Raw genomic sequence first — 90169 nt, 5'->3', positions numbered from 1 at the left:
TCAGCGTTCTACTTGCATGTATTAGGCACGCCGCCAGCGTTCATCCTGAGCCAGGATCAAACTCTCATTAAAATAATAGTTTGTCTTAAACTCATTCTGTCACTGACAGATTTATTGTTTCTTTATTGTTCAGTACTATAACTTCCGTTATAGTGCCCTGCACATTGGTTCGTCTTGTTCAGTTTTCAAAGGTCTTTGTCGCTCTCTCGCGACAACTATATTAGTATATCATGTCCTACACTAACTGTCAACACTTTTTTAAAAAATATTTTGTTTTATTAAAAAATATTTTTACTTCCTTGGTTTAGATAAAAATCAGGAGCTTAAATACTCCTGATTCTTCTATAATTATTTGATTTTTTTAAATCTCTATTCTTTTACTTCCAATAGACCGATATCTCCATCTTCTCTACGGTAGATAACATTGGTTGTGTTGTCTTCTGCATCACGATAAATGAAGAAGTCGTGAGCTAATAGATCCATTTGAAGGATTGCTTCATCTAAATCCATTGGTTCTAGATCAATTGTTTTTGAGCGAACAACTTTTTCTGTAGTTGCTGCTTCTTCTACAACTGCATCAGTGAATAATTTACTTGCACCAGATTTAACACGATTTTTCTTTTCGATTTTTGTTTTATTTTTACGAATTTGGCGTTCGATTTTATCTACAACCAGATCAATTGAACCGTACATATCTTGAGAGACATCTTCTGCACGCAGTGTTATAGATCCGAGTGGAATGGTTACTTCTACTTTTGCGGTTTTTTCACGGTAAACTTTTAAGTTTACTCGAGCATCCAGCTCTTGAGCTGCCTGAAAATATTTTTCAATCTTTTCGAGTTTAGAAACGACATAGTCGCGAATGGCTTCTGTTACTTCTAGGTTTTCACCACGGATACTATATTTAATCATATTAGTACCTACTTTCTAAACATTATGTTTTTATTTATATGTATATTATAACGCTTTCACATACTTTTTGCAAATCTTTTTTTACCTTGCTATTGAAAATGTCTTTATTTCTTTCACACCTTTTTCAATTAGTAGGCGCTTCATTAATTCGATTGTTTTGCCCGTTGTGTAGATATCATCGATGATTAGATATTTCTGCTTTTCTGAAATTTCTCCTTTTAATTGAAAGTGCTGAGAGGTTTTTAATCTTTCTTCTCTTGTTTTTTTTGATTGGGCTAAAGTGTCTTCTTTTTGGAATAGACTGTTGTACTTTATCTCTGCAAAATCTAGTATAGTCGATACTTGATTGAATCCTCTCTTCTGATTTTTTTCATGGCTGATTGGAGTTGGTATTATCGTATAGCTTTTATACTTTTTCAAGGCTTTTTTGATGTCACATCCAAATACCATTCCTAATAAACGATCTCCTTCAAATTTATATCTCCTGAAATAGTCCTTCATTGCTGCATTATATTTATATAATGCTTCATGTTCGACTATATTCCCCTTTTGTATCCAGTATTCGCAATCTTTACATACTTTCTCCTCTTTATCTTTATAACATCTAGGACAATGGATTTCGCCAATTTGTTCGAAGTCTTCTTTGCATTCTTTACAAATCCATTCTTCTTGTTGATTCATAAAAATAAGGTCTGTGAAATGTTCACCAGTTTTCAACTCTTTAGTACAAAGCAAGCATTCTTTCAAAATCCAGCCTCCTGATTCATTTCCTTTATTTCTTTGATCGCTTTCTTCATTTCTCGTGTTATTCCATCTGATAGAAAAAGTAGTTTACCTGTTGGTCTTTCTTTACTTCGACCGACTCTTCCTGAAATTTGTACGAGAGCACTTTTAGTAAATAATTTGTGATTACTTTCTAAAACAAAGACATCTACAAACGGAAAAGTCACTCCTCTTTCTAAAATTGTTGTAGAGACTAGCATGGTTATGGCTCTGTTTCTAAACTCTTCTACCATTCGTAGACGGTCTGTTGTCTGTGAGGATACAAAACCTACTGTTTCTTTGGGAAAGTATTTTTTTAAGTTCTCAGTTAATTGTTGTCCTAATTCTATTTCAGATACAAAGATTAACAATGGGTAGTGAGTCTGTCTTTGTTTCTTAATCAGTTGCAATAGTTCGTAAGGGATTCTTCCTTTTTCTATTTTTTCTCTAATTTTCGGCACCCATTTTATTTCAGGGACCACTAGCGGGTTCCCATGAAATCTTCTTGGAAGACTATAACGAATGATTTCTTTTTTCTTGACCTTTTTATCTAACTCATCTGTAGAGGTTGCTGTCAAAAAAAGGGTGTTCCCCTCTTTTTTAATTGCATTCTGAGTTGCTTTATATAACATTGGATTGTCCACATAGGGAAAAGCATCTACTTCATCTATAATTAGGAGATCAAAGGCCTGATAAAACTTTAGCAATTGGTGAGTTGTAGCGATCACCAAGGGCGTTCTAAAATAGGGTTCTGATTCTCCATGAAGCAAAGAGATGGGGCAGGAAAAATCTCCCTTCATCCTTCCGTACAATTCTATACACACATCGATTCTTGGGGTAGCAATACAAACTGCTTTACCATTCTTGATTGCGTTTGCTACAACTTGGTACATCATTTCTGTTTTTCCGGCACCTGTCACAGCATGGACCAAAGCATTCCGTTTCTCTTTAACTGCTTGGATCAGTCCGTCAGATACCTCTTGTTGGTATGATGTTAATGTTCCTTTCCAGTTTAACACCTCTTGGCCTTCAAAGTCTTGCTGTGCAATAGCATAAAGTCTTTGATCACTGCGGATCCTTCCCAATTGGATACAGGCTCTACAATACAGTACCTCTTCACTCAACTTCCAAAGTTTTTGATCAATCATACTGCCACATCGAAAACATTGGTACCTTCCATTTTGTTTTTCTATAGTAGGAAGTTCTTGGGCAATTTCTTTTAGATCATTTGTCATTTGACTCTCCGTTATGAGCCGTCCATAAGAATCTTCTATCTTCATACTTATTAATTCGCAAAAGTTGGAGAAAATCATTCTTTTTTTGTAAAATAAGAATATGGAATATGTTACATTTAAAGAGGACGGTACGGTTCAAGAAGAAATCAAAAAATCAACATTCATTTGTCATGTCAAGAGAGTCTCCTCTGAAGAGGAAGCTAGAGATTTTATCAATTCCATCAAAAAGGAACACTATAAGGCTACACATAACTGCTCTGCTTTTATCATTGGAGAACAAAGTGATATCAAAAGGACCAGTGACGATGGCGAACCTAGCGGAACAGCTGGGGTACCGATGTTAGGAGTACTGGAACATCATCACATCACTAATAGTTGCGTCGTAGTTACCCGCTATTTTGGAGGTATTAAATTAGGGGCTGGCGGTCTGATTCGCGCTTATGCTGGCAGTGTTGCACAAGCAGTTCGAGAGATTGGGCTGGTAGAAATCAAAGAGCAAGTGGTTCTTGGGATCACACTTTCTTATTCCCAATACCAAGAATTTGCTAATTTCTTAAAAGACCATCAATTGGCGGAACAAGGTCCACTGTTTACCGATCAGGTGACGACAACGATTTTTGTGGATAAAGAAAACACAAGTTCGATCACAGCAGCTTTAGTCGAATTTTACAATGGCAAAGTCCTTATAGAAGAGCAAGGGATTCGTGAAGTTGAAGTACCCCTACTTTCTGTAGAAGAATAATTAAAAATACTATCGGCTACGATAGTTTTTTTTTATCACACCCATAAAATTTCTATATTTTACATTCTTCCCACAAGAGACTATACTTGTTAGTATCAAGAAAACCTAGAACTGAGGTATATTATGGCTATTTATGAAAATATTACAGAATTGATTGGGAACACTCCGATTGTCAAATTGAACCGTCTTGTTCCTGAAGGAGCTGCAGATGTCTATGTTAAACTCGAAGCCTTCAACCCTGGATCATCGGTTAAAGACCGGATCGCTTTGAGCATGATTGAAAAAGCTGAAGCAGATGGCTTGATCAAACCAGGTGATACAATTGTCGAAGCAACTAGTGGAAACACTGGGATTGGGTTGTCATGGGTTGGTGCAGCGAAAGGCTATAAAGTTGTGATTGTCATGCCTGAAACCATGAGTGTGGAACGTCGTAAAATCATCCAAGCCTATGGAGCTGAACTCGTTTTGACTCCTGGAAGTGAAGGAATGAAAGGTGCCATCGCTAAAGCTGAAGCAATCGCTGCAGAAAGAAATGGCTTCCTTCCTCTTCAATTTGAAAACCCTGCTAACCCAGAGGTACATGAAAGAACAACAGGACAAGAAATCGTTGATGCCTTTGGAAAAGATGGTTTAGATGCTTTTGTCGCAGGTGTTGGTACTGGTGGTACTGTTTCTGGTATTTCTCATACTTTGAAAAAGAATAATCCTGCTGTCAAAGTCTATGCTGTTGAGGCCAATGAATCTGCGGTCCTTTCTGGTGAAAAACCTGGACCACATAAAATCCAAGGGATTTCAGCTGGTTTTATTCCAAACACTTTAGATACTAACGCATATGATGGTGTTCGTCGCGTATCTTCAGAAGAAGCTTTCGAACTTGCACGCGCTATTGGTGGAGCTGAAGGATTCCTAGTCGGTATCTCAAGCGCAGCTGCTATCTATGCTGCTATTGAAGTCGCAAAAGAATTGGGTAGCGGTAAAAAAGTTCTTGCTCTTGCACCAGATAATGGTGAACGTTACCTTTCTACTGCTCTTTACGAATTTGAATAATTCTCTATATCAAAAAACTTCGGTAGGTTTTATTAACCTACCGAAGTTTTTATTTTTTTTCCTGTTTGCTAAAGAATGCTTTTCCTTCTTTGACCCAGGTCGGCATCTGTTGAGCTAAGGGAGCAAAACCACTTTTGTGGCGGTCATTTGAAAAACGATGGTGTCGAATACTTCGTTGCGGTGTGTCTTCTAAGGTTCTCAATGAGAGACTGGCTTTCTTAGAATATTCATCAACATCGATGACTTGGACAAAGACTTTCTCTCCAACCGAAAGAATATCATGAATATTGCTTACATAGCCACTTCGAATCTCTGAGATATGAATCAAGCCTGTGACACCCGACTCTAGTTCAACAAAGGCTCCATAAGGTTGAATGCCTGTAATGGTTCCTTCTAACTTATCTCCAATTTTCATTTTAGTCCTCAATTTCGACGGTTTCAATCACGACATCTTCTACTGGCTTATCCATCATACCTGTCTCAACAGCCGCAATCTCATCCAATACCACAAATGAAGCTTCATCCATCAATTGTCCAAATACGGTATGGCGTTGATCTAGATGAGGAGTTCCTCCCTCTGTCGTATAGATTTCCGCAATTTTTTCAGGCCAGCCACCGCGGACCAATTCCTTTTTCGAATATGGGAGATGTTGATTTTGTACAATAAAGAATTGGCTGCCATTTGTGTTTGGTCCAGCATTTGCCATCGAAAGGGCTCCGCGAATATTGTACAATTCTTTTGAAAATTCGTCTTCGAAGCTCTCACCATAGATGGATTCACCACCCATACCTGTACCAGTAGGATCTCCCCCTTGGATCATGAAATCTTTAATAATCCGATGGAAAATGACACCATCATAATAGCCTGACTTCGCAAGAGCTACAAAGTTTGCAACTGTTTTTGGCGCTTGATCTGGGAACAATTGAATGTTCATCTCACCGTGATTGGTTTTGATTACAGCAACAGGACCATCAACTGTAGCAAGTTCTAACTGTGGTAGCGTCAATTCTTTTTCAACCATATTTAACTCCTCTAAGGCATAGAATATGCCATCTTCTTCTAAATTCTTAGTGATATAATCAGCTTTTTCTTGTAACTCTGGGGCAGATTTTCCCATTGCGATACTAATTCCAGCATAATCAAACAGTTCTACATCATTTAATCCATCACCAAATACTAAAACATTCTCTGGCTTCAAGCACAAATGATTTACAAGATGAGAAACTCCTGAAGCTTTTGAAGCTTCATAGCGAACAACATCTGACGAATGGGGATGCCACGAAACTAGACGCAAGTCCTCTTGTAAAGAAGGGGGCAACTCTAGCTCACTATCCTGTTCATCAAAGGTCCACATTTGGAAAATAGGTTCTTTCAAATGCAGATCTGGATCTACTGGTAAGTTGGGATAAATAATGTCAATAGCATCACTGATCAAAGGTGTCCGATTGGACAGGGCGGCTTGATGACTAGCCACTAACCCATAATCAATCTCGGATTCTTTGGCCCAATCCACAAAAGAAGAAACGATTGCTTCATTGATTGGGGACTGGTAAATGACTGTTCCTTTTGAATCTTCTATATAGGCACCGTTTAAAGTTACTAGAAAATCAGGCTTTAAGTCCATGATTTCAGGAACAACCCCAAAAATCCCTCTGCCGGTTGCAATCCCTGTTAAGATTCCTTTTACTTTCAACTGATGAAAGACATCTTTGACAGATTCTGGGATCAATCCAGTTTCTTTTGCACGTAATGTATCGTCAATGTCAAAAAAGACAATTTTTACTTTTTTTGCTTTATAACGTAATTTTGCGTCCACTTGTCTCCCCCTTTTTTCTTGCTCTATTATAGCATGTTTCACTTTAAAAATCTTCTTGATTCACCAGATGGTGTCGAAAGGCATAGACGACTGCTTGCGTCCGATCGCTGACTTCTAGTTTTGATAAGATGTTAGAGACATGGGTCTTCACTGTTTTTAAAGAAATGAAGAGTTCATCTGCTATTCGTTGATTTTCATATCCTTTGGTCAATAAAGCCAGAATATCTCGCTCTCTAGCTGTCAAATCATCATGCAATTCAGCATGGTTCTTTCGTGACTCAACCTTTTGACTAACTTCTGTCTCAATCGCAAATTCTCCCTTTGCAACCTTTCGGACAGCCTGTAAGATCTCAGTTGCTGACGAAGTCTTTAAGATATACCCTTTTGCACCTGCATCTAAGACCGGGTAAATCTTTTCGTTATCTAAATAAGACGTTAAAATGACAATTTTAGCATCTGCCCACTCTTTAAGGATAGCTAAAGTTGCATCGATCCCATTTAGCTCTGGCATAACAATATCCATGATAATGACATCTGGCCTTTCTTTCAGCGCCAATTCCACCCCTTCTTGTCCATTTTGCGCTTCTAAGACTTGCTTGATATCGGTTTGCATGGACAAAAAGCTTTTCAATCCCAATCGGACCATTTCATGGTCATCAACTAATAATACTTTCATACAGTTTCCTTTTCATTTTTATCTTTTACAAGGAGGGGAACACGAATATCTACAGCCACTCCCTTTTGAGGACTCGTTCTTATTTTAATGGTTCCCGCCATGTCTTCTACACGTTCTTGAATATTTTTCAACCCATAACTCAATCGTTCTAATTTTTCCTGCTCAAAGCCGATTCCATCATCTACCATCCGTAAATGAAGTTGTTTTCTTTCCTGATGCAAAAAGACATCCATTTGTTGAGCTCTAGCGTGTTTTAAGGTATTGCTGACAATTTCTTGGACGATCCGAAAGAGATGTTCTTCCATATCTTTTGGAATGCTCACTTCATTGTGATGGAAGAGAACGGTTAGGTTACTTTTTTCTTTTAGTTCCCTAAAAATCATCTCCATCCCTTCTACCAGGCTTTTCCCTTCCAACTCTGTAGGCCGTAAGTGTAAGAGCAAGACCCGTAAATCATTTTGTGCTGTCCCTAGAATATCCGATACACCATTTAGTTGTTGCTCAATCTGATTTTTCTCTAACTCAAGAACCTGAGCCGCCACTCCAGACAAAATCATATTGGCTGCAAATAGTTCTTGACTGACCGTGTCATGTAAATCACGAGCAATTCTCTTACGCTCGATTTCCACAATTTCTTCCTCATTTCGCATCACACGATTTTCACTTTTTTGTAAATTTTCTTCTAGTCGATGCAATTTGCTGTCCAATAAATCTAACTGTTGATTCAATTCTTTGGGGGCAATTTCTTTTCGCTGTGAAGCGGTTAGGATCGCTTCTACCTTTTGTTGGACTGCATGGACCGTTACAAATTGCGTGATTTTGATAATTAAGATAACCAAAGCTGTCAATGCAAGCGTCAGACTAAATACAAAAAATAGGAATGATTGAAGCAAGGAAATATCTGAGAGAAGTTTGCCCCACTGAAAACCAACAAAATGGAAAATAGTATGACAAATGACCGCAACCACCATTAGGGAATAGAAGTACAAGAGGAGATAGTCTAATTTCTTCATGCGTGAATCACCTCAACATCCCCAACAACACCAACTAAGACAATTTTTATAGAACGGTGCGATCTCCGATAATGTGCCGTTTCAATGTCTATGGTTTCATTCCTAATTTTACGGACAGGAAGATCCAAAAACTTCAGATCTCCATAAAGGGTGTTAATTTGCAAATGCAACTCTAAATCAATCGGTAAGATAATTTTAGTATGTCCAAAACCTTTCCGGATGATCACCACATTGTCCCAATTGCAAATGGCTACCTCCTCTAAATGGAGGGTGTCATTCCCAAAAACTCGGATCACATTCAGATCTCGATACCCTCGACTTTGCTTTGAAAAATGTTGTAAATCACCAATCCATCTAGTTTTTTCCTGACGAATTTTCGTATCCTCTTCAACATCAAACACAACGGCTTCATTTTCCTTATACATATAAGGGTAGGCGATCAATAAACCATAAACCACCGCAAATAAAATGGCTGCAATCACGAAAGGATTCAGCATCACGATAAAAAATAAGAGCACACTCAGTGCGATTAATAGAAAATTCGCTTTTTGTTTGCCAAAATAGTAATACAAAAGGAGCAAAAAGAGGACCATCAAGACAACAAATCTGGAAAAATCGATTGATAAAATAGTGATCGCTGCTAATGTTAACAAAATGGCTTCAACGAAAATAAAAATTTGTATTTTCCACATAGTCTACCTCATCTTTTCCTATTTTATCAAATTTTTCCTCATTTGACTTCCGTCTGTGGTTGGATAATCGCATACAATCAAAAAGACCCAGAAATCCATCTGAGTCTTAGGCTGATTTATTAATCTCCACCAGTTGCACTACTGCTAGAACTTTCTGTATCCGATCGTTCCGTAGAAGAAGAACTAGATGTTTCTGAACTGGATGAGGCTTTCGTACTTGAAGAAGCTGTCACTTTAGGCTCATATACCGTTAAAACAATTCGTGTTCGGTTAATGTCCACCGTACTCGAAACTTCTGGAGTTTGACTGACAATTTGACCTGCAGAAACAACTACCCCATCAGGGAGATGTTCCGTTTTTCTTAATTCGATATTGGCTTCTTTAATACCATAGATTTCAATTAAATTACTTCTAGCAAAATCATAAGTTGATCCAACATAGTTTGGCATTTCAATTGAAGTTGTTTCTTTCGCTACTTTCAAAACAATCTTTGTTTTTGAATTCAGAGAATATTGCTCTCCTGGAGCTGGGGTTTGTTCAAGAACTGTCCCTGCAGCATAATCAAAGGTCTCAACTTCTTCAATCGTGATCATTTTGCTCGATACTTTATAAGTGTTTTTCAGGTCCTCTTCAGCCGCTGCCCGTGTTTCACCCACGTAATTTGGCATTTCAAAGCTATTTGGTCCTTTTGAAACGATCAAATCAATTCGACTTTGTTCTTTCTTTTGGGCCCCTGCATTTGGGTTGGTTCGAATGACATAACCTTCTGCAACCGAATCACTGTACTCTTCCTTCTCTTCACCAACTTGAAGATCTTGTCCCTCAATAACCGCTCTAGCTTCGGCAATGGTTTTGCCGGAAACATCTGGAACGGTTTTATTGGCCGGGCTCATATACAACAAGAAGGTAAAGGCTGCGAGGACTAGGGCAATGGCAACAAACAAGACTTTGTAGCGCGCCCGCAAGCGTCTTCTTGGCTTTTTGCTTGGGGCCATCGTCTGCTGGTTAGATAATGGTCGATTAGGATCTACCGAACTGATTTCATTGCGTACCTCAGAGATTGGAACAGGAGCCGTCTTTGGAGTTGGACTTACTTTTGGAAGAGTCTTTGTATCCGCTTTCGATTGGTCTTCAAAAACCAGTTTTTTCTCATTTCTTCTCTCATAGGACAAGCAACTTGAAAGATCCACATACATCTCTGCCACTGACTTATAGCGATCCGTCAGTTTTTTAGCTGTCGCTTTGATCACTACATTTTCTAGAGCTTGTGGAACATTCTTATTTTCCTCACGAATAGATGGGAGAGGCTTTTGAAAATGTTGCAAAGCAATTGTGACTGCACTGTCCCCATCATAAGGAATGTGCCCCGTCAACATCTCATAGAAAATAATCCCCATAGCGTAGATGTCACTTTGAACGGTTGCTTTGGAGCCCCGTGCTTGCTCAGGTGACAAATAATGAACGGATCCTAACATCGAGTTGGTCTGGGTCAAACTAGTCTCTGCGAAGGCCACTGCAATCCCAAAGTCTGAAACTTTCGCTGTTCCATCTGGTGTCAAGAGGACATTCTGTGGTTTTAAATCCCTGTGAATGATGCCACGCGTATGGGCAAGACGCATAGCGAGAAGGATCTGCCCCATCAAACGAACTGCTTCTTCATTTGATAAAGGTGCATTTTCTTTGATATAGCGTTTCAAGTCTAAACCTGCAACATATTCCATTGCAAGGTATTGTTGCCCCTCTTCTTCGCCAATGTCTGTAATCCGAACGATATTTGGATGGTCCAGCTCTGCCATCGCCTTTGCTTCACGTTGAAAACGAGCAACTGCAATGGGATCCGTCTGGTAATTCGTACGCAGTACCTTGACTGCAACTTCTTCCCCATCTAAAATCAAATCACGCGCAAGATAAACATCTGCCATCCCGCCGCGTCCAATTTGTTGGATGATTTTATATCGCCCGGCAAAAATTTTGCCGATTTGAATCATGCTGCGTCCTCCTCAGTAAAGTGGAGCAGTACAACGGTGATATTATCCAAGCCTCCAGCATTATTGGCAAAACGAATCAAGGTTTGAGCCTTCTCTTCAAGCGAAACATCACTTAAGACAATATCTCTGATTTCATCTGGGCCAATCATATTGGTTAAACCGTCACTATTGATCAAAATATAATCATCTGATTCAACCGTCACCAAACCGTAATCCGGCTCTAACTCGTCTTTTTGACCAATGGACTGAGTGATGATGTTGCGCTGAGGATGATGGGCTGCTTCTTCTTCTGTAATTTGTCCTGCTCGTAAAAGAGCATTTACAAGAGAATGATCACTGGTCAACTGCTGGTATTCACCCTGACGAATGAGGCCAATCCGCGAATCCCCAACATGGGCATAAATCACTTGTCCTTCTACAAAAGCCAAAGCTTCCAGTGTCGTTCCCATTCCTTTGTGCTCATCATCTTGCCCAGCTAAATGAATCCGACGGTTCACAGCTTCTAAATGTTCTGCAAACCATTCCCGTACTTGATTAACCGTCTCGATCTCAGAAGAAACCCAGGCTGCACCTAGGTCTGTGACTGCCATTTCACTAGCAATATTTCCGGCACGGTGTCCTCCCATACCATCAGCAAGAAAAACCATAGATTTTCCTACCTTGTTTTTATATTGATTTGCATAGTCTTGGTTATTTGTCCGTCTTTGACCTACATCGGTTAAGATCGTCATATCCATACTGTCAGTTTCCTCCTGATATTATGAGATTCTCTTAAAACGACTGATAAAGAAGCCGTCGCTTCCGTATAATTCGGGTGTAATAAGGATACAATCATTTTTAAGAATATCTTTTCTTTCGTGATTCAATGGGACTTGTTCGAAATTTGGATGGTTTTTCAAAAATTGGTCCACCACTTCATAATTTTCTTTCCCCATTATTGTACACGTACTGTACACTATTATACCACCTTTACGCACACTTTGACAAACACTATCCAGAATGGCCAATTGAACAGCTTGTAAAGATACAAAATCTGCACCCTCTTTATTGTACTTGATATCAGGCTTTCTCCGTATCAAACCAATCCCCGAACAAGGCGCATCCACCAAAATTTTATCGAAAGCATCTGGTCCAAATGTTTCAAAGACTTTTGTCGCATCTAACTTCTTTGTCAAAATTTTGTCCGAAACATGGAGCCGATTAGCATTTTCTTGAATCAATTTGAGTTTATGGTCATAGAGATCCAGGGCTGTGACTTTCCCAGTCGTGAGATAAGAAGCGATGTGAGTCGTCTTTCCACCTGGCGCTGCACAGGCATCTAAAACCCTCTCATCTCCTTGCAAATCCAAAGCCGGTGCCACCAATTGACTGGATTCATCTTGAATGGTAATTCTGCCCTCTTTAAACAAGGAGTGTGCTGCAAAATGCCCCTGATCTTTCACGAGAGCAGACGGAGCAAGGAGAGAGGACGTTGCTTCGAGTAGCTGAGCCAACTCTTCTTTTTCGTCAAGATCAATCACACGAATACTTGATTTATTACGCTGATAGAGACTCTTAAAAATAGCGCAAGAACGTTCTTCACCATATTCTTCGATCAATGCTTTGACCAACCATACAGGTAGAGAATACTCCACTGAATAACGTTTGTTCTTTCGCTTAATCGTATCAATTGCTGGTAGTCCCTCGCGAAGGAGCTTTCTAAGAATAGCATTGACAAACTTCTCACTGCCTTCTTTTCGACCTTTTGCTATCCGGACAGCTTCATTGACGATGGCATGGTCAGGAATGCGATCCAAGTAGACCAGCTGATACAAACTCATCAGCAAAAGATAATAGAGCCAAGGATCTAATTTCGTCCGGTCCTCAATCACGTGGGCGAGATACCACTCGAGTGTTATCTTCCGCGCTACAGTACCATATACAACTTCCGTAACAAAACTTCTATCTTTATCTGAAAGTTGAGAATGTTCTAGTGCTTGATTTAAAGCAATATTAGAATAGGCTCCATGTTCAAAAACCTCTTCTATAACTCCAAGGATCTGTTCACGCGCATTCATTTGTTTACCTTCCAAAGTGATCTCCTACTTTCAATTGACGGCCCGCACCATTCAAAAAGTCTGTAATGGACATTTTTGGTTTTCCTGCCGGCTGCACAACTTTGAGAGATAGCGCGCCTTCACCCGCAGCTACTACTAACTCTTTTTTGCTCAAACCAATCACTTCTCCTGGATTTCCATTGCCTTCGCATAGCTCTGCTTCATAAACTTTAAAGCGTTGATCATTTAACAAGGTATGAGCGACAGGCCAAGGATTCATCCCTCGGATCTGGTTAAAGACTTGTCTGTTGGTTTTGGTCCACTCCAAAACTTCTTCTTCCGGCAAAATATTTGGTGAAAATGTGACCAAACTAGGATCTTGTGGCCTTGGCTGGATCTCCCCTGCTAGGTAATCTGGCAAAGTATCTAGGAGTAGATCCCGTCCAAGGACAGCCAATTTTTCAAACAAGGTTCCCACATTGTCCTCATCTAAAATTGGTAGAGAACGAGCTGCAATCATGTCTCCAGCATCCATTTCCTTGACCATTTCCATAATTGTAACCCCAGCTTCTTCGTCACCATTGATCAGGGCATAGTGAATGGGAGCCCCACCTCTATATTTAGGCAACAAAGACGCGTGGACATTCACTGCAAATTGGAAGTTCTCCAACAATTTTGTCGGTAAAAATTGTCCAAAAGCAGCCGTCACAATTCCATCTGCATCAAGTGATAAGATAGTTTCCATTTCTGGACTACCCGATAATTTCTCAGGTTGCAGAACTGGTAATTGGTGTTCCAACGCTACTTGCTTCACTGGAGTCATTCGAATTTCTTTTTTACGACCTACTTTGCGGTCTGGTTGGGTCACTACTGCCAGAATTTCATAACGAGAATCTGCTAACAATCCCTTTAAAACGGTCGCTGAAAAATCAGGCGTTCCCATAAAAATTAATTTTGTCATTTCTTTCTTCCTTACATAAAGCTTTGAGGTTCATTATCAATACTGACTCGTAAATCTTGATTGCCTTTTTCTTGCGTAAATTCCAAAATTTGATTCAAGACCTGTGTCATGCCTTCTTCAAAACGATATTTCACAATGATTTGATAATGATACAGATTATGTGTGCGTGCAATTGGTTTAGGTGTTGGTCCTAAGATTTGGACCTGATCAGATAAGCCAGATCGAAGAATTTCCATGACTTGATGAGCCTTTTTTACCACAACTTCTTCATTCTTATGCGATAAAGTCAAACCAACCGTAAAATAATACGGTGTATAGCCCAACTGTCTACGAATCTTCATTTCATAAGCAAAAAAGCCTTCATAATCTTGCTCCTTAGCAAATTGAATTGCATAATGATTGGGATTATAGCTTTGAATAATCACTTCTCCCTCTTTATCTGCCCGACCAGCTCTTCCAGCCACCTGGGTCAACAGTTGAAAGGTTCTCTCTGAAGAGCGATAATCCGGTAAATTCAGAGACGTATCTGCATTAAGAACTCCTACAAGAGTGACATTGGGAAAATCTAGACCTTTCGCAATCATTTGGGTCCCCAATAAAATGTCTGCTTCTCCATTCCCGAAAACATCTAATATCGCTGCGTGGCTCCCTTTTTTTCGGGTGGTATCCACATCCATGCGCAAAATTTTAGCCTCAGGAAAGATCTCTTGTAATTCATCATAGGCTTTTTGCGTTCCTGTTCCATAATAACGAATGGAAGGACTTTGGCAATTTGGACAGTGTCGAGGAATTGCCTTACTATAACCACAGTAATGGCAATTCATCGTTTTTGTGTCCATATGAAGGGTCAAAGATATGTCACAATTTGGACACGTATCCACTGTCCCACACTCGCGACACATGACAAAGCTAGAAAAACCACGTCGGTTCAGCATCAAGACAACCTGCTCTTTTTTCTGCAAGCGATCAGAAATAGCTTCCACTAAAACAGGAGTGAAGTTCCCAGCTTCATTTTGGCCAATATAATCACGGAAATCAACGACTTTAACTTCTGGAATTTTGGCTGCCGGATTGGCCCGCCGGGTTAGACGAATTAATTCATAAACCCCTTTTGTTGCACGAGCCCGTGATTCTAGACTTGGGGTGGCTGAGCCAAGAAGCAAAACTGCTTGATTGTACTGAGCTCTTAAGACTGCGACTTCCCGCGCATGGTAGCGCGGGTTACTATCTTGTTTGTAGGAAGCCTCATGTTCCTCATCAATGATGATAGCACCTATATTCTTCAAAGGTGCAAAGATGGCTGAGCGCGCTCCAACAACTACCTTGGCCTCCCCACGTTCAACTTTCCGCCATTGATCATACTTCTCACCGTTTGAGAGCCCCGAGTGCAGAATGGCTACTTCCTGACCAAAACGAGAGATAAAACGATCCGTCATCTGTGGCGTCAGGGAAATCTCAGGAACCAACATAATAGCCGTTTTCCCCTTATTTAGAACTTCCTGAATAATCTGCAGATAAACTTCCGTCTTCCCGCTTCCAGTCACTCCTTCTAATAAGAAGGGCTTTGATTCTTTCCCAAGTTTAGAAACAACTGTTTTTACAGCCTTTGATTGTTCTGGATTTACGACCAAAGCTCGGGTCTGTTCTTTCCCTTCATAATATGCAGCCGCCCGATTCACTTCTCGTTCTGTAATTTCTAAAATACCCTGATCAATAAAATAAGCCACTACTTCTCGTGAAAAATCCTGATACAATCCTGCTAATGGTTGCTCCCCTTGATCTAGTAACAAGCGCTCTTTCAATGCTAGCCTTTTTTTAGCTCTCGCTGATGGTTGAAGTTCTTTTAATCCTTCCTGGTTTACGCGATACCATTTTTCTGTTTTAATTTGTTTCTTATCCTTGGCCTTGTATTCAAGTTCCAAATCTCCTTTTCTGACCAATCGCATCACTTGGGCTTGATCGGCCGCATCTAGAGAAGAAAAAGAAACTTCATTTTTTTTACCAAAAAGTTTCACTTTGAGAGTGGGCTCTAAAGAAGGTTGAGGATACAAAATCTTATCATAACTGGAATTAAGAAGTGAGGGAAGCATGGCTTTTAAAATCGTTATTTTGTAGGAAAAGACACTTTTTCGCAATTGATCTGCCAACCAGAATTGCTCTTGATTTAAGACAGGAGTGTAGTCTAATACCTCTCCAATCGCCTTCAATTCCTCGCTTGTATCTGCCTCTTCTGCAACGTCTACCACAATCCCTTGAATGAGGCGATTCCCTTTACCAAAAGGGACATGAACTCGCATTCCCGCTTCAACCATATCTTCAAATTCTGATGGAATCTGATAGGAATAGGGTTTATCCGTCTGCATCAATGGAACATCTACGATGACTTTTGCTATCACTTTTTCACCTCCAGCCTCTATCATATGAGCTTTACTTTATCACGGAACCCTTTAAATAGCAAAAAATAAGATTGAGAAGCCCCCAACCTTAAATTTTTTCACCATCTTCTTTTTCTTTGGCAATTTGTTCCTTAATTTTGCGCTCTTCTTCTTCTTTACGAATCCGTTCTGCTTCAATCCGACGACGAAGCGCTTCACGTTTTGCTTCTGGATCCGGGTGAACAACTACGTTTCCAGACTCGATTTCTTCAAGCGCTTGTAATGTTGATTTAACTGATTGGAATTCTTGAGTTGGCACCGCACCACTTTCCAATTCGTGGGCCCGTTTTGCCTCAAGAATGACCAATGAGTATTTTGATGGTACTTTGTCAAGCAATGTATCAATAGAAGGTTTTAACATCATATTTCTATACCTAATTTCTAATTATTTATCTCTTCACAATAGTTTGTGTTTTTGGCAACATATCCAGATAATGGCCAATGACACGGTCCACACGGAAATGTTCTGCTTCGATCACACGTTTGACACGTTCAGCAGCAAGAGGAACCTCATCGTTCACAATCGCGTAGTCATATTCACGCATCATGGCGATTTCTTCTTTTGCTTTTTCAATCCGTTGCGCAATGACTTCTGCACTATCTGTTCCGCGTCCCACTAATCGATCTTGTAATTCATCCAAATCAGGCGGAGTTAAGAAAATAAAAACTGCATCTGGCACTTTTTTCTTTACTTGGAGCGCACCTTGAACTTCAATTTCAAGGAATACATCGATTCCTTTGTCCAAGGTTTCATTCACATAGGTTAAAGGAGTCCCATAGTAATTTCCAACGTACTCAGCGTACTCCAACATTTGCCCTTGACGGATCAAATCTTCAAATTCTTCACGTGTACGGAAAAAATAATCGACACCATCCACTTCACCTGGACGTTGTGCACGTGTCGTCATCGATACAGAATACTGAAACTGATTGTCTGAGTTTTCAAAAATTTCTCGTCTGACCGTTCCTTTTCCAACCCCCGAAGGGCCAGAAAATACGATTAATAAGCCACGATCCGCCATGATTTCTCCTTCAATGTCTTTCTATCTAGTGTAACAAAAATCGGCTTAATTTTCAACTGATTTTTTCATTCAAAAAAGCTTGAGATACTAGATCTCAAGCTTTTTGTTTATTTTGCGTAATCTACTGCACGCAATTCTCGAATAACGGTAACCTTAATGTTTCCAGGATATTCAAGATTAGATTCGATCTTCTCACGAATATCATGAGCCAAGATCGTCACTTTATCATCCTTGATGGCCTCAGGGCTAACCATAATACGGATTTCACGACCCGCTTGAAGGGCGAAACTTGTTTTAACTCCTTCAAAACTATTTGCAATTTCTTCTAGATCTTGCAAGCGTTTGATGTAGCTTTCAAGTGACTCACTTCGTGCTCCAGGTCGAGCTGCACTCAAAGCATCTGCTGCAGCGACAATGACCGCGATAACACTTTCAGGTTCCACATCACCATGGTGACTGGCAATGGTATTGACAACCACTGGATGTTCCTTGTACTTCCGTGCCAATTCTGTCCCAATTTCAACGTGACTTCCTTCCACTTCACGGTCAATTGCTTTACCGATATCATGTAAGAATCCTGCACGTCGTGCCAAGGTAGCATTTTCACCCAACTCGCTGGCAATAATACCAGAAAGTTTGGCAACTTCAATGGAGTGACGTAAAACGTTTTGACCATAAGAAGTACGGAATTGCAACCGTCCCATAATTTTCATCAAATCTGGATGGAGGTTTGGCGCACCGATTTCATAGGCAGCAGCCTCACCGTATTCACGAATACGATTGTCAATTTCCTGACGGTTCTTCTCAACCAGCTCTTCGATGCGGGCTGGATGAATGCGACCATCTTTGAGAAGGCTCTCCATTGTCATACGGGCAATTTCACGACGAATCGGATCAAACCCTGACAAGGTCACCACTTCAGGCGTATCATCAATAATCACATCGACGCCTGTTAAGCTCTCAAAGGTACGAATATTGCGACCTTCACGACCGATAATACGGCCCTTCATGCTATCATCTGGCAAATGAACGGTTGAGTTTGTTTGCTCAGCAACAAAATCACCTGCCATCCGTTGCATAGCTTGGACAAGAATGTCTTTTGCCATCTTATCAGAACGTTCCTTCACTTCCAACTCAGCATCACGAATTCGTGATGCAATTTCTTTTGAAAGTTGATCTTCCGTCTGATTCAAAATAATGTCACGCGCTTCTCCTTGACTTAGAGCAGCGACACGTTCCAGTTCTTCTACTTTCTTGTGTTCAAGCTCTTCCAGCTGTTGTTCACGCGTATCAATGTGTTTAGTTCTATCTGTAAGACTTTGCTCTTTGTGTTCAAGAGACTGTTCTTTGCTTGTTAAAATGTCGTCTTTGCGATCAAGATTGCTAGCACGTTCTGCCAAACGGCTTTCTAATTGCTTCAATTCTTGTCGTTCTGACTTAAACTCAGCATCGACCTCTTCACGATATTTTCTGGCTTCTTCCTTTGCCTCCAAAAGTGCTTCTTTTTTAAGTGAACTTGACTCATGCTTTGCCTCTTTTAAAATCAAGTCAGCTTCGCGTTCTGCCTGTCCACGTAAATTCGTTGCTTCTTGTTCAGCATTTAAAAGGGTGAGTTCCGCAGCTTCTTTTGAAGCTTTCATTTTAAGAGCAGTTCCCACATATCCAATGACTAAACCAATGACCGCGGCAAAAACACCTGTAATTAAAAAATTCATGCTTTTACCCCAAATCTATTTAATTAGTTGAATTAAAAATTCTTTTACATTTTACCATAAATTACTAAAATTAACAATCTAAAAAAACAGGAAAAACCTTTTATATTTTCACTTAGCAATTGTTCTTTTACCCACTTTTCTTTCATGTCCCACCTATGAGAAATTCATCTATTTCCACTTTGTTGAATCTGTTTTTTTATGCTATAATCAAGAAAAACAAAGAAGGATTTGAGTATGACAAAAGAAGTAATTGTTGAAAGTTTTGAATTGGACCATACAGCTGTGAAGGCCCCTTATGTTCGCTTGATTGGTGAGGAAACTGGACCCAAAGGAGATATCATCTCTAACTTTGATATTCGCCTGGTGCAGCCGAATGAAAATGCGATTCCAACGGCAGGGCTCCACACCATCGAGCATCTTCTTGCGATGCTCATTCGCAAACGCATAGATGGTATGATTGACTGTTCCCCATTTGGATGTCGCACCGGTTTTCATATGATCATGTGGGGACAGCATTCAAGTACAGAAATTGCTAAAGTGATTAAAGAATCTTTAGAAGAAATTGCATCTGTCAGCACTTGGGAGGATGTCCCAGGCACAACCATTGAGTCTTGTGGAAATTACAAGGATCACAGTCTCTTCTCAGCCAAAGAATGGTGTCGCTTGATACTAGATCAAGGAATTTCGGACGATCCCTTTGAACGTCATGTTGTTTAAGACTCAAAAAAGGATGAACCTTTGGTTCATCCTAGAATGTAGACAAACTATTTTAAAGTAAAATAAGTTAAGTGATTCTGCAAAAAAATATAATTGAGTTTCAATTTTTAAATTGATTTAAGAAAATACTGAAACTTTCCGCTGTGAGAAAAGCGCCTGAAACAAAAATGTTTCAGGCACTCGGAATTATTGAGACCTTAGGCTCAATAATTAGTCATGGAACTTCGAAGAAGTTCGCTGACGTCCGTACTCACCTAAGGAAAGTTTTTAAGATGATGTTATCTTCAATCTGAGATGAGCCTGTGGTTCATCCTTTTTTATTGTCATTTTTTCCAGAAATGGTATGCTTCCTCAGGCATTAATAATCCAGAGCATCTGAATGACCTTTTCCGTTCCCTACGAAATAACCAGTCTTGGCATTGATACTAAAGAGGTAGGTTCCATCTGGTTTGAAGAGGTTGTAATAGCCATTACCATTAATGATATTGACGCGCTCTAAAATGTATTGATTGCCAGTGATATGTCCACGTTTACGAGCAATGTTCAGTACTTTTTCAAGGATACCATCACCAAACACCCAGGCTGGGTTATTGACATCATTGATAGCCGCTTGGTTATACGGCACACGGCTCAGGTTCCGCTGAAGTGGGACACCATCACTTGGAAGACCGTACCCTGAATAGCCTGGATTTGCCGTTCCTGCACCACCTGTAGCAGCATTGACAGCTGGGGCCGTAGGCGTTTCTGCTTGAGCTGGGGCTGGAGTTGCATTAGAAGTACCTGTACCTCCTGTTCCAGTCACTGGTGCCGGTGTCGCAACCTGTTGTGAACGTCCTTGCGCTACCGCCTCATTTAATAAGCTATCTAATTTTTCATTGCCTGTCTTTGTTTCAGCAAAGGTCGCATCACTTTTTGCTTTGGCAGTTGCATCAAGAACTCCATCTTTGATCACAGGAGAATTGAATTGAGAATTCACTTTTTGAATGGCAGAAACTTGCTTCACAAGGTCTTCATATTTTGTTTTAGCCGCATTATAATCACTGCTTCCTTCTAATTTGTCCAGCAGTTTCTTCAGATTTTCCAAGTCTCCGAATTTATCATTTTTTAGCCCACTTTTCGATTCGTCTACAAAAAAGGCATCGTAAGCTTTGGTAAACTCTTCCAATTTTTGAGCTTGTGTTTCACTGCTACTTGATTTAGAAGTAGAAGATGACTTGCTAGATGAAGAAGATACAACTGTTGTACCCCCAGATTTTCCACGACTGTGCATCCAGTTATAGGTCACAAAAATGGCCGAACCGACAATCGCAAGACCTAATGCAGAGTATAGAACCGCTTTGATTCGTTTACCAGCATTGCTTGGAGTCTCCTCAGGAAGGTCCTCTGTTTCTACAATTGGTTCGGTTGGTGTTGGTCCAAATTTAATCTTAGCTGGTAATTCTGTTGAGATGGCATCCATTTCAGGCCTTTGTTCCAAGACAGTTTCCGGTACTTCCGTTACTTCCGGTACTTCCACTACTCCAGCAACTTCAGCAACTGTTTCTGTAGCTGCCAACTCTTCAGCTTTAGCCAATTCCTCTTTGGCCAAAATCTTTGTATCGTATTTTTCTGCTTCAATTTCTGCCCGGTGTTGTTTGATGTATTTGTCTAAGACATTATCACCCTCTGTTACACCTGCCTCGATTTCTTCTGCCTTTCGATTGGCCTGCCCAATCGTCATCTCTTTAGCATCTTCAAAATCTAAAATTGATTCTTTTTCTTGCTCTAATGGCTTTGTATCCTTCTCTGTCATAAAAATCCTTTCTATTCCTTTATCTGCCGTTTTACACGTTCCCCAAAATATTGGTAGAGATCAACTTTTAGGGTTCCGTTATAAAGTTTTCGCTTTTTATCTGCTTTACTTCCGAATTTAGATTCAAAACCTTCATCACTGGTTAGGATAAATTTACTCCAGGTTTTGAGAGGTGCAAATACGTGCCCCATTTCAGCATACAATTTCGTCACACCTTCATCATCGGATAAGCGTTCTCCATATGGAGGGTTGGAGATAATCACTCCGTTGATCTTATCTGAGTGAAGATCTTGAACTCGCATTTGTTTGAAAGTAATGTCACTGCTAACGCCCGCTTTCTGGGCATTTTCTTTTGCAATTTCAACCATCCGTGCATCGATATCGGTTCCCATAATATCCAATTCGATCTCTCGATTGATTTTCCTGCTCGCTTCTTGACGGACTTCATGAATCAAGCGATCATCTATCCAGTTCCATTCTTCAAAAGAAAAGGTCCGACGCAATCCAGGTGCCATCTTTCTCGCAATCATCGCTGCCTCAATACAAAACGTTCCAGAACCACATGTCGGGTCAATCAAGGGCTTATCTGGATACCAGTTTGACAGCAGAAGGATGGCTGCCGCCATATTTTCCTTAATAGGGGCCCCCCCTTTTTCAGTCCGATAACCACGTTTGAAGAGGCTACTACCAGTGGTGTCAATCAAGACGGTGGCTTGGTCTTTAAGGATCGATACTTCAATCTTAAACTCTGCCCCATTTTCCATGAGAGGAACACCTTCTGGTCGGGCATAGTGTTTTTGTAATTTTTTAACCACTGCTTTTTTCGAAATAGCCTGAACGCTAGGTTCATTATGCAGTTTTGATTTGACACATTTAGCCTTAGAAATAGGAAAACGTGATCCTAAAGGCAAATAATTTTCCCAATCCAAAGCAAAGACACCTTGAAAGAGTTCTTCGAATGTTTTGGCTGGAAAAGTCCCAACCACAATTTTCACTCGATCAGCCGCGCGCAACCAGAGATTTGTCTCGATGATTGCTCGACGGTCTCCTTGAAATCGAACCCGTCCATTTTCAACCTGGCAATCGTAGCCAAGATCGCGTAGTTCTCGACCAACAACAGCCTCTATACCAGCAGCAGCCGTTGCAATCAATTCAAATTGTTTTTTCATCTTATTCCTATCACTTTAAAAAAGGAGGTTGAGATCACTCTCCACCTCATCAACCTATATGCAATTTTCTATAAGCCATGTTTTGTTCCAGAAATGACTAGGTACCATTTCCTTCGATAATCATCTGTCTACTGTTTCCAGTCAGAATGCTATGTTCGTTTCCACGCATTCCATGCCCCGACCAAAGTTTGGGTTGCTAGCTTGAGGGGTTTACCGCGTTCCACTTTTTAGGTTTCCCTAAAAACTACGTCACTGTGGCACTTTCAGAGTTACTAGAGCTTATCCTTAGACTTAGCTCCTTCACTCGCCGTAACTTGAATACCAAGTCCCTAGGCTTATGGATTCACCTAGCACAAACACTACAGGCATCACAGCCTGTGCTAGCATGGACTTTCCTCATGAGAGCATCCTCTCACGCGATTATCCAAAAATTGCACGATCTAAAGGATTAATAATCGCGATCTACGATCTGTTTCCCAAAAACTTCTTTTTCCAAACGATTGAGTCGTTTGAGAATATCAAAGTTCGTCGCTGTCGTCACTTGCGGGAATTCTTGCGTAGCGGTGCTGGCAATCGGAGATGTTTGTGGTGTTTCCTGTGCTTTTTGGGCAAGTTCTTCACGAAGGCGGGCGTTTTCTTCACGCAATTCCTTCACTAAAGTAGCATAGGTTTCATAGTCTTTTATGACATCATCCAAAAATTCATTTACTTCATCTTTACTATAACCACGAACTTCTCGTTTGAAATCTTGATCAAAAATATCTTTCGCAGTAAAAATAATACTTGCCATAACTCTCTCCAATCTAGTTCATCACCTCAATTATATAAAAAATTGGTAAGAAAAATCAAGGTATAACACTTAGTTTTCGTAAAAATTTTCAGCAAGTTCATTTAAGTCATCAAAACTTAATTGTTTGATATAAAATAGTTCTTTTTCTAACATCATTTTGTAAAGATATTTCAAATTGGTTTCATTTTCTGGATCGTAAAAAAGGTAAGCTCCATCCACATTATCTATCAAAAACCGATTGTACTCTTTTAATTGACCCGGATTGCTATAGTGGGGATAAGCATATTTCACGAAATCCACCTGTTTAAAGCGCGCCAATAACTCCTGATTGCTTTCATTCCAATTTTCCCCAACATTCTCAAATAGAAAGACCGTCGCCATTTGAAAATCGTAGTCTTTTTTTAAAGCAAAGGCAACCTCTAGTACCCAAGCCTCAAATCCCAAATTTCCAGAAAAGACTAACCATTTCACTCCTTCTTCAAATAAACGACGAAGATCTCTTTCAATGGCTTTTTTGATAATGGTCAGTCGTGGGTCTTTATTGGAAAAGACTCCCACATCAAAACTCTTATAACCTGCAACAAGTATGGTATTCATTTTTTCCTCATTATTCTAATTTATGATATAATAGAGTGATGTAATTGTACCAATAAGGAGGACTATGGTCAACTATCCACATAAAGTAGCCAAAAAAACCTTGGTCTCTACACAAAAGAAACATCCGATCGACTTTGCGAATCGTGGGATGACATTTGAAAAAATGATCAACGAAAGCAATCAATACTATCTTTCTCGTGGTCTGGCAGTCATCCACAAAAAACCAACCCCGGTTCAAATCGTGAAAGTGGATTATCCACGTCGCAGTCGGGCAAAGATTGTTGAAGCCTATTTCAGGCAAGCCTCAACGACGGACTATTCTGGGGTATACAAAGGGCACTATATCGATTTTGAAGCTAAAGAAACACAGCAAAAACAATCGATGCCGATGAAAAATTTTCATCAACATCAGATCGATCATATGGAAGCAGTTGTCCAGCAAGGGGGTATCTGTTTCGTTCTCTTGCATTTTGCAAAATTAAGTGAAACCTACTTACTTCCTGCTCCTGCATTAATTCACTATTACAACATCGATCATGGTAGTAAATCCATGCCTCTCTCCTATATTCAGGAGCACGGCTTTCTAGTAGATAAGAATCGACTTCCGAGCGTTCCTTATCTTGATATTATCGAACAGAAACTTCTAGGCGGTATTTAAATGAATAAACAAACAGTCATTCAGTGGTTGAAATATGTTGCGATCGCAGCCATTTCATTTTTCTTACTTTTATTCGTCCTTGGCGGACTGATATTTGGTTATTATGCCATGAAAGCACCAACCTTATCTGAAAAAGATTTGGTTGCAACAACATCGAGTAAGATCTATGACAACCAAAATAACTTGATCGCAGATTTGGGAGCTGAGAAACGAATCAACGTTACAGCAAATGAAATCCCTACTGATTTGGTCAATGCTATCGTAGCGATTGAAGATCACCGTTTCTTCAATCACCGCGGGGTCGACATCATTCGGATCGGCGGTTCCTTCCTTCACAACTTGCGAGGAGGAAGTCAAGGTGGATCAACCTTGACGCAGCAATTGATCAAATTAACCTATTTCTCTACTTCGGCCTCTGACCGTACCCTCTCTCGTAAGATCCAAGAAGCTTGGTTAGCAACCCAACTAGAAAAGAAAGCAACCAAACAAGAAATCTTGACCTATTACGTCAATAAAGTATTTATGGCGAATGGGAACTACGGAATGCAGACGGCTGCGAAAAGTTATTACGGAAAAGATCTAAAAGATCTTTCGCTCCCTCAATTAGCACTCCTTGCAGGGATGCCCCAAGCACCAAACCAATACGACCCCTACTCCCACCCTGAAGCAGCACAACAACGCCGAAACTTAGTATTAAAAGAAATGCTTGATATGAAGACCATTTCTAATAAGCAATACGAAGCAGCGGTCAACACACCTGTTACAGATGGTCTACAAAGTCTTAGTTCTTCAAGCAGTTATCCAGCCTATATGGATAATTACCTGAAAGAAGTGATCGAGCAGGTCGAAGAAGAAACGGGCTACAATTTGTTGACAACTGGGATGGATGTCTATACTAACGTTGACACTGAAGCCCAAAAGAAATTGTGGGATATCTACAATACAGATGAATATGTCAATTATCCTGATGATGAAATGCAAGTAGCTTCTACTGTTATTGATGTGAATAATGGTAAGGTTATCGCCCAACTCGGTTCTCGTCACCAATCCAGCAACGTTTCCTTTGGAACCAACCAGGCAGTTGAGACCAATAGAGACTGGGGATCAACCATGAAACCAATTTCAGATTATGCTCCCGCTCTTGAACATGAGGAATATACCTCTACAGCAGCTACTACAACAGATGCGCCATACAACTTCCCTCATTCATCAACGCCTGTCTACAACTGGGACCGTTCATACTATGGTAGCATGTCCATTACCTACGCAATTCAACAATCTCGTAACGTGCCTGCGGTGAAGGCCCTGGAAAAAGTTGGTCTTAAACAAGCTAAGAAATTCCTCAATGGATTAGGGATCGATTACCCAGAAATGGTTTACGCCAACGCTATCTCGAGTAACACTAGCGATTCTAGCAACAAATACGGAGCCAGCAGTGAGAAAATGGCAGCTGCCTATGCTGCTTTTGCCAATGGCGGTACCTATTACAAACCATCCTATGTTAGTCGGGTTGTCTTTAGTGATGGCACAACCAAGGAATTTGAGTCCGAAGGAACTCGTGCAATGAAAGCAACAACTGCCTACATGATGACAGATATGATGAAGACAGTTCTCTTGTCTGGTTCCGGTACAAATGCTGCCATTTCGGGAATCTACCAAGCTGGTAAGACAGGTACATCAAACTATGATGATAACGAGGTCAATAAGTTAACAAAAAATATAGGTTATTCAAGTATTGTAACACCATCTGAATCATTCGTAGGATACACACCCGAATATGCTATGGCCGTCTGGACGGGTTATTCAAATCGCTTGACTCCGGTATTAGACAACGGAATTCAGGTGGCAACAGATGTTTACCGTCAAATGATGCTCTATCTTGCCAATAACAACAATTCTGGTCATACAGATTGGACACAACCAAGTGGGCTTTATCGAAGTGGCTCTTATCTCTACTTAAACAACGGTAAGAACAACTACAATAACTATTACTATGAACCAAGTTATTCCACTGAGCAGTATTCGTATGAAGAATCTTCATCTAGCTCTTCAAACGAAGAGAATCCATCTAAACCATCTGAGCCTTCTTCGCAAGACTCTAACAATCATAACGAATAATCTAATGGAGAAGTCGGGCTTTTCGCCCGGCTTTTTTAAAATAATGATTAAAACATCAGAACCTTCTGCTTCTTGTTTTAGATGCCAGCACGAATAAAGCTGGTTTATTTAGATTAACTTTCCAGCTATTTTTGAGCATACAAAAAAGAGCCTTCCGGCTCTTTTCTATATGATTATTTTGCTAAAGCTCCCATTGGATCCCACGGTGCTAGAACAATTGGTTCTGTTTCATAGGCTGCTAATTCGTCTGAGGTTAAGAATTCTTTTCGAACCACGATTTGGTAGGTATATTCATCCATCCATGCATCAGAAGCCACAAAGTAACCATCTGTACCGACCTTGTCTCCCCATGAATTTTCAACCTTCCATTTACGAGACTGACCTGCTTCGTCTAAATCAACTCCTGTCAAGACCATAGCGTGTGTCATGAGGCTTTCAGCATAGTCCAAGCGACCGGCCTTGTCTTGTGTCAAATGAATATCCATGCCCGCTTCAAAGTCGTAGACATCGGTTGCCAAGATTCCCGCTTTACGGTTGCTGACTTGGCCTACATCTGAACCAAACCAGACAGTTTCCCCTGCTTTCATTTGAGCAATGGCTAATTCTTTCAATCGATCCATTGGAACATTTAGGTAGCGGACTGGACGGCTACCAACAACATTGCCCAGCATATCTACGGTGTAAGAATTTCCATATGGCTTGTCTGTAGTTGGGGCATTGATAATAGAGACGTAATCGTCTAATTGAAGGTCTACATATTTTTTGTAGAAGCTTTGTGGAGTTAAACCACTTTCACTATGGAATTGGTTGTCCTTATCACGGTATGAAAAGTCAAATTCACGTGGAGGCAATCCTAAAGACATAGCCAAGAAGTTAAAAATTTCTTGCAACAGCGCTTGTTTCTTGCTCGCAACTGCCTCACTATCTGCGCCTGAGTGAATCAAATCACGCAAGATTTGCGCATCTTGACGCAAGAGTTTATTGAGGTAGGTGTTCAATTCCCGGCTATTGCTTGAAGAAATCGATTCTGGATAAACTGATTTTGGAACCACTCCGTATTTCTCAAAGAGAGATACCACCATATCCCATTGACCGCCATCTTGTTGTGGGGTTTGTAGGAGAAAAGCCACCTTACGGCTGGTCAATTCTTGGTCTGCTGTAGCAATCACTTGCTCCAAAAACCAGTTTGATTTTTCATACTTATCCCAAAAGAAAGTATGTGCTTGAGACAATTCAAAATCCTCCAATTGGAAGCTTGAAATCATCTTGTGACGGAAGGTATTTAAAGCCGCAAACATCCAACAACGTCCAGATGCTTTTTGGTTTGTCACCTTATCCTTGGTCAAATCAAGTGAAAAAACTGGTGTATGTTCTACTGCACTCTTGCGCGTTTCAAGCGATGCATGGATCCCATTGTGGGTAACAGCATTTTCAAGAGCCGCATATTTCACATTTGCTTCATAATTAGCATAGAGCTGGTCTGTAAATTCTTTCGTTAATTCTGACATAGCAATCTCCTTTTTTCGTTATTTACTATTATAATCCTTTGAGCAGAATCTTCAAGTAAAAATCACCCTATAGAGAGGGATTCTGTATAGAATAGATGATTTTATCCCCACAATATCCTTTGCGTTGAATGGCATGAGGGATGGTTTCTACATACTGCATTCCTGTCTTTTCCATGACTTTCCCTGAAGCAGGATTTAAACTGACATAAGTGGCTTTGATTTCTTTAAATCCGACTTCGTTCAATAAGAAAGCCAAAACAGCTATGACGGCTTCTGTCATGAATCCCTGCCCCCAGAATTTCTTGCCAAGGATATAACCTAGCTCGCATGATTGACTTTCCTGGTCTTGAGAAACCACACTAATATCTCCAATTACCTGATCCGGTGATGTTTTGAAACAGATCGCCCATTTATAAGTATCTGGTTTTTGATACCGTTCGACCCATCTTTTGATTGATTCTCTGGTCCTATCAGAAGATGTATGGGCATCCCAGGTGACATATTTCAGATTTTCAGGATCAGAAGCCCAATTTTCATACATCGCTGGTGCATCTTCCAAAACGAACGGCCTCAAGTATAAGTGTTCTGTCTTCATGACAAGACTACCAAGATGATTCATATTTTGTCTCCCTTCATTTTTTCATGCAACTTGAATTCTGCAAGTTTTTTACTTTAATCTAGAAGAAAAGGACGGATGAAACCGCCCTTCTTTTTGATGCTTTTCACAATATTGTATGGCGAGAAGACTACGAAATCGAACTCTACGAGTTACCGTTTTCTACCTCGTTCTCCTATGTTAAGACTCGGGCTAAAAAGGTCTACTGGAGCTTTTTACTCCCAGAAATGATCAAATACTGTGATTGGCAAGTGGCGTTTGTGTTGGCCTTTGTACCACCAGTTTTCAATAGTTGTTTGAGCTTCTGGGCTCACTTGTTTGCCTTCTAGGTAATCATCAATTTCATTATAGGTGACACCCAGTGCTACTTCATCAGCAACACCTGGTTTTTCTTCTTCCAAATCTGCAGTTGGGATTTTCTCATAGAGAGCAGGATCGGCTCCTAAAGCCTTAAGCAATTGTTTTCCTTGGCGTTTATTCAAACGGAAAAGGGGCAAAATATCTGCACCACCATCTCCAAATTTTGTGAAGAAACCAGTAATATTTTCTGCAGCATGATCCGTCCCAATCACCGCTCCGCTACGTGCTCCAGCTAGAGCATACTGAGCAATCATGCGACTGCGAGCCTTAATATTGCCTTTGTTAAAATCAGAAACCTCTGTTCCAGTCGCTTCTACTGCTCGTACCATTTCGTCAGCAGACTCCTTGATATTCACAACCAGGCTAACATCCGGCTGGATAAAGGCCAATGCTTTTTGTGCATCTGCTTCATCTGCCTGTACCCCATAAGGAAGACGAACGGCAATAAATTGATAGGAGGCATCTCCTGTTTCTGCGCGCATTTCTTCCATGGCCAATTGAGCTAATCGTCCAGCAAGAGTTGAATCTTGCCCTCCTGAGATCCCTAATACAAATGTTTTCAAGAAGGGATGTTTTTTTAGATATCTTTTTAAGAAATCAACCGAGCGGCGAATCTCTTCCTGAGGATCAATGCTAGGCTTGACACCCAATTGTTGGATAATCTCTTCTTGCAAACTCATTTTGCTTCTCCTTCTCCATTGGCCTTGTTACGCATTTCCTCGATCAGGTCCATCTTATCCTGCCAAATATCTTTGGCCAAGTCAACTGGGTAATGCTGTGGATTGAGGACGCGCTTGTATTCATCCCATAATTGATCGTAATTTTTACGAGCATATTCTTGAATTTCTGATAATGTTGGCAGTTGATAAACCAATTGACCCTCTTTAAAAATATCCACTAAAAGAGGAATCGCCTCAAAGTTTCGGACTGTTTTATTAATGTAGGTATAAGTTGGATGGAACATTTTAAGTTCTGTCAGATGTGAAACATCTACTCCATCATAAGTGATGTAGTCCCCTTCTGACTTACCTTTTTCACGGCTCGTAATCCGCCAGACTTGCTTTTTACCTGGAGTAGAAACTTTCTCTGCATTATTGGAAAGCTTGATAGTATTGATCATCTCTCCTGCTTCGTTTTCAACAGAGACAATTTTGTATACCGCTCCAAGTGCTGGTTGATCGTAAGCTGTAATTAACTTGGTTCCTACACCCCAAACATCAATTTTTGCTTTTTGCATTTTTAAGTTGAGGATGGTATTTTCATCCAAGTCATTAGAAGCGTAGATTTTAGCATTTGTAAACCCAGCCTCATCTAATTGCTGGCGGACCTTTTTAGAAATATAGGCAATATCTCCTGAGTCAATCCGGACGCCTAAGAAATTGATCTTCTCTCCCATTTCACGTGCTACCTGAATAGCTGCTGGTACCCCAATACGAAGGGTATCATAGGTATCGACGAGGAAGACACAATCTTTATGGGTTTCCGCATAAGCCCTAAAGGCCTGGTAGTCATTTCCATAAACCTGTACAAGAGAATGGGCATGAGTTCCTAAAACTGGGATTCCAAAGAGTTTTCCTGCACGAACATTACTAGTCCCATTGGCCCCTCCGATGACTGCCGCACGAGTGCCCCAAATGGCCGCATCCATTTCTTGCGCACGACGGGTTCCAAATTCCATCAAAGGCTCATCTTCAATGACTGAACGAATACGAGCAGCTTTTGTGGCTATCAAGGTTTGAAAGTTGACGATATTCAAAAGGGCTGTTTCCACCAATTGACACTGAGCCAGAGGGCCCTCTACCTGAACAATTGGTTCATTCGCAAAGACTAAGTCTCCTTCTTGAGCCGAGCGTACCGTCAATTCCAACTTGAGATCACGGAGATATTCCAAGAAGGCCCCATGATAACCAAGTGACTCTAAATAGGCAATATCACTCTCAGAAAAACTCAAGTTTTCCAAGTATTTCACAATTCTCTCTAAGCCAGCAAATACTGCGTAGCCGTTTTTAAAAGGCTGTTGACGAAAATAGACTTCAAATACGGCATGTTTATTGTGGATACCTTGATTAAAATAGACCTGCATCATATTGATTTGGTATAAATCAGTATGCAAGGTTAAACTGTCATCTGGATACATATGTATACCTCTTTTTTATAGATTTGTTCTATGAATTCCTACCATAAAATTAGTACCATTATAGCACATTTCAGTCCTATTGAATACTGAAAGGAAAGAATGAAAAAAATCTGAGACAGGAAGCTCAGATTTTTTGGATTAAAAGTTTTCTGTGATATATTTATAAACTTCTTGGCCAGCAATCGCACCGTCTCCGACTGCTGTCGTCACTTGACGCAAATCTTTTTGACGAACATCGCCAACCGCAAAAATACCTGGGACTGTGGTTCTCATATGATCATCCGTGACCACCCAGCCATTTTCATCTAAAATACCAAGTTCTGTCGCAAAATCACTGACAGGATCTAAACCGACATAGATAAAGACACCACCGAAGGCTTGCTCTCTAACCTCTCCTGTCTTCACATCTTTTAAAAGGACAGACGTTACTTTTTGTTCACCCTTAATTTCTTCAACAACCGTATTCCAAGCAAAGTGAATTTTATCATTGGCAAAGGCACGATCTTGAAGAACTTTTTGAGCACGCAATTGATCACGACGATGGGCAATGGTCACTGTTTTTGCAAACTGAGTCAAAAAGACAGCTTCTTCTACCGCAGAATCACCACCACCAACGACCAAGAGATCCTCATCTCTAAAGAAAGCTCCATCACAAACAGCACAGTAGGAAACCCCTCTACTATTTAGCTCCTCTTCACCAGGGACATTCAATGAACGGTGGTTAGACCCTGTTGCAATCACAAGAGTTTTAGCTTCAAATTCCCCATCATCTGTGACAATCTTTTTGCTTGCTCCGTGGTCTTCAATACGCTCTACTTGACCAAACAAATGTTCCACACCAAGGTTTTCTAAAGGTTCAAACATTTTTTCAGCCAATTCTGGACCACTGATATTTGCATAGCCAGGATAGTTTTCAATGTCAGACGTATTGTTCATTTGACCGCCTGGAATCCCTCTCTCAATCAATGCGACTTTTAAATTACTTCGTGCCGCATAAAGGGCAGCGGTCATCCCTGCAGGACCTGCTCCAATAATCACTGTATCAAACATACTCAACCTCTTTTCCGTTTCGTTGTCATCATTATAATTCTAACACGATCTTTTTGCAATTACCGTGCTTGAAAGATAAACAAAATCCCTATGACCGCAAAGGTTAAAATAGGAATCGTCATGATATCAATTAAGAGGATATCATACAAATGCGCTTGTCGTTGCTTGGCTGTTTTATCTTTCTTCTTAAGGGCACGGTAGCCAATCCAAATACAAGAAGCGATCCCAACTAAAATCGTTGTCGTCACTAAACTTTGTAAATATAAGGACAATAATTTATTTAACATCACGACTCCAAATATTTTTACATTTTCAGAAAACAAACCCAGCTAGCACCGCCAGCTGAGTCTTACCTCTTTTCTATTATATCAAACATAGGTCCGTTTGTAACTAGCAAAGAATTCTTTTGTCCGTTCTTCTTTTGGATGTTGCATGATTTCCTCTGGTGTTCCAGATTCAAGAATCCGTCCTTTATCCAAAAACAAGACCTTATCTGCCACTTGCGCTACAAAAGACATATCATGGCTGACCAGTACCATGGTTTGCCCTGATTTGGCTGCATTAGCAATGGATTTTTCCACTTCTCCAACCAATTCTGGATCCAAGGCTGAAGTTGGTTCGTCCAGCAAAAGAACTTCTGGTTTCATGGCCAAGGCACGAGCCAAAGCCACGCGTTGCTTTTGTCCACCTGAAAGGTGACGAGGATAGTGATTTTCACGATCCGATAGGCCGACTTTTGCTAGTTCTTCCCGTGCAATTTTCGTTGCTTCTTGATCGGATAAGCCCTTGACAACAACGAGCCCTTCTTTCACATTTTCAAGAGCTGTTTTTCTTCCAAATAAATTAAACTGTTGGAAAACCATGGCCAATTTTCTTCTTAAGGTTAAGATTTGATCTTGGCTAATGTGCTCAAAATCAACCTCGAAATCATCAATCTTAATTCTACCGCTATCCGGTGCTTCCAAATAGTTTAAACTACGTAAGAAGGTTGATTTCCCGGCTCCCGAAGACCCAATCAAGGCTACGACTTCCCCTTTTTGAATTTCCAAACTTAGATTATTTAAAACCTTTTGACCTGAAAATGTCTTTGATAATTCTGAAATATAAATCATTAGATCCGGACCTCCTGATCTGGTAAATCAATGGTTACGGGAGTCTCAATATCCAGTCGACGTTCAATGTGGCGGCCTAGCATTTCAATGAGGATATTCACAATCCAGTAAACAATCGATACTGTGATAAAGCGTTCAAAGTACTTCAAATCGCTCCCCCCAATAATCCGAGCTTGGGCAAAAATTTCCACCACACTGGCACTAAAGGCTAGCGATGTCCCCTTGGTTAAGCCAATGAGGGAGTTGATTAAGGTTGGAGTTGCAACGACGGCTGCATTTGGAATAATAATCCTACGATACACTTGACGGTTGGTCATTCCAAGACTACGCGCCGCCTCAACTTCACCAGGATCCACTGATAAAATCGCTGCCCGGATGGTCTCACTCGCATAAGCCGCCTCATTGAAGGCAAGGGCTACAATCGCAAAGAGCTCTGCTGGAATGGCATTAATATTAAAAGCTGTTCCATAAGACTGATTGATCGCTTTTAAAATAAGAGGAATCCCATAATAGGTCAACATCAACTGAACCAACAAAGGAGTCCCACGTAAAAAGCTGACAAAAACAGCTTGAAGCGGGTAGAGGATTCGTACACGATTAATTTTGACCAGAGCAAAAATCATGGCAAAAATAATCCCAACAAATGCGCCTCCCAGGGCTAGTAAAATCGTCACAGGCAGTTTCCCTATGACAGCTGGGAATGCATCCAATACAGCTCTCAAACTAAACAGCTTGCTATCTGGAACGTGTTTTAAAAAGTCGGCATACCAGTTGGCTGTTAATAGATTAGTTGTAAACATTCTTGTTACTTCCTTTCTCGAACATAAACATTCTATCACATTCACTATCGGAATTCCAAAAATTGCTACAGAAATAGAAAAATGATAGACTACACAAGTTTAGTCTATCATAATTTTAGACAAGTTCCCAATAGTTTTTCTTTATGGAGTTCATAAAGAAAATCTATGTTTTCTTTTAAACATTTGAAACAAGGGATCAGAAAGTTTGGCGTTTGGCCTTTCGTTCTGCCCGACCACGCGCACGGTTTTCCGCTCGCTTAGTTTTTCTTCGCTTCTCATCAACTGCCCATTTGATTTTTTTCTTGTAGCCTGGTTTGATTTTTTTCTTTTTCTTCTTCACCAGACCAATCATTTCGATATCAAGTTTCTCTTGCTTTTTCTCACGATTCGCCCGTCTATCCCGATCATAGGTATCTTCAATAACCCCATTTTTCAACACTTTCGGTACGAAACGAATGCCCATTTTTTCTAGTTCACGGATATCTGAATCATCACTTGGTTGATAAAGAGTAATGGCTACACCTGGTAGGCCATTGCGACCTGTCCGACCAACACGGTGGACAAAGAAGGAAAGATCTTGAGGAATGGCATCGTTAATGACATGGCTCACCCCTTCGATATCAATTCCACGCGCCGCCAAATCTGTGGCCACAATATACTCAAAATCAAGATTTTTCACCTGATTCATGATCCGTTTTCGTTCACGTGGTGGGATATCTCCGTGAATCTTCGCCACTTTGAGTCCCTGAGCTACTAAATAGGCATGAAGATCATCTGCTCTTGTTTTTGTATTGACAAAAATCATGGCCAAATAAGGCTGCAAGGTCTTGGTCAATTGGAAAACTTGCTCATTTTTATCCCGTCCCTTGGTGGAAACCAGCCAATTATCAATGGTATCTGAAATCACCGTCTTGGTCTTAATTTGCTCCATAACTGGGTTTGAGAGATATTTTTTCAAGAAAGGCTGTAATTTTTGTGGAATGGTAGCTGAAAACACCAAAAACTGCAGTTGTTGAGGTAGTCTTGAAGCAATCTTATCTACGGTAGACAAAAATCCCATATCCAGTGTCATATCTGCCTCATCTACCACAAAGGTATGAGCTTTATGAATAGCCAGATCACCGGATGCAACTAGATCATAGATCCGACCTGGAGTTCCAATCACGATATGCGGTTGTTTGACCTGCAATTTTTCAATCTGACGACTTTTATCCGTTCCTCCAACATAATTGGCAATCCGAATCTCTTTTTCAGAATGACTAGCGATTTGACGAGCAGCTTGGTAAATTTGCGTTGCCAACTCCCGACTAGGAGCCGTGATGACCGCTTCAACTTGATCGTTGTCTTCATTTAACGTTTGAAAAATCGGCAAGAGGAATGTATGGGTTTTTCCAGATCCTGTCTTAGACTCCCCAACCAAATCATTCCCAGCTAAGACAATCGGAATTAGTTTTTCCTGTACTTCAGTTGCTTCTCTAAAATTGATTTCTTTCAGTGCCTCTTGAATATAAGGCTTTAAATTAAACTCTGTAAATTTCATTTTCTCAGTTCCTTTCATGATCTCTATTATTATATCAGAAAAGCTGACTTCGTGCCTCTCTTATGAGTCATTTTTCCTAACCAACAAAGCCTCTTTGAGTCAGTAAAAAACGATGGGCAAGCCCACCGTCTTTTTTATAAGTAGAGAAGAACAAGAGTGATGACACTTGTTACCAAGGCAATGGACCACATAAAGGCATCCACTTTCCATTCTGACCAGTTTTGGCCATTTCCAGAAAGTCCACCCAGTTCTAAATGATGGTGGAAAGGAGTCATTCTGAAAATCCGTCGCCCTTCCCCGTAGCGTTTCTTGGTCCATTTGAAATAGGTCACTTGTAGCATCACTGAACCTGTTTCAATGACATAGACCAGACCAATCAGGAGCAGCGTCCACTCGACATGCAGAGCCATTGACAAGGCTGCAAGCATCCCTCCAAGAGCTAGACTACCGACATCTCCCATAAAGATTTTAGCTGGCTTGTGGTTGAAGACAAAAAATCCAAGCAAGGCCCCAATCATACTCAAAGTCACAAAGAGAATGTCCCATTTTCCTTGCATATAGGCAATAAAGGAATAGGCACTCAGGCTAATGGCAACGGAAATGCTGGCTAATCCATCAATCCCATCTGTCAAATTGACAGCATTTGAAAAACCAACCAACCAAAACAAAGCAAAGAGAATGTAGAAATGGCCCAAGTAAAGATCGTAACCAAAGACATTCAAAAGGCTTCCTGCACCATGGCGTTCAGAAAAAATATAGAAGATGATTCCACCAACGAGTTGAAGAGCTAATTTTTGCTTTGGATTGAGCCCTTCATTAATCTTACGAAAAACTTTTAAAAAGTCATCCAAAAATCCAACAATTCCATATAGAATCAAGATAAATAGAGTAAGTTGAACAGGTCGCGTGAAATTTCCAGTCAATACGGTAACGACAAAACTGACTAGAACTGCTGTAATGAGAAACACCACTCCACCCATTGTCGGAGTGCCAGCTTTCGCTTTGTGTTGTTTCACATCTTCATGCATTTGTTGCCCAGAAATATGAGCACGATGGTAAAATCGAATAAAGGCTGGAATAGCAGCCACTGTTAATAGAAACGATACAAGGATCGTAGCAATATACATCTTAGTCTCCTAATGTTAACGTAATCTTTTTGGTTTTATTGAGTGAGGTGTTCATTTTGACACTTTGTTTGGTTACTTTCTTTCCACTACCTTTATAGGTAATTTCAATTCCAGTCCATTCTCCAAAGATGTCTGCATTTTTCTTAGTCCAACCATACATATCTGGAACCGCATCAAAGTCTTCTGTCAATAACAATACTTGTTGATTGGCTTTGACTTTAGAGCCTACATCCACAGACATTTTGCGGATATTTTCCCCGGTTCCTAGGACAATTGGTTGCACCAAATTGCGACGCAATTCCTCTGAATAAGCACCTGGGCTCAGATTTTGTTTCAGATTCAACTCCTTAGAGAGAGTTTCTACTGAAGGGATTTTGTAGGTCGTTTCTTTGGTCACATCATCCAAAGTTGGTGCCTCTGATGTCAAATGCAATTCGTCTTTTAAAGCAACTGCATCTTCCAAAATAGGATTGACCAGCTCTTCCCAGCTGGTGAATGAGAATTTCACTTCTGGTTGTTGGACCGTCACATACATGATGAATTCAGGATCTTCTGCAGGTGTCATGGCTACAACCGAGTAGATATAATCATTTTCTCCTTGCAAGTATCCTTTATCCGTGGCCATTTGGGCAGTCCCTGATTTCACCGCAACGTTTTGACCGGGTACCTGAATGATGGGTCCATCACTGTACAAGGTTCCATACTCTGGATCTGTTCCGACGGTGATCATATAGTTCCGTGTCTGTTGCGCAGCTGAACCTGAAACTGGTTTTCCAACAACTTCTTTTTTTGATTTGCGGGCTGTGTCTGATTTTTTATCGTAAATAGCACTAATAAACTTCGGCTCTAACATTTGCCCATCATTAGCGATGGCACTAAAGGCCCGTAACATTTGGGTTTGACTGACGGAAATCCCTTGACCGAAGGAAGACATGGCTTGACTGACATAATCCCCTGGAAGACTCCCGTAAGCTTCATTTCCCATTCCAAAACGGGTCGGAAGACCGAATTTAAAGCGGGTTAGGTAGTCCATCCAGACAGCATTTCCCATCTTTTGCTCTAAGCGAGTCATCCCCACGTTACTTGAGTAAGCAAAGCCCTGTGCGATATTCATATAGCGACCTTCAGCCAGCCCCATATTGACATCCCAGTCACGGATGGTCGCATCTTTTACTTGTAGTTCGTTACTGTAGTATACTTCATTATAGGCTGGGAAGGTTCCATGATCAATCGCCGAAGCTAATAACATGACCTTCATCGTTGAACCCGGCTCATACTGATCTTGATAAAGGATGGTATTCCAGGTTTTCAAGTTTTTCAGATCCAACCCTTGTTTGGTATCCGCATTATAGGATGGACGTTGCGTTGTCGCCAGGATTTCTCCAGTTTTTGCACTCACAAGAGTCGCACTAACATACTTTCCTTTTACTTTTTCTTGGAAAACATCCATTCGTGTCTCAAGGTAGGTTTGTAATTCTGCTGAAATAGTCGTATAGACATCTTTTCCATCTTCTGTTTTGACAGAAACCTTATCTGAACCAGGAACGATATTCCCGTTTCGGTCTTTGTCATAGGTGATAACCCCATTTTGACCAGCGAGAATACGATCGAGGGATTTCTCCATCCCTGATTGCCCCTTCAAGGTTTTATTGCCATCTTTGTCTTCCTGAAGAGAAGCTTGGCCAATAAATTGAGAGGCAAAGACTCCATTTTTATAGCTCCGATTTGGACTCGTTGTAAAAGCGATCCCCTCGATCTTTGCTGCTTCAAGGGCGTCACGAATGGCTGTCATATTGCTATAAGTAATCCCATTACCGTTGGATCCAAAAGAAACCTGTTTTAATTTCTTTTGAGACAATTGTTGGACAACATAATTTTCATCCATTCCCAAGTACTGCTTAAAAATCTCCGCTACTTTTTTAAACTGATTCTCTTCTACATATAAGATCTTTCCTGTAGCAGACTTGTACTTTTTATCGATAACCGCATAAACATTATAGGTTGTTGCATCTTCTGCAATCACAGCACCATTTCGATCGTAAATCGTGCCTCGTTTTGCAGGAACAATGACGGTTTCTTCATGTACCTTTTTGGCCTGGTCCGATAAGGTGACACCAAATTTCTTATCGGTGCCTATAATCAGAGCAAAATTTAAAAGGAAGAGAAAAAAGAGGAAAATCGCCAGTACACTGAGGTTTTTCCCAACTTGTTTTCGATTTTGAGCCGGTAAACGGCGTTTTTTCACCGAATACCGAATCAAAAACTTTTTAAATTTATTCATCACTACTTGCACTCACTGTTTTTCGATTTTCTTTTTGTAACTTCATTCCTTGCGAACTGGCCAGCTGCGACAACCGATCATAGCGCGTCAATTCATTGACCTCTTGACGAACATCTTCCAATTCTGTTTTCTTTGCTTCCAGTTCTGTATTTAAATCTGTCAATTGATTCTGAACTTGCAAAATCCGTGTTTGCATAAAGACAATACTGATGGCTAAAATCACAGCTGTTAGGACAATCGACCCATAAAAAGCCTTTTCTACTCTAGAGAAACGGCGAAAGTGGTCTTGCAATACCTGTGTTCTTGTTCTCTCATCTCTTGCTGCCATATCAATTCCTCTTACTTGTGTATTTTACGAGCAACCCGTAATTTTGCTGAATGGGATCGATTATTATCCTCAAGCTCTTCATCACTTGGAAAAATAGGCTTCCGGTTGACCAACTCCATCTTTGGTTTCAAATCATCTGGAATAAAGGGAAGCCCCTTTGGAACCTCAACCGTCGAAGCTTCTTTAAACAATTGTTTGGTCAATCGATCCTCTAACGAATGAAAGGTAATCACAGAAATACGACCATCGAGGGCCAACAAATCCATGGCTTGCTGAATCGATTCATCCGCCGCTCCCAGTTCATCATTGACTTCGATACGAATGGCTTGAAAGATCTGTTTAGCAGGATGACCCTTTTTCTTGAGCTCCTTAGCTGGTTTAGCAGATTTAATAATCTCTGCTAATTCAGTCGTCGTTTCAATCGGTTTAATTGCTCGCGCTTGCTCAATTTTCCGCGCAATTTGCTTGGAAAATTTGTCCTCTCCATATTTGAAAAAAATGCGAACTAGATCATGGTAATCGTAGTTATTAACCACCTCATAGGCTGTTAAGGAAGCTTCTTGATTCATCCGCATGTCCAACGGCGCATCTTTCTTGTAAGAAAATCCACGTTCCCGTTCATCTAACTGAGGACTAGACACACCTAAGTCATAACAGATTCCATCAATTTCAGTCACACCCAATTCGTTAAGACGTTCCTTTAAATGACGAAAGTTATCCTTAATGAAGGTCACCATGCCTTTCTCGATGAATGGAGCTAAACGAATCTTAGCATTCTCAATCGCATGCTGATCTTGGTCAAAGGCATAGAGATGGCCTGATTCATTTAATTTTGTTAACAAATATTCGCTGTGGCCTGCCCCACCCAATGTGGCGTCTACATAGATCCCATCTGGCTTAACATCCAGCATATCGATCGTTTCATGAAGCAAAACCGTTACATGATGAAATTCTTTACTCATATCTTTACTATTTTACCACAAATGGGACCAAGATGCACTCCTGAAAGAAAATTCACTAACTAATCCTATTTGACCTTTTCGGATCCTACAAAATACCTAGAAAGTCTTGATTTCACTTGTTTCCTCTAGGATTTATGATACAATATTCTTATGAAATTAAGAAAACAGACTCTCATCCCACTTTTATTGGCCGATGCTATCGCTCTCTACTTTTTTCTAACCACTATTGAGGCTTGGATTTTTTGGCTTGCTGCCCTGATCCTAGCCGGCTCACTTTGGTGGCTCAAAAAAGCCATTCAAGGACAAAAAACAGAGATGGAAGAAAAGTAATTTCTTCCATCTCTGTTTTTCTTTTGTTCCCTCCAACTAATTCCTTAAAAGAAGTAAACGAGCTCTGAAATAGTAAAGAAAGTGGGACAGAAATCGGTCATTCGTTAGAATTCGATTTCGTCGTCCCACCACCGCACAATTGAGTAGGACTATAAAAGCTGATGAAATCAGCCTAGTAGAGTCCACTCAACCACTGCGTCTTGCTCAACAAAACAAAAACAAGAAGAGGCTAGGATTTTTGTCCCAGCCTCTTGCTGTTTATTTATTATGTTTCCAATTGCTGTAGATCCCAAAAAGAATGATCCAGACCGTAGCTCCGATTGCTCCAATGTATGTTGATTCTTGCAAGAAGAGACAAACGAATACAAAGAGGAAGAAAACAATGGTCAATGGATTCAACACTTTATAAGCTGGCATGACAAAACCATCTGGCATAAATTCTTTTGATTTACGGTACTTAAGATGGGCGAGCATGGTTAAAATATAAATAGCAATGTAGACACCAGAAGAAGATGCCGTAATCAAGGCAAAGGCATCTGAAACACCTGGCAAGATATTGATAAAGGCTGAAACAGCCACCACAATCGCAGAAAAAATAATCGCGCGACTTGGAATCCCCATACGAGATAAGCTATTCAATTTCAAACGATTCATCACTTTGCTGTTTGGTGTTTCTTTTGCAATCTGGTACAAGTGACGCCCTGTTGAATAGAGAGTGGAATTCAAAGAAGATGCGGCAGCTGTTAGGACAACGAAATTAATTAAACCTGCTGCCCACTTGATTCCAACCATTTGAAAGACGGTCACAAATGGTGACTTATTGACAGGGAGCTGTTGCCAAGGGAAGATAGCCATAATGGCTAACAAAGCTCCTACATAGAAGATCACAATACGGATCGGAATTTCCTTGATCGCTTTTGGTAACACTTGACGAGGATTAGCGGTCTCTGAAGTGGTAATCCCGACAAACTCAATTGCCTGATAGGCAAAGAAAACCATTTGGAAGGCCATCACAAACTTAACCCAACCATTTGGAAACATCTGAAATCCATTGGTAATATTGGCTAAGCTGGCATGTCCTGCTGGTGTCTCAAAGTTGGTCATCACCATAAAAATACCTGTTGCGATTAAGGCTAGGATGGTAATAATTTTGATCATACCAAACCAAAATTCGACCTCTCCAAAGACCTTGACGGCTATCAAGTTCACACAACTCAACAGTGCTAGAAAGACAATTTGAATCTGCCAAGCAGGCCAATCAGGGAACCACAATTGAACATAGTTTGAAACTGCTGTGATCTCTGCCATTCCTAGAAATATCAAGGAAACCCAATAGGACCAACCCGAAAAGTATCCCCAGCCTTTTCCTAAATACTTGGTGATAAAATTGATGAAGGTATGTTGGTCAGGATCCATATAGAGCATTTCCCCAATGGCCCGCATCATCAAATACATAAAGCCGCCTGTCAGCAAATAGACTAAAATTATGGATGGACCCGTTAGAGAGAGGGAACGCCCTGCTCCTAGAAAGAGTCCTGTCCCAATGGTCCCTGCAATCGCAATCAGCTGCACATGCCGATTTTGCAGACCCCGGACCATCCCATTTTCAGTTTCTTCATTCGAGTGAAGTTTTTTTGACATATCACTACTCCAATTATCTTATCTGTATTCTAGAAAAATACACTTTAAATTTTTCACAATCTATACTATACCATGATTTTTACAATCGGTCAATATAGTGCAGAATATTCTGAATTTTTGTTTTCAAAACGAAGAGAGTGTCGAAATTTCTCCGACACTCTTCTTCTATCATGAGTTTGGATCATCAAGGCTGCGTCCGTGCAAGCCTTTTTCACGTTGCACCTGGCGAAGTTTTTCAGGTGTCACATCGTTTCCTTCTTCATCCACAATTTTGATTCCTTCGATGTGGTGACGAACGGAACGACGATAACCTTCAATATATTCTTCGCGAAGTTCAGCTTGTTCAACTGCTTCTTCCGGTGTTAAGCCAACTTCTTTTTTCTTTTTTGCAAGCTCATTAATCCGAGCGATTTTTTCAGGTGTCATTATCAGACCTACTTTCTACCTGTCACCAGGTCATTATTTAGTGTTCAATTGATTAAAGGCAGCGACTTTATTGGCTTTTGCTACTAGATTAGCAAGAATAGCCAAACGGTTATTTTTCAAAGCTTCATCTTCTGCCATGACCATGGTATTGTCAAAGAAGGCATCGATGACTGGGCTAAGGGCAAAGAGTTGAGCTAATTTATCACTAGCTGAACCAGTCAATTCGAGACTTTCTGCTGCTTGAGCGAGAGCTTTTTCTTGGTTATTTTCAAAGAGGCTAGCATCGACTGCTACTGAAGCATCTGCTTTTTCAGCCAAGTTGAAGGCACGAGAGAGGGACTCAACAGCTGCCTTGTAACCGTCCGTCTTCGCAGCTTCTGAAAGGGCATCTGCTGCTTCCAGCATATCCGCTACCACGAAGTTTGAAGCAGCAAGTACAGCTTCTTTGATGTCTTTAGATGTGCGTCCCATCATCTTGTCCACACGCGCCTTGATGAAGTTAAGCACTTCTGCTTGATTGTCATAAGAAAGGCTATCAAATGAAAGTCCGTAAAGGCTGTCGATTAACTCATCCATAGGAATGTGCCAACCAAAGGCATCTAAGATACGAACAATCCCTTGTGTTGCACGACGAAGCGCATAAGGGTCGTTTGAACCTGATGGGATCAAACCAACTGAGAAGAAGGAAAGGAGGGTATCCAATTTATCTGCAAGCGCAAGGATAGCACCAACCTTGGTCTCTGGAAGGGCACCATCTGCTGAATCAGGAAGGTAGTGCTCACGAATAGCTGTCGCAACCGCAGCATCTTCACCAGCGAGAAGGGCATATTTTTCACCCATAATTCCTTGAAGCTCATCAAACTCTCCGACCATACCCGTCAAGAGGTCAAATTTGTAAATTTCCGCTGCACGCGCTACGGCTGCCGTTTCTTCAGCAGTCAAACCAGCTTGTTTAGCCAATGATGCTGCAATAACACCAGCACGGGCCATGTGTTCTGAAAGGGAACCAATTTTTTCATGGAAGGTTACGTTGGCCAATTTAGCCACGAGGTCTTCAATCTTGAGTTTTTGGTCTTCACGCCAGAAGAATTCACCATCTTCAAGACGTGCCACCAAGACTTTTTCATTTCCTCGGATAACATTTTCCAAGTGCTCAGCGTTCCCATTACGGACTGAGATGAAGTTTGGTTTGAGCGTACCATCTAGGTCACGTACAACAAAGTAACGTTGGTGGGTTTCCATTGAGGTCACCAAGACTTCTTCTGGAACGTCCAAATATTTGGTGTCAAAACTTCCCATGAAGGCAGTTGGGTATTCCACCAAGTTCAAGACTTCGTTCAAAAGTCCTTCTTCGATTTGTACTTGAACACCTTGTTCTGCTTCGATGGTTTTGATTTGCTCACGAATCATGTTTTCACGTTCCTTGCTGTCAGCAATCACGTAAACGGTACGAAGGTCTTCTTCATAAGAATCTGCATTGGTGATTTCCACTTCATGTCCAAGGAAACGGTGTCCGCGACTCACACGACCTGAATGGATATCCAAGAAATCAAGGTCAAGCGCTTCGTCGCCCAAAAGGACAACCAAAGTGTGGACAGGGCGGATGTATTCAAAGGTGTTATTCGCCCAGTGCATGCTAACAGGGAAGGTCAATGAAGCAAGCACTTCTGGAACGCCAGCCAAGACTTCTTTGGCAGGTTTTCCAGATTCATGTTTCGTCACGTAGACGTATTCTTCCCCTTTAACTTCACGGAATTCAATGTCGTCAACGGTCAAGCCTTTTCCACGGACAAAGCCTTGCGCCGCTTTTGAGAAGTTTCCATCAGCATCCAAGGCGATCTTCTTAGAAGGTCCTTTAAAATCTTCTGTCAAATCAGATTGTTGATCAGCCAAGCCAATGACACGGACAGCCAAACGGCGAGGTGTTGAGAAGGTTTGAATACTTTCGTATGAAAGACGGTTGTCATCCAAGAAGGCTGCCATTTTTTCACCGAGTTGTTTTTCACTTGGTGTGACAACGTAGGCTGGCAACTCTTCAAGTCCTAATTCTACTAATAAGTTTTTTGTCATGTTTTTTCTCCGAAAAATATCTTTTTTTCCAGTTTGCCTTATGTGATTGGCACGCAAGCAACCGACTGTGTCGTTTCATTGCTAAAATTGGAGCCTATAGTCTCCAATTTTGCCTGGTATCGTTAGTTTCTCTAACGATACCTTTATCACTGCGGCAACTGGTTCTGTAGGATTACTCTATTAGCCAATCCCATCTAATACTCTTTTTATTCTTCCTCTTCTGCTAGGAGTTTGGCGCGTGTGGCTTCGTCGAGAAGTGGGTAGCCGAGTTTCTTACGTTCTGCAACGAAGGTCTTGGCTACGACACGGGCCAAGTTACGAATGCGGGCAATGTAACCGGCACGTTCTGTAACAGATACTGCTCCACGAGCATCTAGCAAGTTGAAGGTGTGTGAACATTTCAAAACGTAGTCATAGGCAGGGTGAACAAGGCCCAATTCCAATGCACGTCCGGCTTCTTTTTCAAATTTTTCGAAGTTTTCAAGAAGCATATCTTGGTCAGAAACTTCAAAACTGTATTTTGAGTGTTCATATTCTGGTTGAAGGAAGATTTCTCCGTATTTAACGCCTGGAGCCCACTCAATATCATAAACTGAGTCTACTTCTTGAATGTAAGAAGCCAAACGTTCCAATCCGTAAGTAACTTCAGAAGTTACCGGGCCAGTTGCCAAACCACCAACTTGTTGGAAGTAGGTGAACTGAGTGATTTCCATACCGTCCAACCAAACTTCCCAACCAAGACCAGCTGAACCAGTTGATGGGTTTTCCCAGTTATCTTCAACAAAACGGATATCGTGTTCCAATGGATTGATGCCCAATTTTTCCAAAGACTCAAGGTAAAGCTCTTGGATATTAGATGGTGATGGTTTCATGACCACTTGGAATTGGTGGTGTTGGTAAAGGCGGTTTGGGTTTTCCCCGTAACGACCATCAGCAGGACGACGAGATGGCTCTACATAAGCCGCATTCCATGGCTCAGGACCAATAGCACGAAGGAAAGTGTAGGGACTCATTGTTCCCGCACCTTTTTCATTATCATAAGCCTGCATAAGCATACAACCTTGGTCATTCCAAAATTGTTGCAAAGTCAAAATAATTTCTTGAAATGTTAATTTCTTAGACATTGAATACTCCTTTAGTTTTTATATTTCTTTTTCAATTAATTTCTGCTGAACAAACCAATTTAACAAGGGAAGAGTTTTATCTGTATTTGCCCATAAATGATAAGAATCGAAGACCGCTTGTACACTACCTAGATTTTCTACCAACTTATCTATTGTCAAAAAACTACGCCAGTATTCGTAAAAAATACTTGCATAGTTCTTATCATAAGTCGAAGAACCAAAATCATTCAATGAATGCCAACCATACTTCTTCTGAAAAAGTTCTACGAGAGATTGATTACAAATTTTTTCCGCTTGAAATTCCTCTTCTGTCAAGAAATACTTGCGACTTATATATTCAACCATCCCCTCTTCGAACCAGATATAAGAGTCATAACCATCAAAATCATCTAAAAAATGCTCCGACCAATGAGCTAACTCATGTCCTACAATCTGTAAGAGGAAATTTTCAGATAAAGAATGATAGTGACTTTCTATTGCTTGAGTTTGCTGAGAACACTCGTAGTCCATCAACTGATACAAATACAACTCTTTCCAAACAGCTAAATCAGGCGTCATAACCATTCGTCTATTATTTGTATAGGCTGGAACAGCACTTTCCCTAATAATCTGTGTAGCAGCATTAAAACTTGACCAAATAACGGCTTGCGGTAACTCACAGACTGCAAGTTCATTCTTTAAAAAAGATTGATAATCTTTCAACTTTTCAGTATTTCTTACTACAAATTCACGAAATGCAGCTAGTTGACTATCGTCTTTTACAAGATAAAGGTTTTCCACGTCTCTCCTTTCTTTCACACAATAGACTGAATAAGCAAAAGAACCGAATTTCAACCCCCAAGCCTTGCGACTAGGGGCGTCAGAAACGCGGTTCCACCCTAATTTATTACTTCATTTTATTTTACTTTACTCGGCTCTTCACCAAGAGAAAGCGCCACTTGCCTACTTTGCTCTACTTGGCTTTCACTGTCCCAAGCTCGCTAAAAAAACGCCATAAGCCTTTCTTTCTTGTCAGTATTATAGCAGATTTTTGCCTATTTGTAAATAAAAACCAGTTTGAAACTTCTGTTTCAAACTGGTTTTAGGCTAACAAACTATCTTATGTTAATTATGATGTTTTGCAGCTTTTGGTTTTTTCCCATGCAATTTTTTCTTTGCATTTTTCAAAGCTGTCAAAGCATCTTTCACATCTTGTTGGCTAGATCCTGGATTTGAAAGAATAGCTTGTGCATCCTTGAAGGCTACAAGATACGCTTCTTTGTCTTCTTTTGCAGCATAGAGGAATTTAGCATTTTTAGCTTGGAATTTCAATTCTTCTTTAATGTATTTTTTAAGACTTGAAAAATCAGTTGCTTTTCCATTCAATTTAGCTTCGGCATTCTTGAAACCTGCAAGAGCTTGATCGATTTGTTCTTGTTTCACTGTTGGATCAACTGCAAGCAAGGCTACTGTTTGGAAAGCACGATCATAGTCGCGACGTACTTTTTCTTTGGCATTGGCATAACGACCTGTTTTCGTTGCTGCATCGTAAGCTTGCATTGCTTCTTTCAAAGCTGCAACATTGGAGTCTTTTCCATCCAAAGCCTGATTTGCGGCTTCCAGAGCTGCAACTGCTTGGTTGATTTGTTCTTGACTTAACTTCTTAGTCAAAACAGTTTGGGCTGCTTGTAAGGCTTGATCGTAAGCTGCTTTCTTATCAGCACTAGCATTGAAGTAGAGGGCTGTCTTTGTAACATCCGTTTGTTTATTCAAGGCAGCCAAGAGATCCACTTTTGAGAGCACTGCAATGTGGTATACATTGTTGCGTCCTGCAACGACTGTGATCTTAGGTGCGTCCTCAGCTAATTCATAGCCTGTAGGAAGAGTGGCAATCAAGGTGTATGTTCCAGTTGCTACTGTCTTACCAAACCCATTCTTACCATATTTTTCAGCTGGCAATACAAAGTTTTCACCATCAGCTCCCTTCAATACGATGGTTGCTGCTTTTGAAACAGGTTGATTAAATAGGAGGCTAACTGGCGCATATTCCAAGGTATTTGCTAGGAAAGTAATGGTTTGGAAACTATTGTCTTCTGTCAGATCAAACTCTTGACTTAAACTGCTAACGAATTTCACTTCTGTACGATCATAAGTGAAGATTTCTGCTGTATAATGACCAAAGTTCAAGAAATTGATATTTTTTGTTTTATCAACAGAGACGTAGTGTCCATTGCTATCCTTGATACGGTATACATACATGGTATCCAAGTCTTTATTTGTCTTAGCATCACGAACCGCAATCTGTACCCGACCACTATTTTGGTCACGGACCAAATCAGCTAACGAAATGTAATCGACGTTTCCAGCAAAGTCTTCTACATAGTAGTAGATATTCTTCTTATCAATGTTTTCAGGAAGGTTAAAGCTACCATCTTCATTGGCCTTGATGATATGGTAATTTTCGAGAGCACGACTACCACTTTCATCATTATCTTTTTGGACCATGGTACCTTTATCATCAAATGGTGTCACATAGACCAATTTTTCAGTTTGGATACCACCATCGCCAACGTCTTTGGCTTTTCGTGCAACAAACTGTTGAGCGCCATCTTTGAAGCGAATGTATCCAGAAGTAATCACTGGTTTTTGAGTATCGACTTGAACCTTGAAGGTTGTTGATTGTTCATCTGCTCCAGGAACCATTGGTGTATAACGAATCACATAATCATAAACACCATCTGCTACGGCGTTGCCGTTAGCATCGGTACCATTCCACGCTGTACTATCTAAGGTATAGCTACGAGGATTTTTATCATTTCCATCAAAGAAGTTCTTACGAAGTTCTGTAGAAGATCCTTCCCAAATTGGATTTTTATGCTCAGTATCACTTGCAGCGAATACACTGGCATGAAGATTTTCCAAATTCCGGAGAGCTACTGTTTTGTATTCTACAAAGTCTTTGTTGCTGTCTTCATTTGGTGAAATGGCAATTCGAACATTTCCGTTAGCATCCAATTGAAGTGAATGGGTTCCATCCGCTTTTTCACCAATACCAAGGACTGTGATACGACGTCCATCTCGTTTGCCTTGGGTGAGAAGAAGATCATTTTGAAGCGTTAACAAAGCAGACATATCTGCATTGTAAGGAATATTCAAATCTTCTGGCACATTGTAATAGAAACCATTTTTGCCTTCACGTACCAAATCGTAAATTGGTTTTTCTACTGCTGGAAGATTTTGGAATTCTCCCTTGAATCCCATAAATGGTAAGCTAACCACATCGCCATCATCAGCTGGATCAACAAAACGGACAAATCCTTCAAGGAAATAACCATTTGGCATTTCTTTTGTCAATTCTTCTGTAAATTTGCGGGTATCAACTTTAACCGTTACCGTCTCAGAACTATGAGCTTTGACAGTTACTTCAGGCCAAGCTGTTTCTGTTAATTTACGAGGGCGGAGGGTGAATTTACCTTTTTTGACTTCATCTGTATTCGTATTGACCAGCATCTTCAGTGTACGATCTGTATCTGAAATATTGTGAACTGTAACATCAAATGTAAAGGCATCTTCAACATTACCAAGAGTCACACTAGGATAGTTGTTGTCGCCAGTAATATACAAGTCCGTTGAAACCGCAGCAGCTGTATCAACAACACCTGCACCTTGTTGACGAGGAGAAGTATAAACACCGGTTTCTTTGTTAACATGTGGTTTCGCCGTAGACATAATCAGGGCTTTAACAGTCGCAGAGACTTGTTCAGGAGTCAATTCTGGGTGGTTCTTAACAAGGTATTCTTTGACCAAAGCAGCAACACCTGCTACGTGAGGGGAAGCCATACTCGTACCGCTCATATCACCGTAAGTATTGTCATTTAGTGAAGAGAAGATATTTCCACCAGGTGCTGTGACATCAGGTTTCAACTGACCATCTGTTGTCACACCCCAACTAGAGAAATCAGACAATTGGTCTGCTGCAGGTGATGGACGATTGGCCAATTTATCGTTAAAGACAATCTTATAAGAACCGGATTTTAGAAGTTCACCATAGTGTTTTGAAATAAATACAGAAGGAATCTTTTTAGCATCACCGTCAATCGCCATTCCAAGGTTGGTTCCTTCTACATTGTTGTAGACCAAGGCCCCTACAGCACCATGATGGAAAGCATTCGCAATCTTTTCAGAGAATGTCAATGAACCACGTTGAATAAGAGCTAATTTACCGGTTACATCAACATTTTTGAAGTCTTCTTCTTTCCCTAGGCCAACCGCTACGTATTCATATTCTTTTCCTTTTTCAAAGTCAGTGTCTGTAGCAGATTTACTGTAATCAAATTTACCATGATCGGCTTGAGCGTTATCTTCCAAGCCCTTCACTTCAAATACTTCAGAAGTCACGACATTGTTATTGATGGAAGCTACAGAGATAGAATCTTCTACGGTTGACGGATTTCCGACTACACCATAGTCTGGATTTTCAGCCGATGGTCTTGAATAACCATTCCCAAAGGTATTACTATTTCCGGCAGAAATCAACACAGAGACACCTTTTGCACGTGCCCGTTTGATAGCATCAATGATATCTGAACCTGCGTTGACCGTGGAACCAGTAGAAGATCCCAGACTCATATTGATGGTATCTGCACCAAGGGCAACAGCATCATCAATTGCTTTTACATAAAGGGCAGAACCAGTCGTTTTTTGACGATCGGAGAAGACACGCATAAACATCACTTGTGCTTCCGGAGCTACACCATAGATCTTTTCGCCGTTTGCTGCATCTTTATCAGGGTTCCCTGTTGCAATCCCTGTAACGTGCATCCCATGAGATTCTCTCTCAGCTTCCTTGATATTATCTGTACCGTCAAAGTAATCGTAAGCGTAGACTACCTTGTCGTTGTACCATTTACCATAATCAATTCCTGCCTTCTTCTTAGCAGCTTCAATATCATTTTGGTTTTTAAACTTAGCTTTTGAAGGATCTGTGATGCGAAGAACTTCGTGGTTGACATCCAAACCTGAGTCAATGACAGCAACCACCATTCCTTCACCCTTGTATCCTTGTTTCCAAGTTTGTGGGACAGTAATGATTTCATCGCTCTCAATACTTTGAGGTTTTTCTGCAGCCTCATGACGGGCAGTCGTTTCAGAACTTGTAGGAGTCGCTACTTCTGTAGCTTTTTCTACCGGTTTTGCAGCTTCTGCTGATTTTGTTTGTGAAGCATCTGCTCCTTCTTTAGGTGCAGTCGCCTTTTCAGTTGCAGCAGCCTCTGCAGGAGCAGATTCTGTCTTCTCAATTACAGCCTCTTTAGCAACTGCTGTCTTTTCAACAGTAGCTACACTTGTCGGTGTTGTTGCCTGCAAATTCTGTTCTTGCGATGGTAGTCCTTGACTAGTAGCTACTAGCTGTGTCTCAGGACTCTTTTGCCCACTTGTTTGTTCTTCTGCACTTGCTTGTGCAGATCCAAACACCAATACAGACCCCAATAATACTGAAGCCACGCCAAATTTGTATTTTCTTAATGAAAAACGCTCTTGTCTGTTCATAGGAACTCCCCTTTTATTTTAATAGTTCCTATTATAACGCAAAATTGTCTGAAAATTCATTCAAACTGAAATTGTAACAAAAATGTAATATTTACGAATGTTACTAGTTAAAGATTTATTTTCGTTCGTTATCTGGACATTTTATGTGGGAAAGTATTATAGAACGTATGTTTTAGTTAGAGCGTTAAAATTATTTTATACCAAAAAGAATAGCAAAAAATCCGAGAGCCCCCTCACTCTCGGAAATGATAATTATCCCACTTTCTCTTAAAAATCTTTCTGATCTGGATCCGGTGCACCTGCTTCAACCGGAAGATGGCGAAGATGCTCTAGATCTTCTTTGGTCAACTCAAAACCAAAACAGTCTAGATTGCTCGTAATCCGCTCTGGGGTAACTGATTTTGGCAATGGAAGGAAACCTTCTTGTAAACTCCAAGCCAGGGCTAGTTGAGCGACGGTCTTTCCATATTTAGTAGCCATTTCTTTTACTTGTTCATTTTGGAACAATTCTCCTTGGCCAAAAGGTCCCCAAGCCTCGAGTAAAATGCCATGCTTGCGACTTGCTGCAATAGCTTCACTTTGGTAAACCCCAGGTGCTAGACGAATTTGGTTCACAGCCGGAATGACCCGAGCTGTTTCAAGGAGGGCTTCCAGATGGTGGGGCAGGAAGTTACTGACCCCAATGGATCGAACCTTGCCATCCTTTACCATATCTTCCATTGCCCGCCAAACCTCAGCATTTCGCTTTTTCCAGGCATCATTTTCTCGAAGGGGTTTTGGATTTGGCCAATGAATCAAATACAGATCCACATAGTCCAAGCCAAGTTTCTCAAGAGACTCTTCCAAAGCAGCTTGAGCGTCTTCATAGGTGTGATGAGTATTCCAAAGTTTGGTGGTAATAAACAAGTCTTCGCGCTTAAGACCACTATCCTTGATCGCACGACCCACACTCTCTTCATTTTGATAAATCGCAGCTGTATCGATATGGCGATAACCTGTTTTTAAAGCAGCTAACACAGCTTGATACGCTTCTTCTCCATCCGCTGCTTTCCAAGTTCCAAATCCCAATACAGGAATCTCCACCCCATTATTTAAACGATAATGATTCATTTTTTATTTCCTTTCTTCGATTTCGGTTTCTTAGGCCCTCGAAGCTTGAGCTCTGGTTTAAAAATATTTTTCTTGGTTGGCTCCATCTTCTTGCTATAAAAACTATAAACTAAAAAGGCTCCTCCAACCACCAGGATAAAGGGACTTTTCCTTACCAAACCATAGAGCAAGAAAAAAATTCCCATCGCTAAAAACCGTAAATCTATTTTCTTCATAAATTACCTCACATTTCAGTCTCCATTATAGCATGAAAAGACAGCATTCACAAAATTGTACTACCAATGGTAAACAAAAAGCCTCTACAGACTGTTTAACTCCCATGAATACGTCACAAAAACCTCTCTAGATATGACCTAGAGAGGAATTGTTCGTTCTTTAATTTTTGAATCTAGTTGGTAGCTTGGTAACGTTTAACCCCATCTAGATAGGTCGCGACCAGATCTAAATTTTGGTCAAGCACGATGAAGTCCGCATCATAACCTTCTCGAATTTGACCACAAACGTCATCAATATGGACTGATTTTGCAGGATTAAGACTGGCCATCATCACTGCTTCGTAAGGGTTGGCAATCCCCCACTCTACAACATTTTTTAATCCATCTTTCAATTTCAAGATTGAGCCAGCCAGATTACCAGTTGATTTCAAGCGAGCAGTCCCTTCAGCGACCACGACTGGGAATTCCCCAAGCATGTAGTCCCCATCTTCCAAGCCCCCGGCTGTCATACAGTCCGTAATCAAGGCAACATTTTCTTTTCCTTTTTGTTTCATCAAGATATCACAAGCTAGCGGATCCACATGGTGCCCATCACAGATCAACTCTGCTGTAGTATGAGGCAACTCATACATGGCACCAACCATGCCGAGTTCACGGTGCGTCAAACCACGCATACCATTGTAGGCATGCACCCAGACACTCGCACCTGCATCAACCGCTTTTTTAGCTTCTTCAAAAGTAGCATTAGAGTGTCCCAGGGCAACTGTCACCCCTTCTCCTGTAATGGTCCGAACAAATTCTTCTACCCCTTCACGCTCGGGAGCAAGGGCAATCTTATTCAACAGACCATTGGCAGCTTTTTGCCAAGCCCGGAATTCTTTCATACTTGGATCCTTCATATAAGCTGGGTTTTGAGCTCCCTTGTATTTTTCTGTGAAATAAGGTCCTTCAAAATAAATTCCGCGAATCTTAGCCCCTGTTGCCTCTTTGTATCGTGCGCCGATATTTTCAGTTACTGCCAAAAGTTGTTCGTAAGAGGAAGTCAAGGTCGTCGGCAAAAAACTCGTAACCCCTGTACTCAACAGACCTTCACTCATGGTATGGAGAGTACCTTCGATATTATTATCCATCACATCTACCCCACCAAAGCCGTGAATATGGGTATCTACGAGGCCAGGTGCAATGCTGTAACCAGAATAATCCAGCACATCGGCACCTTCTGGTAAGCTTTCCACATGTTTTCCAAACTTGCCGTCAACGAGCTCCAAATAGCCTCCACGGCGAACCCCATGTGGGTAATAAAATTGATCTGCTTTAATATATGTAGACATAAAAATCGTCCTTTCCATTGTAGGAACTGTGTTCCATTTATATTCATACATATTATAACTCTATCACTTCTATTTGTAAATGGTCTAGACCTATTTTTAAATAGAATCCAACAAAAAAACAGAGTAAGTTTCCTACTTACTCTGTTCGACGTTCATTAAATTTGCTCGATTTGAACTTTTTCAGCCAGATTCATGGCATGGTCTGCAACACGTGTATAGTGAGAAATGATATCAATAAAGTTCACTCCGGCTTGAGGTGTACATTCGCCTTGGTTCAAACGACGAATATGAGTTTTCCGAAGTCTTTTCTCCAACTTTTCAATTGCCTCGTGACGTACTACCAGTTGGTTTGCAAGACTCACATCATTGTTCTCAACAGCTTTCAAGGCATCCTCTACAAATTGATGGGTTTGGTTGTAAATATCCTCCAATTCAGCTAAGGCTGCTTCTGAAAAAACGACTTTCTTTCGAATTAAATAATCGGTCAGATTGATCAAGGCTTCCGCGTGGTCCCCAATCCGCTCCAAATCCCGCGAGGAGTCTAAGATATTGGTGAGAACTTCACTTTCTCTAGGACTCAAGGCTTCACTCGACAAACGAATCAAGTAACGAGTCAAATCGTCATCAATGGTGTTAATTGCTTCTTCTGTCTTATGACCTTTTTCAGCTGTTTTTTCATTTTGGTGAACAATATAATCATAAGACAGATTAAAAGCTTTGTCTGCATATCCACCTAAATGGAGCAACTCTTTTTTCGCATTTCCTAGAGCAATCGAAGGCGCTTGACTGATCAAGTTTTCATCCAAATAGAGCGGTTCATATTTGACCACCTCATCCTCACCAGGAATCAGTTTGGTTACAAAGTATGCCAAAGCTCCAATGAATGGGAACTGGATGATGGTATTGGTTATATTAAAGGTTCCGTGAGCAAAGGCTATGGTCATTTCTGGAGACAAATGAAGAGTCGTTTCAAACCATTGAATCAAAGATGTAAACGGAACAAGGAAGACAAGACAGATAATGGTTCCGATAACATTAAAGGCTACATGGGCACCCGCCACACGTTTGGCCGCAATATTCGCTCCCAAGGAAGCAATGATAGCTGTAATGGTTGTTCCGATATTATCACCGAAGAGAACTGGGAGGGCCCCTTTCAGGTCAATCAAATGACTAGCATAGAGATTTTGCAAAATACCAATGGTTGCAGAAGAGGCCTGAATCAAAAGAGTTAATCCTGATCCGACAAAGACACCTAAGATAGGACTTTTACTTAACTGTACCATATAATCACGAAAGACTTGCAAATCTTTAAGAGGTTCCATAGCTCCACTCATCAAGTTGAGGGCAAAGAAGATACCACCGACACCAAAAACGATTCGTCCGACATTATTAACCAAACGATTTTTGGTAAAGAAGAGACAAACCGCTCCGATAAAGAGCATGGGAAGAGCGTAGTCTCCTAATTTAAAACCAATGATAAAGGAGGTAATAGTCGTTCCAATATTGGCTCCCATAACAATACCAATTGCTTGGCGGAGAGTTAGAAGTCCTGCACTCACCAGACCGACCGTAATCACTGTAACACCTGAACTTGACTGAATCAAGGCAGTCATCCCAATCCCTACTAGAACCCCTAAAAAGGGATTACTCGTATATTTATCAATATAGTATCGAAGTCGATCTCCTGCAGCCTGTTGCAAGCCTTCTCCCATGGTTTTAATACTATAGAGAAAGAGACCCAGGCCTCCCAAAAAGTTAAATACAATTTCCTGCCAGTTAATCGACATGTTCATTCCTCCAAATTTGAGATCAGAAATAAAACTCCTCTCCTATTTTAAAGGATAATTTCCAATCACACAAGAGATTTCTGTAAATTTCTACAATTTTTTGAAACCGTTTTTTTATATCTGTTTTATTTTCCTAGTTTGAAGGGTAAAAAAAAAGGTTGGAAAAATTTCCAACCCGAGACTGTAGACAAACTATTCTTTTTTTAAAATTTAATAAATTCTATAAAAAGAAATGTTACTCGTTAGAGTGATTCACTCATCTTCTGAAACTTTTCTTCGTGAGAAAAGTGCCTGAAGCTTTATAGTTTCAGGCACTCGGAATTTTTGAGACCTTAGGCTCAAAAATTAGTCATGGAACTTCGAAGAAGTTCGCTGACGTCCGTACTCACCTAAGGAAAATTTCTAAAAAGACTTTGTATTCAATCTAAGGACAGAAAATTTCCAACCTCTCTAGTCTTTGTTCAAATTGCGCAACATGGCATCAATTTTATTTCCATACTCGATGGATTCATCTTTCACAAAAGTGAGATCCGGAATTTTGTACAATTTTAAATTTCGACCTAATTCACGTTTGATGGTTCCTGTTGCTTTTTCAAGCCCTGTTTGAGCTTTTTGATTGTCAGAAGCCAGGTCACTCATAATCGAATAATAGACCTTTGCCATAGACAAATCGCCTAGCATTTGAACATCCGTGATGGTCACGCCTTGAACACGCGGATCACGAACTTTCTTTTGCAAAATTTCGTTGACTTCGCGCTTGATTTCCATCCCTACTCGGTCTGTCCGAAAATGACTTGCCATAGGAACTCCTTTCTGCTCTGTGTTTAAAAACTAGGAAATTAGAGGGGAACCCTCTTTTTTCCTAGTCAACCTCTTATTTTTTAATTTCTTCCATGATGTAGGCTTCGATGGTATCATCTGTCTTGATATCATTGTAACCTTCAATCATCAATCCACCTTCACGACCATTTGTCACTTCTTTGACATCATCCTTGAAGTGTTTCAAGCTTGCAAGTGCACCATCATAGATCACGACACCGTCACGAATGACACGAACCTTGGAATCACGAGTGACCTTACCACTGAGGACCATAAATCCTCCGATAGTACCAACTTTCGATACTTTAAAGGTTTCACGAATAACCGCTTCCCCGATCACTTTCTCTTCAAACTCAGGATCCAACATACCCTTCATCGCATCTTCCATTTCCTCGATCACTTTGTAGATGATGGAGTGAAGACGGATTTCCACCTCATCAGCTTCAGCTTGTTGACGTGCTTGTGGAGTAGGACGGACGTTAAATCCGATGATGAAGGCATTGGAAGCTTCTGCAAGGGTAACGTCTGATTCGTTGATGGCACCAACTGCTGAGTGAACGATGGTTACTTTGACACCTTCCACTTCAATCTTTTGAAGAGAGGCAGCAAGGGCTTCAACAGAACCTTGTACATCGGCCTTGATGATCACATTTACAGATTTCACTTCCCCAGCCTTCAGGGTATCAAAGAGATTTTCCAGGCTGACACGGTTGGTTACTTGACGTTGTTTCATCAATGCACGTTTGGCACGTTCTTCACCTGCTGCACGCGCAGATTTTTCATCTTCGTAAACCGCAAAGTGGTCACCTGCCATTGGGGCTTCGTTCAAACCTGTGATAGATACAGGTGTTGATGGTCCAGCCACTTTCACACGACGTCCAAGATCATTGGTCATGGCACGAACACGTCCGAAAGTATTTCCGACAACGATTGGGTCTTGCACATTCAAGGTACCTTGTTGAACAAGGAGGGTTGCCACCGCACCTTTTCCTTTATCCAAACGAGCTTCGATAACAGTACCGATGGCACGAACAGTTGGGTCTGCCTTCAATTCTTGGATTTCCGCCACAAGAAGGACAGTTTCCAAGAGTTCATCGATGTTTTGGTTGAACTTGGCAGAGATTTCTACAAACTCAGAATCGCCACCCCAGGCAGTTGACATAACACCATGCTCTGCTAATTCACCGATGACACGCTCTGGATTAGCGCCTGGTTTATCAATCTTGTTAATGGCCACAATGATTGGAACATTGGCTGCTTTTGAGTGGTTGATGGCTTCAATTGTTTGAGGCATTACTCCGTCATCTGCTGCTACAACCAAGATGGTAATATCGGTAACAGATGCACCACGCGCCCGCATAGAAGTAAAGGCCGCGTGTCCAGGTGTATCCAAGAAGGTAATCTTTTTGCCATTTTCAACGATTTGGTAGGCACCGATGTGCTGAGTGATCCCACCAGCTTCACCTGTCGCTACACGGGAATTACGAAGGGTATCCAAAAGGGTTGTCTTCCCGTGGTCAACGTGTCCCATGATGGTGACAACTGGTGGACGCTCTACCAGCTTATCTTCATTGAGATAGCCATCTTCTACGAAGAAGCGTTCAATATCCGCATTATCCACTTCGACTTTTTGTTTAGCTTCAATACCATAATCCACCATCAAAAGTTCGATGGTATCGCCATCAAGCGATTGGTTTTGAGTCGCCATGACTCCCATCATAAAGAGTTTCTTGACAATTTCAGCCGGTTCACGCTTAATGCGTTTTGCAATTTCTGCAACCGTCATTCCGTCCGTATACTCAAATTCACTTGGTAGTTCATGGAATTTACGCTCCGTTACTGGTTTTGGAGCATCATTACGGTTGTTCTTTCCTTTTTTATTTTTCTTATTGTTATTCCAGTTACTATTCTTCTGATTTCTCACTTGATTTTGACTATTTCGATTCCTTTGTTGTTTTCTTGGACCATCGTCTTCACGATCAAAATCATCGCGTTTCTTATCTGGTCGTGCTTGTTTCTTCCGACGTGTATCAACTTGAGCTGGAGCAGCAGCTACAACTGGTTTTGTATGGTTCTCAACAGCCGGTTCTTGTACAGGTACCTTCACTTCTGGTACTTCTACACGTTTCCGGCGCTGTTGACGTTCTTGTTCTGCTTTTGCAGCTTGTTGTTTGTAGCGATCTTCACTTCCACGTGCGTACTCGGCATTTTGTTCAGCTCTCAGTGCTGTTGCACGCGCTTTGAAATCAATTTTTGGTGCTACTTGGGGTTGAGCACTACGTCTTTGATCTGGTCTATTATTTCGACGATCTGTACTTTGATTTCGTTGTTCATTTCGCTCTTGTGGGCGTTGATTTCGGTTATCACCATAACGCTGATTATCTTTGCGATCGCGTTTTGGACGATTGTCTTGTTGTTTTCTACGCTCAGCCTGTTCTTTTGCACGCGCTTCTCGTTCTGCTTTGAAGTTACGACTCTTTGGTTTAGCAGCTGGTGTTACTGATTTTGCCTCAGTTGCCTCTTCTTTCTTTACAGGCGCTGCTTCTTTTTTCTCTGCGACAGCCGTTGTCTTGGCAACCACTTCTGCTACTTTCTTTTCGACTGTTTCTTTTTTCGCTGCAAAGCTATTGATCAGCTTTTCAGCAACATCAGTATCGACACTAGATGCATGACTCTTGACGTCAAAACCTAATTCTTTCGCACGAGTGACGACTTCCTTACTTTCCTTGCCCAATTCTTTGGCAATTTCGTATAATCTTTTCTTAGACAATTGCTGTCCTCCTCTTCTATTCCATAAGAGACCTCATTTTCTTTGAAAATCCAGCATCTACAACAGCGACGACCTTCCGGGCACGTCCAATTGCAGTGCTTAATTCTAGTGTTGAAAACACGGTAGATACTTGAACCTCATAATAGTGACCCTTATCTGTCACCTTTTTTGTCAGGTTACTGGCTGCATCGTTTGCCAGAAAAACTAATTTTGCTTTTTCTTCCTGGATTGCTTTGATCACGAGTTCTTCTCCAGAAATGAGTTTTCCTGCTCTTTGCGCCAAGCCCAACAAATTACTTATCTTTTGCTTATTCAAGGCCTAACTCTCTTCTCTTCACCTTATGATCTACATAAGCGATCAATTCATCATAGAAAGCTTCTTCCACTTCCATATTAAAGCTACGATTGAAAACTTTCTTTTTCTTAGCAAGTGCCGCTTCTTCATTGTCTAGCTTGATGTAAGCACCTCGACCATTGGCTTTGCCAGTCGGATCAATAAAGACTTGTCCTTCTTTATTTTTGACAATGCGGAGCAAATCACGCTTATCAATAATTTCATTTGAAACGACAGATTTTCTTAAAGGGATTTTTCTTGTTTTTACCATTTTCCCTCCCTCTCTTAATCGACTTGCTCTTCGCCACTTTCTACTTGGTCTTCAAAAGTTTCTTGAGCTGCTTCCATTTCTTCAAACTCACTAGCAGATTTGATATCGATGCGGTAACCAGTCAAATGAGCCGCTAAACGAACGTTTTGACCACGACGACCGATGGCAAGAGATAATTTGTTATCAGGGACCACAACGAGAGCATGTTTGCTATCTTCATCATCAAAAATAACTTGGTCCACTTCTGCAGGAGCGATTGCATTGTAGATAAATTCAGCTGGATCTGGAACCCACTCGATGACATCGATATTTTCTTCTGTCGGAACCATACGGTCTAATTTTTGATCATATCGAGCTGGGTGGAATTTGCTGGTAATCTTTTTAATGTTCGATCCACCACGACCAACGATCGTACCAATCGCATCTACGTTTGGATTATGGCTACGAACCGCAACTTTTGTACGATCTCCAGCTTCACGCGCGACACTCATAATCTCAACAGTACCATCATAAACTTCAGGAATTTCTTGTTCCATCAAACGTTTGATCATTTCAGGATGACTTCGACTAACAAAGACATTGACGCCACGAGGGTTATCTTCTACCTTGTAGACAAAAACTTCGATCCGGTCATGGGATTGGAAGATTTCTCCTGGAATTTGGTCTTGTTTAGACAATTGTGCTTCGATCGAACCAAGATTGACATAGATAAAACGATTGTCAAAGCGCTCCACCGTTCCACTCATGATTTCATTTTCATGTTCTTTATAAGTGTTATAGGTGATGGTGCGTGTTTGCTTCCGCATTTTTTCCATGATGGTTTGTTTGGCAGATTGAGCTGCTACGCGACCAAATTCAGCTGGTGCTTCTTCAAACTTGATCTTGTCACCCAACTCATAAGCAGAGCTAATGGCCAAGGCATCCTTCAAGCTGATTTCTAAACGGCTATCAAAGACTTCATCGACTACTTCACGAACCGTATAAACACGGAAATCTCCAGTTTTTTCATTGAATTCAATCGCTGCACTTTCTGATTGTCCATAACGACGGCGATAAGCTGAACGCAATGATTCTGTGACTGCTTCGATGATATCTTCTTTTTTGATCCCTTTGTCTTCTTCCAAAATGCGGAAGGCTTCTAGCATTTCTTTACTCATGTTTTTCTTGCCTCTTCTATAAAGGCATCCTTTCTTTCATTCTGTTACAATTTTACAGCCAACCTTGCTTTGGACACAAGGTTATAAGGAATATCCACTGTTTTCTTTCGTGTTTTATCCATATACTCAATGGTCAAAACATCCTCTTCAAAACCTACCAGGTTCCCCTCAAAGATCTTTTGCTTTTCAACAGCCTTGTACAAGCTGATATTGACGTACTTACCAACAGCTCCCTCAAGTGCTTCCTTGGTTTTCAAAGGTCTCTCCAAGCCAGGACTGGTGACTTCTAAAAAGTACTGTTCTGGAAATGGGTCTGGTTTGATTTGATCCAATAGCGGACTGATGATTTCTGTCAAATCCGCTGTATCATTCAGTGTGATTCCTTCTGGTTTGTCTACGAAAATGCTTAAGACGTAGTCACCACCCATTTTGCCATATTCAACATCAACCAATTCAAATGGTTCCTTTATAGCTGGCTGAATCACTTCTGTTACTAAGTCAACAATCGTTGCGATGGTTGCCACCTCCTCATAGATAAGAGGCGAAGATATTTCCCCGCCTCTCCTTTTCTATTCATTTAATGTATTATAGCACGATTTTCCAATGATTGCAAGGAATATGCTAAAACTGTGCTTCTACACGGTAAATGACCTGGCCTTTACTTGAGAACTTCTTCTCATATTCGGTCATAACATTACCCTCAAAATCACTAGCATGAAGGTCTAGCCAAACTCCCTTCAAAGTCATACCATACTGTGAAAAACTCACCAAACTGTATTCAAACAAACCTCGGTTGTCTGTTTTAAAGTGAATCTCCCCATGTTCTGGAAGAATTTGCTTGAAGGTGTCTAGGAAGGTCTTGTAAGTCAAGCGACGCTTCTCATGACGTTTCTTTGGCCATGGATCTGAAAAATTCAGATAGAGCTGATCAATTTCTCCGTCTTCAAAATAGTTAGTCAAGCTATCCCCATCTACCCAAAGTAATTTAATATTAGGAACATCAGCTTCTAAGACCTTATCTAAAGCATAACTTAAGACCGATTTTTGAATATCAATTCCGATGTAGTTGATCTCTGGATTGGCCTTAGCCATTCCAGTAATAAAGGCCCCTTTTCCACTTCCCACTTCAATATGAATGGGGTGGTCATTCCCGAAAATCCCATGCCATTTTCCCTTAGCATCTTCTGGATTTAGGACCACATATTGTGGATTGGCTTCTAGTAATTCTGTCGCTCCTTTGCGATTTCTAACTCTCATATTTCCTTTCCATATTTCAACCGGAAATTGCGCAGAGCATAGATCTCGCGATTGACATTTTCTAAATCATTATTTTCATAGTATTTAGCAATTTGCCACAAGAAGGAGTATTGACCAAACCAATAGAGTTTATCAAACACCTTTTGGTTGTACTTGTAACCATAATAACCTAACCAATCGCGCCAATTGGAATCTGGAATATAGTGACTCAAGATATGCGCTACATCCAACATCCGATCTGTCAAACGAACGGAATCCCAATCGACTAAATAAATCAAGCCGCTCTCTGTCTCAATCCAGTTACTATGACGGACATCCCCATGGACGATCGTCGCATAATCCTCCCGAAAAGCTGGCACTGTCTTACGTAAATTCTTTACGACTGATTGGATGTAGTGGTTCTGACGTAGGGCAATGGGCAACCGGTTACTCCAAGAATTGAGTAACTCTAAAGGAGATTCCACCGGATACCCAAGTTTCTTTAATTGGGTCATCAAAGGTCTAGAACGGTGCAATCTCGTTAAAATATTGACCACTTGTTTTTTTGACATTCCATTTGGCGTGAGAATCTCCCCATTCAACCATTCTTGGGCACTCATCACATTTCCATCTGGTAAACGTCGACTCCATAACAATTGAGGAGCAATCTGTTCTTTTGCTAGACCCGCAAGGATTGGGGTCGTATTCATTTTTACAAAAACGCGCCCACCATCTGGGTAGGTCCCCATGTAGGCCTTCCCACTCTTCCCAGGAATTGGGGTGAGACTTAGCTCTTTTTCATTCGAGTCCATCTTTTCCTCCGTAAAAAGTTTCCAATCTATTTTACTAATTTTAACGACTTTCGTCAACCAAGCGCGCCATTTTAAATGGAAGATAGAGCAGAGTTAAAGCAACTGTATAAGCTAATAAGCCTAGTAACAGGACTTTATCTGATATAAAGACCAGGCCAATTCCCCCTTCTATCACCGTTATCATAACCATTAATAGCTGAATCGTTTTATTTAACCCTGCCTTTTTACTACCCCTTTTCATCGGGAAAAGAAGGGTCAACGGTTGGTAATCAAAAGCACTATAAAGCCCCAGTAATTGAAAAATAACCAAGTAATTGAGCAAGGCTACAAGCGCAATCACCACTAGAGGTTGAGGAATAAAGATGATAGCGAGAATGGAAAGAGCCAAGAGGCGTAGGGTCATTGAGAAAAGATCCCCATTCCGTAGGAAGGAGCGCATATATAAGTGAAGCCAAGTATTCCCATGTGTTTTGGGAAGAAGCCCCAAGAAACCATCCAAATAAGCTCTTCTTTTGACACTGTTAGTAATGCCTTTCACCGTTGTAAACAAGGCAAAGAAGCGAAGGATCAATTGTTTCCTTGCATTCTCACGAGCAATGGCTAAGGTCCAATTCAAATTTCCATCCTGGTAGAAGCGCGCTTCCTTCCAGCTAAAAACAGCCCCTTTAGCCACCCCTAAGACAAGGATATAAGCTATAATAGCAAGTTTATCCAGCCCCGTTGCCAGAAGAAGAGGCACAAATAACAGAAGGACAAAACTTTGAATCAAAAACCAAAAGACAAAAGACTTCTTGGCCTGCCCTTTGATATACCTTTTTACTTCCTCTTCCTTTACCAAAAGAAATAAGGCATCGGGCTTCTCTAGGTAGGTCGAAATGGAGCCGATCGGAACCAAGAGGAGCAAACCGATCAAGAGGCTCCAGCGGATCAGGCTTGGATCTTTGGGTAGATCTTTCAAAAATTGGCTGTATTGAACCGCCAAAAATCCTATGAAAATCAGCATAAAGAGGACGAAATGATCATTGAGAACATAGCGGCTATATTTTACACATTGAGTTCGAAACGTTTGTTGCCGTTTTTTCATCAACTCTTTCATGCTGTTTCCTCTTCTGTCAAGGTCATGTAGATATCATTTAGACTTGCTTGCTCATCCCCAAAAGTTGAACGCAGCTCGTCCAAGGTCCCTTGTGCTCGGATCTGACCCTTATGGAGGATTACAAAACCATCACACATCTTTTCAGCTGAATCCAGAACGTGGGTACTCATCAAAATTGATTTTCCTTTTGCTTTTTCATCTGTCAACAACTGAATCAAATCTGCAATCGCAACAGGATCCAATCCCAAAAAGGGTTCATCGACAATATAAAGACTTGGATCTACTGCATAAGCGCAAATAATCATGACCTTCTGCTTCATCCCCTTTGAAAACTGGGTCGGAAACCAATCTAATTTTTCAGCCAAACGAAATCGTTCCAACAAAGGCTGGACGCGCACCATGACCTGATCCATATTTAAATCATAGGCCATAGCTACGGTCTCGATATGCTCTCTCAGGGTTAATTCTTCATAAAGACTAGGGGTTTCTGGAATATAACCAATCTTCTTGCGGTATTCCGTTGGAGCTTCTGGCAGACTAAGACCATCAATCCGTACCTCCCCAGCATAAGGATGCAATAGACCAATAATTTCATTAATCGTGGTTGACTTCCCAGCTCCATTTAGTCCAATCAAACCAATCAGTTGGCCATCCGGAACTGAAAAACTCACCTCTGTCAGGACAGGGATGTTGACATAGCCCCCTGTCAACTTGTTGATTTCTAACATATTTTCTCCGATTTCTGGTATAATGTTCTTATATTATAACAAAATTTAGTCTAAATGAGGTGTATTTATGGTTGATGATTGTATTTTTTGTAAGATTGTAGCTGGCGACATTCCTTCATCCAAAGTCTATGAGGACGAGGAGGTCCTCGCATTTTTGGACATCTCTCAGGTTACTCCTGGTCATACGTTAGTCATTCCAAAAAAACACGCTCGTAACCTCTTAGATATGGACGAAACCACCACAGCTCAACTGTTTGCACGTGTCTCTAAAGTTGCTAAAAAAGTAGAAGTTGCTACCCAAGCCAAGGGAATGAATATCATCAGCAACATGGAAGAAGTTTCTGGACAAACCGTTTTTCACACCCATGTCCACATTATCCCTCGCTATTCCGCTCAAGATGAACTGGCCATTTCATTTACTGAACACGAACCTAATTTTGAACGATTAGCAATTCTCGCAGAAACCATCAAAAACAGCTAAAAGGAGACAATATGAAACTCAAAAATCTCTTTTGGTTTGCAACAGGAGCTAGCATTAGCTACCACCTGGTTAAAAACCGCAAAGAAATCAAAACTGAGGTGACTGAATCCAGCCAATTGGTTAAGGGCATTCAAGATAACCTAGCAAAAATCCAACGTAATCTAGATATTATCCAAGACCAAAAGACCAATCTTCAAGAATTGGTAACCGATTTCCAATACAAGACCAAACTGTTTCGTCAACAAGCAACAGCCTCTCTAAAAGAAATTCAAGACATCTGGCAACCAAGTAAAAACGATTGAGAAAACTCAATCGTTTTTTCTTATTCTGAAGGTACCGTAGGTGTCACACTGCTCGACTCTGTTGCTGCTGGAGCAACTGGTGTCACTGGTGCGACCGAACTTTGAGGCGTCACCACTCCCGTATCCTGGGTCGATGGAACAACTGGTAGTTGGTTAAACTCTTGGTAAACAGGTGCTTCCTCAGATGCTGCCGCTGGCGCATCATTTTGAGAAGAAGCATTCTTCAACTCTTCGTCTCCATCCAATAAGTAAGCATTGGTTTTCAGTGTTTTAATTTCTTTCTTTCCTAAAGCTTTGCGGATGATATTTTGTATTTTTAAAATATGTTTCGAAGTGACAATCTGATAACTTCCGCCATCTGCTAAGGTAGCATCTTCCCCTTTTAGCTGGTATTGATGGATGGTAGAAAGTGCATCCTTGTAGCCCAACAATTGAAGAAGACTATTGCTGTCTAAGGAAATATTGGTTTGCATATTGTCACTAACAGAATCAATAATCCCCTTATAATGACTTAAGCTATTCAAGCTCAAGACCTTCTCCACAATTTTTTTGATCACTTCACGTTGACGCTTCTGACGCCCATAATCCCCTTCTGGATCCTGATACCGCATCCGTGAATAAACCAGCGCTTGTTCCCCATTAATCTCATGACGTCCTGGTGCAATCTTAGCCGTGTACTCCGGCTCATTTTCTTCAATGGAGATGTCAAAATCAAAGGGATTATTGACCGTGATCCCTCCAATTTTGTCAACCAATTGGATGAGCCCCTTCATATTGATCATAACATAGCGGTCAATATGAATATTTAAGAGATCCTGAATGGTCTTAATGGCAAGTTTAGCGCCACCTTGAGCATAGGCAGCATTTAATTTTTCTTGCACTGTTTGACCATCCGAGCTAACATTGGTTAAAATATCTCTTTCTAGGCTTGTCATAGTCGTTTCTTTGGTACGAGGATTGACCGTCACTAGAATCATGGTATCACTATTTCCCGCCCAAGGATCTTCTCGCGAACCATTTCCGGTATCAACCCCCATTAAAAGAATGGTCATGGGTTTATTTTCTGCAATGACATTGGTCTCATTCCCAAAGCCCTTATAGGTCTTACTGAGAGTCCCCGTTGTTTGATTGAGGATAGTAAGGCCATAGGCCCCAATCCCAATCACTGTTACTGTCAATAAGCTCAAAAACATTAAAATAATTTTTTTTACCATATAGAATCTCTCTCTAATCTATCAGTTTCCCCATAAGGTAAACATCTAAGAATTCTCCTTCAGCTGAACAAGCTCCACGAGCTTGACAACCTTCGATCTCAAAACCTAACTTTTTATATAGGTGAACAGCCCGTTCATTGCGCACTTGGACATTCAAGACTAGTTTCCTAAGAACACCGGTCGAGTGCGCCCACTCGATTCCTTCTTCTAGTAAGATCTGTCCAAGCCCTTGATTCCAATAATCTTTTTGAACCACAATAAAGACATCACCAATATGCTGAATGGACCGTTGAGAAGCCGCAGTGATATTTAACAAAGCTGCCAGTTCCTGATCTAGAAATAGCAAGAGACAAATCCGGCTTTCCGCCATCTCTTGCACCATTAGAAATTGCTCCATGTCTGCTTGAGACATGCCAATCCCAGCTTCATCTAGCGTCATATAATCTGACTCTTTCCCAACTTGATTTAAGAAATCAGCGACAAGAGCCGCGTCTGCACTGTCAGCTTGCCGAATTTCTAATGTCACTTCCTTTTCCTTAGTCATCGGTTTTTTCCACCTGCTCAAAGGATGCTAGTAAAGCTTCTGCACGAGCTCCATGAGCCTCAAAAGCCAACTCTCGCCCATCTTCCAATTTTCGGATAAAAATTTTAAGATAAGCATCCGAGAGACTCGGCTCAATCAACTCTCCCCATTCAATAATGGTAGCACCATCTCCAAATAGAAAATCATCTAAATCAATCGAATCTGGATCATTCCCAATCCGGTAAACATCCAAGTGGTACAAAGGCAAGCGGCCTTCGTATTCACGAACAATGGTATAGGTCGGACTTTTAATCATCTGATCAATCCCTAACCCCTTTGCAATCCCTTTGGTGAAGGTTGTTTTTCCTGCCCCTAGATCACCTGATAAGATGATCACATCTTGCTTTTCTAAGACTTTTCCTAGCTGTTTTCCTAGAGCAATCAGCTCCGTTTCATTGTGACTAATCATTTCTCTATTATACCAAACTTTTTTAAAATCTGCTCTTTCTTTTAGAAATTGTTCGACTCAGGTTTGCTTTTTGAGACATAGACATCAAGGAGAACGGAAGATACTCCCATTTATTCCCTCTGTCTATCCATCCAAAAAGGAATGGAAGACACCTCCCATTCCTTTTTTAACTTTCTCTATTGCTTAATTCAAAGCCATGCTCACGTAGTTTAAGATAAAGAGAACATCTAGGATCCAAATCATGCTATGCACGTCTTTTGCTTCCCCTTTCACCACTTTTACAAAGCTATAGGTGATAAATCCAGCCGCAATCCCTTGTGTGATAGAATAACTGAAGCCCATAAAGATCGATGTGAAGAAAGCAGGAATCGCTTCTGACATATCTTCCCAATGGATATTTTTCAAACCACTTAACATCATGATCCCCACAACAATCAGAATTGGGGCAGTGGCAGCTGTTGGGACAATAGCCAACAAAGGACTAAAGATACTTGAAATAGCGAAACAGATTGCAACCACTAGAGCTGTCAAACCAGTACGACCACCAGCACCAATACCTGCTGCAGATTCAATATAAGTTGTCACGTTTGAAGTACCAGCAATGGCACCTACTGAAGTTGCCACCAAATCAGAGTAAAGAGCCTTATCCAATTTAACTGACTCATGATTTTCACCACTTGTCGCGATGATTCCAACTTTTTCACCCGTACCGATAAGAGTTCCGATCGTATCAAAAATATCGGTCAAAGAGAAGGCCAAAATGGCCATCAAGGTCTCAGGTAAACGAGACGTATTGGAAATCAAAGAACCCAATCCTTTTGATCCCAAGGCTTGACCAAAGATGGTACCCAAGTCATTAAAAGCAGCTCCTAGATGGGTACTTGCGAAGTCGATTTTCGACACATCTACGACATGGACTAGAATCCCCAAAACAGTCGTTGCGAAGATGGAAAGGATAATCCCTCCCTTGACTCCCTTCACGACGAAGAAAATGGTAATCGCTAGACCTGCCAGAGCTAAAAGTACCGCCGGATTATTAAAGTCCACCAAACCTGGAACTGCTGCTGCATTGGCCGCAATCGTCGCATTGGCTTGGTCCGCTCCCTTCCCAACAACGGTGTAGGTATGAGGGTCAATCGTGAATTTCAAAAATCCGGCATTTTTGATTCCTACATAGGCCAAGAAAATTCCAATCCCAGCTGAAATCGCTGAACGAAGGGCTGTTGGAATCGACTCGATAATCATCTTACGCACCTTTGTCAAGGTGATGATCAATGAAATCACACCACAAATAAAGACCATTCCCAAGGCTTCTTGCCACGTATAGCCCATTCCAAACACAACAGTGAAGGTAAAGAAGGCATTCAAGCCCATTCCTGGCGCTTGAGCATATGGCAAATTAGCATAAAAGGCCATCATCAAGGTACCAACAACCGATCCAATAATCGTTGCAAGAAAGACCCCTTGAGCTGGCATTCCTGTTTGTGACAACATTTGCGGATTTACGAAGAGGATATAACTCATCGCAAAAAAGGTTGTCAAACCAGCAAGAACCTCTGTTCGAACAGTGGTTCCATGTTCTGAAAGTTTAAAAAATTTATCCATTTCAGAAAAAACTCCTTTTTCATCATTCTCGCTCCCAATCAATTTGCGAACGTTATTTCTATTTTATCAAAATATATTTCGGATTTCAAGAAATTCTCCTTCTCTCTTTATTTTCAAGCAGTTTTTCTTATTTTCTGATATAATGATCTCATTCTTCTCGAAAGGAACCTACATATGCAAAAGAAACTAATTGCTCTGGATTTAGATGGCACTCTCCTGAATTCAGAAAGTCAATTAAGCGACTTCACTGTTGAGACCATAAAGAAAGTTAGCGCCCTTGGACATAAAGTGATCATTACAACAGGCCGTCCCTATCGCATGGCCCATACCTACTACCAAGAACTCGAACTCGATACCCCTATGATCAATTTCAACGGCTCCCTTACCCACCTTCCTGGAAAAAAATGGAGCGAAGAACAATGTTTGACCTTGGATAAAAAATATTTACTAGACATGGTTGCCCATCGTGACGCCATCCAAGCAGACTTCATTGCCGGTGAATACCGTAATAAATTTTTTATAACAGATCCTAATGACCAGATTGCCGATCCTCAATTATTCGGAATTGAAGCTTTCCAGCCCGAAAATCAATTTCATTCAGAGAGGGTAACGAGTGATCCAAACTGCATTCTTTTTCAGACAAAGGCTGAAGATAAATATGCTCTTGCAGAGGATATGAATCGGTATTATAACTACAACTTATCCATCAATACCTGGGGTGGCCCCTTAAATATTTTGGAGTGCAATCCTAAAAATGTAACCAAAGCATCAGCTCTGACCTACCTTCTGGATAAACTCAATATGGATCGGAAGGATTTGATTGCTTTTGGAGACGAGCACAATGACACAGACATGCTAGCTCTTGCTGGGTGTGGATACGCGATGAAAAATGCGAGTTCAGTCTTACTTCCCTATGCAGATTTCATAACAAACTACACAAACGACGAAGACGGTGTCGCACGCCAATTAAGAGAATTGTTCATAGACTGATCCAGAGGCTGGGACAAAAGTCCTAGCCTCTTCTTGTTTTTTGATTGTCGAGCAAGACGCAGTGGTTGAGTGGGCTCTACTACGCTGATTTCATCAGCTTTTACAGCCCTGCTCAACTGTGCGGAAGTGGGACAACGAAATCGAATTCTAACGAATGACCAATTTCTGTCCCACTCTCTTTTGTCCTTCAAATTCTTAAGCGGTTAACATTTCCTTCCCTTTTTTTCCATTTTTTTTATTGCTCTCCCTAATAGTTTGTGATATTATTAACATAGTTATTAAAGAAGCGTTTTCAAAAATCTAATACGCCTCTTGTTCACTTAAGGAGGAACAAAATGAAAGCTGTTGTTGTAAATCCAGAAGGTACTGGTGTAGAAATCGTTGCTAATAAAGAAGTCCGTCCACTTGAAACAGGGGAAGCTCTTGTTCAAATCGAGTACTGTGGTGTCTGCCACACTGACTTGCACGTCGCACATGGTGATTTCGGAAAAGTTCCAGGTCGCGTCCTTGGACATGAAGGAATTGGTATCGTCAAAGAAGTGGCTCCTGGTGTAAAAAGCTTAAAAGTTGGTGACCGTGTCAGCGTTGCTTGGTTCTTCGAAGGTTGTGGGACTTGTGAATACTGTACAACAGGTCGCGAAACCCTTTGCCGTACTGTAAAAAATGCAGGTTACTCTGTTGATGGAGGAATGGCTGAACAATGTATCGTTACTGCAGATTACGCAGTGAAAGTACCTGAAGGATTAGACCCAGCCCAAGCTTCATCTATCACTTGTGCAGGGGTTACTACTTATAAAGCTATCAAAGAAGCAAAAGTTGAACCTGGACAATGGGTTGTCCTCTATGGTGCTGGAGGCCTCGGAAACCTAGCTGTTCAATACGCTAAAAAAGTATTCAATGCACACGTTATCGCAGTGGATATCAATAACGATAAACTCGAATTGGCTAAAGAAGTTGGAGCTGACATCGTAATAAACGGTAAAGAAGTTGCAGATGTTCCAGGATTGATCAAAGAAAAAACAAATGGTGGAGCTCACTCTGCTGTCGTAACAGCTGTTTCTAAAGTAGCTTTCAACCAAGCAGTAGATTCTGTTCGTGCAGGTGGCCGCGTTGTCGCAGTTGGTCTTCCTTCAGAAATGATGGACCTCAGCATCGTGAAGACTGTCCTTGACGGTATCCAAGTTATTGGTTCACTCGTAGGTACCCGTAAAGACTTGGAAGAAGCCTTCCAATTCGGTGCAGAAGGTTTGGTTGTTCCAGTCGTTCAAAAACGTCCTGTAGAAGATGCAGTAGACATTTTTGATGAAATGGAAAAAGGACAAATCCAAGGACGTATGGTACTTGACTTTACAAACTAAATAACTAAACCTACAGGACTAGCCCAACTGGGCTAGTCTTTTTTGAGGGCTCTCAATAGATCCATCTACTAGGTTGTTATACTTTTATTTTACTTTTTCATTCATGAATGATTTTCTATAATTTTGCACCCAAGCTTTACTTACATGTTAAAGAAGCTATGACGCTGTTTTTTATGGGATCGCTTAGTGATAAAGCAAGTATGAATAAGAGTGCTAAAGAGATAAATTAATATAACAAAGATGCTCTTTTACCTCTAGATTTTAATAGAAAAATTGACTTAAATGTGAAAACGGTTTATAATAAAGAAGCTTAAAGTTTTCTTAAACTGAAAGTCAAACAAATTTTATAAGGAGGAATGTCAATAATGAGTATTGGTATCATTATTGCTAGCCACGGTGAATTTGCAGCTGGAATCCACCAGTCTGGCTCAATGATCTTTGGAGATCAAGAGAAAGTTCAAGTGGTTACGTTCATGCCAAATGAAGGCCCAGATGATCTCTATGCTAAATTTAATGCTGCTATTGCTGCATTTGATGCAGATGATGAAGTCTTGGTTTTGGCTGACCTTTGGAGTGGTTCTCCATTTAACCAAGCGAGTCGTGTCATGGGAGAAAATCCAGATCGTAAATTTGCGATCATTACTGGATTGAACCTTCCAATGTTGATTCAAGCTTACACAGAGCGTTTGATGGATGCAAATGCTGGCGTTGATAAAGTCGCTGCAAACATCATCAAGGAAGCTAAAGACGGTGTCAAAGCCCTTCCAGAAGAATTGAATCCTGTCGAAGAAGCTAGTACAGCCGCTGCTGCTCCTGTAGCCCAAGCTGCGATTCCAGAAGGAACGGTTATCGGAGATGGAAAACTCAAGATCAATCTTGCCCGCTTAGATACACGTCTTCTTCATGGACAAGTCGCAACTGCTTGGACACCCGATTCAAAAGCCGATCGGATCATTGTTGCTTCAGATTCTGTTGCCAAAGATGAATTGCGTAAAGAATTGATCAAACAAGCTGCACCAGGTAACGTCAAGGCCAATGTAGTCCCAATTCAAAAATTGATCGATGTTGCAAAAGACCCTCGTTTTGGGAACACACATGCTTTGATCTTGTTTGAAACACCACAAGATGCCCTTCGCGCCATCGAGGGTGGTGTTCCGATTAAAACCTTGAACGTTGGATCAATGGCCCACTCAACTGGTAAAACCATGGTCAATAATGTGTTATCAATGGATAAAGATGACGTGGCTACATTTGAAAAAATGCGTGATCTTGGAGTAGAATTTGACGTCCGTAAAGTGCCAAATGACTCTAAGAAAGATTTGTTTGACTTAATTAACAAAGCTAACGTTCAATAATCGATTACTTACGAAAGGATTTTAAACATGTCTATTATTTCTATGGTATTAGTGGTCGTTGTTGCCTTCTTAGCAGGTCTTGAAGGTATCCTTGACCAATTTCAATTCCACCAACCACTTGTTGCTTGTACCTTAATTGGTTTGGTAACAGGTAACTTGACTGCTGGCGTTATGCTTGGTGGTTCACTTCAATTTATTGCACTTGGCTGGGCAAACATTGGTGCCGCAGTTGCACCCGATGCTGCTCTTGCATCTGTCGCTGCTGCCATCATCATGGTACTTGGGGGAGACTTCAGTGCAAAAGGAATCGCTGTCGCTCAAGGTGTCGCTATTCCACTTGCAGTTGCTGGTCTTTTCTTGACAATGATCGTCCGGACCCTTTCTGTTGGTTTGGTTCACACTGCCGACGCTGCTGCTAGAAAAGGCGATATCAAAGGTGTAGAACGCGCTCACTTTGTAGCCCTTCTTCTTCAAGGTCTTCGTATCGCGATTCCTGCAGCCCTCTTGTTGATGATTCCTGCTGAAACTGTCAAAACTGCTCTTGAAGCAATGCCAAAATGGCTCTCTGATGGTATGCAAATCGGTGGGGGTATGGTCGTAGCTGTTGGTTACGCCATGGTTATCAACATGATGGCTACTCGTGAAGTATGGCCATTCTTCGCTATTGGTTTTGCTCTTGCAGCCGTTAGCCAATTAACCTTGATCGCTCTTGGTGCGATTGGTGTTGCCCTTGCCTTGATTTACCTTTCACTTTCTAAGAAAGGTGGCAATGGAGGTGGCGGTGTCGCTACTTCTAATGACCCAATCGGCGATATTCTCGAAGACTATTAAGAAAGGTGTGACACTATCATGACTGAAAAATTACAATTATCTAAATCAGATCGTCAAAAAGTTTGGTGGCGTTCAACCTTCTTGCAAGGTTCTTGGAACTACGAACGGATGCAAAACTTGGGTTGGGCCTACTCATTAATCCCAGCTATCAAAAAACTCTACACAAAGAAAGAAGACCAAGCAGCTGCACTTGAGCGTCACTTGGAATTCTTCAACACTCACCCATATGTTGCTGCACCAATCCTTGGAGTAACCCTTGCTTTGGAAGAAGAAAAAGCAAACGGCGCTGCGATTGACGATGCTGCTATCCAAGGGGTGAAAATCGGTATGATGGGACCTTTGGCAGGTATTGGAGATCCTGTCTTCTGGTTCACAGTTCGTCCGATCCTTGGAGCACTTGGAGCTTCCCTTGCTTTGTCAGGCAGTATCCTTGGTCCAATTATCTTCTTCTTGGCATGGAATGCGATTCGTATGGCCTTCTTGTGGTACACGCAAGAACTTGGTTACAAAGCAGGTTCTGAAATTACCAAAGATATGTCTGGTGGGATCTTGCAAGACATCACTAAAGGGGCTTCTATCCTTGGGATGTTCATCCTCGCTGTCTTGGTAGAACGTTGGGTATCAATTAAGTTTGTCTTTAATGTTTCTTCTGTAAAATTAGACGATAAGGCTTATATCCACTGGGATAAACTTCCTGATGGATTTAAAGGAATTCAAGAAGCCTTCGCTCAAGTTGGTCAAGGACTTTCTCAAACTCCTGAAAAAGTTACAACTTTCCAACAAAACTTGGATTCATTGATTCCTGGTTTGATGGGATTGCTTCTTACTTTCGCTTGTATGTGGTTGCTTAAGAAGAAAGTATCTCCAATCACTATCATCATCGCCCTCTTTGTCATCGGTGTCTTGGCACACATTTCTGGCTTGATGTAAGCAAAGATCAACAAAAAAGAAGGTTTCGGCCTTCTTTTTATTATGATATAATGGAATGAATAGCAATACAGGAGGATCTCATGGCTCAATCATTGAATAAAACCGTTGAATTCCATACTACAGGGGTTTCTTACCTTGGAGTAGGTGGCAAGGTTGGAAAAATGTTACTTGGAAATGCTGCTTTTGAATTTTATGCAGATACAAATGTTGAAAACTATATTCAAATTCCTTGGGCGGAAATTGAGCAGATCGGTGCCAATGTTCGCGGACATAAAATTAGCCGTCATTTTGAAATTTTCACCAAAGAATCAAAGTTTCTCTTTGCTTCAAAAGATTCAGGTAAAATTTTAAAAATTGCTAGAGAAAAGCTAGGGAATGATAAAGTGGTCAAACTTCCTACCCTCCTCCAAACCATCGGTCAAAAAATTAAAAATCTATTTGCAAAAAAATAGAAACTTTAGTATAATCATAACAACGGATAAGTAGGTTATCCCCTTCTTTCAGAAAGTCTGCGGTTGTTGCGAGCAGATAGGAGGGATAGGTGAAATTCTACCGTTATCTTTAATTACATACATAATCAAGTGCACATCTGTGAAGTTGGATGGAACCGTGGCGCTGCCACTCCAACACTTTAACAGGTGTGCTTTTTATCATAAAGGAGTTCTTATGTTAGATATCAAACGAATCCGCACAGATTTTGATGCTGTTGCTAAAAAACTGGCTACACGTGGAGTAGCCGCTGCTACTTTGAATGAGATGAAAGAAATCGATGCCAAACGTCGAGACATCTTGGTTAAGGTTGAAACACTTAAATCTGAACGCAACACCGTTTCTGCCGAAATTGCCCAAGCTAAACGCAATAAAGAAAATGCGGATGATAAAATCACTGCCATGCAAGCTCTCTCTGCTGACATCAAATCATTAGATGCAGAATTGGCCGAAATCGATGCTAAGTTAACAGAATTTACCACTACCCTTCCAAATATTCCTGCTGATAGCGTGCCCGTTGGAGCTGATGAAAATGACAATGTCGAAGTTCGCCGTTGGGGAAACCCTCGTGATTTTGACTTTGACGTAAAAGCTCACTGGGACTTAGGAGAAGACCTGGGAATCCTAGACTGGGAACGTGGTGCGAAAGTTACCGGAGCTCGCTTCCTCTTCTACAAAGGACTTGGAGCTCGCTTAGAACGTGCTATTTACAACTTTATGTTGGATGAACATAGTAAGGAAGGCTACACTGAAGTCATCCCTCCATACATGGTCAACCATGATTCTATGTTTGGTACTGGTCAATACCCAAAATTCAAGGAAGATACTTTTGAACTTAGCGATACCAATTATGTTCTCATTCCAACTGCTGAAGTTCCTTTGACAAACTACTACCGTGATGAAATTCTTGATGGAAAAGACCTTCCAATCTACTTCACCGCTATGAGTCCATCATTCCGTTCAGAAGCTGGTTCAGCCGGTCGTGATACTCGTGGCTTGATCCGTTTGCACCAATTCCATAAGGTTGAAATGGTGAAGTTTGCCAAACCAGAAGAATCATATGATGAATTGGAAAAAATGGTTGGCAATGCTGAAAATATCCTTCAAAAACTAAACCTTCCATACCGCGTGGTAGCTCTCTCCACTGGAGACATGGGATTCTCAGCTGCCAAGACTTATGACTTGGAAGTATGGATTCCAGCACAAAACACCTACCGTGAAATCTCAAGTTGTTCCAATACCGAAGATTTCCAAGCTCGCCGTGCACAAATCCGCTACCGTGATGAAGCAGATGGTAAGGTAAAACTCCTTCACACTTTAAACGGTTCTGGATTGGCTGTCGGACGTACCGTTGCTGCTATTCTTGAAAACTATCAAAACGAAGACGGTTCTGTGACCATTCCAGAAGTCCTTCGCCCATACATGGGTGGCGCTGAAGTCATCGCACCAAAATAAAGTTAAAAAAACTGAGTCTTGCAAATTGCAAGCTCAGTTTTTTAATATTTACGAAAACGTTGGTAGCGTTGCTCTAAAAGATCATCCAGAGATAAGGTTTGTAAAAACTTTAACTCTTCCTGTAATTCCTTCTTAACTTGAGCCAGTAGTTCACCATTTGAAAATCCATGCTCTGGAATCACCTTATCGACAATGCCCATATTTAACAACTCGTGAGAAGTAATCTTCATCAACTCTGCTGCTTCCATGGCACGGCTGCCATCTTTCCAAAGAATAGAGGCGAAACCTTCTGGACTCAAGACCGCATAGATGGAGTTTTCTAGCATCCAGACCTTATCTGCTACACCAAGAGCCAAGGCACCACCAGAACCACCTTCTCCGATGATAATCGCGATAATTGGAACTTTTAAATCACTCATTTCCATGAGGTTGCGGGCAATGGCTTCCCCTTGTCCTCGTTCCTCGGCACCAACACCAGGATAAGCACCCGCTGTATTGATAAAGGTCACAACTGGACGGCCAAATTTCTCGGCCTGCTTCATGAGGCGCAAAGCTTTTCGATAGCCTTCTGGATGGGGTTGTCCAAAATTACGTTTTAGATTATCCTGAAGATTTTTCCCTTTTTGGATTCCAACGACTGTAATCGTTTGATCTCCTAAGCGTCCAATTCCACCAATCACCGCACCATCATCACGGAAGTTTCGATCTCCATGTAATTCAATAAAATCATCAAAAATTCCTTGAGCAAAATCAAGCGCAGTCAATCTTCCTTGGTCACGTGCCTCTTTAATAATCTGTGTTATTTTACTCATGTTTACCTCCATGAAGGGCCAATAATTGTCCAACTGTTGCTCGGATTTGGCTTCTCTCCACGATCAAATCAACAAATCCATGTTCTTGTAGAAATTCTGCTTTTTGGAAATCATCTGGCAATTTTTCACGCACAGTTGATTCAATCACGCGCCGACCGGCAAACCCAACCAAGGCTTGACTCTCTGCCATGATAATATCACCTTCCATAGCAAATGAAGCCGTCACCCCACCGGTTGTTGGATCTGTCAATACCGTCAAATAGAATAATTTTTCTTTAGAATGACGTTGAACAGCTGCAGAAATTTTTGCCATTTGCATCAAACTCACGATACCTTCTTGCATTCGAGCACCACCGGAAGCTGTAAAGAGAACGACTGGCAATTTTTCTTTTGTCGCAAATTCAAATAAACGAGTAATTTTTTCACCTACTACAGAACCCATTGAAGCCATGATAAAGTTAGAATCCATGATCCCAAGAGCAACCTTTTGCCCCTTAATCAAGGCAGTCCCTGTCAATACAGCTTCATCCAGCCCGGTCATTTCTCGAACTGTTGCCAGTTTCTTCTTATAATTAGGAAAATTCAAAGGGTCAGTTGTTTCGATTCCAGTAAACATTTCTTCAAAGCTAGCTGGATCCACTGTCAGCGCCAAGCGTTCTTTAGCAGAAATACGGAAGGTATAGCCACAATTCGGGCATACCCGTTCACTACCTAAATCTTTTTGGTAAATGGTATGTTTACAACCTGGGCATTGTGAAAATAGTTCATCAGGTACTTCAGGTTTTGGCTGAGGTTCCTTCCAGGCTGACCTATTCGGATTGATCCGAATATATTTATCTTTTTTAGAAAATAATGCCATTACTTACTCCTTATAATATGCTACAGTATCTGAAGCATTACTATAAAAACCTGAAACTGTGAAGATGATGTTCATACTTCCCTCACAAGTCCAGGCTTTTTCATCATTCCTTATTATAATTTGGAAGGAATTGTTCCATTAAAAATGCAGTATCATAATCACCAGCGATCACATGTGAATCTGAAATCAAATCCAACTGGAAACTGCTATTGGTTGTGACACCATCGATTTCCAACTCATAAAGAGCTCTCTGCATTTTCATCAGTGCATCAAAGCGATTTTCACCATGGACAATGATCTTAGCAATCATACTATCATAGTATGGTGGAATCGTATAACCAGGATACACCGCAGAATCCACACGCAATCCAACCCCACCACTTGGAAGATAGAGATTCGTGATCTTACCTGGGCTTGGTGCAAAGTTAAAGGAAGGATTTTCCGCATTGATCCGGCATTCAATCGCATGTCCTTTAAAGACAATATCCTCTTGCGTGAATCCCAACTCTTGCCCTGCTGCAATTTTAATTTGTTCTTTGACAATATCGACACCAGATACAAATTCGGTTACAGGATGCTCCACTTGTACACGGGTATTCATTTCCATAAAGTAAAACTCACCCTTGCCTTCATCATACAAGAATTCAATCGTTCCAGCATTCTCATATCCAACTGATTCAGCTGCCCGAACAGCAGCAGAACCAATGCGATTGCGAAGCGTTTTCCCGATGGCAATCGAAGGGGATTCCTCTAGAACTTTTTGGTTATTCCGTTGAAGGGAGCAATCCCGTTCACCCAAATGCACCACGTGCCCATGCTGGTCAGCTAAAATCTGAACCTCAATATGTCGCGCAGGATAGATCACACGCTCCATATACATGGCACCATTCCCAAAAGCAGCTTGGGCTTCTGAGGAAGCTGATTCAAAAGCAGCAACCAAATCTTCTGGTTTTTCAACCTTCCGAATTCCCTTACCACCGCCTCCTGCAGATGCTTTCAACATCACAGGATAACCGATGCGTTCGGCAATCTCGAGAGCTTCTTCAGTAGTATACACTTCACCATCTGATCCAGGAATAACGGGTACTCCTGCCTTGATCATCTGTTTACGAGCATTAATCTTATCCCCCATCATATCCATGACTTTAGCAGAAGGACCGATAAATTTAATGCCTACTTCCTCACACATGGTTGCAAATTTTGAGTTTTCACTTAAAAATCCAAAACCAGGATGGATGGCTTCTGCACCTGTTAAAACAGCAGCAGACAAGACAGCACTCATATTTAAATAAGATTCTGTTGATTTAGCAGGTCCAATACAGACTGCTTCATCCGCTAGTAAGGTATGCAAGGCTTCTTTATCAGCAGTAGAATACACCGCGACCGTCTCGATGCCAAGTTCACGAGCTGCACGAATAATGCGAACTGCAATCTCACCACGATTGGCGATTAAGATCTTACGAAACATAGATAGGCCTTTCTTAATTTCCAATTGCAAAAGTAAGTGTTCCTGAAGCTGCAAGCTTACCGTCCACCTCTGCTTTCGCTTCAACAACAGCAATTGTTCCACGATGTTTGACAAAAGTAGCTGTCATCACCAGTTGATCTCCTGGAACAACTTGTTTTTTAAATTTCACCTTGTCCATTCCTGCATAAAAGACTAATTTGCCTTTATTTTCAGGTTTTGACAATTCAAGAACACCGGCAGTTTGCGCAAGTGCTTCCATGATGAGAACACCTGGCATAACCGGGTATTGGGGAAAATGACCATTAAAAAATGGTTCATTAATGGTTACATTTTTTATGGCAACGATCGTATCGTCACTGGTTTCCAAAACACGATCCACCAACAGCATAGGGTAACGATGTGGTAAAGCTTCGCGAATAGCTTGAATATCAATTGTCATTTGATTCGAACCAATCCTTTTCCAAATTCAACCATTTCTTCATTGGCTACTAAGATTTCAGTAATCACACCATCTTTAGGAGCTGGTACTTCATTCATGACTTTCATGGCTTCGATAATTAAGAGTGTTTGACCCTTAGTGACCTTGTCTCCTACAGATACAAAGGCTGGTTTATCAGGAGCTGATGACAAGTAAGCTACACCTACTAGAGGGCTCTCCACCACGTCCCCTTCTGCAGCTGAAGCAGGTGCTGCAACGTCTTTATCTGATGCTGAAGGTACTTCTACAGTAGAAGCTACTACTGGAGCCACTGGAGCTTGAGGAGCTGGCGAAACTACTTCAACAGCAGGAGCTACAGGACTTGCAACAACAGAACTGGTTTGGTTTTTACTCAAACTCAATTCTTCACCACCATTTTTGTATGAGAATTCACGCAAAGTTGAGGCATCAAATTGTGCCAATAAATCTTTAATTTCAGAAATATTCATAAATTAAGCCTCCCAACGTTTAAATGCAAGAACAGCATTGTGTCCACCAAAACCAAAGGTATTTGAAATAGCGTACTCAATATCTGCTTCCTGACCTTCACCATAGACAACGTTTGCTTCAATGTAGTCAGACAATTCTTTAGTCCCAGCTGTTTTTGGTACAAAGCTATGACGAATAGCTTCAATAGTAGCAATGGCTTCAACAGCCCCAGCAGCACCAAGCAAGTGGCCCGTAAAGGATTTAGTAGATGAAACTGGAACATCTTTACCAAGTACAGATACGATCGCTCCGCTTTCACCTTTTTCATTGGCCGGTGTGGATGTTCCGTGAGCATTGACATAATCCACATCTTCAGGCTTGATACCAGCTTCATTTATGGCTAATTTAATGGCTTTAGCTGCACCTGAGCCATCTGGTGTTGGGGTTGTCATGTGGTAAGCATCACAGTTTGATCCGTAACCAACAATCTCAGCCAAGATATTAGCACCACGTTTTTGGGCATGTTCCAGGCTTTCAATAACGAGAACCCCGGCACCTTCACCCATCACAAAACCATTACGGTCTTTATCAAATGGAATGGATGAACGTTCTGGGTCTTCGGTTGTAGAAAGGGCTGTCAAAGCATTGAAACCACCAATACCAATACGAGTGATAGAAGCTTCAGCACCACCAGCTAATACAACATCATGCATCCCAAACTTGATTTCACGAAAAGCTTCACCAATTGCATCATTGGCAGAAGCACAAGCTGTTGTCACTGATTTACATACTCCTTGAGCACCAATCTTAAGGGCAATATTTCCTGCACCCATGTTTGAAAGAGCTTTTGGAATAAACATCGGTTGAATTCTCTTCATCCCACGTTCATGCATCCGAATGATTTGGTCTTCCAATTCTTGTAAACCACCGATACCAGAGGATACAATGACACCGACACGGTCGCGGTCTTCTTCTTCCATGTTTAAGCCTGAATTTTCAAGAGCTTCCATGGCAGCATAGATCGCATACAATGAGTAGGTATCCATACGATTTTTGTCTTTTTTCACAAAATACTTATCGAATGGGAAGTCTTGGATTTCACCAGCATTAAAAACTGGAATTTCTGAAGCATCAAATTTTGTAATGGGTTTAATCCCGATTTTTCCTTCATGAAGGCTATTCCAGAATTCTTCTGGTGTATTCCCGATTGGTGAGGTTACACCGTAACCTGTAACAACAACACGATTTGTAGACATATATATTCTCCTTTTGTCGGATGGATATTCAGTAAAAATTTTTTAGTCAGCGACCACTCATCACTGCATCGTCATTCCACCATCAATAGCGATGGTTTGCCCTGTAAGATACTCTTGGCTTGCCAAGAAGGCTGCCACTTCAGCCACTTCTGAAGCTTGGCCAATACGTTTCATTGGCACTTGAGCAATCATGGCCTCTTTCATTTTTTCTGGAATAGCGTCTGTCATATCAGATTCAATAAAACCAGGTGCAATGGCATTCACACGAACGCCACGAGCCGCAACTTCACGCGCAACTGATTTGGTGAAACCAATCAAACCAGCCTTTGAAGCTGCATAGTTTGCTTGCCCGATATTCCCCATAAGACCTACTACAGAGGACATGTTGATAATGGCACCTTGACGAGCTTTAGACATCGGTTTTAAGACAGCTTGCGTCATATTAAAGGCACCAGTCAAGTTGATTTTCAAGACCCGTTCAAAATCTTCTTCGGTCATTTTCAACATCAACTTGTCATTTGTAATCCCAGCATTATTGACCAAAACATCGATACTTCCAAGTTTTTCAATAGCTTCTGCGACCATACGCTTCGCCTCTTCACCATTAGAAATATCTCCTGAGATACCAATAACTGTCACACCGTAGTCTACAAATTGAGCAAACAATTCCTCAGAGATTTCTGAGCGACCGTTCAAGACAAGATTGGCACCAAGACTCGCAAATTTATGCGCCACTGCTAAACCAATTCCACGTGTTGAACCTGTTACAAAAACATTTTTATTCTTAAGTTCCATCTTTACCTCGTTTTAAGCATTTAGAAGAGCTTCAAGACTTGCTTGATCTTCCACGTTATGAGTTGGCAGGGTTTTGTCAATTTTCTTCAAGAAACCTGACAAGACTTTTCCAGGTCCAATCTCAATCACTTCATCGATCCCAAACTCTTGAATCGTCGCAATGGAATCGTAAAAACGTACGGGTTCCATCACTTGACGCGCTAACAATGCTTTGACATCTTCCAGATTCATGATTGTAGCTTCTGTATTTCCGACCAAAGGTAGAGAAAAATCATTAAATGACACTTTTTCAAGTTCAACAGCTAATTTTTCACTCGCTGATTTGAGTAAAGCTGTATGGAATGGTCCTGAAACATTTAAGGGAATCAAACGTTTAGCACCAGCTTCTTTTAGTAATTCTACAGCATAATCAACAGCTTCAACTTCCCCACCAATTACGATTTGGGCTGGCGTATTGTAGTTAGCTGGTGTTACTACACCCTTTTCAGACGCTTGTTGACAAATCTCTTCGATCAAGCTTGGATCTGTATTCATAACAGCAACCATTTTCCCACTTCCAGCAGGAGCTGCCGTTTCCATGAATTCACCACGTTTCGCAACCAAAGCTACTGCATCTTCAAACGAAAGAGCTCCAGCCGCAACCAGGGCAGAATATTCCCCCAAAGAGAGGCCAGCAACAATATCAGGAGTGATACCATTTTCTGCTAAGAGACGATAAATGGCTACTGACGTTGTCAAAATAGCTGGTTGAGTATAGCGTGTCTGATTCAGTTTTTCTTCGTTAGAATCAATCAATTCACGCAAATCATAACCTAGAATACGACTGGCCGTATCAAATGTCTCTTTAACAACGGGATAAGCCGCATACAAATCGCTCGCCATGCCCAATTTCTGAGCCCCTTGACCAGCAAATAAGAACGCACGTTTTGTCACTATCCTAATCCTTTCGACGTTTTTAGATGTTTACATCTGCCCAACGAGCAGCCTCTCTTTGGATCACTTTGGCTGCACCATAATAGATATCTTCTAGAATTTCAGCACAGGTTTCTTCCTTGCTGACAAGACCAGCAATTTGACCAGCCATCACAGATCCATTGTCAACATCTCCATCAACAACGGCATTACGAAGGGCTCCTGCTCCTAATTCTTCAATTTCTTCTTGAGTTTTCTTACCTGCCAAGAAATCTTTTTCAGCTTGGTTATATGCAGAAGCCAATTTATTCTTGATCGCACGAACAGGGTGTCCGACAACAGATGCAGAAACTACCGTATCAATATCTTTCGCTTTCAAGATTTTATTCTTAAAGTTTTGGTGAGCATTAGATTCTTTAGCAACCACGAAACGAGTTCCCACCTGAACAGCTTCGGCACCTAACATAAAGACAGCTGCAGCACCAGCACCATCAGCGACACCTCCAGCACCAATTACTGGAATAGAAACAGCTTCAACCACTTGACGAACCAAGGTCATGGTCGTTAATTTACCAATGTGACCTCCAGCTTCCATTCCTTCTGCAATCACCGCATCAGCACCCAATTTTTCCATCCGTTTTGCAAGGGCAACAGACGGAACCACTGGAATGACAGTGACCCCTGCTTCATGGAAACGATCCATGTATTTCCCAGGATTTCCAGCTCCAGTTGTAACAACCTTCACACCTTCTTCAATCACCAGGTCAACAATGTCATCCGCAAATGGAGACAAGAGCATGATGTTCACACCAAATGGTTTATCTGTAATCGATTTCACCTTATCGATATTAGCCTTTACAACTTCTTTTGGAGCGTTCCCACCACCAATGATTCCAAGACCACCAGCATTTGATACTGCTCCAGCCAAATCACCATCAGCGACCCATGCCATCCCACCTTGGAAGATTGGATATTTAATATTCAATAGTTCAGTAATTCGTGTTTGCATTATACCTACCTCTTTTTTCGCTTAAGTAATAGTTTGAGTTTAAAAGAGTGTTTCTTTGAGCTTCAAACTATTACCTAAACAAGAGAGAATATCTTTCGATACTCTCATCTATCATTATTTTGTTTTTTCTTCTACGTAAGCGACAAGGTCACCAACTGTAGACAATCCTTCTTCAGTTTCGATTTGGATATCAAAAGCATCTTCAATTTCAGAAATCACTTGGAACAAATCCAATGAATCAGCTTCTAAATCTTCGAATGTAGATTCAAGAGTTACTTCTGATGGTTCTTTACCAAGTTCTTCAACGATAATTTCTTGTACTTTTTCAAATACTGCCATGATAGGCCTCCTTAAAAAATAATATATAAATTTTTAAAATGTGTTTCCACATGTTTAACTAGATTGTAACAAGAAGTGTGCCCCATGTCAAACCTCCACCGAATCCTGTAAAAAGAATTTTTTGACTTCCATCCATCTTGATTCGATGATTTTCGACACACTCCGATAATAGAATGGGGATACTAGCAGCACTAGTGTTCCCATATTCCATCATATTTGCTGGGATCTTCTCTCTTGAGACACCCAGTTTTTTTGACATCTTATCTAACATTCGGTCATTCGCCTGGTGTAAAAGAAAATAGTCAATCTCTTCTGCTTCCATAGAGGCATCTTCTATAATTTTTTGAATACTTTTCGTGACATCACGAATGGCAAAATCAAAAACTGCCCGTCCATCCATCGTCAGATATCTTCGATCAGAAACCTCATCTGAATAAGGGGAAGACAGACCCACATAGCAAGACTCAAGACTAGCTCCTCGGCTACCATCCGTAAAAAGATTTTCAGCTAAAAACGATTTTTGATCGCTTGCTTCAAGTAAGACACCACCAGCTCCATCTCCAAAAAGGACTGAAGTAGAACGGTCTGACCAGTCTAATACTTTTGAAAGCGTCTCACTACCGATCACAATTCCTCGCCGGTACATACCTGAAGAAATGTATTTTTCAGCAGAGGCTAATGCAAATACAAATCCGCTACATGCTGCAGTCAGATCAAAGGCAAAAGCTCGAGAAGCTCCAATATTAGCTTGTACCCGGGCTGCAGTCGATGGCATTAAGCTGTCTGGAGTAATCGTAGCCACAACGATGAAATCAATTTCCTCAGCGTCTAAGTTTGCTTTTGCTAATAATCTTTGTGCAACAACTGTTGCTAGATCACTTGTTGTCTCATCTTTGGAAATATGACGTCGAAGGATACCTGTCCGACTACTGATCCATTCATCACTTGTATCCATGATCTCAGCCAAATCATCATTTGATACGACTTGGTCAGGTACATAATGAGCAACTTGACTAATTTTAGCAAAGACCATTATTTAATTTCCTCCAAGAAGCGATACAGATTTTGCAAACCTTTTTGCATCACTTTCTTCTCTTCGGGGCTCATATCTCCAATAATTTGGTTGACCATCCGTTTATGGAATTGCTGATGAAGTCGATAAAGTAGACGACCATTCTTTGTTAAACTCAAGTGTACAACCCGGCGATCAACTTCAGATCTTCTTCTTTCGATATACCCTTTGCGCTCAAGATTATTCAAACTTGTCGTGACAGTCCCCAAAGTCACCATCAACTCCCGTGAAATATCACTCGGGGTTGCATTCGGTGTCGAACCAATCACGTCGATCGTATGCATTTCTTTAATAGAAACATCTTTAAATCGACTTGCTCTTAGGCTCGTCTCCTCGATAACCAAAACATTATTAAAGATGGATGTTAAATAGTCATTAACTAATTGGTAATTCAAAACTCCACCTCCTAATTTTACTTTGACATTCAAATTTTATCAAAAATGAAATTAATTTGCAAGCATTTTTTCATAAAACATAGAAAAAATACAAATTTATTTTCCTTTAAATTGTGGCCGACGTTTCTCAGAGTAGGCAATAACCCCCTCCTTAAAATCCTCTGTAAATGCAAGTTTCTTTTGCAAATCCAATTCAAGACCCGCATATTGGTCCCATTCTTTCAAGAAGGCTTCCCAAACCATTTCTTTCATGGCAGCATAAGAATTTGAAGATCCTCTTCTTAATTTTTTAAGTAATTGTTCAACCGTTTTCTCAAGTTTTTCAGATTCACAAACGCGGTAAGTTAGGCCATATTCTAATGCTTTTTCTGCGGTCAAAGCTTCACCAGTCATTACTAAATGAGTAGCCCGAGACATACCAATAGCTTTTCCTAATAAGAATAACCCACCCGCATCTGGTGCTAAACCAACCCCAACAAAGGCTTGGATAAATTTTGTACGATCACTAATTATACAAAAATCAACAGCTACTGCTATGTTGGCCGCAGCTCCTGCGACCGCTCCATCAGCTACCATAATAACTGGCTTAGGTAATTGCTTAATTTTCTTAGAAATAGTATTAACTAATTCAGCAATTAAAACAAGAGACTCGATGTCATCTGCATCGACTGCGCGTTTCATTTCACTCAAATCTCCACCAACTGAAAAGATTTTCCCTTCTGCTGATAGAATAATGAATTTCACTTCCTCATTTTTTTCTGCATCTTCCAAGGCAGCCAAAATTTCCTGACACATTGGAATGTTAAAACCATTGGATACTTCAGGACGATTTAAAGAGATTGTCGCGAGGTCGTTTTCTACAGAATACAAAATTGTTTCAAACATCACAGACTCCTTTTGTTTAAATATAAAATATTTTGATATTAAAACTTTTGAATTATAACATATCATACCACAAAAAACAAAAATAGTAAAATATATCTATAAGATGTAACAAAATTGTAAAATTTGAATAATTACATTTTCTCCCCTATACAGAATCAATTATTTTATGCCCTAACTGTAAATACATTGTATCAATAACTGAACTTTGGTATAATGTATTAATGAAACAATTAAGGAGAAAATATGAAAGTAACTAAATTCGGTGGAAGTTCTCTAGCATCAGCTTCTCAATTAAAAAAAGTACTTAATATCATTAAAGATGATCCAGAAAGAAGATTTGTAGTTGTATCAGCTCCTGGTAAGCGCAACGCAGAGGATACAAAAGTAACAGATGCACTGATCCGCTATTATAAAGAATTCACTTCAGATAAGGATATCACACAAACACAACAGTGGATTATTGAACGTTATCGTGCCATTACAGAAGAATTGGGTCTCAAAGAATCCATTATTCAAGAAATTGCTGAAGATATCTATGATCTGACAAATTTACCTAAAAAAGGCAATCCATTTATATACGATGCATTCTTAGCAGCTGGTGAAAATAACAACGCCAAACTCATTGCTGCCTATTTCAATCAAAATGGATTAGAAGCAAGATATATCCATCCAAAAGAAGCAGGAATCACGGTCACAGCAGAACCTTCCAACGCTCGTATTTTACCATCTAGTTACGATAAAATTGAAGAACTAAAAGATTCAAGTGAAGTAATTGTCATTCCAGGGTTCTTTGGTGTTACCCAAGATGGGGACATTTGTACATTTTCTCGTGGTGGATCTGACATTACAGGATCGATCATTGCAGCTGGCGTAAAAGCAGACTTATACGAAAACTTTACAGACGTAAATGGTATCTTTGCAGCACATCCAGGTATTATTAAACAACCACATTCTATTCCTGAATTAACCTATAAAGAAATGCGTGAATTAGCCTATGCAGGTTTTTCAGTCCTACATGATGAAGCACTCGTTCCAGCATACAGAGGTAAAATCCCATTAGTCATTAAAAATACTAATAATCCAGACCACCCAGGAACCCGAATTGTTTTGGAACATTCAAATGATCACGTAACAGTTGTAGGAATTGCAGGTGATTCAGGATTCGTAAGTATTAACACTACAAAATACCTCATGAACCGTGAAGTCGGTTTTGGTCGAAAAGTGCTTCAAATTTTAGAAGATCTCAATATCAGTTGGGAACATATGCCAACAGGAATCGATGACTTGTCTATCATTTTGCGTTCACGTGAACTGACTCCGATCAAAGAACAAGAAATTCTGAAACAATTAACACAAAAGCTCGAAGTTGACACAGCCGAAATTGAACATGATCTTTCCATCATTATGATTGTTGGTGAGAAAATGAAGAGTCAGGTAGGGGTTACTGCCACTGCGGCCAAAGCACTATCAGAAAACGAAGTGAATATCCAAATGATCTCGCAAGGTTCTAGTGAAGTTTCCATTATGTTTGTTGTAAGTAAAGATCAAGAAGAAAAAGCTATTAAAGCTTTATATCAAGCATTTTTCCCAAATAATTAAATATAGAAAAGCTCCGTTAATGAAACGGAGCTTTTATTAAAATAAAAAAAAGATCATTAGTTGATCTCTTGTGTTCTATACTCCGCCAGTAGGACTCGAACCTACGACATCATGATTAACAGTCATGCGCTACTACCAACTGAGCTATGGCGGAATCAAGCTAAGCGACTACCTTATCTCACAGGGGGCAACCCCCAACTACTTCCGGCGTTCTAGGGCTTAACTACTGTGTTCGGCATGGGTACAGGTGTATCTCCTAGGCTATCGTCACTTAACTCTGAATGTTAAACATTCAAAATTGAATATCTATATTCTAACAAATTTCTAAACCTCTGTAAATATCCTCAGTTAATTTGGATAA

At 40.9% G+C, this 90169-nt stretch carries 85 protein-coding genes, 1 tRNA gene, 2 rRNA genes, 1 other RNA gene and 2 pseudogenes; 16 read left to right on the top strand and 75 right to left on the bottom strand.

Annotation, left to right across the window (positions count from 1 at the left end):
* From JX304_RS00450 to JX304_RS00435, 4 genes are all read right to left on the bottom strand, one after another.
* Window positions 1-72: ribosomal RNA gene (locus JX304_RS00450) — 16S ribosomal RNA — on the bottom strand; the annotation flags it as partial.
* Between the two features lie 297 nt (window positions 73-369).
* Window positions 370-912 (bottom strand): ribosome hibernation-promoting factor, HPF/YfiA family, encoded by a 543-nt coding sequence (gene hpf, locus JX304_RS00445; protein ID WP_205010776.1) that lies wholly within the window; start codon window positions 910-912, stop codon window positions 370-372.
* Between the two features lie 81 nt (window positions 913-993).
* Complete coding sequence (locus tag JX304_RS00440) at window positions 994-1659, bottom strand: ComF family protein (RefSeq protein WP_205010775.1); 666 nt, start codon at window positions 1657-1659, stop codon at window positions 994-996.
* Window positions 1656-2954, bottom strand: coding sequence for a DEAD/DEAH box helicase (locus JX304_RS00435; RefSeq protein WP_205010774.1), 1299 nt, complete (start codon window positions 2952-2954; stop codon window positions 1656-1658). Before JX304_RS00435 ends, JX304_RS00440 begins: the two co-directional genes overlap by 4 nt.
* 55 nt (window positions 2955-3009) lie before the next feature.
* Between JX304_RS00435 and JX304_RS00430 the strand changes: the two genes are divergently transcribed.
* Both JX304_RS00430 and cysK read left to right on the top strand, forming a co-directional pair.
* A complete protein-coding gene (locus JX304_RS00430) occupies window positions 3010-3651 on the top strand; it encodes a YigZ family protein (RefSeq protein ID WP_205010773.1) in 642 nt (213 codons plus the stop codon).
* Window positions 3652-3774: 123 nt separating this feature from the next.
* The gene (gene cysK, locus JX304_RS00425; RefSeq protein WP_205010772.1) at window positions 3775-4698 is read left to right on the top strand and encodes a cysteine synthase A; all 924 of its coding nucleotides are present in this window, start codon (window positions 3775-3777) and stop codon (window positions 4696-4698) included.
* A 49-nt stretch (window positions 4699-4747) separates the two neighbouring features.
* Here the strand turns inward: cysK and JX304_RS00420 are convergent, their stop codons facing one another.
* The 13 genes from JX304_RS00420 to JX304_RS00360 form a co-directional block, all read right to left on the bottom strand.
* Window positions 4748-5113: a S1 RNA-binding domain-containing protein gene (locus JX304_RS00420; RefSeq protein WP_205010771.1), complete on the bottom strand. Its 366-nt coding sequence runs from the start codon at window positions 5111-5113 to the stop codon at window positions 4748-4750.
* A gap of 1 nt (window position 5114) precedes the next feature.
* On the bottom strand, window positions 5115-6515 hold the full coding sequence (locus JX304_RS00415) for a bifunctional Cof-type HAD-IIB family hydrolase/peptidylprolyl isomerase (protein WP_205010770.1): 1401 nt from the start codon (window positions 6513-6515) through the stop codon (window positions 5115-5117).
* Window positions 6516-6558: 43 nt separating this feature from the next.
* Window positions 6559-7191: a response regulator transcription factor gene (locus JX304_RS00410; RefSeq protein ID WP_205010769.1), complete on the bottom strand. Its 633-nt coding sequence runs from the start codon at window positions 7189-7191 to the stop codon at window positions 6559-6561.
* Complete coding sequence (locus tag JX304_RS00405; protein WP_205010768.1) at window positions 7188-8204, bottom strand: sensor histidine kinase; 1017 nt, start codon at window positions 8202-8204, stop codon at window positions 7188-7190. The genes JX304_RS00410 and JX304_RS00405 overlap by 4 nt, the downstream gene beginning before the upstream one ends.
* Window positions 8201-8896 (bottom strand): cell wall-active antibiotics response protein LiaF, encoded by a 696-nt coding sequence (liaF, locus tag JX304_RS00400; protein ID WP_205010767.1) that lies wholly within the window; start codon window positions 8894-8896, stop codon window positions 8201-8203. Before liaF ends, JX304_RS00405 begins: the two co-directional genes overlap by 4 nt.
* Before the next feature lie 119 nt (window positions 8897-9015).
* A complete protein-coding gene (pknB, locus tag JX304_RS00395) occupies window positions 9016-10884 on the bottom strand; it encodes a Stk1 family PASTA domain-containing Ser/Thr kinase (protein ID WP_205010766.1) in 1869 nt (622 codons plus the stop codon).
* Complete coding sequence (locus tag JX304_RS00390; RefSeq protein WP_205010765.1) at window positions 10881-11621, bottom strand: Stp1/IreP family PP2C-type Ser/Thr phosphatase; 741 nt, start codon at window positions 11619-11621, stop codon at window positions 10881-10883. The genes pknB and JX304_RS00390 overlap by 4 nt, the downstream gene beginning before the upstream one ends.
* Window positions 11622-11642: 21 nt before the next feature.
* Window positions 11643-12956, bottom strand: coding sequence for a 16S rRNA (cytosine(967)-C(5))-methyltransferase RsmB (rsmB, locus tag JX304_RS00385; RefSeq protein WP_205010764.1), 1314 nt, complete (start codon window positions 12954-12956; stop codon window positions 11643-11645).
* Entirely contained in the window at window positions 12946-13881 is a 936-nt protein-coding gene (fmt, locus tag JX304_RS00380) for a methionyl-tRNA formyltransferase (RefSeq protein WP_205010763.1), read from the bottom strand. Before fmt ends, rsmB begins: the two co-directional genes overlap by 11 nt.
* A gap of 11 nt (window positions 13882-13892) precedes the next feature.
* The gene (locus tag JX304_RS00375) at window positions 13893-16301 is read right to left on the bottom strand and encodes a primosomal protein N' (RefSeq protein WP_205010762.1); all 2409 of its coding nucleotides are present in this window, start codon (window positions 16299-16301) and stop codon (window positions 13893-13895) included.
* A 64-nt stretch (window positions 16302-16365) separates the two neighbouring features.
* Window positions 16366-16680: a DNA-directed RNA polymerase subunit omega gene (gene rpoZ / locus JX304_RS00370; protein ID WP_003010339.1), complete on the bottom strand. Its 315-nt coding sequence runs from the start codon at window positions 16678-16680 to the stop codon at window positions 16366-16368.
* Between the two features lie 25 nt (window positions 16681-16705).
* The gene (gene gmk, locus JX304_RS00365) at window positions 16706-17338 is read right to left on the bottom strand and encodes a guanylate kinase (RefSeq protein WP_003003905.1); all 633 of its coding nucleotides are present in this window, start codon (window positions 17336-17338) and stop codon (window positions 16706-16708) included.
* Between the two features lie 107 nt (window positions 17339-17445).
* Window positions 17446-19053: a ribonuclease Y gene (locus tag JX304_RS00360; protein ID WP_205010761.1), complete on the bottom strand. Its 1608-nt coding sequence runs from the start codon at window positions 19051-19053 to the stop codon at window positions 17446-17448.
* 234 nt (window positions 19054-19287) lie between these two features.
* Between JX304_RS00360 and JX304_RS00355 the strand changes: the two genes are divergently transcribed.
* The gene (locus tag JX304_RS00355; protein ID WP_021154551.1) at window positions 19288-19770 is read left to right on the top strand and encodes an S-ribosylhomocysteine lyase; all 483 of its coding nucleotides are present in this window, start codon (window positions 19288-19290) and stop codon (window positions 19768-19770) included.
* A gap of 358 nt (window positions 19771-20128) precedes the next feature.
* On the opposite strand, the gene JX304_RS00350 is transcribed toward JX304_RS00355, so the two are convergent.
* The 5 genes from JX304_RS00350 to JX304_RS00330 all read right to left on the bottom strand — a co-directional run bounded on the left by JX304_RS00350 (window position 20129) and on the right by JX304_RS00330 (window position 24118).
* Entirely contained in the window at window positions 20129-21562 is a 1434-nt protein-coding gene (locus JX304_RS00350; RefSeq protein WP_205010760.1) for a cell division site-positioning protein MapZ family protein, read from the bottom strand.
* 11 nt (window positions 21563-21573) lie between these two features.
* Window positions 21574-22731, bottom strand: a complete 1158-nt coding sequence (locus JX304_RS00345; RefSeq protein WP_205010759.1) for a THUMP domain-containing class I SAM-dependent RNA methyltransferase — start codon at window positions 22729-22731, stop codon at window positions 21574-21576.
* A 66-nt stretch (window positions 22732-22797) separates the two neighbouring features.
* An RNA gene (gene rnpB / locus JX304_RS00340) (RNase P RNA component class B) lies at window positions 22798-23163 on the bottom strand.
* A gap of 16 nt (window positions 23164-23179) precedes the next feature.
* Window positions 23180-23521 carry a cell division regulator GpsB gene (gene gpsB, locus JX304_RS00335; RefSeq protein WP_205010758.1) on the bottom strand — a complete coding sequence of 114 codons (342 nt, stop codon included), beginning with the start codon at window positions 23519-23521 and terminating at the stop codon, window positions 23180-23182.
* Between the two features lie 69 nt (window positions 23522-23590).
* Window positions 23591-24118, bottom strand: coding sequence for a DUF1273 domain-containing protein (locus JX304_RS00330; RefSeq protein ID WP_205010757.1), 528 nt, complete (start codon window positions 24116-24118; stop codon window positions 23591-23593).
* Window positions 24119-24182: 64 nt separating this feature from the next.
* On the opposite strand from JX304_RS00330, the gene recU reads away from it, so the two are divergent.
* Together recU and pbp1a are read left to right on the top strand one after the other, a co-directional pair.
* A complete protein-coding gene (recU, locus tag JX304_RS00325; protein ID WP_205010756.1) occupies window positions 24183-24776 on the top strand; it encodes a Holliday junction resolvase RecU in 594 nt (197 codons plus the stop codon).
* The gene (gene pbp1a, locus JX304_RS00320; protein WP_205010755.1) at window positions 24777-26894 is read left to right on the top strand and encodes a penicillin-binding protein PBP1A; all 2118 of its coding nucleotides are present in this window, start codon (window positions 24777-24779) and stop codon (window positions 26892-26894) included. It abuts the gene before it with no gap.
* Between the two features lie 173 nt (window positions 26895-27067).
* On the opposite strand, the gene pepC is transcribed toward pbp1a, so the two are convergent.
* The 13 genes from pepC to rsmH form a co-directional block, all read right to left on the bottom strand.
* Window positions 27068-28402: an aminopeptidase C gene (gene pepC / locus JX304_RS00315; RefSeq protein WP_205010754.1), complete on the bottom strand. Its 1335-nt coding sequence runs from the start codon at window positions 28400-28402 to the stop codon at window positions 27068-27070.
* Between the two features lie 67 nt (window positions 28403-28469).
* Window positions 28470-29021: a GNAT family N-acetyltransferase gene (locus JX304_RS00310; RefSeq protein WP_205010753.1), complete on the bottom strand. Its 552-nt coding sequence runs from the start codon at window positions 29019-29021 to the stop codon at window positions 28470-28472.
* A 212-nt stretch (window positions 29022-29233) separates the two neighbouring features.
* Entirely contained in the window at window positions 29234-30058 is an 825-nt protein-coding gene (nadE, locus tag JX304_RS00305; protein WP_205010752.1) for an ammonia-dependent NAD(+) synthetase, read from the bottom strand.
* Window positions 30055-31515 (bottom strand): nicotinate phosphoribosyltransferase, encoded by a 1461-nt coding sequence (locus JX304_RS00300; protein ID WP_205010751.1) that lies wholly within the window; start codon window positions 31513-31515, stop codon window positions 30055-30057. The genes nadE and JX304_RS00300 overlap by 4 nt, the downstream gene beginning before the upstream one ends.
* Before the next feature lie 138 nt (window positions 31516-31653).
* Window positions 31654-32565 carry a thioredoxin-disulfide reductase gene (trxB, locus tag JX304_RS00295; protein WP_205010750.1) on the bottom strand — a complete coding sequence of 304 codons (912 nt, stop codon included), beginning with the start codon at window positions 32563-32565 and terminating at the stop codon, window positions 31654-31656.
* A 59-nt stretch (window positions 32566-32624) separates the two neighbouring features.
* Window positions 32625-32852 (bottom strand): DUF4059 family protein, encoded by a 228-nt coding sequence (locus tag JX304_RS00290; protein ID WP_003003995.1) that lies wholly within the window; start codon window positions 32850-32852, stop codon window positions 32625-32627.
* 81 nt (window positions 32853-32933) lie between these two features.
* Window positions 32934-33677 (bottom strand): amino acid ABC transporter ATP-binding protein, encoded by a 744-nt coding sequence (locus JX304_RS00285; protein WP_187538228.1) that lies wholly within the window; start codon window positions 33675-33677, stop codon window positions 32934-32936.
* The gene (locus JX304_RS00280) at window positions 33677-34477 is read right to left on the bottom strand and encodes an amino acid ABC transporter permease (protein ID WP_205010749.1); all 801 of its coding nucleotides are present in this window, start codon (window positions 34475-34477) and stop codon (window positions 33677-33679) included. The genes JX304_RS00285 and JX304_RS00280 overlap by 1 nt, the downstream gene beginning before the upstream one ends.
* A gap of 196 nt (window positions 34478-34673) precedes the next feature.
* Window positions 34674-36017: a DEAD/DEAH box helicase gene (locus JX304_RS00275; RefSeq protein WP_205010748.1), complete on the bottom strand. Its 1344-nt coding sequence runs from the start codon at window positions 36015-36017 to the stop codon at window positions 34674-34676.
* Between the two features lie 134 nt (window positions 36018-36151).
* The gene (mraY, locus tag JX304_RS00270) at window positions 36152-37144 is read right to left on the bottom strand and encodes a phospho-N-acetylmuramoyl-pentapeptide-transferase (RefSeq protein ID WP_195487753.1); all 993 of its coding nucleotides are present in this window, start codon (window positions 37142-37144) and stop codon (window positions 36152-36154) included.
* A gap of 1 nt (window position 37145) precedes the next feature.
* Complete coding sequence (pbp2X, locus tag JX304_RS00265; RefSeq protein ID WP_205010747.1) at window positions 37146-39425, bottom strand: penicillin-binding protein PBP2X; 2280 nt, start codon at window positions 39423-39425, stop codon at window positions 37146-37148.
* Window positions 39418-39753, bottom strand: coding sequence for a cell division protein FtsL (gene ftsL / locus JX304_RS00260; RefSeq protein ID WP_205010746.1), 336 nt, complete (start codon window positions 39751-39753; stop codon window positions 39418-39420). The genes pbp2X and ftsL overlap by 8 nt, the downstream gene beginning before the upstream one ends.
* An 11-nt stretch (window positions 39754-39764) precedes the next feature.
* Window positions 39765-40715, bottom strand: a complete 951-nt coding sequence (gene rsmH / locus JX304_RS00255) for a 16S rRNA (cytosine(1402)-N(4))-methyltransferase RsmH (RefSeq protein ID WP_205010745.1) — start codon at window positions 40713-40715, stop codon at window positions 39765-39767.
* Between the two features lie 150 nt (window positions 40716-40865).
* Here rsmH and JX304_RS00250 point away from each other — a divergent pair, with 150 nt between their 5' ends.
* Window positions 40866-41045 (top strand): hypothetical protein, encoded by a 180-nt coding sequence (locus JX304_RS00250; protein ID WP_205010744.1) that lies wholly within the window; start codon window positions 40866-40868, stop codon window positions 41043-41045.
* A 258-nt stretch (window positions 41046-41303) separates the two neighbouring features.
* Here JX304_RS00250 and JX304_RS00245 read toward each other — a convergent pair whose 3' ends face one another.
* The 21 genes and pseudogenes from JX304_RS00245 to JX304_RS00150 all read right to left on the bottom strand — a co-directional run bounded on the left by JX304_RS00245 (window position 41304) and on the right by JX304_RS00150 (window position 65498).
* Window positions 41304-42686, bottom strand: coding sequence for an amino acid permease (locus JX304_RS00245; RefSeq protein ID WP_205010743.1), 1383 nt, complete (start codon window positions 42684-42686; stop codon window positions 41304-41306).
* Window positions 42687-42854: 168 nt separating this feature from the next.
* Entirely contained in the window at window positions 42855-43112 is a 258-nt protein-coding gene (locus tag JX304_RS00240) for a DUF896 family protein (protein ID WP_187538210.1), read from the bottom strand.
* Window positions 43113-43145: 33 nt separating this feature from the next.
* Complete coding sequence (gene glyS / locus JX304_RS00235) at window positions 43146-45182, bottom strand: glycine--tRNA ligase subunit beta (RefSeq protein WP_205010742.1); 2037 nt, start codon at window positions 45180-45182, stop codon at window positions 43146-43148.
* Between the two features lie 206 nt (window positions 45183-45388).
* Window positions 45389-46306 carry a glycine--tRNA ligase subunit alpha gene (gene glyQ / locus JX304_RS00230; protein WP_187538206.1) on the bottom strand — a complete coding sequence of 306 codons (918 nt, stop codon included), beginning with the start codon at window positions 46304-46306 and terminating at the stop codon, window positions 45389-45391.
* An 18-nt stretch (window positions 46307-46324) separates the two neighbouring features.
* Window positions 46325-47086, bottom strand: coding sequence for an elongation factor Tu (locus JX304_RS00225; protein WP_205010741.1), 762 nt, complete (start codon window positions 47084-47086; stop codon window positions 46325-46327).
* A gap of 324 nt (window positions 47087-47410) precedes the next feature.
* Window positions 47411-51832, bottom strand: coding sequence for a S8 family serine peptidase (locus JX304_RS00220; RefSeq protein ID WP_205010740.1), 4422 nt, complete (start codon window positions 51830-51832; stop codon window positions 47411-47413).
* 267 nt (window positions 51833-52099) lie between these two features.
* Window positions 52100-52942: an aldo/keto reductase gene (locus tag JX304_RS00215; RefSeq protein ID WP_205010739.1), complete on the bottom strand. Its 843-nt coding sequence runs from the start codon at window positions 52940-52942 to the stop codon at window positions 52100-52102.
* Window positions 52939-53157 carry a hypothetical protein gene (locus tag JX304_RS00210; protein WP_205010738.1) on the bottom strand — a complete coding sequence of 73 codons (219 nt, stop codon included), beginning with the start codon at window positions 53155-53157 and terminating at the stop codon, window positions 52939-52941. Before JX304_RS00210 ends, JX304_RS00215 begins: the two co-directional genes overlap by 4 nt.
* 173 nt (window positions 53158-53330) lie before the next feature.
* Entirely contained in the window at window positions 53331-54488 is a 1158-nt protein-coding gene (gene nagA / locus JX304_RS00205; protein WP_205010737.1) for an N-acetylglucosamine-6-phosphate deacetylase, read from the bottom strand.
* Window positions 54489-54643: 155 nt separating this feature from the next.
* Window positions 54644-56275 carry a Na/Pi cotransporter family protein gene (locus tag JX304_RS00200; protein WP_205010736.1) on the bottom strand — a complete coding sequence of 544 codons (1632 nt, stop codon included), beginning with the start codon at window positions 56273-56275 and terminating at the stop codon, window positions 54644-54646.
* A gap of 450 nt (window positions 56276-56725) precedes the next feature.
* Window positions 56726-57076 (bottom strand): 30S ribosome-binding factor RbfA, encoded by a 351-nt coding sequence (gene rbfA, locus JX304_RS00195; RefSeq protein ID WP_009732309.1) that lies wholly within the window; start codon window positions 57074-57076, stop codon window positions 56726-56728.
* A gap of 73 nt (window positions 57077-57149) precedes the next feature.
* Window positions 57150-59360, bottom strand: a pseudogene (gene infB / locus JX304_RS00190) (translation initiation factor IF-2); the annotation flags it as partial.
* A gap of 380 nt (window positions 59361-59740) precedes the next feature.
* Window positions 59741-59864, bottom strand: a pseudogene (locus JX304_RS10940) (translation initiation factor IF-2 N-terminal domain-containing protein); the annotation flags it as partial.
* 16 nt (window positions 59865-59880) lie between these two features.
* Complete coding sequence (locus JX304_RS00185) at window positions 59881-60180, bottom strand: YlxQ-related RNA-binding protein (protein WP_003010399.1); 300 nt, start codon at window positions 60178-60180, stop codon at window positions 59881-59883.
* On the bottom strand, window positions 60173-60469 hold the full coding sequence (gene rnpM, locus JX304_RS00180) for an RNase P modulator RnpM (RefSeq protein WP_003010401.1): 297 nt from the start codon (window positions 60467-60469) through the stop codon (window positions 60173-60175). Before rnpM ends, JX304_RS00185 begins: the two co-directional genes overlap by 8 nt.
* 14 nt (window positions 60470-60483) lie before the next feature.
* Window positions 60484-61626 (bottom strand): transcription termination factor NusA, encoded by a 1143-nt coding sequence (gene nusA / locus JX304_RS00175; RefSeq protein WP_205010734.1) that lies wholly within the window; start codon window positions 61624-61626, stop codon window positions 60484-60486.
* Window positions 61627-61670: 44 nt separating this feature from the next.
* The gene (gene rimP, locus JX304_RS00170) at window positions 61671-62150 is read right to left on the bottom strand and encodes a ribosome maturation factor RimP (protein WP_205010733.1); all 480 of its coding nucleotides are present in this window, start codon (window positions 62148-62150) and stop codon (window positions 61671-61673) included.
* Window positions 62151-62247: 97 nt separating this feature from the next.
* Window positions 62248-62883: a tRNA (guanosine(46)-N7)-methyltransferase TrmB gene (trmB, locus tag JX304_RS00165; RefSeq protein ID WP_023920251.1), complete on the bottom strand. Its 636-nt coding sequence runs from the start codon at window positions 62881-62883 to the stop codon at window positions 62248-62250.
* A complete protein-coding gene (gene ccrZ, locus JX304_RS00160) occupies window positions 62880-63674 on the bottom strand; it encodes a cell cycle regulator CcrZ (RefSeq protein WP_023920250.1) in 795 nt (264 codons plus the stop codon). The genes trmB and ccrZ overlap by 4 nt, the downstream gene beginning before the upstream one ends.
* Window positions 63675-63714: 40 nt before the next feature.
* Entirely contained in the window at window positions 63715-64770 is a 1056-nt protein-coding gene (locus tag JX304_RS00155; RefSeq protein WP_205010732.1) for an ABC transporter permease, read from the bottom strand.
* A complete protein-coding gene (locus JX304_RS00150; protein WP_205010731.1) occupies window positions 64767-65498 on the bottom strand; it encodes an ABC transporter ATP-binding protein in 732 nt (243 codons plus the stop codon). Before JX304_RS00150 ends, JX304_RS00155 begins: the two co-directional genes overlap by 4 nt.
* 67 nt (window positions 65499-65565) lie before the next feature.
* Between JX304_RS00150 and JX304_RS00145 the strand changes: the two genes are divergently transcribed.
* Complete coding sequence (locus JX304_RS00145; protein ID WP_205010730.1) at window positions 65566-65979, top strand: HIT family protein; 414 nt, start codon at window positions 65566-65568, stop codon at window positions 65977-65979.
* A gap of 11 nt (window positions 65980-65990) precedes the next feature.
* A complete protein-coding gene (locus JX304_RS00140; RefSeq protein ID WP_003003980.1) occupies window positions 65991-66281 on the top strand; it encodes a hypothetical protein in 291 nt (96 codons plus the stop codon).
* Window positions 66282-66301: 20 nt separating this feature from the next.
* Here the strand turns inward: JX304_RS00140 and brpA are convergent, their stop codons facing one another.
* The 4 genes from brpA to JX304_RS00120 form a co-directional block, all read right to left on the bottom strand.
* On the bottom strand, window positions 66302-67495 hold the full coding sequence (gene brpA / locus JX304_RS00135) for a biofilm formation/cell division transcriptional regulator BrpA (RefSeq protein WP_205010729.1): 1194 nt from the start codon (window positions 67493-67495) through the stop codon (window positions 66302-66304).
* 13 nt (window positions 67496-67508) lie between these two features.
* Window positions 67509-68039, bottom strand: a complete 531-nt coding sequence (locus JX304_RS00130; protein ID WP_205010728.1) for a GNAT family N-acetyltransferase — start codon at window positions 68037-68039, stop codon at window positions 67509-67511.
* Window positions 68032-68487 (bottom strand): tRNA (adenosine(37)-N6)-threonylcarbamoyltransferase complex ATPase subunit type 1 TsaE, encoded by a 456-nt coding sequence (gene tsaE / locus JX304_RS00125; protein WP_205010727.1) that lies wholly within the window; start codon window positions 68485-68487, stop codon window positions 68032-68034. Before tsaE ends, JX304_RS00130 begins: the two co-directional genes overlap by 8 nt.
* A gap of 183 nt (window positions 68488-68670) precedes the next feature.
* Window positions 68671-70092, bottom strand: coding sequence for an NCS2 family permease (locus tag JX304_RS00120; RefSeq protein WP_205010726.1), 1422 nt, complete (start codon window positions 70090-70092; stop codon window positions 68671-68673).
* A gap of 174 nt (window positions 70093-70266) precedes the next feature.
* Between JX304_RS00120 and JX304_RS00115 the strand changes: the two genes are divergently transcribed.
* The 7 genes from JX304_RS00115 to serS all read left to right on the top strand — a co-directional run bounded on the left by JX304_RS00115 (window position 70267) and on the right by serS (window position 77500).
* Window positions 70267-71082, top strand: coding sequence for a Cof-type HAD-IIB family hydrolase (locus JX304_RS00115; protein ID WP_205010725.1), 816 nt, complete (start codon window positions 70267-70269; stop codon window positions 71080-71082).
* Between the two features lie 335 nt (window positions 71083-71417).
* Window positions 71418-72440, top strand: a complete 1023-nt coding sequence (gene adhP, locus JX304_RS00110) for an alcohol dehydrogenase AdhP (RefSeq protein WP_205010724.1) — start codon at window positions 71418-71420, stop codon at window positions 72438-72440.
* A gap of 365 nt (window positions 72441-72805) precedes the next feature.
* Window positions 72806-73795, top strand: a complete 990-nt coding sequence (locus JX304_RS00105) for a PTS sugar transporter subunit IIB (RefSeq protein WP_205010723.1) — start codon at window positions 72806-72808, stop codon at window positions 73793-73795.
* Between the two features lie 27 nt (window positions 73796-73822).
* The gene (locus JX304_RS00100) at window positions 73823-74626 is read left to right on the top strand and encodes a PTS mannose/fructose/sorbose transporter subunit IIC (RefSeq protein WP_205010722.1); all 804 of its coding nucleotides are present in this window, start codon (window positions 73823-73825) and stop codon (window positions 74624-74626) included.
* Window positions 74627-74644: 18 nt separating this feature from the next.
* Window positions 74645-75556, top strand: coding sequence for a PTS system mannose/fructose/sorbose family transporter subunit IID (locus tag JX304_RS00095; RefSeq protein WP_205010721.1), 912 nt, complete (start codon window positions 74645-74647; stop codon window positions 75554-75556).
* 80 nt (window positions 75557-75636) lie between these two features.
* Window positions 75637-76008 (top strand): DUF956 family protein, encoded by a 372-nt coding sequence (locus tag JX304_RS00090; protein WP_200773017.1) that lies wholly within the window; start codon window positions 75637-75639, stop codon window positions 76006-76008.
* A gap of 214 nt (window positions 76009-76222) precedes the next feature.
* A complete protein-coding gene (serS, locus tag JX304_RS00085) occupies window positions 76223-77500 on the top strand; it encodes a serine--tRNA ligase (RefSeq protein WP_205010720.1) in 1278 nt (425 codons plus the stop codon).
* Between the two features lie 41 nt (window positions 77501-77541).
* Here the strand turns inward: serS and JX304_RS00080 are convergent, their stop codons facing one another.
* The 13 genes from JX304_RS00080 to JX304_RS00020 form a co-directional block, all read right to left on the bottom strand.
* Entirely contained in the window at window positions 77542-78312 is a 771-nt protein-coding gene (locus JX304_RS00080; protein ID WP_205010719.1) for an acetyl-CoA carboxylase carboxyl transferase subunit alpha, read from the bottom strand.
* Window positions 78305-79171: an acetyl-CoA carboxylase, carboxyltransferase subunit beta gene (gene accD, locus JX304_RS00075; RefSeq protein WP_205010718.1), complete on the bottom strand. Its 867-nt coding sequence runs from the start codon at window positions 79169-79171 to the stop codon at window positions 78305-78307. The genes JX304_RS00080 and accD overlap by 8 nt, the downstream gene beginning before the upstream one ends.
* 103 nt (window positions 79172-79274) lie before the next feature.
* Window positions 79275-80639, bottom strand: a complete 1365-nt coding sequence (locus JX304_RS00070; RefSeq protein WP_205010717.1) for an acetyl-CoA carboxylase biotin carboxylase subunit — start codon at window positions 80637-80639, stop codon at window positions 79275-79277.
* A 13-nt stretch (window positions 80640-80652) separates the two neighbouring features.
* On the bottom strand, window positions 80653-81078 hold the full coding sequence (fabZ, locus tag JX304_RS00065; RefSeq protein WP_205010716.1) for a 3-hydroxyacyl-ACP dehydratase FabZ: 426 nt from the start codon (window positions 81076-81078) through the stop codon (window positions 80653-80655).
* The gene (accB, locus tag JX304_RS00060) at window positions 81075-81566 is read right to left on the bottom strand and encodes an acetyl-CoA carboxylase biotin carboxyl carrier protein (RefSeq protein ID WP_205010715.1); all 492 of its coding nucleotides are present in this window, start codon (window positions 81564-81566) and stop codon (window positions 81075-81077) included. Before accB ends, fabZ begins: the two co-directional genes overlap by 4 nt.
* 3 nt (window positions 81567-81569) lie before the next feature.
* The gene (fabF, locus tag JX304_RS00055) at window positions 81570-82802 is read right to left on the bottom strand and encodes a beta-ketoacyl-ACP synthase II (RefSeq protein ID WP_205010714.1); all 1233 of its coding nucleotides are present in this window, start codon (window positions 82800-82802) and stop codon (window positions 81570-81572) included.
* Window positions 82803-82862: 60 nt separating this feature from the next.
* Entirely contained in the window at window positions 82863-83597 is a 735-nt protein-coding gene (gene fabG, locus JX304_RS00050) for a 3-oxoacyl-[acyl-carrier-protein] reductase (protein WP_205010713.1), read from the bottom strand.
* Between the two features lie 12 nt (window positions 83598-83609).
* Window positions 83610-84530, bottom strand: a complete 921-nt coding sequence (gene fabD / locus JX304_RS00045) for an ACP S-malonyltransferase (RefSeq protein WP_205010712.1) — start codon at window positions 84528-84530, stop codon at window positions 83610-83612.
* Window positions 84531-84552: 22 nt separating this feature from the next.
* Window positions 84553-85518, bottom strand: a complete 966-nt coding sequence (gene fabK / locus JX304_RS00040) for an enoyl-[acyl-carrier-protein] reductase FabK (protein WP_205010711.1) — start codon at window positions 85516-85518, stop codon at window positions 84553-84555.
* Between the two features lie 114 nt (window positions 85519-85632).
* On the bottom strand, window positions 85633-85857 hold the full coding sequence (locus tag JX304_RS00035) for an acyl carrier protein (RefSeq protein WP_003003892.1): 225 nt from the start codon (window positions 85855-85857) through the stop codon (window positions 85633-85635).
* Between the two features lie 58 nt (window positions 85858-85915).
* Complete coding sequence (locus tag JX304_RS00030) at window positions 85916-86890, bottom strand: beta-ketoacyl-ACP synthase III (protein WP_205010710.1); 975 nt, start codon at window positions 86888-86890, stop codon at window positions 85916-85918.
* Window positions 86890-87324, bottom strand: a complete 435-nt coding sequence (gene fabT, locus JX304_RS00025) for a fatty acid biosynthesis transcriptional regulator FabT (RefSeq protein ID WP_009732277.1) — start codon at window positions 87322-87324, stop codon at window positions 86890-86892. Before fabT ends, JX304_RS00030 begins: the two co-directional genes overlap by 1 nt.
* Before the next feature lie 96 nt (window positions 87325-87420).
* Window positions 87421-88212: an enoyl-CoA hydratase gene (locus JX304_RS00020; protein ID WP_205010709.1), complete on the bottom strand. Its 792-nt coding sequence runs from the start codon at window positions 88210-88212 to the stop codon at window positions 87421-87423.
* Between the two features lie 240 nt (window positions 88213-88452).
* Here JX304_RS00020 and JX304_RS00015 point away from each other — a divergent pair, with 240 nt between their 5' ends.
* Complete coding sequence (locus JX304_RS00015) at window positions 88453-89808, top strand: aspartate kinase (protein ID WP_205010708.1); 1356 nt, start codon at window positions 88453-88455, stop codon at window positions 89806-89808.
* A gap of 80 nt (window positions 89809-89888) precedes the next feature.
* Here the strand turns inward: JX304_RS00015 and JX304_RS00010 are convergent.
* Both JX304_RS00010 and rrf read right to left on the bottom strand, forming a co-directional pair.
* Window positions 89889-89962, bottom strand: a tRNA-Asn gene (locus JX304_RS00010).
* A 5-nt stretch (window positions 89963-89967) separates the two neighbouring features.
* Window positions 89968-90083 (bottom strand): 5S ribosomal RNA (gene rrf, locus JX304_RS00005).
* Between the last annotated feature and the right edge of the window lie 86 nt (window positions 90084-90169).

It is taken from the genome of Streptococcus parasanguinis (genome assembly GCF_901875555.1).
GTDB classification, from domain to species: Bacteria; Bacillota; Bacilli; order Lactobacillales; family Streptococcaceae; genus Streptococcus; species Streptococcus parasanguinis_H.
Note: the sequence above shows the minus strand (reverse complement) of the source record. Positions and strands in the feature narration are given on the sequence as shown.

Excerpts from the sequence above, each read along its gene's own strand:
- liaF (WP_205010767.1), bottom strand. The coding sequence starts at position 8,896 with ATGTGGAAAATACAAATTTTTATTTTCGTTGAAGCCATTTTGTTAACA.
- pknB (WP_205010766.1), bottom strand. The coding sequence starts at position 10,884 with ATGATTCAAATCGGCAAAATTTTTGCCGGGCGATATAAAATCATCCAA.
- JX304_RS00300 (WP_205010751.1), bottom strand. The coding sequence starts at position 31,515 with ATGTATCCAGATGACAGTTTAACCTTGCATACTGATTTATACCAAATC.
- JX304_RS00240 (WP_187538210.1), bottom strand. The coding sequence starts at position 43,112 with ATGACACCTGAAAAAATCGCTCGGATTAATGAGCTTGCAAAAAAGAAA.
- JX304_RS00310 (WP_205010753.1), bottom strand. The coding sequence starts at position 29,021 with ATGAATCATCTTGGTAGTCTTGTCATGAAGACAGAACACTTATACTTG.
- JX304_RS00285 (WP_187538228.1), bottom strand. The coding sequence starts at position 33,677 with ATGATTTATATTTCAGAATTATCAAAGACATTTTCAGGTCAAAAGGTT.
- mraY (WP_195487753.1), bottom strand. The coding sequence starts at position 37,144 with ATGTATATTGCTACGATCCTTGTATCGTTTCTATTAACAGTGGCTGCT.
- JX304_RS00245 (WP_205010743.1), bottom strand. The coding sequence starts at position 42,686 with ATGTCAAAAAAACTTCACTCGAATGAAGAAACTGAAAATGGGATGGTC.
- hpf (WP_205010776.1), bottom strand. The coding sequence starts at position 912 with ATGATTAAATATAGTATCCGTGGTGAAAACCTAGAAGTAACAGAAGCC.
- JX304_RS00290 (WP_003003995.1), bottom strand. The coding sequence starts at position 32,852 with ATGTTAAATAAATTATTGTCCTTATATTTACAAAGTTTAGTGACGACA.
- accB (WP_205010715.1), bottom strand. The coding sequence starts at position 81,566 with ATGAATATTTCTGAAATTAAAGATTTATTGGCACAATTTGATGCCTCA.
- JX304_RS00275 (WP_205010748.1), bottom strand. The coding sequence starts at position 36,017 with ATGAAATTTACAGAGTTTAATTTAAAGCCTTATATTCAAGAGGCACTG.
- JX304_RS00015 (WP_205010708.1), top strand. The coding sequence starts at position 88,453 with ATGAAAGTAACTAAATTCGGTGGAAGTTCTCTAGCATCAGCTTCTCAA.
- JX304_RS00360 (WP_205010761.1), bottom strand. The coding sequence starts at position 19,053 with ATGAATTTTTTAATTACAGGTGTTTTTGCCGCGGTCATTGGTTTAGTC.
- JX304_RS00435 (WP_205010774.1), bottom strand. The coding sequence starts at position 2,954 with ATGAAGATAGAAGATTCTTATGGACGGCTCATAACGGAGAGTCAAATG.
- fabG (WP_205010713.1), bottom strand. The coding sequence starts at position 83,597 with ATGGAACTTAAGAATAAAAATGTTTTTGTAACAGGTTCAACACGTGGA.
- JX304_RS00215 (WP_205010739.1), bottom strand. The coding sequence starts at position 52,942 with ATGAATCATTATCGTTTAAATAATGGGGTGGAGATTCCTGTATTGGGA.
- JX304_RS00130 (WP_205010728.1), bottom strand. The coding sequence starts at position 68,039 with ATGACTAAGGAAAAGGAAGTGACATTAGAAATTCGGCAAGCTGACAGT.
- pepC (WP_205010754.1), bottom strand. The coding sequence starts at position 28,402 with ATGTCAGAATTAACGAAAGAATTTACAGACCAGCTCTATGCTAATTAT.
- pbp1a (WP_205010755.1), top strand. The coding sequence starts at position 24,777 with ATGAATAAACAAACAGTCATTCAGTGGTTGAAATATGTTGCGATCGCA.
- JX304_RS00070 (WP_205010717.1), bottom strand. The coding sequence starts at position 80,639 with ATGTTTCGTAAGATCTTAATCGCCAATCGTGGTGAGATTGCAGTTCGC.
- tsaE (WP_205010727.1), bottom strand. The coding sequence starts at position 68,487 with ATGATTAGTCACAATGAAACGGAGCTGATTGCTCTAGGAAAACAGCTA.
- ftsL (WP_205010746.1), bottom strand. The coding sequence starts at position 39,753 with ATGGCAGCAAGAGATGAGAGAACAAGAACACAGGTATTGCAAGACCAC.
- nadE (WP_205010752.1), bottom strand. The coding sequence starts at position 30,058 with ATGAGTTTGCAAGAAGAGATTATCCAACAATTGGGTGTCAAGCCTAGC.
- cysK (WP_205010772.1), top strand. The coding sequence starts at position 3,775 with ATGGCTATTTATGAAAATATTACAGAATTGATTGGGAACACTCCGATT.
- JX304_RS00280 (WP_205010749.1), bottom strand. The coding sequence starts at position 34,477 with ATGTTTACAACTAATCTATTAACAGCCAACTGGTATGCCGACTTTTTA.
- JX304_RS00140 (WP_003003980.1), top strand. The coding sequence starts at position 65,991 with ATGAAACTCAAAAATCTCTTTTGGTTTGCAACAGGAGCTAGCATTAGC.
- trxB (WP_205010750.1), bottom strand. The coding sequence starts at position 32,565 with ATGTTTGATACAGTGATTATTGGAGCAGGTCCTGCAGGGATGACCGCT.
- JX304_RS00105 (WP_205010723.1), top strand. The coding sequence starts at position 72,806 with ATGAGTATTGGTATCATTATTGCTAGCCACGGTGAATTTGCAGCTGGA.
- serS (WP_205010720.1), top strand. The coding sequence starts at position 76,223 with ATGTTAGATATCAAACGAATCCGCACAGATTTTGATGCTGTTGCTAAA.
- pbp2X (WP_205010747.1), bottom strand. The coding sequence starts at position 39,425 with ATGAATAAATTTAAAAAGTTTTTGATTCGGTATTCGGTGAAAAAACGC.
- JX304_RS00405 (WP_205010768.1), bottom strand. The coding sequence starts at position 8,204 with ATGAAGAAATTAGACTATCTCCTCTTGTACTTCTATTCCCTAATGGTG.
- JX304_RS00350 (WP_205010760.1), bottom strand. The coding sequence starts at position 21,562 with ATGACAGAGAAGGATACAAAGCCATTAGAGCAAGAAAAAGAATCAATT.
- brpA (WP_205010729.1), bottom strand. The coding sequence starts at position 67,495 with ATGGTAAAAAAAATTATTTTAATGTTTTTGAGCTTATTGACAGTAACA.
- JX304_RS00120 (WP_205010726.1), bottom strand. The coding sequence starts at position 70,092 with ATGGATAAATTTTTTAAACTTTCAGAACATGGAACCACTGTTCGAACA.
- fabZ (WP_205010716.1), bottom strand. The coding sequence starts at position 81,078 with ATGACAATTGATATTCAAGCTATTCGCGAAGCTTTACCACATCGTTAC.
- trmB (WP_023920251.1), bottom strand. The coding sequence starts at position 62,883 with ATGAGAGTTAGAAATCGCAAAGGAGCGACAGAATTACTAGAAGCCAAT.
- glyQ (WP_187538206.1), bottom strand. The coding sequence starts at position 46,306 with ATGTCTAAGAAATTAACATTTCAAGAAATTATTTTGACTTTGCAACAA.
- JX304_RS00150 (WP_205010731.1), bottom strand. The coding sequence starts at position 65,498 with ATGTTAGAAATCAACAAGTTGACAGGGGGCTATGTCAACATCCCTGTC.
- JX304_RS00430 (WP_205010773.1), top strand. The coding sequence starts at position 3,010 with ATGGAATATGTTACATTTAAAGAGGACGGTACGGTTCAAGAAGAAATC.
- rsmH (WP_205010745.1), bottom strand. The coding sequence starts at position 40,715 with ATGAGTAAAGAATTTCATCATGTAACGGTTTTGCTTCATGAAACGATC.
- rbfA (WP_009732309.1), bottom strand. The coding sequence starts at position 57,076 with ATGGCAAGTCATTTTCGGACAGACCGAGTAGGGATGGAAATCAAGCGC.
- ccrZ (WP_023920250.1), bottom strand. The coding sequence starts at position 63,674 with ATGGACTCGAATGAAAAAGAGCTAAGTCTCACCCCAATTCCTGGGAAG.
- rpoZ (WP_003010339.1), bottom strand. The coding sequence starts at position 16,680 with ATGATGTTAAAACCTTCTATTGATACATTGCTTGACAAAGTACCATCA.
- adhP (WP_205010724.1), top strand. The coding sequence starts at position 71,418 with ATGAAAGCTGTTGTTGTAAATCCAGAAGGTACTGGTGTAGAAATCGTT.
- fmt (WP_205010763.1), bottom strand. The coding sequence starts at position 13,881 with ATGACAAAATTAATTTTTATGGGAACGCCTGATTTTTCAGCGACCGTT.
- JX304_RS00220 (WP_205010740.1), bottom strand. The coding sequence starts at position 51,832 with ATGAACAGACAAGAGCGTTTTTCATTAAGAAAATACAAATTTGGCGTG.
- glyS (WP_205010742.1), bottom strand. The coding sequence starts at position 45,182 with ATGACAAAAAACTTATTAGTAGAATTAGGACTTGAAGAGTTGCCAGCC.
- JX304_RS00115 (WP_205010725.1), top strand. The coding sequence starts at position 70,267 with ATGCAAAAGAAACTAATTGCTCTGGATTTAGATGGCACTCTCCTGAAT.
- gpsB (WP_205010758.1), bottom strand. The coding sequence starts at position 23,521 with ATGGCAAGTATTATTTTTACTGCGAAAGATATTTTTGATCAAGATTTC.
- JX304_RS00155 (WP_205010732.1), bottom strand. The coding sequence starts at position 64,770 with ATGAAAGAGTTGATGAAAAAACGGCAACAAACGTTTCGAACTCAATGT.
- JX304_RS00090 (WP_200773017.1), top strand. The coding sequence starts at position 75,637 with ATGGCTCAATCATTGAATAAAACCGTTGAATTCCATACTACAGGGGTT.
- fabK (WP_205010711.1), bottom strand. The coding sequence starts at position 85,518 with ATGCAAACACGAATTACTGAACTATTGAATATTAAATATCCAATCTTC.
- JX304_RS00210 (WP_205010738.1), bottom strand. The coding sequence starts at position 53,157 with ATGAAGAAAATAGATTTACGGTTTTTAGCGATGGGAATTTTTTTCTTG.
- JX304_RS00390 (WP_205010765.1), bottom strand. The coding sequence starts at position 11,621 with ATGGATATGACGATCTTAACCGATGTAGGTCAAAGACGGACAAATAAC.
- JX304_RS00375 (WP_205010762.1), bottom strand. The coding sequence starts at position 16,301 with ATGATAGAGGCTGGAGGTGAAAAAGTGATAGCAAAAGTCATCGTAGAT.
- JX304_RS00345 (WP_205010759.1), bottom strand. The coding sequence starts at position 22,731 with ATGAAAAAACAATTTGAATTGATTGCAACGGCTGCTGCTGGTATAGAG.
- JX304_RS00080 (WP_205010719.1), bottom strand. The coding sequence starts at position 78,312 with ATGAGTAAAATAACACAGATTATTAAAGAGGCACGTGACCAAGGAAGA.
- JX304_RS00330 (WP_205010757.1), bottom strand. The coding sequence starts at position 24,118 with ATGAATACCATACTTGTTGCAGGTTATAAGAGTTTTGATGTGGGAGTC.
- JX304_RS00095 (WP_205010721.1), top strand. The coding sequence starts at position 74,645 with ATGACTGAAAAATTACAATTATCTAAATCAGATCGTCAAAAAGTTTGG.
- accD (WP_205010718.1), bottom strand. The coding sequence starts at position 79,171 with ATGGCATTATTTTCTAAAAAAGATAAATATATTCGGATCAATCCGAAT.
- JX304_RS00145 (WP_205010730.1), top strand. The coding sequence starts at position 65,566 with ATGGTTGATGATTGTATTTTTTGTAAGATTGTAGCTGGCGACATTCCT.
- fabF (WP_205010714.1), bottom strand. The coding sequence starts at position 82,802 with ATGTCTACAAATCGTGTTGTTGTTACAGGTTACGGTGTAACCTCACCA.
- nagA (WP_205010737.1), bottom strand. The coding sequence starts at position 54,488 with ATGTCTACATATATTAAAGCAGATCAATTTTATTACCCACATGGGGTT.
- recU (WP_205010756.1), top strand. The coding sequence starts at position 24,183 with ATGGTCAACTATCCACATAAAGTAGCCAAAAAAACCTTGGTCTCTACA.
- JX304_RS00420 (WP_205010771.1), bottom strand. The coding sequence starts at position 5,113 with ATGAAAATTGGAGATAAGTTAGAAGGAACCATTACAGGCATTCAACCT.
- JX304_RS00030 (WP_205010710.1), bottom strand. The coding sequence starts at position 86,890 with ATGGTCTTTGCTAAAATTAGTCAAGTTGCTCATTATGTACCTGACCAA.
- JX304_RS00250 (WP_205010744.1), top strand. The coding sequence starts at position 40,866 with ATGAAATTAAGAAAACAGACTCTCATCCCACTTTTATTGGCCGATGCT.
- rnpM (WP_003010401.1), bottom strand. The coding sequence starts at position 60,469 with ATGGTAAAAACAAGAAAAATCCCTTTAAGAAAATCTGTCGTTTCAAAT.
- nusA (WP_205010734.1), bottom strand. The coding sequence starts at position 61,626 with ATGAGTAAAGAAATGCTAGAAGCCTTCCGCATTTTGGAAGAAGACAAA.
- JX304_RS00200 (WP_205010736.1), bottom strand. The coding sequence starts at position 56,275 with ATGTCGATTAACTGGCAGGAAATTGTATTTAACTTTTTGGGAGGCCTG.
- gmk (WP_003003905.1), bottom strand. The coding sequence starts at position 17,338 with ATGGCGGATCGTGGCTTATTAATCGTATTTTCTGGCCCTTCGGGGGTT.
- JX304_RS00035 (WP_003003892.1), bottom strand. The coding sequence starts at position 85,857 with ATGGCAGTATTTGAAAAAGTACAAGAAATTATCGTTGAAGAACTTGGT.
- JX304_RS00410 (WP_205010769.1), bottom strand. The coding sequence starts at position 7,191 with ATGAAAGTATTATTAGTTGATGACCATGAAATGGTCCGATTGGGATTG.
- JX304_RS00100 (WP_205010722.1), top strand. The coding sequence starts at position 73,823 with ATGTCTATTATTTCTATGGTATTAGTGGTCGTTGTTGCCTTCTTAGCA.
- JX304_RS00355 (WP_021154551.1), top strand. The coding sequence starts at position 19,288 with ATGACAAAAGAAGTAATTGTTGAAAGTTTTGAATTGGACCATACAGCT.